127 protein-coding genes (2 of these 127 running past the window's edge) are annotated in these 109,186 nt (G+C 68.6%); 15 read left to right on the top strand and 112 right to left on the bottom strand.

Annotation, left to right across the window (positions count from 1 at the left end):
* The 18 genes from ACH0BZ_RS09760 to ACH0BZ_RS09675 form a co-directional block, all read right to left on the bottom strand.
* Positions 1-163, bottom strand: partial view of a hypothetical protein gene (locus tag ACH0BZ_RS09760; RefSeq protein WP_406898052.1) — the 5' portion only. It extends 128 nt beyond the left edge of the window; the window shows 163 of its 291 coding nt (coding positions 1-163); it begins with the start codon at positions 161-163; the stop codon falls past the left edge of the window.
* Complete coding sequence (locus ACH0BZ_RS09755) at positions 160-498, bottom strand: hypothetical protein (protein ID WP_406898051.1); 339 nt, start codon at positions 496-498, stop codon at positions 160-162. Before ACH0BZ_RS09755 ends, ACH0BZ_RS09760 begins: the two co-directional genes overlap by 4 nt.
* Positions 499-669: 171 nt before the next feature.
* On the bottom strand, positions 670-1,209 hold the full coding sequence (locus ACH0BZ_RS09750) for a hypothetical protein (protein ID WP_406898050.1): 540 nt from the start codon (positions 1,207-1,209) through the stop codon (positions 670-672).
* A 93-nt stretch (positions 1,210-1,302) separates the two neighbouring features.
* Positions 1,303-2,148 carry a hypothetical protein gene (locus tag ACH0BZ_RS09745; protein ID WP_406898049.1) on the bottom strand — a complete coding sequence of 282 codons (846 nt, stop codon included), beginning with the start codon at positions 2,146-2,148 and terminating at the stop codon, positions 1,303-1,305.
* Positions 2,149-2,303: 155 nt separating this feature from the next.
* A complete protein-coding gene (locus ACH0BZ_RS09740) occupies positions 2,304-2,867 on the bottom strand; it encodes a hypothetical protein (RefSeq protein WP_406898048.1) in 564 nt (187 codons plus the stop codon).
* Positions 2,868-3,084: 217 nt separating this feature from the next.
* Entirely contained in the window at positions 3,085-3,465 is a 381-nt protein-coding gene (locus tag ACH0BZ_RS09735) for a hypothetical protein (RefSeq protein ID WP_406898047.1), read from the bottom strand.
* 197 nt (positions 3,466-3,662) lie between these two features.
* Positions 3,663-4,136, bottom strand: coding sequence for a hypothetical protein (locus ACH0BZ_RS09730; protein ID WP_406898045.1), 474 nt, complete (start codon positions 4,134-4,136; stop codon positions 3,663-3,665).
* 19 nt (positions 4,137-4,155) lie between these two features.
* A complete protein-coding gene (locus tag ACH0BZ_RS09725) occupies positions 4,156-4,410 on the bottom strand; it encodes a hypothetical protein (protein ID WP_406898044.1) in 255 nt (84 codons plus the stop codon).
* 165 nt (positions 4,411-4,575) lie between these two features.
* Entirely contained in the window at positions 4,576-4,845 is a 270-nt protein-coding gene (locus ACH0BZ_RS09720; protein WP_406898043.1) for a hypothetical protein, read from the bottom strand.
* A complete protein-coding gene (locus ACH0BZ_RS09715; protein WP_406898042.1) occupies positions 4,845-5,330 on the bottom strand; it encodes a hypothetical protein in 486 nt (161 codons plus the stop codon). The genes ACH0BZ_RS09720 and ACH0BZ_RS09715 overlap by 1 nt, the downstream gene beginning before the upstream one ends.
* 63 nt (positions 5,331-5,393) lie before the next feature.
* Positions 5,394-6,026 carry a hypothetical protein gene (locus tag ACH0BZ_RS09710; RefSeq protein WP_406898041.1) on the bottom strand — a complete coding sequence of 211 codons (633 nt, stop codon included), beginning with the start codon at positions 6,024-6,026 and terminating at the stop codon, positions 5,394-5,396.
* A gap of 79 nt (positions 6,027-6,105) precedes the next feature.
* Positions 6,106-6,738 (bottom strand): ABC transporter ATP-binding protein, encoded by a 633-nt coding sequence (locus ACH0BZ_RS09705; protein WP_406898039.1) that lies wholly within the window; start codon positions 6,736-6,738, stop codon positions 6,106-6,108.
* Positions 6,735-8,447, bottom strand: coding sequence for an ABC transporter permease subunit (locus tag ACH0BZ_RS09700; protein ID WP_406898038.1), 1,713 nt, complete (start codon positions 8,445-8,447; stop codon positions 6,735-6,737). The genes ACH0BZ_RS09705 and ACH0BZ_RS09700 overlap by 4 nt, the downstream gene beginning before the upstream one ends.
* A gap of 27 nt (positions 8,448-8,474) precedes the next feature.
* A complete protein-coding gene (locus ACH0BZ_RS09695) occupies positions 8,475-8,927 on the bottom strand; it encodes a hypothetical protein (RefSeq protein ID WP_406898037.1) in 453 nt (150 codons plus the stop codon).
* Between the two features lie 82 nt (positions 8,928-9,009).
* A complete protein-coding gene (locus ACH0BZ_RS09690; protein ID WP_406898036.1) occupies positions 9,010-10,005 on the bottom strand; it encodes an ABC transporter permease in 996 nt (331 codons plus the stop codon).
* Positions 10,002-11,618, bottom strand: a complete 1,617-nt coding sequence (locus ACH0BZ_RS09685) for an ABC transporter substrate-binding protein (protein ID WP_406898034.1) — start codon at positions 11,616-11,618, stop codon at positions 10,002-10,004. The genes ACH0BZ_RS09690 and ACH0BZ_RS09685 overlap by 4 nt, the downstream gene beginning before the upstream one ends.
* A gap of 133 nt (positions 11,619-11,751) precedes the next feature.
* Positions 11,752-12,024: a hypothetical protein gene (locus ACH0BZ_RS09680; RefSeq protein WP_406898033.1), complete on the bottom strand. Its 273-nt coding sequence runs from the start codon at positions 12,022-12,024 to the stop codon at positions 11,752-11,754.
* Positions 12,025-12,126: 102 nt separating this feature from the next.
* On the bottom strand, positions 12,127-12,369 hold the full coding sequence (locus tag ACH0BZ_RS09675; protein ID WP_406898031.1) for a hypothetical protein: 243 nt from the start codon (positions 12,367-12,369) through the stop codon (positions 12,127-12,129).
* 137 nt (positions 12,370-12,506) lie between these two features.
* Between ACH0BZ_RS09675 and ACH0BZ_RS09670 the strand changes: the two genes are divergently transcribed.
* Positions 12,507-12,830: an ArsR/SmtB family transcription factor gene (locus ACH0BZ_RS09670; protein ID WP_406898029.1), complete on the top strand. Its 324-nt coding sequence runs from the start codon at positions 12,507-12,509 to the stop codon at positions 12,828-12,830.
* 314 nt (positions 12,831-13,144) lie between these two features.
* Here the strand turns inward: ACH0BZ_RS09670 and ACH0BZ_RS09665 are convergent, their stop codons facing one another.
* The 5 genes from ACH0BZ_RS09665 to ACH0BZ_RS09645 form a co-directional block, all read right to left on the bottom strand.
* Positions 13,145-13,534: a hypothetical protein gene (locus ACH0BZ_RS09665; protein WP_406898027.1), complete on the bottom strand. Its 390-nt coding sequence runs from the start codon at positions 13,532-13,534 to the stop codon at positions 13,145-13,147.
* A 298-nt stretch (positions 13,535-13,832) separates the two neighbouring features.
* Entirely contained in the window at positions 13,833-14,408 is a 576-nt protein-coding gene (locus ACH0BZ_RS09660) for a hypothetical protein (protein WP_406898026.1), read from the bottom strand.
* A gap of 230 nt (positions 14,409-14,638) precedes the next feature.
* Positions 14,639-15,505 carry a hypothetical protein gene (locus ACH0BZ_RS09655; protein WP_406898024.1) on the bottom strand — a complete coding sequence of 289 codons (867 nt, stop codon included), beginning with the start codon at positions 15,503-15,505 and terminating at the stop codon, positions 14,639-14,641.
* Between the two features lie 105 nt (positions 15,506-15,610).
* Positions 15,611-16,216, bottom strand: a complete 606-nt coding sequence (locus ACH0BZ_RS09650) for a hypothetical protein (RefSeq protein ID WP_406898023.1) — start codon at positions 16,214-16,216, stop codon at positions 15,611-15,613.
* A 195-nt stretch (positions 16,217-16,411) separates the two neighbouring features.
* Positions 16,412-16,600: a hypothetical protein gene (locus tag ACH0BZ_RS09645; RefSeq protein WP_406898022.1), complete on the bottom strand. Its 189-nt coding sequence runs from the start codon at positions 16,598-16,600 to the stop codon at positions 16,412-16,414.
* Between the two features lie 1,663 nt (positions 16,601-18,263).
* Between ACH0BZ_RS09645 and ACH0BZ_RS09640 the strand changes: the two genes are divergently transcribed.
* Positions 18,264-18,962: a hypothetical protein gene (locus tag ACH0BZ_RS09640; protein ID WP_406898020.1), complete on the top strand. Its 699-nt coding sequence runs from the start codon at positions 18,264-18,266 to the stop codon at positions 18,960-18,962.
* A 72-nt stretch (positions 18,963-19,034) separates the two neighbouring features.
* On the opposite strand, the gene ACH0BZ_RS09635 is transcribed toward ACH0BZ_RS09640, so the two are convergent.
* The 20 genes from ACH0BZ_RS09635 to ACH0BZ_RS09540 all read right to left on the bottom strand — a co-directional run bounded on the left by ACH0BZ_RS09635 (position 19,035) and on the right by ACH0BZ_RS09540 (position 32,994).
* Positions 19,035-19,607, bottom strand: a complete 573-nt coding sequence (locus ACH0BZ_RS09635; protein WP_406898018.1) for a hypothetical protein — start codon at positions 19,605-19,607, stop codon at positions 19,035-19,037.
* Positions 19,608-19,618: 11 nt separating this feature from the next.
* Complete coding sequence (locus ACH0BZ_RS09630; RefSeq protein WP_406898016.1) at positions 19,619-20,194, bottom strand: hypothetical protein; 576 nt, start codon at positions 20,192-20,194, stop codon at positions 19,619-19,621.
* A gap of 237 nt (positions 20,195-20,431) precedes the next feature.
* A complete protein-coding gene (locus ACH0BZ_RS09625; RefSeq protein ID WP_406898014.1) occupies positions 20,432-20,908 on the bottom strand; it encodes a hypothetical protein in 477 nt (158 codons plus the stop codon).
* 134 nt (positions 20,909-21,042) lie between these two features.
* A complete protein-coding gene (locus ACH0BZ_RS09620; protein WP_406898013.1) occupies positions 21,043-22,923 on the bottom strand; it encodes a hypothetical protein in 1,881 nt (626 codons plus the stop codon).
* Positions 22,924-23,042: 119 nt separating this feature from the next.
* Positions 23,043-24,170 (bottom strand): ADP-ribosylglycohydrolase family protein, encoded by a 1,128-nt coding sequence (locus ACH0BZ_RS09615; RefSeq protein WP_406898012.1) that lies wholly within the window; start codon positions 24,168-24,170, stop codon positions 23,043-23,045.
* 5 nt (positions 24,171-24,175) lie between these two features.
* Positions 24,176-24,397, bottom strand: coding sequence for a hypothetical protein (locus ACH0BZ_RS09610; RefSeq protein WP_406898011.1), 222 nt, complete (start codon positions 24,395-24,397; stop codon positions 24,176-24,178).
* Between the two features lie 82 nt (positions 24,398-24,479).
* Positions 24,480-26,534 (bottom strand): ADP-ribosyltransferase domain-containing protein, encoded by a 2,055-nt coding sequence (locus ACH0BZ_RS09605; RefSeq protein ID WP_406898009.1) that lies wholly within the window; start codon positions 26,532-26,534, stop codon positions 24,480-24,482.
* 150 nt (positions 26,535-26,684) lie between these two features.
* A complete protein-coding gene (locus ACH0BZ_RS09600) occupies positions 26,685-27,017 on the bottom strand; it encodes a hypothetical protein (RefSeq protein ID WP_406898007.1) in 333 nt (110 codons plus the stop codon).
* Between the two features lie 251 nt (positions 27,018-27,268).
* A complete protein-coding gene (locus tag ACH0BZ_RS09595) occupies positions 27,269-27,709 on the bottom strand; it encodes a hypothetical protein (RefSeq protein WP_406898006.1) in 441 nt (146 codons plus the stop codon).
* Between the two features lie 219 nt (positions 27,710-27,928).
* Positions 27,929-28,189, bottom strand: a complete 261-nt coding sequence (locus tag ACH0BZ_RS09590; protein WP_406898005.1) for a hypothetical protein — start codon at positions 28,187-28,189, stop codon at positions 27,929-27,931.
* A 114-nt stretch (positions 28,190-28,303) separates the two neighbouring features.
* Positions 28,304-28,690 (bottom strand): hypothetical protein, encoded by a 387-nt coding sequence (locus ACH0BZ_RS09585; protein WP_406898004.1) that lies wholly within the window; start codon positions 28,688-28,690, stop codon positions 28,304-28,306.
* A gap of 98 nt (positions 28,691-28,788) precedes the next feature.
* On the bottom strand, positions 28,789-29,148 hold the full coding sequence (locus ACH0BZ_RS09580; protein WP_406898003.1) for a hypothetical protein: 360 nt from the start codon (positions 29,146-29,148) through the stop codon (positions 28,789-28,791).
* The gene (locus ACH0BZ_RS09575) at positions 29,145-29,435 is read right to left on the bottom strand and encodes a hypothetical protein (protein WP_406898001.1); all 291 of its coding nucleotides are present in this window, start codon (positions 29,433-29,435) and stop codon (positions 29,145-29,147) included. The genes ACH0BZ_RS09580 and ACH0BZ_RS09575 overlap by 4 nt, the downstream gene beginning before the upstream one ends.
* A 171-nt stretch (positions 29,436-29,606) precedes the next feature.
* Entirely contained in the window at positions 29,607-29,801 is a 195-nt protein-coding gene (locus ACH0BZ_RS09570; protein WP_406898000.1) for a hypothetical protein, read from the bottom strand.
* A 16-nt stretch (positions 29,802-29,817) separates the two neighbouring features.
* Positions 29,818-30,240 carry a hypothetical protein gene (locus ACH0BZ_RS09565; RefSeq protein ID WP_406897999.1) on the bottom strand — a complete coding sequence of 141 codons (423 nt, stop codon included), beginning with the start codon at positions 30,238-30,240 and terminating at the stop codon, positions 29,818-29,820.
* A gap of 32 nt (positions 30,241-30,272) precedes the next feature.
* Positions 30,273-30,572: a hypothetical protein gene (locus ACH0BZ_RS09560; RefSeq protein WP_406897998.1), complete on the bottom strand. Its 300-nt coding sequence runs from the start codon at positions 30,570-30,572 to the stop codon at positions 30,273-30,275.
* A 222-nt stretch (positions 30,573-30,794) separates the two neighbouring features.
* Complete coding sequence (locus ACH0BZ_RS09555) at positions 30,795-31,142, bottom strand: hypothetical protein (RefSeq protein WP_406897997.1); 348 nt, start codon at positions 31,140-31,142, stop codon at positions 30,795-30,797.
* Positions 31,143-31,146: 4 nt separating this feature from the next.
* Positions 31,147-31,422 (bottom strand): hypothetical protein, encoded by a 276-nt coding sequence (locus tag ACH0BZ_RS09550; RefSeq protein WP_406897995.1) that lies wholly within the window; start codon positions 31,420-31,422, stop codon positions 31,147-31,149.
* Positions 31,423-31,961: 539 nt separating this feature from the next.
* Positions 31,962-32,672 carry a DUF2786 domain-containing protein gene (locus ACH0BZ_RS09545; RefSeq protein ID WP_406897993.1) on the bottom strand — a complete coding sequence of 237 codons (711 nt, stop codon included), beginning with the start codon at positions 32,670-32,672 and terminating at the stop codon, positions 31,962-31,964.
* Positions 32,673-32,745: 73 nt separating this feature from the next.
* Complete coding sequence (locus tag ACH0BZ_RS09540; RefSeq protein WP_406897992.1) at positions 32,746-32,994, bottom strand: hypothetical protein; 249 nt, start codon at positions 32,992-32,994, stop codon at positions 32,746-32,748.
* Between the two features lie 246 nt (positions 32,995-33,240).
* Between ACH0BZ_RS09540 and ACH0BZ_RS09535 the strand changes: the two genes are divergently transcribed.
* The gene (locus ACH0BZ_RS09535) at positions 33,241-33,372 is read left to right on the top strand and encodes a hypothetical protein (RefSeq protein ID WP_406897991.1); all 132 of its coding nucleotides are present in this window, start codon (positions 33,241-33,243) and stop codon (positions 33,370-33,372) included.
* A 723-nt stretch (positions 33,373-34,095) separates the two neighbouring features.
* Here ACH0BZ_RS09535 and ACH0BZ_RS09530 read toward each other — a convergent pair.
* The 8 genes from ACH0BZ_RS09530 to ACH0BZ_RS09495 form a co-directional block, all read right to left on the bottom strand.
* Positions 34,096-34,539 (bottom strand): hypothetical protein, encoded by a 444-nt coding sequence (locus tag ACH0BZ_RS09530; protein ID WP_406897990.1) that lies wholly within the window; start codon positions 34,537-34,539, stop codon positions 34,096-34,098.
* A gap of 236 nt (positions 34,540-34,775) precedes the next feature.
* The gene (gene cas6e, locus ACH0BZ_RS09525; RefSeq protein WP_406897988.1) at positions 34,776-35,438 is read right to left on the bottom strand and encodes a type I-E CRISPR-associated protein Cas6/Cse3/CasE; all 663 of its coding nucleotides are present in this window, start codon (positions 35,436-35,438) and stop codon (positions 34,776-34,778) included.
* 5 nt (positions 35,439-35,443) lie between these two features.
* Complete coding sequence (gene cas5e / locus ACH0BZ_RS09520; RefSeq protein WP_406897987.1) at positions 35,444-36,322, bottom strand: type I-E CRISPR-associated protein Cas5/CasD; 879 nt, start codon at positions 36,320-36,322, stop codon at positions 35,444-35,446.
* Positions 36,319-36,705 carry a hypothetical protein gene (locus ACH0BZ_RS09515; protein ID WP_406897986.1) on the bottom strand — a complete coding sequence of 129 codons (387 nt, stop codon included), beginning with the start codon at positions 36,703-36,705 and terminating at the stop codon, positions 36,319-36,321. The genes cas5e and ACH0BZ_RS09515 overlap by 4 nt, the downstream gene beginning before the upstream one ends.
* The gene (gene cas7e, locus ACH0BZ_RS09510) at positions 36,702-37,796 is read right to left on the bottom strand and encodes a type I-E CRISPR-associated protein Cas7/Cse4/CasC (protein WP_406897985.1); all 1,095 of its coding nucleotides are present in this window, start codon (positions 37,794-37,796) and stop codon (positions 36,702-36,704) included. The genes ACH0BZ_RS09515 and cas7e overlap by 4 nt, the downstream gene beginning before the upstream one ends.
* Positions 37,797-37,828: 32 nt before the next feature.
* Positions 37,829-38,341 (bottom strand): type I-E CRISPR-associated protein Cse2/CasB, encoded by a 513-nt coding sequence (casB, locus tag ACH0BZ_RS09505; RefSeq protein WP_406897984.1) that lies wholly within the window; start codon positions 38,339-38,341, stop codon positions 37,829-37,831.
* On the bottom strand, positions 38,338-39,693 hold the full coding sequence (locus ACH0BZ_RS09500; protein WP_406897982.1) for a type I-E CRISPR-associated protein Cse1/CasA: 1,356 nt from the start codon (positions 39,691-39,693) through the stop codon (positions 38,338-38,340). Before ACH0BZ_RS09500 ends, casB begins: the two co-directional genes overlap by 4 nt.
* 216 nt (positions 39,694-39,909) lie before the next feature.
* Positions 39,910-40,431, bottom strand: a complete 522-nt coding sequence (locus ACH0BZ_RS09495; protein ID WP_406897981.1) for a hypothetical protein — start codon at positions 40,429-40,431, stop codon at positions 39,910-39,912.
* A gap of 1,335 nt (positions 40,432-41,766) precedes the next feature.
* On the opposite strand from ACH0BZ_RS09495, the gene ACH0BZ_RS09490 reads away from it, so the two are divergent.
* Complete coding sequence (locus ACH0BZ_RS09490) at positions 41,767-43,662, top strand: DEAD/DEAH box helicase family protein (RefSeq protein ID WP_406897979.1); 1,896 nt, start codon at positions 41,767-41,769, stop codon at positions 43,660-43,662.
* A 58-nt stretch (positions 43,663-43,720) separates the two neighbouring features.
* Positions 43,721-44,512, top strand: a complete 792-nt coding sequence (locus tag ACH0BZ_RS09485) for a hypothetical protein (protein WP_406897978.1) — start codon at positions 43,721-43,723, stop codon at positions 44,510-44,512.
* A gap of 54 nt (positions 44,513-44,566) precedes the next feature.
* Here the strand turns inward: ACH0BZ_RS09485 and ACH0BZ_RS09480 are convergent, their stop codons facing one another.
* The 27 genes from ACH0BZ_RS09480 to ACH0BZ_RS09350 all read right to left on the bottom strand — a co-directional run bounded on the left by ACH0BZ_RS09480 (position 44,567) and on the right by ACH0BZ_RS09350 (position 61,690).
* Positions 44,567-45,838 (bottom strand): hypothetical protein, encoded by a 1,272-nt coding sequence (locus tag ACH0BZ_RS09480; RefSeq protein WP_406897976.1) that lies wholly within the window; start codon positions 45,836-45,838, stop codon positions 44,567-44,569.
* A gap of 216 nt (positions 45,839-46,054) precedes the next feature.
* Entirely contained in the window at positions 46,055-46,393 is a 339-nt protein-coding gene (locus tag ACH0BZ_RS09475; RefSeq protein ID WP_406897975.1) for a hypothetical protein, read from the bottom strand.
* 194 nt (positions 46,394-46,587) lie between these two features.
* Complete coding sequence (locus ACH0BZ_RS09470; protein ID WP_406897974.1) at positions 46,588-47,250, bottom strand: hypothetical protein; 663 nt, start codon at positions 47,248-47,250, stop codon at positions 46,588-46,590.
* 151 nt (positions 47,251-47,401) lie between these two features.
* Entirely contained in the window at positions 47,402-47,569 is a 168-nt protein-coding gene (locus tag ACH0BZ_RS09465; RefSeq protein ID WP_406897972.1) for a hypothetical protein, read from the bottom strand.
* Positions 47,570-47,726: 157 nt separating this feature from the next.
* Complete coding sequence (locus tag ACH0BZ_RS09460) at positions 47,727-48,080, bottom strand: hypothetical protein (RefSeq protein ID WP_406897970.1); 354 nt, start codon at positions 48,078-48,080, stop codon at positions 47,727-47,729.
* Positions 48,081-48,286: 206 nt separating this feature from the next.
* Complete coding sequence (locus ACH0BZ_RS09455) at positions 48,287-48,922, bottom strand: hypothetical protein (RefSeq protein ID WP_406897968.1); 636 nt, start codon at positions 48,920-48,922, stop codon at positions 48,287-48,289.
* Positions 48,923-49,058: 136 nt separating this feature from the next.
* Entirely contained in the window at positions 49,059-49,352 is a 294-nt protein-coding gene (locus tag ACH0BZ_RS09450) for a hypothetical protein (RefSeq protein WP_406897967.1), read from the bottom strand.
* A gap of 42 nt (positions 49,353-49,394) precedes the next feature.
* Complete coding sequence (locus ACH0BZ_RS09445; RefSeq protein WP_406897966.1) at positions 49,395-49,793, bottom strand: XRE family transcriptional regulator; 399 nt, start codon at positions 49,791-49,793, stop codon at positions 49,395-49,397.
* Between the two features lie 105 nt (positions 49,794-49,898).
* A complete protein-coding gene (locus ACH0BZ_RS09440; protein ID WP_406897965.1) occupies positions 49,899-50,108 on the bottom strand; it encodes a hypothetical protein in 210 nt (69 codons plus the stop codon).
* A gap of 71 nt (positions 50,109-50,179) precedes the next feature.
* A complete protein-coding gene (locus ACH0BZ_RS09435; protein WP_406897964.1) occupies positions 50,180-50,494 on the bottom strand; it encodes a hypothetical protein in 315 nt (104 codons plus the stop codon).
* A gap of 93 nt (positions 50,495-50,587) precedes the next feature.
* Positions 50,588-51,040, bottom strand: coding sequence for a hypothetical protein (locus tag ACH0BZ_RS09430; protein WP_406897962.1), 453 nt, complete (start codon positions 51,038-51,040; stop codon positions 50,588-50,590).
* A gap of 292 nt (positions 51,041-51,332) precedes the next feature.
* Positions 51,333-51,716: a hypothetical protein gene (locus tag ACH0BZ_RS09425; protein WP_406897960.1), complete on the bottom strand. Its 384-nt coding sequence runs from the start codon at positions 51,714-51,716 to the stop codon at positions 51,333-51,335.
* A 214-nt stretch (positions 51,717-51,930) separates the two neighbouring features.
* On the bottom strand, positions 51,931-52,209 hold the full coding sequence (locus tag ACH0BZ_RS09420; RefSeq protein WP_406897959.1) for a hypothetical protein: 279 nt from the start codon (positions 52,207-52,209) through the stop codon (positions 51,931-51,933).
* A 273-nt stretch (positions 52,210-52,482) separates the two neighbouring features.
* The gene (locus ACH0BZ_RS09415) at positions 52,483-53,055 is read right to left on the bottom strand and encodes a hypothetical protein (protein ID WP_406897958.1); all 573 of its coding nucleotides are present in this window, start codon (positions 53,053-53,055) and stop codon (positions 52,483-52,485) included.
* Positions 53,056-53,342: 287 nt separating this feature from the next.
* A complete protein-coding gene (locus ACH0BZ_RS09410; protein WP_406897956.1) occupies positions 53,343-53,729 on the bottom strand; it encodes a hypothetical protein in 387 nt (128 codons plus the stop codon).
* Positions 53,730-53,738: 9 nt separating this feature from the next.
* Positions 53,739-53,861: a hypothetical protein gene (locus ACH0BZ_RS09405; protein ID WP_406897955.1), complete on the bottom strand. Its 123-nt coding sequence runs from the start codon at positions 53,859-53,861 to the stop codon at positions 53,739-53,741.
* Entirely contained in the window at positions 53,854-54,132 is a 279-nt protein-coding gene (locus ACH0BZ_RS09400) for a hypothetical protein (protein WP_406897954.1), read from the bottom strand. The genes ACH0BZ_RS09405 and ACH0BZ_RS09400 overlap by 8 nt, the downstream gene beginning before the upstream one ends.
* A gap of 176 nt (positions 54,133-54,308) precedes the next feature.
* The gene (locus tag ACH0BZ_RS09395; RefSeq protein ID WP_406897953.1) at positions 54,309-54,812 is read right to left on the bottom strand and encodes a hypothetical protein; all 504 of its coding nucleotides are present in this window, start codon (positions 54,810-54,812) and stop codon (positions 54,309-54,311) included.
* Positions 54,813-55,020: 208 nt separating this feature from the next.
* Positions 55,021-55,452: a hypothetical protein gene (locus tag ACH0BZ_RS09390; protein ID WP_406897952.1), complete on the bottom strand. Its 432-nt coding sequence runs from the start codon at positions 55,450-55,452 to the stop codon at positions 55,021-55,023.
* Positions 55,453-55,539: 87 nt separating this feature from the next.
* The gene (locus ACH0BZ_RS09385; RefSeq protein WP_406897950.1) at positions 55,540-55,971 is read right to left on the bottom strand and encodes a hypothetical protein; all 432 of its coding nucleotides are present in this window, start codon (positions 55,969-55,971) and stop codon (positions 55,540-55,542) included.
* Between the two features lie 265 nt (positions 55,972-56,236).
* Complete coding sequence (locus tag ACH0BZ_RS09380) at positions 56,237-56,716, bottom strand: hypothetical protein (RefSeq protein ID WP_406897949.1); 480 nt, start codon at positions 56,714-56,716, stop codon at positions 56,237-56,239.
* Between the two features lie 262 nt (positions 56,717-56,978).
* Positions 56,979-57,293, bottom strand: coding sequence for a hypothetical protein (locus ACH0BZ_RS09375; protein WP_406897948.1), 315 nt, complete (start codon positions 57,291-57,293; stop codon positions 56,979-56,981).
* A 184-nt stretch (positions 57,294-57,477) separates the two neighbouring features.
* Positions 57,478-58,380, bottom strand: coding sequence for a DNA adenine methylase (locus tag ACH0BZ_RS09370; protein WP_406897947.1), 903 nt, complete (start codon positions 58,378-58,380; stop codon positions 57,478-57,480).
* The gene (locus ACH0BZ_RS09365; protein ID WP_406897945.1) at positions 58,377-58,643 is read right to left on the bottom strand and encodes a hypothetical protein; all 267 of its coding nucleotides are present in this window, start codon (positions 58,641-58,643) and stop codon (positions 58,377-58,379) included. The genes ACH0BZ_RS09370 and ACH0BZ_RS09365 overlap by 4 nt, the downstream gene beginning before the upstream one ends.
* A gap of 8 nt (positions 58,644-58,651) precedes the next feature.
* Positions 58,652-58,855 (bottom strand): hypothetical protein, encoded by a 204-nt coding sequence (locus ACH0BZ_RS09360; RefSeq protein WP_406897944.1) that lies wholly within the window; start codon positions 58,853-58,855, stop codon positions 58,652-58,654.
* 30 nt (positions 58,856-58,885) lie between these two features.
* A complete protein-coding gene (locus tag ACH0BZ_RS09355; RefSeq protein WP_406897943.1) occupies positions 58,886-59,122 on the bottom strand; it encodes a hypothetical protein in 237 nt (78 codons plus the stop codon).
* 261 nt (positions 59,123-59,383) lie between these two features.
* Positions 59,384-61,690: an ATP-dependent DNA helicase RecG gene (locus ACH0BZ_RS09350; protein ID WP_406897941.1), complete on the bottom strand. Its 2,307-nt coding sequence runs from the start codon at positions 61,688-61,690 to the stop codon at positions 59,384-59,386.
* A 319-nt stretch (positions 61,691-62,009) separates the two neighbouring features.
* Here ACH0BZ_RS09350 and ACH0BZ_RS09345 point away from each other — a divergent pair, with 319 nt between their 5' ends.
* The gene (locus ACH0BZ_RS09345; protein ID WP_406897940.1) at positions 62,010-62,378 is read left to right on the top strand and encodes a hypothetical protein; all 369 of its coding nucleotides are present in this window, start codon (positions 62,010-62,012) and stop codon (positions 62,376-62,378) included.
* Here the strand turns inward: ACH0BZ_RS09345 and ACH0BZ_RS09340 are convergent.
* The 21 genes from ACH0BZ_RS09340 to ACH0BZ_RS09240 form a co-directional block, all read right to left on the bottom strand.
* Positions 62,365-63,711 carry a hypothetical protein gene (locus tag ACH0BZ_RS09340; protein ID WP_406897938.1) on the bottom strand — a complete coding sequence of 449 codons (1,347 nt, stop codon included), beginning with the start codon at positions 63,709-63,711 and terminating at the stop codon, positions 62,365-62,367. The genes ACH0BZ_RS09345 and ACH0BZ_RS09340 overlap by 14 nt on opposite strands.
* A gap of 296 nt (positions 63,712-64,007) precedes the next feature.
* The gene (locus ACH0BZ_RS09335; protein WP_406897936.1) at positions 64,008-64,481 is read right to left on the bottom strand and encodes an AAA family ATPase; all 474 of its coding nucleotides are present in this window, start codon (positions 64,479-64,481) and stop codon (positions 64,008-64,010) included.
* Positions 64,482-64,810: 329 nt separating this feature from the next.
* Positions 64,811-65,902, bottom strand: coding sequence for a hypothetical protein (locus ACH0BZ_RS09330; protein WP_406897935.1), 1,092 nt, complete (start codon positions 65,900-65,902; stop codon positions 64,811-64,813).
* 705 nt (positions 65,903-66,607) lie between these two features.
* Entirely contained in the window at positions 66,608-67,333 is a 726-nt protein-coding gene (locus tag ACH0BZ_RS09325) for a hypothetical protein (RefSeq protein WP_406897934.1), read from the bottom strand.
* Positions 67,323-67,610, bottom strand: coding sequence for a hypothetical protein (locus tag ACH0BZ_RS09320; protein WP_406897932.1), 288 nt, complete (start codon positions 67,608-67,610; stop codon positions 67,323-67,325). The genes ACH0BZ_RS09325 and ACH0BZ_RS09320 overlap by 11 nt, the downstream gene beginning before the upstream one ends.
* On the bottom strand, positions 67,607-67,996 hold the full coding sequence (locus ACH0BZ_RS09315; RefSeq protein ID WP_406897930.1) for a hypothetical protein: 390 nt from the start codon (positions 67,994-67,996) through the stop codon (positions 67,607-67,609). The genes ACH0BZ_RS09320 and ACH0BZ_RS09315 overlap by 4 nt, the downstream gene beginning before the upstream one ends.
* Positions 67,997-68,129: 133 nt before the next feature.
* Positions 68,130-68,564: a hypothetical protein gene (locus tag ACH0BZ_RS09310; protein WP_406897928.1), complete on the bottom strand. Its 435-nt coding sequence runs from the start codon at positions 68,562-68,564 to the stop codon at positions 68,130-68,132.
* 5 nt (positions 68,565-68,569) lie between these two features.
* Entirely contained in the window at positions 68,570-69,652 is a 1,083-nt protein-coding gene (locus ACH0BZ_RS09305) for a ParA family protein (protein ID WP_406897926.1), read from the bottom strand.
* Between the two features lie 762 nt (positions 69,653-70,414).
* Positions 70,415-70,693 (bottom strand): hypothetical protein, encoded by a 279-nt coding sequence (locus tag ACH0BZ_RS09300; RefSeq protein ID WP_406897925.1) that lies wholly within the window; start codon positions 70,691-70,693, stop codon positions 70,415-70,417.
* Between the two features lie 99 nt (positions 70,694-70,792).
* The gene (locus tag ACH0BZ_RS09295) at positions 70,793-71,029 is read right to left on the bottom strand and encodes a hypothetical protein (protein WP_406897923.1); all 237 of its coding nucleotides are present in this window, start codon (positions 71,027-71,029) and stop codon (positions 70,793-70,795) included.
* A 129-nt stretch (positions 71,030-71,158) separates the two neighbouring features.
* A complete protein-coding gene (locus ACH0BZ_RS09290) occupies positions 71,159-71,707 on the bottom strand; it encodes a DUF6011 domain-containing protein (RefSeq protein ID WP_406897922.1) in 549 nt (182 codons plus the stop codon).
* A 425-nt stretch (positions 71,708-72,132) separates the two neighbouring features.
* Positions 72,133-72,552 (bottom strand): hypothetical protein, encoded by a 420-nt coding sequence (locus ACH0BZ_RS09285; protein WP_406897920.1) that lies wholly within the window; start codon positions 72,550-72,552, stop codon positions 72,133-72,135.
* Between the two features lie 16 nt (positions 72,553-72,568).
* Positions 72,569-72,877, bottom strand: a complete 309-nt coding sequence (locus tag ACH0BZ_RS09280) for a hypothetical protein (RefSeq protein ID WP_406897919.1) — start codon at positions 72,875-72,877, stop codon at positions 72,569-72,571.
* A gap of 204 nt (positions 72,878-73,081) precedes the next feature.
* Positions 73,082-73,279 (bottom strand): hypothetical protein, encoded by a 198-nt coding sequence (locus ACH0BZ_RS09275; protein WP_406897918.1) that lies wholly within the window; start codon positions 73,277-73,279, stop codon positions 73,082-73,084.
* A gap of 262 nt (positions 73,280-73,541) precedes the next feature.
* A complete protein-coding gene (locus ACH0BZ_RS09270; protein WP_406897917.1) occupies positions 73,542-73,895 on the bottom strand; it encodes a hypothetical protein in 354 nt (117 codons plus the stop codon).
* A gap of 72 nt (positions 73,896-73,967) precedes the next feature.
* Positions 73,968-74,243, bottom strand: a complete 276-nt coding sequence (locus tag ACH0BZ_RS09265; protein WP_406897915.1) for a hypothetical protein — start codon at positions 74,241-74,243, stop codon at positions 73,968-73,970.
* Positions 74,244-74,597: 354 nt separating this feature from the next.
* The gene (locus ACH0BZ_RS09260; RefSeq protein ID WP_406897914.1) at positions 74,598-74,843 is read right to left on the bottom strand and encodes a hypothetical protein; all 246 of its coding nucleotides are present in this window, start codon (positions 74,841-74,843) and stop codon (positions 74,598-74,600) included.
* Positions 74,844-75,179: 336 nt separating this feature from the next.
* Positions 75,180-75,578: a hypothetical protein gene (locus tag ACH0BZ_RS09255; protein ID WP_406897912.1), complete on the bottom strand. Its 399-nt coding sequence runs from the start codon at positions 75,576-75,578 to the stop codon at positions 75,180-75,182.
* Between the two features lie 46 nt (positions 75,579-75,624).
* On the bottom strand, positions 75,625-76,164 hold the full coding sequence (locus ACH0BZ_RS09250; RefSeq protein WP_406897911.1) for a hypothetical protein: 540 nt from the start codon (positions 76,162-76,164) through the stop codon (positions 75,625-75,627).
* Positions 76,165-76,510: 346 nt separating this feature from the next.
* The gene (locus tag ACH0BZ_RS09245; RefSeq protein ID WP_406897910.1) at positions 76,511-76,909 is read right to left on the bottom strand and encodes a hypothetical protein; all 399 of its coding nucleotides are present in this window, start codon (positions 76,907-76,909) and stop codon (positions 76,511-76,513) included.
* A 33-nt stretch (positions 76,910-76,942) separates the two neighbouring features.
* The gene (locus ACH0BZ_RS09240; protein ID WP_406897908.1) at positions 76,943-77,383 is read right to left on the bottom strand and encodes a hypothetical protein; all 441 of its coding nucleotides are present in this window, start codon (positions 77,381-77,383) and stop codon (positions 76,943-76,945) included.
* A gap of 139 nt (positions 77,384-77,522) precedes the next feature.
* Here ACH0BZ_RS09240 and ACH0BZ_RS09235 point away from each other — a divergent pair, with 139 nt between their 5' ends.
* Positions 77,523-78,476, top strand: a complete 954-nt coding sequence (locus ACH0BZ_RS09235; protein ID WP_406897907.1) for a hypothetical protein — start codon at positions 77,523-77,525, stop codon at positions 78,474-78,476.
* A gap of 107 nt (positions 78,477-78,583) precedes the next feature.
* Here ACH0BZ_RS09235 and ACH0BZ_RS09230 read toward each other — a convergent pair whose 3' ends face one another.
* The 3 genes from ACH0BZ_RS09230 to ACH0BZ_RS09220 form a co-directional block, all read right to left on the bottom strand.
* Positions 78,584-79,210 (bottom strand): hypothetical protein, encoded by a 627-nt coding sequence (locus ACH0BZ_RS09230; RefSeq protein ID WP_406897905.1) that lies wholly within the window; start codon positions 79,208-79,210, stop codon positions 78,584-78,586.
* 414 nt (positions 79,211-79,624) lie between these two features.
* A complete protein-coding gene (locus tag ACH0BZ_RS09225; RefSeq protein ID WP_406897904.1) occupies positions 79,625-80,350 on the bottom strand; it encodes an SOS response-associated peptidase in 726 nt (241 codons plus the stop codon).
* A 240-nt stretch (positions 80,351-80,590) separates the two neighbouring features.
* Positions 80,591-80,950 (bottom strand): hypothetical protein, encoded by a 360-nt coding sequence (locus ACH0BZ_RS09220; protein ID WP_406897902.1) that lies wholly within the window; start codon positions 80,948-80,950, stop codon positions 80,591-80,593.
* A gap of 678 nt (positions 80,951-81,628) precedes the next feature.
* Between ACH0BZ_RS09220 and ACH0BZ_RS09215 the strand changes: the two genes are divergently transcribed.
* The 3 genes from ACH0BZ_RS09215 (at position 81,629) to ACH0BZ_RS09205 (ending at position 84,948) form a co-directional block, all read left to right on the top strand.
* A protein-coding gene (locus ACH0BZ_RS09215) for an IS5 family transposase (RefSeq protein WP_406897901.1) occupies positions 81,629-82,559 on the top strand; the annotation gives its coding sequence in 2 pieces (ribosomal slippage) (positions 81,629-81,978 and positions 81,977-82,559; 933 coding nt in all).
* A gap of 495 nt (positions 82,560-83,054) precedes the next feature.
* Complete coding sequence (locus tag ACH0BZ_RS09210) at positions 83,055-83,930, top strand: hypothetical protein (RefSeq protein ID WP_406897899.1); 876 nt, start codon at positions 83,055-83,057, stop codon at positions 83,928-83,930.
* Positions 83,920-84,948, top strand: coding sequence for an ImmA/IrrE family metallo-endopeptidase (locus ACH0BZ_RS09205; protein ID WP_406897897.1), 1,029 nt, complete (start codon positions 83,920-83,922; stop codon positions 84,946-84,948). The genes ACH0BZ_RS09210 and ACH0BZ_RS09205 overlap by 11 nt, the downstream gene beginning before the upstream one ends.
* Before the next feature lie 186 nt (positions 84,949-85,134).
* On the opposite strand, the gene ACH0BZ_RS09200 is transcribed toward ACH0BZ_RS09205, so the two are convergent.
* The 4 genes from ACH0BZ_RS09200 to ACH0BZ_RS09185 all read right to left on the bottom strand — a co-directional run bounded on the left by ACH0BZ_RS09200 (position 85,135) and on the right by ACH0BZ_RS09185 (position 92,975).
* Complete coding sequence (locus ACH0BZ_RS09200; protein WP_406897896.1) at positions 85,135-87,756, bottom strand: DEAD/DEAH box helicase; 2,622 nt, start codon at positions 87,754-87,756, stop codon at positions 85,135-85,137.
* A 3-nt stretch (positions 87,757-87,759) separates the two neighbouring features.
* Positions 87,760-89,886 (bottom strand): site-specific DNA-methyltransferase, encoded by a 2,127-nt coding sequence (locus tag ACH0BZ_RS09195; protein ID WP_406897894.1) that lies wholly within the window; start codon positions 89,884-89,886, stop codon positions 87,760-87,762.
* 339 nt (positions 89,887-90,225) lie between these two features.
* Positions 90,226-91,887, bottom strand: coding sequence for a TniQ family protein (locus tag ACH0BZ_RS09190; protein ID WP_406897893.1), 1,662 nt, complete (start codon positions 91,885-91,887; stop codon positions 90,226-90,228).
* A 5-nt stretch (positions 91,888-91,892) separates the two neighbouring features.
* The gene (locus ACH0BZ_RS09185; protein WP_406897892.1) at positions 91,893-92,975 is read right to left on the bottom strand and encodes a hypothetical protein; all 1,083 of its coding nucleotides are present in this window, start codon (positions 92,973-92,975) and stop codon (positions 91,893-91,895) included.
* Between the two features lie 21 nt (positions 92,976-92,996).
* Here ACH0BZ_RS09185 and ACH0BZ_RS09180 point away from each other — a divergent pair, with 21 nt between their 5' ends.
* Complete coding sequence (locus ACH0BZ_RS09180) at positions 92,997-93,326, top strand: hypothetical protein (RefSeq protein WP_406897890.1); 330 nt, start codon at positions 92,997-92,999, stop codon at positions 93,324-93,326.
* A gap of 59 nt (positions 93,327-93,385) precedes the next feature.
* Here the strand turns inward: ACH0BZ_RS09180 and ACH0BZ_RS09175 are convergent, their stop codons facing one another.
* From ACH0BZ_RS09175 to ACH0BZ_RS09155, 5 genes are all read right to left on the bottom strand, one after another.
* Positions 93,386-94,306, bottom strand: a complete 921-nt coding sequence (locus ACH0BZ_RS09175; protein WP_406897888.1) for a TniB family NTP-binding protein — start codon at positions 94,304-94,306, stop codon at positions 93,386-93,388.
* A gap of 110 nt (positions 94,307-94,416) precedes the next feature.
* The gene (locus ACH0BZ_RS09170) at positions 94,417-96,480 is read right to left on the bottom strand and encodes an integrase (RefSeq protein ID WP_406897886.1); all 2,064 of its coding nucleotides are present in this window, start codon (positions 96,478-96,480) and stop codon (positions 94,417-94,419) included.
* A gap of 107 nt (positions 96,481-96,587) precedes the next feature.
* Positions 96,588-97,307 (bottom strand): TnsA-like heteromeric transposase endonuclease subunit, encoded by a 720-nt coding sequence (locus tag ACH0BZ_RS09165; protein WP_406897884.1) that lies wholly within the window; start codon positions 97,305-97,307, stop codon positions 96,588-96,590.
* Positions 97,308-98,145: 838 nt separating this feature from the next.
* Positions 98,146-98,991: a hypothetical protein gene (locus tag ACH0BZ_RS09160; RefSeq protein ID WP_406897883.1), complete on the bottom strand. Its 846-nt coding sequence runs from the start codon at positions 98,989-98,991 to the stop codon at positions 98,146-98,148.
* An 856-nt stretch (positions 98,992-99,847) separates the two neighbouring features.
* Complete coding sequence (locus ACH0BZ_RS09155; protein WP_406897882.1) at positions 99,848-100,231, bottom strand: hypothetical protein; 384 nt, start codon at positions 100,229-100,231, stop codon at positions 99,848-99,850.
* Positions 100,232-102,207: 1,976 nt separating this feature from the next.
* Here ACH0BZ_RS09155 and ACH0BZ_RS09150 point away from each other — a divergent pair.
* Entirely contained in the window at positions 102,208-103,533 is a 1,326-nt protein-coding gene (locus tag ACH0BZ_RS09150) for a hypothetical protein (RefSeq protein WP_406897881.1), read from the top strand.
* A gap of 212 nt (positions 103,534-103,745) precedes the next feature.
* On the opposite strand, the gene ACH0BZ_RS09145 is transcribed toward ACH0BZ_RS09150, so the two are convergent.
* A complete protein-coding gene (locus tag ACH0BZ_RS09145) occupies positions 103,746-105,761 on the bottom strand; it encodes a hypothetical protein (RefSeq protein WP_406897879.1) in 2,016 nt (671 codons plus the stop codon).
* A 533-nt stretch (positions 105,762-106,294) separates the two neighbouring features.
* Between ACH0BZ_RS09145 and ACH0BZ_RS09140 the strand changes: the two genes are divergently transcribed.
* The 3 genes from ACH0BZ_RS09140 to ACH0BZ_RS09130 form a co-directional block, all read left to right on the top strand.
* Complete coding sequence (locus ACH0BZ_RS09140; RefSeq protein WP_406897877.1) at positions 106,295-106,849, top strand: hypothetical protein; 555 nt, start codon at positions 106,295-106,297, stop codon at positions 106,847-106,849.
* Positions 106,849-108,795: a hypothetical protein gene (locus ACH0BZ_RS09135; protein WP_406897876.1), complete on the top strand. Its 1,947-nt coding sequence runs from the start codon at positions 106,849-106,851 to the stop codon at positions 108,793-108,795. The genes ACH0BZ_RS09140 and ACH0BZ_RS09135 overlap by 1 nt, the downstream gene beginning before the upstream one ends.
* A 178-nt stretch (positions 108,796-108,973) precedes the next feature.
* A protein-coding gene (locus ACH0BZ_RS09130) for a conjugal transfer protein (RefSeq protein ID WP_406897875.1) crosses the window boundary here: on the top strand, positions 108,974-109,186 show its beginning. 1,572 nt of this gene lie beyond the right edge of the window; the window shows 213 of its 1,785 coding nt (coding positions 1-213); it begins with the start codon at positions 108,974-108,976; the stop codon falls past the right edge of the window.

Genomic DNA, 109,186 nt, shown 5'->3' with positions numbered 1-109,186 from the left:
GGCGATCCAGAGCTGCCAGGTCTGCGGCGGTGGCGGCCGGGAACACGCTCGTCACGCCGGGGGCGTCGATGTAGATCGTGTCGCCGTTGCGGCGGGTGTCGGCATGCCCGAACGGCAACGCGAAGCGGTGCACGCTGGTGGGCCGTCGGGCGGTCGCCGTCACCCCTGCCCTGACGTCTGCGGCGCGGCCAGCGCGGCAGGCGTCGCAGAGCGGCGAGCGAGCGTGATGCGGCGGTACGGGGCGGTGGCGGCCGCGCCGATGGCCTTGCGCTGCGCCCATCCTGACAGGGGGGCCACGAGTGCGTTCAGCAGGGCCGCCAGGCGGCGGCACACGCCGTCGGTCACGACCAGGGCGACGCCGGCAAGGAACACCGACAGGGCGATGGTGGCCGGGTTGAGCGGCATCGCGGCCAGGAAGTCCCAGCCATCGCCGGCCAGGGCCGTCAGGTCGTCACGCGTCTTGGCCGCCAGCTCGTGGGGCCACAGGATGTCGAACATGGGGGTCTCCGTTCATTCGAGGAGGGCGGTGGTGTTCCGCTCGTTGCTCGTCAAGCCTCCCCCGGCCTCGTGCCGATGCAGCACTGGGCGCCGCCTCCCGCTGCGCGGTGTGGTGTTCGGTCCGGACAGCGCGGCCGGTAGCGCTGTCCGGGTCGGGCTGCCGGCCGCGGGTCAGTCCTGGCGGCGCGGTTCCCAGCCCTGCCGGCGGGCGCGATCCTGGCGCTGCCGTTGCCGGCGATCCATGTGGCGGTAGAGGTTCTCCAGTGAGTCGCGCATGGCGTCCGGGTCCTGCCCGTGCTCGCCGGCGTCCTGCACAACCTGGGTGATGAGCCGGAGGGTGTCGGGGCGTTCGCTGGGGAGGCCCCAGAAGCTGTCGATAGCGTCGGCCGCGACATTGGCCGCGGTCGTCGCGTCGGCGCCCGGGCGGCTCAGCAGCGCGAGGAGGAGGCTTTCGCGGGACCAGGGAACGACGGCAGCGAAGTCGATGACGGCCCCATCAGCGCCGCTCCACCGGGTGGTCGCGGCGATGCGGCCTGCCCAGTCGACGCTGAGATCCAGCCGGGAGCCGGCGGGGTGGGTGCCGGCGAAGGTGCGGGCGCGGCGTAGCCAGCGGTGGGGCAGCGGGGGCTCGAACACCCATCCCTCGTAGCGCGCGAAACTCCGGACGAGGTCGTCGGGGTCGAGCAGGCCGGGGTTGTGGCGGGCGTTCATCGGTGTCCCTTCGGGCCGCGCGTCGGGGTGGCTGGCCTCTAGTGTCCCAGGCGCCCCGCAGTGTGCGGGGCGCCTGGTCCTTGCGCCGGCGCGTCAGGCGACGCCGCGGATGGGGCTCTCCCAGGGGTTGTCCTTCCACCGGTCACCGCGCTCGATCAGGCCGTCGTCGCGGCGTCGGTAGATGCCCTCCCTGGCCTCGCTCATGCCGACGCGCATCATCTCGCTCAGGTCGGTGTAGTCGGCGGCCTCGTCGGGGTGGAGCAGGCCGATGCGGGCCCCTCCCCATGCGCCGACGGGGCAGGACTCGCCGCGGAAGTCGCCGCCGCCGCGGCCGCCGTCGGTGGAGGAGACGGCCAGCAGGACCGCGAGTGCGGTGAGCGTGCCACCGCGGCCTCCGGTGACGGCGAAGACTCCGGCGCGGCGGTCGTCGCCGAACTCGGCGGGGTCGATCTTCTCCCGTTCGTCGAGGTTGACGATGACGCGCGGCTCGGTGTCGGTGTCGGGGGCCATGGCCGACTCGTAGAAGTGATGCGTCGTCTTGGTCCCCTGCTGGCGGTTTACCAGGTCGTAGCTCTTCTTCTCGTAGGTGGCCAGTCCGGCGGTAGTGGTGGCCTTGCGGGCGAGCCAGCCGACGTTGCGCCAGGCGGGCTTGACGCCGTGCTCGGCGGCCAGCCGCTCCGGGTGGTTGATGGCGGTGTACAGATGCTCGGCGCTGATGCCGGCGCGCAGCGTGTTCTCCGCGTCCAGGTCGTCGGACTGGGCGTAGTCGCCGACGATGGCGATGCGCTCGCCGTGCCAGGCCCCGTCGAGCAGGGTGACCAGGGCACACATGGCGGCGCTGCCCTGCCCGAACTCCATGAGCTTGACGAAGTCGCCGGTCGAGCGGGGGCTGAAACCCATCCGCTTGTCGAGGTTCGCGATCACGTGGTACTGGCCCATCGTCTCTCGCCTGCCTTCCCGCCCGGGCCGGTCGCGGTGACGCCTGGATGCGTCGAGGGTGGTCGCCCCGGCTGGGCGACACTGATGGTTCCGGTGGCCTGCGGCGGTGCAGCAGCCCCGGGCCGGGCCTGCTGTGCGGGTAGGCCCGGATCGGCTCACGGCAGGTAGGTCGGCAGCATCCGCTTGTTGGCGCGGTGGCAGTACCAGCGGTCGGCGGCGGGGCCGGTGAGGGGCCGGACAAGGAACAGCTTGCGGTCGCGGTGATGGATGGACGGTCCGCGTGCGATGACCTCGGCGGCGTCGACGACGTAGCCTCCGATGGTCGCCAGGATGATTCCGTTCGTCTGTTCGAGGGTGTTGGCGGCGGCGGGGCTGACCTCCCACGCCCCGGTGCCTTCGAGGCCGGAGCCGGGGACGGCTTGCAGCTGGGGTCGGCCGGTGGCGGCTAGGTGCTGGTTGAGGGTGGTGAGCATCGGGTGGCCCTGGGGGTAGTAGAGGCCACCTGCGGTCGGGCCGTCGGGGTTGACTGGGCAGCGCAGTGTCGGCCGGTCGGTCGGACAGGTGCGGGTGTGCTGGGCAGCGAGCTGGTCGACGGCGGCCTGGGTTGGCTTGCCGTTGGCGGTCACGGCGAGATGGCCGGCTGTGATGAGGCGGTCGATCACGCCGACGGAGACGCCGAGGGCGCGGGCGGCGGAGGTCTTGTCGCGGTAGGGGGGCATGTGCGGACTCTTTCGCTGGCAGTGAGGTTCTAATGGGGCGTTTCTCGTGGTGCCTTTCTAGTGTTGCATTTCTCGCGTGGCGTTTCTAGTGATGTGTGTCTAGCAGGTCGTTTAATCGCCCATGCAGGTGGATGGTCGCTCTCGGCCACGACATCGCCCCTCCATGAGCGAAAGGGGCACCGCCCGTAGGCGATGCCCCGCGTCGAACCCGACCCCGTCACTCCCACAGGGCGCGGATCTGACCCTTCTCCGGCGGCGCGATCACGTCGAACCCGCAGGAGGCGACGGCCAGGAACGTGCCGTCGATCTCGACCACGTCGCCCACGCTGAGCGAGCGGTTGCAGGCCAGCCGATAGGCGATGGCCCGCTCGTCCGGGGTGCCGTAGGCGGGGTCGTCGCCGACGTTGAACAAGTGGAACATGCGCTCGGCCAGCTGCTCGCGGCTCATCGCCTGTTCGTCGGCGGTCAGGGGCAGCTGGAAGCAGTGCCGGAGCGGGTGTCCCGTCCGGTAGCCGTCGACCATCGCCATCCGGTCGGGGTCGGCGTTGAGGTACACGTGCGCCAACGGGGCGTCCGGGGTGATCGGGAGCAAGGTCATGGCGGGCCTCCTGGGTCTGTGGGGTGGGCGGGTGGTGCTCCCCCACTGTCGGCCCGGCGTCGGTAGATGCAGCAGTTCCCGGCGTCGCCACCTGCGGTGGCAGCTGGCACTCGACGGACAGGGGAGGACCGTCCGGCCGGGCGGATCGGCGCATCCGCGGCGCCACCCCCCGGCGCGAGGGGCGGCGACGGGTGGGGTCAGGCGGAGAGCGCGCGTCCGGCGTCGGCGAGCCTGTGGTTGAGCAGCGTGGTGAGTCCGACGGCGAGCTGCCGCCAGGTCGGGGGGCAGGTGTCACCCTGGTGGTCGCTCCACCGGAGCACGAGTCGCAGGTTGTCGATGTAGGTGCTCACCGACACTGCGGGCGCTACCCACACCTCCACGTTCAGGGCGGCCTCGTTGAGCACGTCGCCGTCCGCACCGCGCTGGTAGTAGGCGTTGACATGGCCTCCGCGGATGCCGTCGCGGGCCCAGACGCCGGCACCGTCGAGCTCGTCGATGACGTAGTACAGGGCGTCGAGGGCTGGCACGTCGCGCGGCCAGAAATGGCCCTTGCACGCCTCCGGCGGCAGGTAGGCGCCGACCGTCCCGGCCAGCTCACGGTCAAGCTCATCGTCGACGGCGCCCAGGTCCAAGGCCAGGACCGTCGCGGTGGGGATCTCGCTGGTAGTCATCGGTGGTCGCCTCCTGCCGTCACAGCCCGGAAGGGGCGTCGTCGATGGTCACGGTGTCGATGCGGGCGGCCACATCGTCGAGGTCGAGGTACCCGGCTACGTCGACGTTGAGCTGCGCGGCGACGGCCTCAGTGATGTGCTCGAGCAGTTCGGCCCGCCATTCATCCAGCCGCTTGGGCAGCTGGATCGGGTCGGCCGGGTCCGGCAGCAGGTGGTCGGGAACATTGATGGTGACGTTGAGGGTGACGGTCGCCGGGGTGGTGGTCTGGCTCATAGCGGGCTCCTTCGGGGTCGGGCTGGTGGGCCTCCACTGTCTCCCGCGCTCTCGCCGGTGCAGCAGGCCCGCAGCCGGCGTCCTCGAGGCGGAGGCACGGTGGGGCGCGCAGCCCGGACAGTCTCACGCGGGTTCCAGCGGCGGTGCCGCCGCGACCCCTCCGTCCTAGATGCGTCCGCCGAGCGCCCGCGTCTGGTCGTCGTAGGCGGCCTGCCGTTCGGGAGCGGATTCCTCGTACTGCTCGGCCTGTTCGTCGAGGTCGCAGATCAACTCGTCGGCGACCTCGTCGGGAAGCGGGTCGGTGTCGGCGCCGAGGTTGACCTCGAAGGTGGCGGCGATGCTCTCGGCCTGGGCGCGCACGAAACGCCGGCTGGCCCCGTAGCGGCAGTACTCGTTTGTCAGGGATGCGATCGTGTGGGTGTCGGTGGCGTCCATCAGGTTCTCCTCGTCGACTCGTTGTTGACTGGAATGGTTCCCGCTCGCCGCGCGTATGCAGCAGCGCCCAACGCAGCAGCGGCCACCACGGTCCACACGATGGCGAGGCCTGCGGGATTGGGTGGCGTGTTGCCTATGGCCGGGGTCTGGATGGTGAACATGGCGCACCAGATAGCCAGGACGATCACGGCGGCCGCCGTCATGCGTACCTTCGTCCCAGGCCAGTCGAGGCGGCAGCGGCGCAGGATCACCATGGTGATGACGGCGATCAACAGGAAGGAGATCATCGCGACGATCGCTGCCACCCATCCGAGGAGGCCTCCGCTGCCGGTCTCCTCCCACTGCCGACCAGCCAGGTACGCGCAGGCCACCGCGCCGGCCATGGGGGCGAGCGTGCCGGCGAGCCAGATGCCGGCCTGGATCACGGGGACGGCTTCGTCGATGAGGGCGTAGCGCGCGTTCGGGTCGGGCTGTCTGCTGCTCATGGGTCTCCAATCGGGGTGGGTGTCAGTGGGACCGTAGTTGCGGGGTACGACTGCCGGCGCGAGTCAGGCGCTCGCCGAGTCTGCGGGGCGGGCGGTGTAGGTGGTGATGCGGTCGTCTGCAGAGCGCATGATGATCAGATGCTGGCCATGGTCGCGGCCGAACACCTCGTCCAGCTGGCCTCGTGTGGTTCCCAGAAGATTCCAGGGGATGACGTCACCGGCGTAGAGGGCCACGTCGAACACGTCGAACCCGTCGATGGTGTCGCCGTCTGCCAGGTGCAGCGTTCGGGGGTGCATGTCCAGGCCAGAGGGGTTCTCGCCGTCGCTGTCGCAGGCAGCCCATTCGGCGCCGACGACAGTCTCGAGATCGGGTTGAGCCCGACGGGTGAAGGCGATGACGGTGTCCAGCAGGAGAGTCCCCCACCGCTGGCGAAGCTCTTCGCGCACCGCCATGGCCAAACCGATGGCGCTGTCGGAGGTCCAGGAGAAGGCGAGGGTGGAGTGCTCGTCCTCGCCGGACCGGGCGGAGGTGACGGTGGCGCGGAAGCCGTGCAGGTGCTCGTTGTAGTCGTAGGACTGGGAGAGCAGCAGTTCGATGGCTTCGTAGTGGAGCTTGAAGTGGGCCTGCAGATGGCCGGCGGGTTCGGTGGTGATGTTGAGCGTGAAGTGCTCTCCGGGCAGGGCAGGAAGGCTCATTGCCGGTGCTCCGTTCGGTTCGGGGGCGGGTTGCTGGAGTCATCCTCTGCCCCTTCTGCGCCGGTGCAGCAGGCCTCGGTTACTGCGCTGTGGGCATCTCGATTCGGTGGTCGGCGATGGCGTCTGCGAGAGCGTGGTCGTGGGTGATCAGCAGGACCCCCAGACCCAGGTCGGCTCGGGTGCGCAGGACGGCGGCGATGGTGGCGGTGGTGGCCGGGTCGAGGTGGGCGGTGGCTTCGTCGGCGATCAGGTAGTCGGGGTGTTGGGCTAGAGCGCGGGCCAGGCAGGCGCGTTGGAGCTGCCCGCCGGAGACCTCGCGGGGCCGCCGGTGGAGCAGGTCCAGGGTCAATCCCACTTCCGCTGCTGCCGCGTGTACGTCCAGCTGGCGGCTGGTGAGGCGGGCTGGCAGGGCGATCATCTCGGCGAGCGTGTGGTGGGGGTCGGCGGCGGACAGCGGATCCTGCGCCAGGAGAGCGGTCGCGGGGTCGAGGCGGCCACGCCGCGCGGTGACGGGCTGGCCGTCGCGGGTGACGGCGCCGGAATGTGGGGCGAGCAGGCCGACGAGAAGGCGGGCCAGGGTGGACTTGCCGGCTCCGGAGGGGCCGACGAGGGCGGTGATGCTGCCGGGTGCGACAGTCAGGCACACCTGGCCCACCGCCGCTCGAGTCGCCCCCGGATACCTGTAGGTGACGTTCTCGGCGCGCAAGCTCATCGTGACGCTTCCATGAGCCCGGTCTCGAGTCGCTGGACCGCAGGAGGCCATAGCACGTCCAGTCCCCTGTCTGGCCAGGGGTTACGGGACGGGTCGACGCCGGTCAGGGACGGAGGGGAGCCGGGCAGCGGCCGCAGACCGTGCGCGGGCAGGGCGGCCACCAAGGCGCGGGTGTACGGGTGCCCGGACCCGGCCAGCAACTCCTGGGCGGGACCGAGGTCGACGAGGTGTCCGGCGTAGAGGACCGCGACGGTGTCGGCGATGCCGGTGGCGGCCAGGGCACGAAGGTCGTGGGAGACCACCAGCACGGCCGCGCCGGTGTCGTCCGCCAGGGTGCGCAGGAGCGTCAGGGTCGCCCGGGTGGCTTCGGTGTCCAGGCTCGAGGTCGGCTCGTCGGCGACGATCACCGCCGGGTCGCAGGCCAGGGCTGCGGCGACAGCGGCGCGTTGAAGCTGTCCGCCGGACAGCTGGTGCGGGTACCGGTCGGCCAGGGCCGGGTCCAGGCCCGACCGCCGGCAGAGCTCGTCGACGGTGGCCGATACGTGGTGAACGGCGCGGATCTCGGCGAGCTGGCTGCGCAGATGCCGGGTCGGGGTGAACGCCGCGCTCGGGTTCTGCGGCACGTGCCCGACTCGGCCCGCCCGCACTTGCCCTGCGGTGTGGGCGCTGGAGGGAAGGAGCCCGGCGATCGCGGCGGCGAGGGTGGACTTGCCGGCACCAGACTCCCCCACAACCGCGAGCACCCGACCGGGTCGCGCGGCCACACTCAGGTCGGTGACGGCGTGAACCCACCCCCCACACGGCGAGGGCAGCCGCACGGTCAGGCCGTCCACCGCCAATCCGTCACCGTCGCCGGTCTCGAGGCCCACCGGCGGGCCAGCGAGCCGGCGGCGGCGGGACGGCCGCAGTGCGGCAATCGCCGCGGTGACCGCGATCAGCACCGCGGACGGCGCGACGAGCGGCCACCACTGTCCGTCGAGCAGACCAGCCCGGGAGGCGTGGATCAGGGTGCCCAGACTCGCCTGTTCCGGAGGCAGGCCGACGCCGAGGAACGACAGGGTGGATTCGTGCCAGATGGCGTGCGGCACCATCATCACCACCGCGATCCCGGACTGCGGGGCGACCGCCGGCAGCACGTGGTGGCGCACCACCTGGGTGCGGCTGGCGCCGGCGGCGCGGGTGACCGCGACGTAGTCCGAGGCCATCACCTTCTGCGTCTCGGCACGCACGATCCGCGCCAGCGTCGTCCAGTGCGTCAACGCCAGGGCGATGATGATTGCGGACAGGGAGCCGCCGAACAGGGCGACCACGACGATCGTGGCCAGCAGGTGCGGCACGGCGGCCGCGGTGTCGGTGACCCGCATGACCACCGCGTCGATCCACCCCCCGCTGGCGGCAGCTAAGGCCCCGACGAGCACGCCGATGACGGTGGCGGCCACCGCCACGCTCACCGCGACGGTCAGCGACACCCGCAGCGCTTCGGCCACCCGCACCGACACGTCGAACCCCAGGCTGTCGGTACCGGCCAGGTGCGGCCATCCTGGCGCTTGGCGGGCCCGCTGGTAGTCCGAGGCGCCCCACCCGGTCGGCGCCAGGGCCGGCCAGCACACCGCGTACACCGCGACGGCGACGAGCACCGTCGCGGGCAGTGGCCAGGGCCGGCCACGACGGGCCCGCGGAGCGTTCCTGGCGTCATCGCGGTCGGTCATCGTGTCCTCTCCTCGGTGCGGGCGTGCTCAGGTTCGGGCGCGGGTGGCGACCGCGGCCCAGATGGCGGCGCAGGCGGCGCTGCGGGTCTCGTCGTCGATGGTGCGGGCGATCAGATCACGCAGGAGAACTCCGGTGTGCAACGCCTCGGTGGAGTGGAGCTGGCAGTAGTCGCTGGTGTCGAGGTCGGCGATGAGGCGGGCGTAGACGTCGGCGCGGACCTGGGCGACATGCTCGAGGTGGATGGTGGCCCAGTCGGTGATCTCCTCGTCGCACCACTCGGCGAACAGGTACTCGAAGAACTCGCCGGTCGGCGGGGCGACCTCCCGCAGCGTCACGGGCTGCATCCCGAGCCGGGAGAACACCACGGTGTCGTCGTGGGTGGCGTCCAGGTCGCGAGTGTCGCGGGGCGTCGGCTCCGGGGATGCGCAGATGATCTGCGGGTCCAGCTCGGTCGGTGGAAACAGGGTGGGGGTGTGCATTGCGGGGCTCTCCCTCGGGTCTCGGTGCGTGATGGCACCACCGTCCCGCCCCGGCCGGGGTGTGCAGCAGCGAGCGGCCAGGTCACGCATCGACGGTCACCCTCGGATCGGCCAGCAGGAGGGCACAGTCGGCCAGCCAGGTGCCGGCGACGATCGCAGCAGCGGTGAGGGCGGAGACCGCGGCGAGCATCACGAGATCCGCCCCCAGGGCGGCGTCCACGGTCGCGGCGGCCAGTCCGGGCCAGGCGAACACCTCCTCCACCACCAGGGCCCCGACGATCACCTCGGGCAGGCGGGCCCCGACGAGCGCGATCAGCGGGGTCCACGACACCGGGGCGATGTGCCCGGACAGCACCGTCCGCCGCGGCAGGCCCCGCGCTCGGGCCTGACGTACCGGCAGCGAATCGTGGGCGGCGAGCACCGACTGCCGCACGACCAGCGCCATCCACGGCAGCTGCGAGGCCGCCAGGACCACCGCCGGCAGGATCAGGTGCCGCGCCACCGACCCGGCAGTGGGGTCCTGCCCGGCCTCCCACCCGCCGGCGACGGGAAGCCAGCGCAACCCGACGGCGAAGATCGCGGCCGCCGCGAGCGCCGCAACGAACGTCGGCACCGCAGACAGGACCACGGCGACACCGGCCAGGGCCCGGTCAGCCCAGCCGCCGGGCCGGCGGGCGGCGACCAGGCCGACGAGGATCGCCGTGGCCAGGGCCAGGAGCAGTCCGGTGACGGACAGGCCAACCGTCCACGGCAGACGCTCGGCGACCACGTCCAGCACCGGCTGCCGGTAGGTGTGCGACAGGCCGGCATCCCCGCTGGCGGCGCCGATGATCCAGTGCCACCACGCCTGCCACCACGGGGCGTCCACACCCAGTGCCTGCGCCGCCGCGTCGCGGGTCTGTGCGCCGGCGAACTGGACGTTGTCGCCCAGGTAGGCGGCCAGCGGGTCCAGCGGCGACACCGCGGCCAACGCGAACGCCGCCGCGGTCACCGCGACCACGATCAGCGGGGAGATCGCGGCCCGCTGCGCGGTCAACGCCAGCAGGTCGCTGCGCCGCTCCCGTAGCCGGCGAATCATGGCGTCACTGTCCAGTCCCCCAGGGACCACCAGGGACCCCAGGTCACGCCGTGAGCGTGAGGCTCGAGGATCGGAGCGGGCCCGGAGTAGCCGGTGTCGCGAATGGCGTAGGTGTGGCGCAGCGTGGCCAGGACGACGTAGCCCGGGTCGGTGCGGTACTCGTCCTGCACCTGGGCGTACAGGTCCCGGGGGCTGCGAGTATTGGCCGGGTCAGTCAGGGCATCCAGGGCTTGGTCGATGCCGGGGTTGGTCCATCCGCCCGGGTTGTCGAACGGCCCCGACGCGGGCGTCCTCGAGTGCAGGGCTCGGTAGGCCTGGGTGTCGACGGTGTACGGGTTGTCTCCCCCGCCGAGCATGATCGCCACCTGCCCTGCGCGGGCCTCGATCTCGTCCCAGGAGGCGCCCCACAGGGTGACGTCGACACCGATGGCCCGGACCTGGTCGGCGAACGCCGACGCCAGCTCGCGGCGCAGGCTGTCATTGACCGGGTAGGCGACCGTCAGCTCGGCGCGCTGCCCGTCCCGGATCCGCACCGTGGACTCGTCGTCGAGCTCCCAGCCGGCGCCCCGCAGGAGCGCGGAGGCCTCGAAGACCCGGGTGGCCGGATCCATGGGCCCAAAGGCGACCTGGTGGTACTCGGGGTAGGCGCTGGTGATCGGAGTGGTGGCCGCCTGGCCGTGGCCGGACAGCACCTGCTCGACCAGCGACTCTCGGTCCACGGCCATGTTCAGGGCCCGCCGGGCCACCGCCTCGCCGGTGAACGGGTGGTCGACCGGCAGCGATACCCCGCGCCAGTCGGCGGAGTTTACCGACACGACGGACACGCCGTCGCGGCCGTCGACACTGTCTGCCAGGCGCGGCGGGAGCGCAGCGCCGTCGATCTCGCCTGCCAGGAGCTGCTGGGCGCGGGTGTTCTCGTCGGGGACGGCCCGGATGACTATCTCGGTCACGGTCGGGGCGCCGTCGCGGTAGTCGGTGTTGGCGGCGAGGACCGCCTCTGCGGCATCCAGGTGTGTCAGCCGGTACGGGCCGGTGCCGACGGGGTCGGTGTTCAACGTGGATTCGGAGGCGGGGCCGCCGGTCAGCCTCTCCGAGGGGGCGATGCCGACCAGGAGCCGGGAAGTGAACTCGCGGGTGGGGGCCTTGAGGTGGAACACGACGGTGGCCGGGTCGGGGGTGTCGATGCGGTCGATGACGGTGTAGTCGTCGGCTATCGGGGAGGCGGAGGCCGGGTCGGTCACGGCCCGGTAGGTGGCCGCGACGTCGGCGGAGTCGAACGTGGTGCCGTCGTGGAAGCGGATGTCGTCTCGCAGCTTCACGGTCCAGGTGCGGGCGTCGGCCGAGACGTCCGGGTCGCTGGCGGCGAGGGCGGGCTCGAGGGTGGGCAGGGTGGTGTCGTCGTCGGCGGTGGGTCGCAGGAGCCCTTCGTAGAGGGGTGAGACGCCGGTGGAGGAGTAGCCGGCGATCGGGTTGAACTCGCCGAGGTCGTCTCCGCCGGACAGGACGAGTCTGCTCTTGGGCTCACTGTTGGCGGTGTCGGTGGGGGCTGTGCAGGCTGCGAGGGCCAGGGCTGTGGCCAGGGTCGCGCAGGTGGTTAGGGGGCAAGCTTTCAAGGGGTGCCTCCGTGGTGCTGGTTCTCCGATATAGGTGTCTGCCTGGACACCTATATCGAGGGTAGCGCCCCCTCATGTCGCCGCCCTACGACGCACGACCGCTACCGACCGCGGCCAGACGGCACCAGTCCTCTCAGCGTGCGCCGTCCCCCTCGGTCGAGGCCCGCGCCCGCGCCAGGATCCGAGCGGCCTCATCCTCCGCGGCGGCCGTCTCCGCCGCCGACCCGGCCAGTGTGGCGACCAGCGCTTTCTGAATCCGCCCGTCCAGACGGTCGAAGTGGTCGGAGAGTGTGCGCACCACCGTGGCCAAGGCGCGCTCCCCGCCGCTGAGGACCCCACTGTCGGGATCCCACCCCAGCGCAGGCGCCAGCAGTGGATCCTGCTCGAACTTGTCCTGGACCTGCATCGCGGGCTCCGTTCTGTCGTGCCGGTGCCGCCGGGTGGCGGCCTCGGACGATCATCCCGCCCACGGCCGGGAGCCGCTAGGCCCCCGGCCGTGGGCGGCTGGTCAGATCCACTCGAACGTCTCGCCGATCAGGTCGGGCTGATCGCCGCAGGCGACGACCTCGGCGAAGTAGCCCGCGTGGTCGTGGTCGAAGTTCCCGCTACCGGTGTGCTCGAACAGCACCTCGTCGGCCCACTCCCGCAGCGCCGTCTCGTCGCCGACCGCGGCGGGCGCCACCTCCACGGTGTCGGTGTGCACGGACTCGACGCCGTCGTACACGTCGGTGAACTTCACGGTGATCTGCATGGTCTCGTCTCCTCCGCTGGCCTCTGCTTGCTGCCAACGACTCTGCCCGGGCCGCCCCGGGCTGCAGCAGACGCGCGGACGCCGCAACCACAAGGGCTGCGTGCCAGCATGGACCCACCGAGAAACAGGAGGCCAGGGTGACCAAACCGCACGCACACCACCCACCGGCGACGATCGACCTGCCCGGCTGGGCGACCCGGTTCGACCTGCTCGGCGACCCGACCAGGCTCGCGCTGCTGGCTCACATGCACGACGCCGGGCCGGGCGTGGCCACCGTGTCCGACCTCGCCACAGCGGCGGGCATCACCCGCAACGCCGCCTCCCAGGCCCTGCGCGTCCTCCGCGACCAAGGCTGGGTGCGCGCCGACCGAGACCCGACAGACGGGCGAGCGCAGCGCTACACCCTGGCCGACGACACCGTCCACACGATCCTGCACCTCATGGGCGCCCGCCACGACTGAGAATGAAGAATCACGCCGACAGGTAATCCTCGACGAACGGCGTCGATCTCGATGCGGTGCGCTCCGGGGCCGTACCGGTGAAAGATGCCCCCCCACGGCGTCGGGGTCCACCTCGCCTGCCTCTCCGGCACACTGGCCTGCCGGGACCATCCATTCCCCTTCGATGCTCTGGTGCGCTTCGCCGTGGTAGACGACCGCCTCGAGAGCGAGCACGATCGGGCCGGCTGAGGAGCGCGCCAGGCTCCGGACAGGGCGGCCGGTGATGCTCCGGCCGGCATAGGACCTCACCTCGCCGCGCCGTAGTCTCGGCCGGCTCAGACGTGGCCGATGCAGTTCGCGACGCTGGTGGCTTCGCGGCTGCCGGGCTCGAAGGGGCCGTGCGGCCAGTGGGTGAAGGAGCGGGCCAACGCGTCGACGGCGGTCACCATGGCTGGGCTGTTGAGCTCGGGCACCCACCACACCCCCACCGCTGGGTCGTCTTCGCCGGGCGTGTGGAACTCGACCGCGACGACGAAGCCCTCCGGGGTCTGGCGGGCGGCCGCGCGGTCGGTGTCCAACGGGGTGGTGGGGCTGCCGTCGGCGATCCTGGCAACCGTGTCCGCGGGCACCGTCAGGCACCCCTCCGGCGGCGAGCTCGTCCCGCATCCGGCCGCCACGGTGGCGGCGGCGGACAGGAGCACGGCTGCGGGGCGGAAGGCGACCATGACCCCATCCTGGCGCAAGACCGCTTCCGGCGGATCAGGGATCAGGCGTCGTGGGCGGCAGCCAGTAGACGGTCGAGTGCAGGGTAGGCGGCACGCTGGTCGCGGATACGAGACAGTCGTAGTGCTCGGCTGACTGAGGCGGGCCGGCGATGATCCGCCAGTCCCCCACCCGCCATCGCCACCGGCCCCGAAGTGGTCCCGTGAGCGCCTTGCCGCGCGAGCAGGGGGCGTCGAGCGCAGCCAGGGCCGGCGGCGCGGGCACCGCTCACCCGCGCGGGTCAGCGGTGCCTGTGCCTGGTCAGGCTGCGAAGGGGATGGCTTCGCAGGTGACGTCGGCGCCAGCAGCGGCGAGGGTCGCGAGGGCGGCGTCCAGGTCGGCAGGGGTGGGGGCCTGGCCGAACCAATCACTGTGCAGGCGGTGGATCGCCCGGCACGCGGCGTGGTCGGTCAGGTAGATGGCGCGATGCCGGTCACGGCCGGGGGCACTCACCTGCAGGACCAGCATCTGGTCGTTGGGCCACATCTGACCCGACTCGAGGTGGCGCACCTTGTGGTCGGCGAGTTCGTAGCCCCAGCCCTCGTTGGGGAACAGGACGCGGCCGGTGGCGCCGTTCTCCGCGAGGACCGTGAGCATGCCCTCGATGTAGGAGCTGCACCAGTCTCCGTCCAGGTACGCGGTCACCTCGCCGTCAGTGTTGACGGTCGTGTGCACGGGGTCGGCCGCGTCGCAGCTGACCCGCTCGGCCAGGGCCGCGAGCAGTTCCTCGCGCCGCGCCTCGTCGGTGCTCGCGTCCGAGTAGGCGCTGGCGGCCCACGCGTTCACGGCGCGGGTGGGGATGGTCAGGCGTCCTTCGACGATGGTGGTGTGGCCCATGGTGTCCTCCTGGGGTGCGGGGCGAGGCAGCGGTGTGGCTCCTCGGTGCGCTTCACCTTTCCGGCGGGGTATGCGAGTGCAGCAGTCTGCGCGGCTGACCGCGCCGCCGGCGAGGTGGGGAGGGCAGGCGTATGTGCTGGGATTCGGCGGGCTGCGGACAGCCGTGGGCGTGGGTCGAAAGTCCGGCACCGCGCCACGCTCTCGGTCCGGCGCGGTGCCGGGCCGTGTCGCTACTGGGGGCCCAGCACGTGGGCGCCGTCAATGGTGGTCTCGACCCCGACACGGCCACGGCGGCGCATCACGCTCAGGTAGCGGCGGGCAGCCGGGGTGAGCGCATCGACCGGGCCTGTGGCGTCGAGGAACGCTCCGTCGGTGTCGGGCCGCGTCAGGATGCCGTCCCATTCCAGGGCAGGGGCGAGCTCGCGCAGTCCCATGCCGAACGCTTCGGCCTGGCCTGCCACCGTCGAGCTGCCCGCCAGCGAATCCAGGCGGAAGTGCGCGGCCAAGCGGTCGGCGATCTCCGCCGCGGCAGGGCGGTGGTCCTCCCCCATCGCCGACGGCACGGTGATCGTGACGATGGTCTGGTCGCGCTGCCAGTCCGGCACGTCGGGCACGGTGATCTGCACGGCGGTCTGGGTGGCCAGGTGGGCGTTGATCTGCTGGCACACCCGGGGCGCGAGCACGGCCAGGAACTCGTCCTCGGTGGCGTGCACGGTGTGCGGGCTGGCGATCACGTCGCCGTGCTCGTCGAGGTAGTCGTCGAGCAGGTTCTCGATGAACACCGGCTCGCAGCCGAGCCGCACCAGCGGCCTGCCCGCGTGGCGCAGGACCGGGGAGAGCCACAGCATCGGACCACCGGTGAACCCGTCGTTGTTCACGGTCACGTCCAGCACCAGGTCCAGCCCCGGCGCCCCGGTGACGTTGACCAGCGACGGGCCCTCGTGCCCACCGACGGCCCACATCAGGGGTTCGGTGTAGCGGGAGCCCCAGTAGAAGGCGTCGTCGTCCATGTTCGCCTCCCAGCAGGGGGCGGGGGTGCCGGCGGCGACGTAGGGGCCGGCAGGCGTGATCTGCAGGTCCGACAGGGTGATGTTCATGGGGTCTCCTCCCAGGAGGTGGCTGGCTGGTCTGGCAAGCACTGTCCCCCCGGCGACGTGGCGGGTGCAGCACAGGTGCGATGCGCCGCCGGGAGATCGGGGCGGTCAGTCGTCGCCGGCGGCTGCTTCGGCGACGATGATCTGCACGGCCTCGGCCTGGATCTGGTCGTGCAGGTGGTACAGCTGGTCCTCGGTGCTTCCGCCCGCTGCCCGGTCGATGGCGTCAAGGATGGCCCGGTCCGATGCCTCGGCCAGCATGTCGCTCTCGGCGTCGGTCAAGTGCGGGTTCTCCCATGCCTCCTGCCGCACCGCATCGGCCGGAACAAGCCGCTGCCCGAACGGGGTGGCTGCACGGACCTCGTTGAGCTGCGCCTCCACCGCAACACTAAGCAGCGCCATGAGCATGTACGCCCGGTCGACCACCGGCATGTCCGGGGTGATCTCCCCGACGAGGACGGCGCGGAGGTTGACCACGACGGTCGCCCCGTCGACCGGGCCGACCATCACGCGCAGGTCGGTGTCGTCACCCACGCCGTCGGGTCCGGCGGCGAAGAACGGGGTGACCGTGACGCGGGCGCCGTCGGCGGTCCAGACGTCGGCTGCGGCCAGGTCGTCCAGCAGCCGCCACAGGTCCGTGGGCTCGGCCGTGTAGTGGGTGTCGGAGACACCCCGGGTCGCAGCGTTGAGACGGCCGGTGTCGAGATTGAGCATGTCGGTCTCCTTGGTTTCTCACTCGCCCGTGTCCATCACGGGCTCTGGTCCAAGGCTCTCGACGGCATGGGCGGGTGCAGCAGTCCCCGGCGGAAGGTGGTGGTTCGGCGGGCGGCGGTGCCGGACAGCACTCGGCCCGGGCCGGCACCCGGTACCGACTCCCCCGCCGCCGCGGTGGGCGGCGGGAGATGCCGGTCAGGGCTGCGCGAATCCGATCACCACGTTCAAGTGCTCCACCAACTGGCGGCACTCGTCGGAGGTGAGAGTCGCGGTCTGGCCGCCCACCGATACTGCTGCGCACGGTTCGTCGCGGTGGTCGGCGTCGATTCCGACCATGGCCACCTGTTCGTCGTCGCTGGTCCACAAGACATCTGATGCGTTCATCGTCCGTTCCCTTCTGCCGCGGAGGCAGTCAAGCCGCGACCGCCGGACCGTCCACTACCACCCGATTGCAGTCAGGTAAGAAGGTCGCGAAAGCGATGGTTGGCAGGGCAATCCGGTTCGAGCGGCCGATTTCCTATACCAATAGGGAACACACCGACTTTCGTGTGCAGTCGATGAGCAGGTTCACCCGCCCCGACGGCAGCGGGCTTTACCGCGCACCCAAGGGCTGGTGGATGCGCACCTTTCGTGTCGTCCCAGCGGCTGATACGGCGGCTTGAGCCCCCGCGACGAGAGCCCCGCGTCATGGCTGGCGCGGGGCTCTCGTCTTATGCGGACAGTCGCTGTCCGGCAGTAGCAGTTCGGTCAGACCTAATCGGCCTTATCGTTCGTGCGGCGCCGGTCTGCGGCGCATACGCCATCAGCGGTTGAGCGCGTTCGCATGAAGTTGGTCAATGCTGCTGGCGCAAGTTTCTATGCGTTCCATTAGCCTATTAGCGGACACTCTTTTCCCTGCAATCGTGCGCTCCGATGCCCTTATGGAGGCAATCAGCCGCTTTCGGGCAGCTGCCTGACCGTTTCTGATATATAAGCGTTTGCCCATTTCTTGATCCCAAACACGGACGCGTTTTGAATATTGCTCAATTCTTCGTCGATGTCGTTGTATATAGACAAGTTCCTTTGCGCGCTGACGTTCCAACGATTGCAAACGCCTTGCCTTTCGTACGATTCGTGTTTGGGGTGAAAATGCGCCCCCAGGGTAGCCGGTCGACCGTTTTAGCCCCTCAACGAAGGGGCGGTCGATCTTTCGTCCGGAGTTGAGCGCATGCCTAATGGTATTCATGAAAACGTCCTGCTGGTGGGGGGTCCATACCGACTGACTGTCAGACATGCATCGGATACTATCTAGCGCCTTGTGGGTTTCGAGCCACTTCTGCCATGTAGGGAACCAGCAGTCAGGGTTGAGAGGTTTATTGTTGCCATGTCAGGAGGCCCGTGTGGATCGCTCGGCCCCCCTGGCCGATCTCGGAGCCGGAAGTGCCCCTACGTAGGGGAGGGGGGCCGCTTGCACGCGTAGTCGTTACTCGCTGGTCCCCTATGTGCCGTTGGCGGTGACTGATTGTCGAGGTGAGGCCAGCTTGGCACAAGTGAAGTCGATCGAGATCATTTGTTGCGCCAAATGAGCGTGCTGCCCGAATGACCAATAGCCCAGGTCAGGCACGCATAGTCCTGAGGGGCGGTTACCGGCACGTGCCGGTGGGACACTGGTGACTATCGGGTTACGTCGCAAGGAGGCGCCATGGGTGAGCTGTCGATGCCCCGGAGTGAAGACTCCAGTGGGCTACTGGAACCCTTCACAGACCAGGCCAGAGAAGTCATTGAGGGGGACACGGACAGGCACATGATCGCCCGTGTCACCAAGGAGCCCGGGGGCAATGAGCTGGCCGCGTCGATGCTTCGCCCCTGTGATGGCCCGTTCGGGACTACCGGGTTCGGACCTCCCGTGATTGGGCGGACCTTGCTTGGCCAGCCCCTGTTCTCACAACGCCCTGTAGCTGCGTTTGTGAGCACGATGTGCATCGCTACTGGTGGACCTCTTGCCGGGACAGTTCTGTTCAGTCCGCAAGTGTGGTCTGAGCCATCTGGCCAAGTCGCTCTGCTTGTGATGGCGTTCGTCGTCGTTGTCGCAGGCATCGTCACTGGCCTCGCATTGACTCTCGGCGAGAAGAAAGACCCCGGTAGCTGCTGGGAACTGCGCAGCCGGAAAGAAACCCGATATGTGCATCGCAGGAGCGACGGGCCAGGCAGGAGGGACGAGACGCTTGACGGCGACGAAGCACACCTTGCCCGGCACTCTGCCGCTGCACTGTGGGCCTTGTACGCCGGCCGTGCGTCTCGTACTTGGCAGTCCAAGCAGATGGTCGAATGGCGGGCGCGTTTGGACCTTCGCACTGAGGCGGCGGACACCATCCGCACCGCCGGCACCCTGCAGGACCTGCGCCTGGCATTAACTCAGCCCATGGATAGCAGTGACGACGATGCCCGATCCAAGTGGGAGTCCGACTACGCCGTGTACCAGGCCGGCATGGCGTCCCTCCGCTCGCGGGTCGAACAGCAGGTGGCGCTACGAATCGCTGTGGAGGAGATCGACCGTCTTCCCGCCGCGCCCACTGATGCGCGGACGGAACTGGTGGACCGGGTCGTGGCTGTCATTCCGGGTAACGAGATCGCCTCCGAGAACCTCAACGAGATCACCTATCAGTCGGCAGAACTGTTGTCTCTCTACGAGCGCCCGACCCCTCCCCTCGACACTGTGGACGGTCACGAGTTGGGCGCTGCGCCCGGACAGAAATCGGGGCATTGACCTGTGCTGTTGCCCGGTTAGAGTGGTGGCCCCACCGGCACCAGGGGAAGGGTGCCGGTGGGGCTGTACGGGTCAGGATGCGAACGGGACGGCCTCGCAGGTTGCGGTCCCGCCAGCAGTCCAGCATGCGGCCAGGGCGGCGTCGAGGTCGACACTTCGATGCTCGATGCCAGTCCACGCGACACGATGCTCGTCGAGTGCCTGCCGTACCGCGTCGGGGTGGGCGTACACCGCCCGGTAGCGGCCATGGGCGGGATGCTCGATGGTCAGCAGCAGCAGTTCATCGCCGGGGGCGAGCAGGGCTCCGCCAGCTTCCCTTACGCCGTCTGGGGTCAGGATGTAGCCCCACATGCCATCCTCGGGGAACCAGGCCCTACCGGTGGCTCCGGCGCGGCCCAGTGCGGTCAGCAGCTCCACGAGAGGGTCGGCGCGAAAATCGCTGTGCATCTCAATGTGCAGCGTCCCGTGGGCATCCTCATGGACCGACAGCGCGTCGTCCTCGGTGTCGGCGCACTCGTACATGAGTACGCTGATCAGCCGCTCGCCGGGAGTGCCACGCGTGAGCGACGGCCAGCTGCCTGACCACTTACCCACGGCGCTGGCGTCGATTTCCAGTTCTCCCCTGGTGTAGATATTCGAGCTCATGGTCTCCCCCCTCAGGCCGCGAACGCCGGACCGTCCACTACCACCCAGTTGCGCATCCACCACGCGGCGGGGGCACGGAACCGGCCACAGCCGTCGGGGCCGGTGAACCGGGTCATCGACTCCACCGTGAACCGGGTGAGCTTGCCCCACCCGCCGCCGTAGTCGAGAGCGATGTCGAACTCGATCGTGTAGCCGGCCATCGCCTTCGCCGCATCCTTGCGCTGCAACGCCTCCCTGGCCATCTCCCGGAACACCAGCGCACACCGGTTGCTGGTGGGGGTCAGAGCGTCCAGCACCCGCCGCGGCGGGTCCGGGTTCTCGTTCGGGCCCATCGTCTCGTGCAGGGCCTTGATCACGATGTCTCCGCTGTGGGAGGCGCCGAGCAGCACGTGACAGGTGACGTTGCCGTCGCCGTCGTCCACGGCCGCGAACAGCTCGCGCGACCACTCGCCGTAGCCGCCGGAGAAGGTGGGCCGGGTGGCCTGGGCGACGATGCGGTGACCAGGGTGCAGGTTCTCGGCCAGGTAGGCGCGCAGTTCCTGGTCGGTGGTGCGTCCGGGGGTCTTGGCGTAGCTGATGGAACCCATGGTGGTCCTCCTGTGTGGTCGGTGCCCCGGGGTGGCGTCCCCTCGAGGTGACCTCGACTCTGGGCCACGCCTCGGAAGGTGCAGCAGGCCGCGCGTTGCGGCGGTGGCAGCGCTGTCGGCCGGGCCTTGCCCGCCAGCTGGCGGCCCGGACAGCGCGGGGTCGCCGGGCCCATGCCGGCCGCCGGTGCCATGCGTTGGCCCCGCCCTCCTACCGGGGGCGGAGCCAGGTTGCCGGGGTCAGCCGAGTGCCGGGTTGGTGACGGCGTGGTTGGAGAACCGCTGGTGCAGCTCGCCGATCGTCTCGTTGAGCAGGTGCTCGACGCCGTGGGCGACCTCGATCCACTCCGGGGCCAGCCCCTCGACCCACTCGCTGGCGAGCAGGATCTCCCGGAGCGACCCCACGGTCCGCGTCACATGCCCTCCTTCCGCGCGGACCTGCAGGGTCATGCCGCTGCCCCACCGGGCCACACCTTCGGCGTCGGAGATGAACACGGCGTCCACAATCTCGTCGGTGTCTTCGGTCAGGCTGCACTCCCACGACCTGCTGTCGCGCAGGATGTCCAGGATGCTCGCGGCCCAGGTGAGGCCGAGGGCGCTGTCCAGCACCTCCGGCGCCCCGGGGTGGCGGCGCTCGACGAGCTGGCTCGCCGCGTCCTCGAGGACGGCGTTCTCGTCCTCGGTGAGCTGGTCCGGGTCGAACGTCACGTAGTCCATCGTCTTCTCCTCGTCGTCAGCGGCAAGTTGGTGACGCGTTCGACGATCTCTCCGCCCCCCGGAGAAGCAGCAGTCGCGCACACCCCGGCGCTGGCCGCATCCCCTGGCCAGAGCAGCCGGAGCCGCGGACAGGATCAGGTCATGGTGTTGTCGAAGTGTTTGCCGATATAGCCGACGTACACCTTGCCGGTGCCGTCCACGTCGTCGTAGTAGTGCATCCTCGGGCTGTACATGCCCCGCTTACCGATACGAAAGTGCGCCGCCATCAGCACTTCTTCGGCGGGGTCGACTTCCACGGGCACAGGCAGGGTGCGCGGCTTGGCGAACTTCGGTGTGGTGCGGGTGGTGTTGGACTCGTTGGAGGCGTGCTTTTTCGGGCCGGTGGTCCGGTAGCCGCCGGGTGTCTCCTCTAGGTATCCCTTCACCCCGCAGGAGATCTTCCCTTCGAGTTTTGCCCGCGCGTAGTCGTCCAGCGCACACAGCTGTTCCCAGCAGGTGATGGCGAACTTGCCGGTGTCGTCGACCCTGTCGATGTCCTCGGTTGCGGAGTCGTCGCCGGTGAACTCCACGTGGGGTAGGTGCTTGAACCAGCGCAGGATGTCGCTGAACCCCGTCGGGATACGGTCTCGTGGATCCTCCGGCGGCTGCCACACCGTGTCGGGGTTGCCGGCCTTGGCCAGCTCGCCTCGTAGATGGCGGGCCTCCTGTTCGACGAGCGCTCGGGACTCTTCGGCCACCGCGGCTTCCAGTAGCGCCTCCTCGAGTTGCGTGCGTAGGTCGGCGAGCTCGGCGTCCCGTTTGTCTCGCTGATCTGCCACTTCGTGCAGGCGCTGGCGGGCAGCGGAGGTGTCGAGGCGCAGGTGCGCGTCGGCGTGGTTGCCGAGCTCGATCACTTCCTCGCGGCCCCAGGTTTCTCGTCCGAGCACTTGCTGCATGACCTCACCGAGCGCGGACAGGATGTCCGCCTGGGCCGCGCTGACCGTGGGGGTGTGGTCTGGGACGGTCTCGTCGACCGGCGTCGGTGTAGGCGGAGTGATCGTGTCGGTCTCGGCCGGTGACAGTACCGACGGGGCCGCCTTCTTGATCGTGTCGGGCTTACCCGTGTCGTCGAGCTCCCGAGTCGGGGCGGCGACCAGGGTGTCGAACACGATGTCGTCGTACGTGTCCCGGAAGCGGCGGTGGACCCGCATCGCCGCCTCGTCGATCGGCACCTCGAGGGAGAGCATCTTGGCCCTGTGCCCCAGCAGGTTGGCCAGGGAGTCCGTCGAGCCTTCGATGATCGTGTCGGTGCCGAGGAACCGGTGCCGGCGCCCATCGTCAGGGTCGTCGAGGTCAACGCCTGGATGGTAGGTGCGGATCGTCCACGGCACCGCCCGGTAGTCGTCTCCAGCTAGTTCGGCGAATCGCTTCGTCGCTAACGGGTCGAGAACGTACCCGGCGGCCAGTCCCGCAGTCTGGGCGAGGATCTTCCCCACATGGGTGCGCCACTCTTCCAAACTCAGGTCGGGGGTGGATCCAGCGATGAACAGCAGGCCGCGCCGTTGCGGGTCTTGGACCCGCTCCAGTAGTTCCTCGACTCCCCCTTGCCGGACGATGACCGGCTCGTCGGTCAGGGGGCCGATGCCGTCTCGGGCGTCGAGCACCCCGACTAGGTTCTTGACCAGCGCCGGCGTTCTGACCTGCCGCTGACGCTGGTCGGTGGACAGGTCCACCCAGATCCAGCCGGTGTCGTGCCGTTGCTGCCGGTATGCGGTGACCTGTGTCAGCCACCGGCCCTTCCCCTGGTCTTGGTCGAAGACGAACCGCACCCCCTGCGATCCGTCAGGGTGGGATTCGCGGATGACCACGCCGGTCACCCCGTCGGCGACGGTAGCGATCTCTCCGGGGACCAGACCCTTCCCGTCCCACTTCTTGCGGCGAAGCCAGCTGTGCATCTGCTCGTCGATGTGCTTGAGCAGATCGGGCTGTCTGTCGACGCGGAGAAACGAACGGTAGGCGAGCTCGAGTGTTGACATGCGCGACTCCTGGGGCGCGGAGCGAGCCGCGCGAATGTGGGTGTGGTCAGCAGGAACGGTGGTGCCCCGCCTGGGCGGTTTCACCCTATTTCAGTGCCGTGCTGGTGCCTGAGTCTTGTCTACGCCCCGCTTCGCGTGGGGGTGGGTGGCCCGTCGGTTGCGGCGCGGGCCAGCTCGAGGTCGTAGCGGTCCTCGAACCGTGCGCCGAGCCCGGCCCACCTCCAGAAGCCGGGGGCAGGGTTCGCCGCGCCGATCAGGGCGCCGGCGAGGGTGGCGATGGAGTCGGAGTCGCCGTTGCTGGTGGCGGCCCAGGCAATGGCGCCGCACGCCGAGAGTCGGCCACGGGCCGCGAGGTCGGCTGCCAGCAGTCCCAACGCGGTCGCCGTCCCGGCGTCCCATCCTTCGCCGATTCCGGCGCAGGGGTCTCCTGGCCAGCCGGCCGCCGCTGTCTCTGTCTCCAGGCGGTGGCGGGCCGCGGCGAACACTTCCACCAGCGACGGGCTGGTGCGGCCCGGTTCGCGGGCGGCGCCCGCGGCGAGGTAGCCGGCGGGGTCGTCCGTCAGCAGAGCGAGCACGCGCCGGAGGTAGGCGTCGTGGGCCCACTCCGCCGGCATCCCGCCTTGCAGGGCGTGCAGGCGGGCCTGGGCGGCGGCCAGCAGCTCGGTGCTCGAAGTGGTGGCGTCGGTGAAGGCGTCGCACAGCAGTAGCGCCGACAGCACCGCCATCGGGTGCTTGTGAGTGATGGCAGCTTGCAGTACCGACAGTCCCCGCCGGTAGGCCGGTGGGGCGAACGCCGCGGGGGCCAGCCGCATGACGGCGCCACAGCCGGCGGACCGGCGGGCTCCGCCCTGGTTCCAGGGGGCGCCGGCGTCGATCGTCGCCAGGGCGCTCATGCAGGTGGTGCCCGGGGCGCGGGTGTTATCGGGGTCGACCATCCAGTCGAGGTAGCGGTCGATGAGGGCGTCGGCCACAGCGTCGATGTCCTCGAAGTCGTCCACGTCGGTGAGGGCGTAGTGCGTGGCGAGCAGCATCTGGGTGTCGTCGGAGATCACCCACTGCCCGCGCGGGCGGGCGACCGGGTAGGAGGGCATCCGCGCGTACGGGGTGAACTCGACCTGGTAGCCCCAGGCGTCTCCGGCGGCTCCGCCGATCAGTGCGTTGGTGTAGCGGGACCGGAGGGCTGCCGTGCGCGGGCGGGTCAGCCACGTGCTCCAGCGCGGCCCGGTCGGGGCCCGTCTGGTCTGCATCATGGTCACGATCCCGCCCCCTGGTCGTCGACGAACCCGGCCAGGTTCTCCTCCTCGCCGTTGATGATGTAGGTGGCGACCGAAGCGATGGTCAGTGTGGTGTCGTAGTCGATGTCGGAGACGCGCTCGAAGTAGCCGGCGATGTCCTGCGGGGTCTGGTCGGGGTTCGCGGCGATGTGCTCGCGGAGGATCTGTACCTGCTCGGCGGTCAGCTTGTTGGTGGCCATGATGGGGTTCCTCTCTGTGTTGGTGCTCCCAGTCCACCATGAGCGACTGGTCGTGCAGCACAGGAGCACGTTGATGTCGGCGCTAGCTGATACCGTCCTGCGCTTCGGCCACCAGTGCCTCTTCCACGAGGTACACGGTTGGCTTTCCTCCGATGCCGTTCATCTCCCTGTGCACGGTGCGTACCGGCGTGCCCATCGGGATGATCACCTCGTCCTCGCCCGCGTGGCTGGAAATGCTCTTCACGGCCAGCCCGGTCCGCGTCCTGATCGCCATGATGTACGCCGCGCCTGCCCCGTGCCCGGAGAAACTGTTGGCCACCTGCGGGTTTGTCGAGCACGAGGTCACTTTTCCGATTTCCATTCGGCTGCCGACCTTGAACGCCTTGTCCAGATACTCCTCGGTGGTGCCCGTCCACCCGGAGGGCACCGAGGTTCCCCGCATGACGTTCATCGGGGTCGGGTCGCCTTCCCATTTGGAGAGTTTGGCGAACGCCGACTCCAGTCGCGACACGGTGGTGAGGGTGCCCGCGTATGGATTGGGGTTGCGGCCGGTGATCGCGGCGTTGATGTCTCGGTAGCTGCCGCCGGTGTAGGTGGTGAACGCGGCGCGCTCTTCCTTGTTGATCTCCTTGTCGAGGAACGGTTTGGACCGAGCCACCAGGGTCGAGATGTCCGAGGTGTCGATGTAGTGGCTGGAACCGAACCCCCAGGCCGCGACGTCGCCCTGCCGGGAGGCGATGATTGAGTAGTCGTCGGCTGTCTCTGCCCCCCACGCCCGGATACCGGAGCGGGCCAGTGAGTCGTAGCCGGCCTGTCCGAGACTTTCCGGGGGTATCCGGTGGCTGAAGTGCGGGATGACGCCGCCGCCTCGGGTCGGAGTGCCCAGGGCGGCACGGCGTGCCTTGTCGAACGCGGCATCGCCTTCGGCTGCGCTGGCCCCGGCGGCGAGTGCTTCGGCCCGCGCCTTCTCTCCGGCTTCATCCGCGACCCGTTCCCGTTCGCGCCTGTGGTGCCGTAGTCGCCCTTCTCGGACGTCTACTTCGACGGGGCCGCGGACGGACAGGTCCACGACGCGTTTCCGGGCGTTGGCCTCGAGGTCCGTCAGCTGACTGATTGCGATCTTCTTCGCCGAGTCGGGGTTCGGCGCCGTCACCGCGGCTTTCGCCGCGGCGATGCGGGCGGCTCTCTTGGCCTGCCACACCTCGGTCCCGTAGTCGCCGGCGTCGTCCGGGAGGTCGTCGACGTCACCGAGCATCGGCATCTTGGCGCACGCGTCCACCGATTGGGCCTTGCTGGAAGTTTGGAACACCGTCTCGTAGGCGTCGCCGTTTTTGAGCAGGACGTAGAACTTGCCGTAGTCCGCGCGGTGAATCGCGGTGTCGCCGTCGAGGAGTCGGCCCTCGACCTCCATCTCCTGATCCCCGTGCCGCCAGGTGAACGTCGCCGGGTGGTACACGCTGGTGTCGCGTTCCCGGTCCAGTAGTTGCACGGTGCCGCCGACGGACAGGGCGGCGTTGATGTCGGCGGATGCCTGCATCTCCCGGTAGCGGCCGATGGCGGCGACGTCGTCGTCGCTGAGTCCGGCGAGGTAGGCGTCGCGTTCCTCTTCGGGAAGCTCTGCGGCAGCCGCGTACTCGGTGGCCGTGCCCTCGTCGGCGACGAACTGCTGGGCTTCGGTGACGCGCTTCTCCTGCAGCGTGACGTCGGCCTTGTTCGTGTCCCACTGGGCCTTGGCGGCGAGTTTCTGCGCCTCGATCTCCTCGAGTTCGGGTGAGGTCTTCTCTCCATCGGGGAGGTTCTTTTTGATCGTGCGGGCTTTGCGTTGGAGCCGCTGGTAGGCCTTGCGGGCTTCGTCGGCTTCGAGCTGGGCCTGCTCGAGGGCGGCTTCGGTGTCCTGGAGGTGCTTTTCTGCTGGTGTCTTCTGGGGCTCGCCGAGGGCGCCTTGCAAAGAGCGGTGGTCCTGGGCCTGATCGAGATGGAACTCGGCTTCGCTAAGGCCCGCGGTGTTGGTGAGCAGGTCCTCTGCAAGCTGCTCGCGGTCCATGTTGAGGAACTGCGCGTCGACGAGCGCCAGGTTGGCGATGATCTCCTCACGCTCAGCCAGGAGCGTGTCCACTTTCGCCTGCGCAGAGTCCACAGCTGCAGCGGTGTCTGCTGGACAGCGCTTGGGTCCGCCCGGCTCGTCGTCTCCGATGCACATACGCAGCGGCCTCCCCGAGTTTTGTTCCGATGCCGCAAACTCTAGGGGGCGTTCATGCCGGGCTGTCGAACTCGATCCTCCGGCCGATCACGCCGCCAGCGGCCCCTCACGACGGCAAGGACGATGCACCCGCAGTGCCGCGGTTCGGTGCCCGGTGCCGCGGCAGCGCGGGCACCTTCGCGACGCCCGCAAGGTCCTCGCGACGAGCCGGTGCAGGCACGGCACCGAACCCAGCGTCATCGTGCCGTCTCGTCGGGACCGCTCTGCCAGGAACGCGTCCACGGCGGTCTCGGCGTCGTCTGCCGACGCGGTGGCCGCCCAGGTGGTGAACTCGTGAACAAGGGCGAGCATCACCTCCGCGTCAGTGACATGGGTGCGCCTGACGAGAAGAAGAGCGGTGTGCGATGTCGTGCTGGTCATGGCGTCCTCCTGCGGGGCGTCGCTGGCGGTGGATCTGATCGTCCTTCCCGACTTGACGGCTGCAGCACCTGCGGCTGACCGGCCAGCGTCCCGAGGGTGCCGACGGCCGTGTTGATGCCGGCCCCCAGTCCCAGTCCTCGGATCGGGCAAGGATGCTCACTCCCCACGCCTCGAGGCCGCCTCGCGAGTCGAGGTGGTGTGCGCTCACCGTCGCAGCCGGCTGACGAGGTTCAGCAGGTTCTCGACGACGCTCAGCTCAGCCTGTCCACAGACCGCGCCACCTGCCGCTGGACCCGCTGCGATTGCCCCAGCAGGCGGGCGGCTTCGCCGATCGCGGCCCGCAACTGTCGGGGCACCGAGTGCGAACGGCCGGTGCGCTCGTCGGTGACCAGCAGCAGGATCGGCCCGTACAGCACCCGGGTGTGGTCATCGCTCATCAGTGCGGCCAGGCCGGTGCCGATCCAGTTGGGAACTGAGTTGAGCATCCCCGAGTCGTCGACCCAGGCATCCAGGGTGCGGCCGGGGCTACCCGGGCAGGGGCGCAGCGTGGCGACGTCGACGGTGTCCACGCCGAGCACGGCGTACATGCCGTCCAGGGCCGAGTCGCCGTCGACTGGCACCTCGTGTTCGGTGACGGAGCCGTCGATGTCGATGCGCAGTCCGGTGATCGAGTGCAGGGGGGTAACGGGCATGAGCTAGGTCCTTCTGGGCAGGGGCAAGCGGTGAGGCCAAGCCTCTCCCCCACCCCTGCCGGGTGTGGTGTCGCGCCGACACCGGTCCGAACATCGCGCGCAGACGGGCACGACGCCCCCTTGGCGGGGAGCCGCGAGGCTGCTTCGCGCCCTTCCAGGGACTCCCCACGTGCCCGGACAGCACCGCTCGCCCACTCACGAGGAGCGGACGCTGAACTATCAGTGGGTGCGGGTCCAGGTCCTCGTATCGACGAGGTGGAGGGCACCGTCGTAGGTGACAGCGAGGGTGGCCTCGCGGGGCCCCGGCCCGAACAAGGTGCCGGTGACCGTCCCTCCGACGCCGGGGTGACGGAATCGCACCAGGTGCCCTGCTTGGCCCAGCGGGTCCCGCGGCCCGGTGGTGGCGAGGCTGGCGGCGAACAGTCCACCGTCATCGGGCGGCGCGGCGGCAGCGAGGTCGATGGCGAACAGCGGGTCCACTGGCCTCACCTCTCTTTCTGTCCTGGTCTCCGCCGGGTGCGGGGCGGTGGAACCCCATTAGACCGGCGGGTCGTGCCGCCGCAGCGGCGCGAGGAGCGCGGGCGGTGGGTGGCGCTAGCGGGCGGCAGCCAGGGCCGACGCCAGGCCTGCCAGCTGTTCGATGATCCCCTCCGGTAGGGATTCGGTGCCCTCCCCGTTGAGGCTGCCGGCGGCGAACACAGCTGGACCGTACAGGCGTTGAGCCAGGGGTCCGCGTAGGGCGGTGAGCATCGCCTCCAGGACCGGGTTGGCCGGCTGGTTGTACATGCCTTCTTCGTCGAGCCACACCTCGAGCACCAGGCCGGTGCCGGGGATGGCCCCGATCTGGATCCGCTCCACCCAGTCGCAGCCCAGTCGGGCCCGCAGGTCGGACAGGACGGTCCCGTCGGTGGCGGTGAGCTCGCAGCCGGCGGAGCTGCCGTCCAGCCCGACCAGGCACGCCCGGAAGGTTCCCTCGTCCACGTGCTCGTCTCCCTCGGCTCGGTGTTGCGGCTCCCCCTAGGGTCGCAGCCGTTCGTGCCGGCCAGTGAGGCTCTAGTTGTGCTGTCTCACGAGGTTGGTTACGCGCCCTTCCTCACGGCCGGACGGTAGGTGGAGACCGTGCACTCTTCGAGTCGCCAGTTGCGGGGTGGGTACAGCCGTCGCACGTCCTCGAATCGGCCGCTGATCCACGAGACCGTGAGAGCTTCCCGTTGCTCTTCCGATAGTCCCGGTGCGATCGGGACAGCACGGTAGCGGAACTCATAGCCCTCTCCGACGGCGCCGTCGATGAGGTAGCCACTCAGGAGCCTTCGGATCACATCGGTCAGGTGTTCGCCGTCGGCGGCTGCTCGCGCATGGCCGGCCGCCCAGTCCTCGTCTGAGAGACGGAAGGTGCGCCGGGTCATGCGATCCCGACGCGCCTCGTCGGTGCCGCTCACGCCGCCTCCGCGAGGCTGATCAACTCTCGGCGGAACCGCTCGGCTCGCCGCACGGCCAGCTCAAGGGACTTGTGAGAGGACACGCACACCTTCTGGTAGCGCCAGCCCTTGTTCGCCCAGTCGTCAGCCCTCCGGAAGAAGAACGTGAGTTCGTAGCTGGCCCTGTGGGCGCCAGACACAGCCGGGTACAGGTCGATCCGGTAGAACGCGCCGTCGGCGAGTTCTGCGATCCACAGGGTCTCTCCGCGCTGGTCGAAGTGCAGCTTCTCCACCTTTGCCATTGTCATGCTGTAACGCTAGCGATAGAGCATGACGCACACAAGGCGTGTCAGAGACAAGCACGTAAGAGTTGTGAGGAGCCATGCGAACGCCCCGCTACCGCCAGCAGGTCGGCGGCGGTTGTGTGAGCGGGCTGGCAGTGGACGGCCGATTGCGCATGTCGCGGCCGAGGCCGGTGTTTAACGCCGGTGCCTGGCGGGGTGGAGCTGGGCGAGGACGGACCAGTGCCCGTCGCAGCAGCTGGTGGAGAGCACCGTCAGACGAACCGGGCCGGTTGCCTGCCGGAGGCGCGCGCGGCGCTCCAGGTCGATGTGCGCGTGCAGCTCGCTCGGTCCAGTCCCCACGATGAGCTGGGGCGACACGGGTGTAGGCACTCCCCCATTGTGCAGGTCAGGCCGCGAACGCTCGGATTGTGTCGATGTCGAGGTCGCGCCGGCGGCGCTTGCCGTCAAGGTCGCGGGACTCGATCCGCAGCGTGGGCGTCATGCCGCTCATGTGGAGGGCGGTGACCGTTCCCTCGTACTGGCGGTGCTCCGGGCCGACGCCGGTGACGATTGCCGCCTCGAACGGCCCCTTGGTCAGCAGGTCGTGCGCGAGCACGATGGCGGTGCGGGTGAACACCGGGTCTTCGGCCTTTCGGGCCGGCATGAACTCCGACTGCTCGATCTCGGTGGTGCGGGCCAGGACCCGCGCTCCGTCTGGGATGTGGCCGCGAGGAACGACGCGCTCTGTCGCCAGCGGTAGATCGCCGGTGGGGACGTACTCGTTGAGCTCGAAGTCCTCGAGGGGGGTGCGAAACAGCATGCTCTTCATGGGGGCTCCTCGTGTGGTGGGGCGAGTCGGTCTCAGTTCGCGGTGGGCAGCGGCAGTTCGGTGATGACGTACTTGGCGCCGGCAGCGGAGCACCACAGCTGCAGTGGCGTCGCGGTCGCGGGGTCGAGGCCGTCGTCCCCCGACAGCGGGATCATCTCGGTCGGGCTCTCGAGAGCCTGCTCGCCGTAGCGGTCGGCCAGCTCGGTGGCGGCGCGCTCGTTGAGCTGCCGTTCCCCGTCCTCGAAACTGGTGGCGAGCATGATCCAGTCGAGCTCGCGAATGTAATCGTCGCGGTCCTGCAGCTGGGCGATCCACACGGTGGGGTTGTTCATGGTCCGGTCCTCCACGGTCGAGTGTTCTGGTGACGGCGTCCAGTGTCGGAGGCCGGTACGACAGTGCAGCACCGGTGGGGTGGCCTCCTGGCGCGGGCAGGGGCCGTCGCGCGGAACGCCAGCGAGCGGCGGGGCGGACAGGAACAGCGGTAGGCCGGCGGCCTCGAAATGCGGCCCGCCCACCTCGACGGGTGTCGGGGTGGGCGGGGGGTTGGCGCCGGGTCAGGCCAGGGCGGGGACCGGGCGGGCCAGGTCCTGTGCGAAGGCGGCGGCGCGGGCGGCGTGCGGCTCTGCCAGGTCGAGCGGGGCGAACGGGGCCTCGTCGGGGTCCGGGCCGGTCTCGGTGACCGACAGCCCGGTCATGGTCAGGCCGAGTTCCAGCAGCAGGAGCCGCACGAACAGGGTGGCCTCCTCGGCGGTGTCGGCGTCGATGATCATCGACGCCTCCGCGCTGCCGTCGCCGAACTCCACCAGCGTCGATCCGGGCACCGAGTCGAGCACCCGATACAGCACGTCGGCGTCTCGGGGCGCGGCCAGGTCGGCGTGCACCTGCCAGTTGCGCGTGGTCATCGGGTCACCTCTTCCTGTCGTGTCGTTGCTTCTTGGACTCAGTATGCCCCTTGTGCGCGACGTTGAGGCCTAGCCGACGCAGTTGGGCCAGCCCGTTGGCGTCGCTTCGGGCGTCCGAGGGGGTCTTGGCGAACTTCACCAACGTCACCGGTCGGCCCTCGTGGTCCACTGTCCCGGGCGGCGGTATCAGCCCCGGGTATCCCTTCTTGGTCTCGGTGACCGTCCAGCCGTTCTCGACTGCGAGGGCGAACACTTTCTTAAGCCTCTTGGGGACCGGCATCCGGGTTCTCCTTCGGGTGTGTCCTGCGCTGACAGCCTCCACCTTTCCGTCTCACTTCCACGTTGCAGCAGTGCTGTGACCAGCGCTGATTCGATGTCAGGTATGGCGGCGGTGGAACGGGTGTGGGCGGGTTTTATCGTCGTGGGCAGGCCACGCTCCACAGCCGGGGCGCGGTGATCGCCCGGGCGCAAAGGTGGAGGGAACGACGATGGAGCGGAGTGGACAGAGGCAGCCGTACCGGACGCGGCGGCGGCGCCAGCACCACACAGGCGGACGCACCGTTGACTACGACAGCCTGGAGGCGGCAGTCGATGCGGTCGTCGACGATGCGCGACCGCTACACGACGGGTCCACGCCTCCGCGACACCTGGCCCGACTCGAGGAAGCCGCTCAGCGCCACCACGAAGCAGGGAGACACGGGCCGCTGTTCCTTGATCCGCTCGACCCGGACCATCGCCGCTTCTACCTGGACTAGACACAGCGCAAAAAAAGGGGGGCGGCGCCGCAACATCCGGCGCCGCCCCCTTGGCGTGGTCGGGCTAGGCGGTCAGTTCCAGTCGGTTCCCGCCGACGCGGGTCTGCCCGAGGTCCACGTCGGCGGCTGCCGCGCGGCCCTCCTCGATTCCCGTGTCCACGTAGCGACGGGGCCGCGAGTTCCGCACGTTGGGGAACTGGCGTCGGAACTCGGCGGCAGCGCGATCAGCGTCACTGGCCAGGACCACCTCGACGCCGGTGCTGTCGCCGCTGTCGCTCATGGCGGTGCGCTCCGCCGCTGCCAGACGTTCCCCCACCTCGAGGGTGAATCCGGCCATGAACGACTTCCTGTGCGCCTTGGTAGAGACCCGCTGCGGGTAGGGGGAGCGGGTGCGGGCGGCGCGGGAGAGCATCAGCCCCTGCAGGAACCCGGCGAGCATCGTCACGCGGTCGACGTGGCGGCGCGCGCCGACGATGACGCAGTAGTGCCCGCCGGCGTCCCGGTCGCGCAGGACCTGACAGTGCAGGGTCGAAGCGATATGGCCCACCAGGACGATCTGGTCCACCTGATACTTGCCGGTGATGGTGATGTTCTTGGTGATGATCTCAGAGGCGTCGAGGTCGCCGCCGGAGCGGGCCAGGGTCTCGTCGATGCCGTGCTTGGCCATCAGGTCCATCGCCTTCTGCATGAAGACATCGGACTCGGGCGTGCCCAGGGTTGCCTCGGCCTTAGCGAACAGCTTGCGGATGCGGTCGAGCATCTTCTCGTTCGACATGATGCGGGTTCCTTCCGGTAGCGGGGTGGGTACGCGATCAAGCCTGACAGTCCGGTGCGACAGTGCAGCAGCGCTAGATGCCCACTTCCCCACCGCTCGTCCTGGCCCACGCGGCCACCACGTCGAGGTCGCCGGCGGTGATCCCGACATCGGGGTCACACCACTGCACCCGGGTGTCCGGGCCGGACAGGCTGCGTTGTGCGGCCCAGGCGCGGCTGGTGTCGTCGTGCTCGTCGTCCAGCCAGAACAGGGGGCGGTCGCCGGCGTAGGTCTCTACAGCGGTGAGCTTCCACATCCCGGCCCGGTCGGGACGGTGGGCCATCGGCACATACGGCACCTCGACCGGAAGACCCTGGTCGGTTGAGCCCCGCGCGTGCGGGGAGGACCGAGTGCGCATAGACGGCGAGCTGCATGGCGAAGCGGTTGAGCCCCGCGCGTGCGGGGAGGACGTCGAGACTCACGTCGGCCACCCCCCGGCCAGCGGTTGAGCCCCGCGCGTGCGGGGAGGACCCGGCCATGCGGCTGGACGCAGGTGCCGGTAAGGGGTTGAGCCCCGCGCGTGCGGGGAATGGCGGTCAAGCTTCCCGCCGTGATCGCCGCTGATCTCTATCGCCATGCCGCGTCCATGGAGCGGACCGTCTCGCCCGTGGCGCGTGATGCGATCGCCCAGTACCTCGAGCGGCAGCGAGGAGACCCGTGACCGGGTGACGGTCACGGGCGCCTTGGCGTGCCCGAAATACTTTTGGGTGACCTCCAGAAATGCCGAAAGCCGAGCGCGGCAACGCTCGGCCTCGGAATCCACACAGCGGTTCCCGCCGCTGCGTTCACTCCCAACCAGTTCCAGGAGTCCTGATGTGTATGTGTAGTTTGTCGTACCCACTTGCCGGAGTCAATCCGGTGATCGTTCCCTCAGCGCGTGTGGGGGGTGGTCGGTGATGGTGCGCGCCAAGGCGATGGCGTCCAAGCCCAGGTCGACGGTGCTGCCGGGTGGCCCGCCGGCGTTGTATGACTCGTCGAAGCCGTGGCGCCCGGAGGGGCAGCCGTGGAGCCCCGCGCGTGCGGGGAGGACCCGTGGACCTCCATGAACCGGCCCTTGACGCGCGGTTAAGCCCCGCGCGTGCGGGGAAGACGAGGACCGGCACACGATCGTCGCGCGGTGCCTGGGTTGAGCCCCGCGCGTGCAGGGAAGACCCTTGTTGTACTGCGATATTGAGGCCGACGACCGACGTTCTTGTTCAGTTACAAAATAGCAGCCCAGATCGGTCCGTTACGGCGGGCCGGGTCGATCGACCAGGCGGCCGTCGAGAGCCACCAGTCGTCGTCGACGGTAGCGCCGGCCGTTGCCGCCGAGGTCGCTTTGCTGCCGCCGGCAGCGAGCCTGGCCGGCGGTTGTGCGGCCGCTCCGGGCGAGGCCCGGAGGCGCTCAGGCCGCCAGTGCGGTGATCTTGCGGATGTCGATCGCCACGATGTCCTTGCCGTCGTCGGCGGTGGGATCCGCGCCGACGAGGACCAGCTCGTCGGCTCCGCCGTTGTCGATGTACACCGCGGCCAGCATCCCCGCCATGCCGCAGCTGCTGCCGTCGTCCTCGGTCCAGAGGATCTCCACCGAGCACGGTCCGACATCGTTGAGCAGATCGGAACCCAGCGCCAGGCACAGGGCCTGCATCTGGGCGGGGTAGCCGTCTCGGCAGCGCAGTTCCAGGGTCGGATGCGGGGTCAGATCGTCGATGTCGCGCAGCTGCATGGTGGGGACGCAGCTGTCGGCGTGGTCGACGGCCAGCTGCCCTCGAGACTCGGAGTTCGGAGGCAATGGGGGTCGAGGCGTGGTCGTCTCGAGGGTGTCGCCGGGGCTGTCGTGGAGGCTCATTCTGCGGTGTCCTTCCGGGAAGGGGTGCATGTGATGGCCGATCCTGCCGCGGCGGTGTGCTGGTGCAGCATCGCAGCGCCAGTACCACCCGGCGGATTGAGGGCCGGCGCCCAGCGGGGCGGCGGACAGCGCCACCTCCCTCCCGGAGGTCGGAAGGGCTCTCTACTTCTCCACGCATGGGCACCGATCGGCTTCACGGGTCGGTAGGGGTTCGCTCCACGAATCGGCAGGGGCCGTCAGCGCAGGAGGAGCAGGCCGCAGCCGTACGCCTTGGCGCGGCCGATGCCGGTACGGCGGGCGGTCGCGAGGCGGTCCGGGTCGGTCACGGTCGCGGTGCCGGTGAAGGTCGTGACGTTGACCTTCATCCCCTGCTTCGCCGTGGAGATCAGGGTGCGTTCCGCGGCGATCGACAGGCCGGTGATGTCGAGTCCGGCGTCGGTGAGCTTGCGCTGCGCCCAGGCCAGTTGCTCCGCCAGGTTCCTGATCGGTCGGCGGATCCCGCGGCTGCGGGGGGCGTCGGGGTTGAGGGGGTTGCGGGGCGCCGGGGTGGAGGAGACGGGGTTGAGGTCGGTGCGGAACTGGATCGCGTCCCCCTCGCGGAGGTCGATGCCGTCGTGGATCGTGGCCGGCGCGGCGAGGACTCCCTCGAGCGGCTGCCAGTCGGGGGTGGCGGTGGACTGGCAGACCAGACGGGCCATGCCCGCCCGGTTGGCCAGGTCTACGGCGTACAGGATGTTGTGGTCGGCGCGGGCGGTGGCGGCGTCGCCGGTGACCGTGCTGTAGCCGGCCATCACGAGCTGGTGCATGCGGTGGGGGTCGGCGATCGCCTCGCGGGCCTGGCGAGCGGCGGCGTCGAGGGCCAGATAGCTGCAGGTCAGGGTGTCGGTGGTGGTGGTCATGGTGATCAGTCCTGGGGCGGGGTGAAGAAGTCTGGGTCGTTTGCGGGGCGGGCGGCGAACTCGGTGAACGTGGTCGCGGTCGCCGGGGCGGTGAAGAAGTCCACGTCTGCGGGCGTCGCCGTCTGGGGCCCCGCGGCGGTGGGGCTGGGGATCAGGTGTCGTCGCTGGCCGCGGCCGGTGCGGCGGCGGGAGGCGTAGTCGACCGGCTGGTCGGCGACGATCTCTCCGGCCGGGTCCTCGAGGTAGACGGTGGTGTCGCCTTCGGCCGGCCGGTGTGCCGGGTGTGCCGCGAGGGCGTCGAGCTGGTCGCCGATGTCGTGCCGCCGGGGGTCCAGCGGCGCGGCCGGGGGGAACGCCTTGCGTCCCAGGAACAGCGGGCGGGCCGGCCGGTCCAGCGCGTCGGCGACGGTGGCGACGGTGTCCTGGTCGCCGGTGAGGGCGACGGTGAACGCGGCGTCTGCCAGGTAGTGCGAGCGGGTGATGACGCCGTGCTCGGGCCGCTTGGCTACGAGAGTGCCCCCCTTGGCTTCGATGTTGCGGGGTGGTGCGTAGTTGCGGGTGGCGGCCTGCCAGCCGAGTCGGGAGACCGTGCGGGCCAGCGTGGGATCGCGCAGCACTTCCCCGGGCAGCAGAGGGAAGGGGCCGCTGCCGGCGGTGTGGTAGTCGATCTCGTGGGTGCCGGGCCGGTCGATGCGCACGGCAAACCGCAGGGCGGCCAGGTCGGTGATGTCGTCGCCGCGGGTGCGTCCGAGCGCGTTGGCGACAAGGCCGAGCACGCCGGACTTGGTGGGAGCCTCAGCGGTGGGGCGGGCGGCGGCGCGGGCCGCGCTGCTCCACGCCTGCATCGGGCCGGCCAGGGTGAACGTGACGGTGTGGTCGGTCATGGGGTTCTCAGCTCCGTTCCGTCGCAGGCGAGGGCGTCGACTAGGGCGGTGGCTACCTGCTGGTTGCGGCAGGCGATCAGCGAGTGAGCGCGGTCGTCGACGATGTGCCACGGCAACGCCTGGTCTGCCTGCGGATCGCCGCCCCGGTCGGCGACCCGGAGATCACGGCGCGGCTCGGTGAACGCGGCCTCGGCCAGGGCTGCGGCGTCAGCGCTGTGTCCGTGGCGGGCGTTGAGAATGTGGATCGCCAGGTCGAGTAAGGCGACGTGGTCGGTGCCGAGACTGCGGGCGAGCTCGGTGCTGTCCTCGTCGTAGCCGGCGGCCCAACGCTCGCCGATGTTGCTGTGTTCCTGCACGGTCAGCGGCGCGGTGAAGGCGGTCATCGCACGGCCTCGGTGAAGGCGTCGAGGGAGTCCACGACGGTGATCCCGTCGAAATCCAGTCCCCGGCACACGCTGGCGTTGATCGGCAGGGCGACGGTGGTGCCGCCGGTGACGGCGACGATCGAGCGCAGCTGGGCGAGCATCCGCGCGGCGGCGTCGTGGGTGACCTGGCGGCCGGTGATTGCCGGAGAGAACGCGTCGGAGGCGCTGTAGGCGCCGGCTCCGACGACAGCCACGACCAGGGCAGGCAGGGTGTGGGCGGCGGTGGAGTTCTTCTTCGCCGACGGGAACGCCTTCACCCACGCGTCCAGTACCGACTCCTCGGCCTGCCGGGCCAGAGTCTGCGGATCCGCGGCGGCGTGCAGATTGGCGAGCAGCTGGCGGCGATCCAGGACCGCGTGCCGGTACAGGGTCGGCGCCGACAGGTCGACGGTGCCGAGCATGTTCGACTGGGCGTCAGCGGCGGTGGCGGCGTCGTCGACGGCGGTGAAGAAGTCAGCTTCGATGCTGGCGGCGGCGACGCTGAACGGGTGCGCCACCGCCAGGGCGGCGTCGATGTTGGCGCCAGGGATCTCCGAGAGCATGCGCCCGTACAAGGCCAGGTCGATGCACTCGCCGACGTCGAGGGCGGCGCGGGCGGCGGCCGCGAGGTCGTCGCTGATGGTGTCGCCGTCGATGTCGTCGATGCGGTCGGCGATGGCGGCGGCGATGCGGGCCGGGGTCTCGTTCGCGGTGAAGGTGGTGACCTTGGTGTTACCGGTCTTGGGGTTGGCGGCGAGCCCGACGGCGGTCAGGGTGGCGGCGGCGAGGACGGCGGCGCGCTCCTCGGCGATACCGTGATCTTCGGCCAGGTGGGCGGCAGTCAGGGCGGCGAGCTTGTTGGTGCGCAGCCCCGCGGCGCCAGCGGCCAGGAGCTGATCGCGGTTGTGGACGCGCATGCCGCGCTTCCAGGCCTGGGAGGAGACCCGCACGCGGGGCACTCCGTCGAGGGTGATGGCCTTGGTGGCTCCATCGAGGTCGCGGTTGAGCAGGGAGGCGGGCACGGCGTGCAGGGCGTGCAGGGCCAGGAACGGGGCGGAGGTCGCGGTCATCTCAGGTGTGCCTTTCGTGGGGTGGGTTGTGGTCAGTGTCCGGCCGGTGCCGGGGTGTGGGTGTAGAAGGTGCGGGCCCAGTACTCGCGGGCGCGATCGCGACTGTGTGGCTGGGCCCAGGCAGTCACGGTGTCCACCAGGTCGGACCAGTTGAGGGCGATGTCGTCACGGCGCAGCGCACCGACGATGCCGGCCAGCGCCCGGTCGAGGTCGTCGATCGTGTCCGCGTCCACCAGGGACCGCATCAAGCGGGTGGCGGCGGGGTTGTTCGGCCCGAACGCGCCGTCCCGGCCCACCCGCCGCATCGCAGCTCCCAGCGGAGCCTTGCCGCCGCGCAGACCGCCGTAGCGGGCGGCCATCTTCCCGACGACCGCCCAGTAGGGCCACAGCTGGTCGGGGGCGTCGGCGGTCACGGCGATAACCTCCGGGTTCGGGGTGATCGGCTGCCAGCTGTGCAGCGCAGCCCACTGGGCACCGTTGTCCTTCTCGGCTCGATACAGGCGGCGCAGGAACCGCTGGCCCGGGGTGTCGTCGGTGTCGGTCATGCGGGGGTGTCCTTTCGTAGGCGGGCGGCCACCGCGGTGACCTGAGGGTGTGATCGGGCGGCTGGGGCGACGGCGCGGGCGGCCACGCTGCGCGCGAGATCCTCGAGCCGGGCGGAGGCCTCGTCCGGGGCGATCTGGCCGGCGCAGGCGTCAGTGACGAGCGGATGGGCGGCGAACAGGTACTGCTCGGGGTCGATGCTGTAGCGCTCCACCCACCCGCCGTCCTCGGTGACCGTCTCCCCCGCTGATCGGATTCGTCCCCACACCTGGCGGCGGGCGGTCACGACGTGCTCCAGGAGTTCAGTGACGGCGGCGCGGTCGATGGCAGGGCGCGGCACGATCGCGTGGGCGGGGCCGTCGTAACGGGACTGGAAGAACCGTTGACCGGTCACTCGTATCGCCAGGGGCTCTTCCGGTACCGGGTCGCCGGCCAGGATGCCGCCGTCCTGGTTGGCCCACGCGCGCAGCGCCTGTAGCCACGCGGGACGTACGTTCGCCTCACCGCCGCCCTTGGGGGTGTGCATCTTCCAACAGCCCAGCTCGCCCGACTTGGCATCACGCAGGTAGGTGGCGTGCGGCACCAGCGCCGGATCGGCGCTGTCCCCGTAGGGCACCCCCTGCCCGAGTGCCATCGCATCGACCATGCCGTCGCCGTCGCGGCGCAGCATCACCGCACGCGACGGCCACGTCAACGCGTCCACCACTCCCCCGGCCGGGATCGGCGTACCCGGCTGGGCACCGTCCGGCCAGGTGAAGTGGAAGCTACCTGTCGGGGCGTCGACGCGGTTGACAGCGAGGGTGGCGGCCACCGTGCCCGCGACCCACATCGCCAGCGGGCGCAGCGCTCCCACCGCCAGAGTGCCATGGCGAACGGTCTTGCCCAGCGGCCCGGACGCGGGCATTGGCTGGATGCCGCCGAGGGAGAACTGCTGGCGCACCAGCAGTAGCCGCGCCGCCTCCGCCGGAGTCAGGCGCACCCCGGCCGCGTTGTGCCGGTGGTCGAGGAACGCCGGGGTGCCGCCGCCGGCGGCGTCGTACATGAACTCGGTGACCGGCTTGAACACCAACGGGTCGTCCACTGCGGGCGCTAAGCCGGGATGCTGGGCGAACGGCCGATCCGCGTCGAACAGGTTGAATCGGTCGGCGTGAGCGGCCAGCCAGCCGGGAAGGTCACCGCCGGCGGCGTGGTCGCAGGCCAGAAGGAGCCGCCAGATCGCGGCGTCTTCCAGCACGTTGCCGGTACACACGTCACGCACGGTGCCGGCGCGGGCAGCAAGCTCGGCCAACCCGAGCATCACGGTGCTGCCGTCGTGATCCACCACCGGGATCCACGGTTCGTCCACAAGGTTCATGCCGCACACGCTATCGCCCTGTTCTGACGGTGTAGCACTACTGCCCCCTTCGGGCGCATTTGCCGCGCCACCTGGCCATCAGGCCGGACAGAACCGCCCGGGGGGGCAGGGCCAACCACCTCCCCGCCCTCAGCCGCGAAGAGCGGCGCACACCGCGACGAGCCGCGCGCTTCACCTGCGGGTCGCCCCGCAGTCAGCAGCGCAGCGCCCCACAGATCACACCGGCGTAGACGGGGAAAAGACCGCGTGCATCAGCGGCTTGACTTCCGGGAACAGGTCGGTATCGACGCCGGACTCGCGCACATTCTTGGTCCCGATCACGATCGCACCCAAACCGACAGCGGCGGCGTACCCGTCCCGATCGGATCCCGCCAGCGCCAGAACATCCCCGGAAACCGTGACCGCCTCCGCGGCCAGGGTGTTGGCCAGGTCGCACCAGAGAGCCCCGGCGTTACGGATGCCCGTCGGTACATCGTGGAGGTCACCGCCACCGGAGACCTCCCACTGGGGTCCCCCCGAGCCGGCGACAGAGACCGGGCCGACCCCGATGACGGTATGACCGGTCTGCCAGCCGGTGGACGCTTCGATCAGCCGGTCCAGCCGCTCCACGGTCACGATGCCCGGGCATGCCTGCGCAGCGGCCTCGAGATCAGCGCGGTACGGCTCAGCCGCAGCGCTGACCGCCACTCCACCGTCGGCCACAGCCGACGTCTCGGAGGCGAGTTCATCGGAGGTCACCCACACAGACGCGGCAGCAGCCACAGCCACCAGTGGAGTCGCGACGAGAAGGACTGCCGGGGGACGGGAGGGAGAGGGGGTGCGAGCCATGTGCCATCAGTCCTTCATCGGGTCGAGTTAGCCCCCTGCTCAGCCGGGAGCGATCACAGCGTAAGTGGCCCCCCTGCCGCTTGTGGCAGCCCACAGTGGCCAGATCTCTCCCGGTCTCGACCTCCCGGCCGCCCAACCACATCGGGCGCCACCGGACAGCGCCCAACATCATCGCCGCGACCAGTGAAGCCCCGCGAGTGCGGGGAGAACCACGGGATGGTCGATGCGAGAAGCCTCTGGGAGGGCTAAGCCCCGCGTGTGCGGGGAGAACTGGCCGATAGCCCACCTCGGACACCTCAATCACGGTCGAGCCCCGCGAGTGCGGGGAGAACCGGGCACGCGACCCGAACAGTGCCGGGATCACGGATCGAGCCCCGCGTGTGCGGGGAAGGCAGCGTGAACGCGAGCATTGTTGGATCCACAATCCGGTCGAGCCCCGCGTGTGCGGGGAGGGCTGCGGTGTGCGTAGAGCACGAAGTGCTGAGGTAGGTCGAGCCCCGCGTGTGCGGGGAGGCCCCAACGCGACTCTTCGTAAGCGAACCGTCGGCGGTCGAGCCCCGCGTGTGCGGGGAGGGCGACTCTGGCAGCAGGTCTTCCAACAGGAATCCGGGTCGAGCCCCGCGTGTGCGGGGAGGGCCGCCGAGCAAGACGAGTCCGAGGATCGCGAGTCGGGTCGAGCCCCGCGTGTGCGGGGAGGGCACGTTCGTGACCACCCGGCCCGGAACGGAGATGGGTCGAGCCCCGCGTGTGCGGGGAGGACGTCGGGCCAAGTACAGCATGCGCCGGCCACGAAGGGCGAGCCCCGCGTGTGCGGGGAGGACAGACGGTCCTCCATCGACGCAAACCGCGACACGGGTCGAGCCCCGCGTGTGCGGGGAGGGCGGCACGATCCACGCCAAGGACCTGTCCATCACGGGTCGAGCCCCGCGTGTGCGGGGAGGGCCGTTTGGTGCGATCCTTACGGTATTCGCGGCGAGGTCGAGCCCCGCGTGTGCGGGGAGGGCAGTCTTCGCAGCTCAGACCTGGTGTGAAGCACGGTCGAGCCCCGCGTGTGCGGGGAGGGCACTTGGTGACCAGTGTGGATGTGGCCGCGGGTGCCGGTTTGTATTCAGTTGTCAAGAAGCGGTGGGGTGATGCTCACCGTACCGGGGGTCCTGCCTGTTGTGGTCCTGTCTTTTGTCCACCTTGGGGATCCCGGTTCTGCGAGTGCGGCAGGTGCCAGGGGTGGGTGCGAGACTGGCCTGCATGACCTCGCTTGAGCTTCGCCCCTACCAGCGTCAGGCCGTCGACGAGGCCCACGCCCTGTATGGGGCCGGGCATCGGCGGGTGACGGTGGCGCTGCCGTGCGGCACCGGGAAGACCCTGGTCACCGCCACCGTCCTGGCCGGGCACGAGCGGGTGGTGGTGTTCGTGCCGACGGTGGCGCTGCTGGCGCAGACAGTGGCCGCCTACCAGCAGTTGACGCCGGGGCGGCGGCTAGTCGCGGTGTGTTCTGCGCGGGCCTCGGTGGACCGGTATGCGGGGGATGTCGATCGTGACGAGCTGGAGCTCGGCGACCTGGGCGATGCGCTGGCCGGGGTGGAGCCGACCACCGATCCGCAGGAGATCGCGGCCGCTGTCTGTTCCCCCAGCCCGGTGACGGTGGTGTCGACGTACGCCTCCGCCCCCGTGGTGGCCGAGGCGGCCGAGTCCGCGGGGGTGCGGTGGGATCTGGTGGTGTGCGACGAGGCGCACCGCACCGCCGGGGCCGTCGACAAGGCGTGGGCGCTGCCTTTGGATGAGGAGCGGTTCCCGGCCGAGCGGCGGCTGTTCACGACCGCCACCACCCGGATGGTGTCCCCTCCCGAGGATGAGGAGGGTGGCCAGCCGGTGGAGGTGGCGTCGATGGACGACCCTGCCCTGTACGGGCCGGTTTTCGCGCCGCTGACGGTGCGGCAGGCGATCGACGGCGGCTGGCTGGCCGACTACCAGGTTGCTGTCGTTGCGGTGCAGGATTCGGCCGTGGCCGAGGTGATCGCCCAGGCCAAGCGTGACGGACACCTGCTGGACCGGGATGCCGCGGCCGCGCAGCTGGCGCTTCTGAGGGCCGCCGACACCCACCCCGACCTGGACTCGGTGCTGGTGTTCCACAACCGGGTCGCCCACTCGCGCGCCTGGTGCGCGCAGATGCGAGCCCTGGCCGGGTTGGATCCTGCCGCCCGGGAGACGCGGGTGTTCCACATCGACGCCGGCTCTGCGCCCGGGCACCGCACTGCCGCGTTGAACGCGCTTGCGCACCCACACGGCCGGCTGTCGGTGGTGTCGAACTGCAGGGTCCTGGCTGAGGGGATCGACGTGCCATCGCTGGCTGCGGTGCTGTTGGCGGCGCCGCGCACCTCCAGCCCCGACATCACCCAGATCGTCGGCCGCGCGCTGCGGCGGCACCCGGAGCACCCGGAGCGTAAGGCGCTGATCGTGCTGCCCGTGGTGCAGGATGTCGGGGACACCGCCGACGTTGACACCCAGGTGGCGCGCACCGGCTATGTGGCCGCGTGGCAGGTGCTCACGGCGTTGGCGGAGGACGATCCGCTGTTGTACACGGCGCTGCTGCAGATCCGGGCCGCGGCCGACCTCGGCCAGCCGGCGCCGACGGCGGCGACACAGCGGGTGCAGCTCGATGCTGGCCTGCTGCCAGCGAACCTGGCCGACGGGTTCGCCCTCAACGTCATGTCACGCACCACTTCGGGGCTGGCGTCGACCGCTTACCGGCTGGCCGACTACTACGCCCGTACCGGGTCGGCGTCCCCGAAGACCAGCTACGTCACCGCCGACGGGTTCCCGCTCGGTCGGCGCGTCTCCGATGCCCGGCGCAGCTACCGGCAGGGCCGGCTGCATCCGCGGCTGGTGGAGTTGTTCGAGCAGATCCCGGGCTTCACCTGGGCCAGCCGTCGTGGCCGGCAGGCCTCGACGGTGGAATGGATGCTGGACCTGGTGGAGCGGCACACCCAGATCACCGGGGTCCGCACGATCCAACTGTGGGAGACCACCCGGGACCCGGAGACGGGGCGGCGGATCCAGATCGGTCGGTGGGTGCACGAACCGCCGAAGCTGACCGAACACCAGCGACACCGTCTCGACGCACTGGCCGCGGCCGGCGGCTGAGGTCTCCGACATCACCCCCGGGGAGCGTCCGGTACGGCTACTGCCGAATACTGGCCGGGTGGACTACCAATGGACTTTTGACGATGAGTTTGTCGAGCGTGTCGTGAAACACCTGCTCGAGCACGACCTCACCACCGGCACAACCGACACCAAGCGTTGGCTCGACGCGGCCCCGGCCCTGGCCCGGCGTGTCTTCGGACAGACGCCCGATCCCGATTTCTTCGAGGATCCGGCAGACATCGCCTGGGCGCACTTCATCGCGACGTTCTGGATCCGCCGCCCCGAGCTTTCGCTCGACGACGCTGTGCACCAGAGCACCGATGCTCAGCTGCGGGAGCTCTTCGCCGACTCCATCGAGGACGCTCTCGGCCAGCAGGTCGATGACGCGTTCGGCCCGGCGCAGGCCCGTGAGCTCCCTCCGGAAACGGCGATGACGGCCGTCCCCACACAGGTGTTGGCGCTGCTGCTGGCCGCGTCGGCGGCGCTGCCTCATCTACTTCGCTGCGGGCACCCAGTGGCCCCAGACCCTGCTCTCGAGCAGGACTGCGCGAATCTGGTGAACCTGGCCTCGAGTGGCGCTGTGAGCCTATCGTCGCCCCTCAGCGTCGAAGACAATCTCGGAGCTGTGCTCGTGCCGACGCACATCCTTCGCGACTGCCGCGAGTTCTTCGCCTTGGACAGCCCCGCGATGCGCCTGGCGTTCACCGTCATCGCCGGGCAGGGCGACCCGGACCTCATCGAGGGGCACTCCTACGGCGACTATCTGAGGGATCTTCTTCACCAAGTCGACAACGGGTTCATGCTCACTTTCGGCTCTCCAGACGAGCCTGGTCCAGACGTCACGCCTTAGACGACTCGCCGACGACCTTCCCCGTCAGCAGGTCGCGCAGCCCGGGGTGAGCGGCTATCGAGACTCCTCAGGCCGGGTGAGCTTGGCGCGCACGATGCGGGTCTGAGGCTGGCCCTTGTACTGCTCGTGCCCCTTGACGGTGGCGCGGCTGATGGTGATGCGCTGCCGGTTCTCCAGCGGGGTGCCATCGACGGCGTCGGGCACGGCGCCCTGCCACTTGAGCAGGTGCCCGCAGTCGGTGTGTACGACCAGGAGGGTGACGAGCTTGGGCGGGTAGCCGTAGTCGGATTCCCAGCTGGTGAGGGTGACGATGGTGCCGGTGATGTCGGTGAGCTTGTCGCCCTCTGCGCCGAGGTGGTCGCCGGTCAGGGCGGGCAGGGCGGCGACGGCCTCCTTGCGGCGCTGCTGCCGGAAGTACACCCCGACCAGGGAGACCCACAGCGCGACGTGCTTGGCCGGGATGAACGGCTGCTCGGCAAGGACGCGCAAGTTCTGCGCGTAGTCGGAGTCGCCGAGGTCGGCGACGGAGGCGACCATCGCGTCGAGGTCGGCGTCGTCCACCTCGTCGGCGGCTTCGACGGTGTCGATACGGTAGGCCCGCTGGTCCGGGGTCTCGAAGGACGAGGGCCGCAGGATGGCCCACACGATGTCGGCGGTCGCGGGCTTCTCGTGGATCTCGGCGGTGGTGCGGGAGACGAACTGGCGGCCGCGGTCGGAGACGACGGTGGCCAGGGCGAGGAGCTGGCGGGACTCGAACGCCGCGCACGCCAGCGGCCCGTTGCCGTGCACGTCGCGGTCGTCCAGTCCGTCGAGGGCGTCGTCGGCCCACTGCATGGCCCACAGGCCGGTGGGGCGGACCCCGAGGAACAGGTGCAGGCAGGTGCGGCCGATCTGGCGCAGTTCGCCGGTGTCGTCGTTGCGCACGACGTAGGAATGGGTGCGGGCGCGGTTGAGGCCACAGTGGTCACAGTGGTTCGCGTCGGGGCGCTGCCAGTCCGACAGGTCCGCACCGGGGACGGTGGAGACGATGGCCTGACCGTCGATGATGTCCAGCGACGCCTGGAACGTCCATCCGCCGAACGACAGGGCGGGCGTGTTCAGCGCCAGGCGGACGCGATCTTCGACGTAGGTGACGCCGTCGCGGGTGTAGGTCTGCTCGTAGTAGTCGAGCTCGTAGACGAACCGGGAGTCGATCCCCGCGCGGGCGAGACGCCGGTTCGCGGCGTCGATACGGGACGTGGCCTCCGACAGGGCTGCGACGGGGATGTCCACCAGGGTGCCGTCGGGGGTGTCGGTCTCGGTGGCGGTCATGGCGGTGGCGGTCATGGCGGCTCCTCGTGCTCGTGCGGTCCTTTCCACGCTCTCCCGCCTGCCTGGGGGTGCAGCACTTGCGGGTGGGACTGGTGCACGCGAGCCGCGTAGCGGGTCAAGGCCACAACGCCGGCCGCCGGCCGGGGGTGGCTGGCGGTGACCTTGAAGGGCGGACAGTGCCGGCGCGGCGGCTGGGGGTGGCCCCGCCCGCTGCGGGCGGGGCCGAGGCCGCTACCCGTTGTGGTCGGTGTCCGGGCCGGTCGCCGTGGCGAGCACGTGGCGGGCCGCGACGCGGATGGCCTCCTCGAGGCTGTCGTCGCCGTCGCCGGTTTCCTCGGCCTTGTCGTGGGCAGCGACCGCGTCGGCAAGTCCGTCGAGGCTGTCGGCGAGGGAGGCCAGCAGCTGTTCATGCTCGATGAGCAGGTCGCCGATGTCGTCGTGCAGCTCGTCGTACACCCGGTAGTCGTCATGGAGTCCCCCTTCCATGTCGTTGATCTCGCGCTGGCGGGCAGCGGTGAGCTCCGCGTGCTTGTCGACGAGGTGGCGCAGGGCGGTGATCGCAGTGGTCATCGGGGTTCCCTTCGGTCAGGGTGGGTGAACGAGTCCAGCGTCTCGCGTCGTCGTGCCGATGCAGCAGCCCAGAACTGGCCGGTCATGTCGGCCTGCCAGGCCGCCGGCGGCGGACAGCGCCCAGCAGCGACGCGGGGCCGTCCGGTCGAGGCGGCGGCCCCGCGCCATCGCCGATGGCGGGGTCGCTGGCTGGCTCAGTCGTCCACGACGTACAGGTAGTGCACCTCGCGCAGTTCACGGCTGTGGCCCGGCTCGGGGACCGCAGCAAGGATGGACTCGCGCAGCACGTCCGGCAGAGCATCCGCGGCGTCACCAGCGCTGGCCGCCAGGTCCACGTCGTCGGCGCTGACCCCGGCAGGCAGGGGCACCAGAACCGTGTCGATGCGTCCGGTTTCGACGGTGGCACGGACCATCGGCGTCGGGTTCTCGCCGGTCAAGTGCTCGATCCGGTCGTGCACGGCGACGGCCCCGTAGAAGCGGTGGCCGCAGACCGACTCGACGGCGTCGCTGGCGCGGGAGTCGCAGTAGGCGGCGTAGTTGCCGCCGGCCATGACGTGCTCGCGGACGCGGCCCCATTCGCCGCTGGTGTGGTCGTAGGCGGCCGGTACCAGGATCGGGTGGCCACCTGCGGTGCGGTCGAGCACGACGGCGGGGGCGTCGGGGCGGGCCGGGAACACGCGCGCATCACGCGGGAGGAGCTGGAAGTCGCCGTCGGGGTCGATGGTTCCGACCACTGTCAGGGTGTCGGCGGTGGCGGAGACTCCGCCGAGGGTGAGGTCGCCGTACCGGGAGGGGGCGGGGCGCACGACCTGGAAGGTCAGTCCGTGGGGCGGGGCGGGCTGGTCGGTGTTGCTCATGGCGGGTGCTCCGTTCGGGGTCGATGTGGTGTTGCTTTGACCCTCTCCCCCGCCCCGGCGGGTGCAGCAGGCCCGCGTGTGCGGGCGGCGCAAATGCGGCTCCGCCCCGCACCGGGGGCCGGTGCGGGGCGGAACGAGGTCTTTGGTGGGGTCAGCCGGGCAGTCGGTCGGCGAGGCTGCCGAGGCCGTTCTCGCGCATGATCTGCTTGACGGCGGGCTTGTTCTCGGCGGCCTTCCAGGCGAAGTCCAGCAGGCCCCAGCCGACGATTCCCGAGCCGATGGCTCCGGCCGCGCCGGCGATGATCGCTTCGATTCCCATGATGTCCCCTTCGTGGTGCGGTTCTCCGATGCGTGTGGACGTTCGCCCACACCGGCAGGGACCTTAACAGCGCCTCGTGCCGAGAGGCGGTGGACAGGCGGCGGGGCCGGTTCGGCCGCCGCCCGGCTGGTCGCAGCCGGGCGGCGGTCGGGGCAGGTCAGGAGGGTACGGTCTGGTCGCGGGCGGCGAGCAGGGCGGGCAGGTAGACGGGCATGTGCGCGGCGACGGTCGGGGTCTTCGAGTCCAGGTAGTCGTCGAGGTCGGTGTCGCTGGCCCGCGCGATGACCCCCTGGGCGGGGTCGTGGGTACCGGTGACGAGGCGGTGCAGGGCCACCAGGACGCGGGTCAGGCACACCTGGCCGGGCTGACCGCTGGTGTCTGCGCGGCTCGCCGCGCGGGCGCTGACCTGACAGGCCGCGTCGCGCCACAGGGTCAGGGTGTCGGGGTCGAGGGCGCCCATGCGGTCGTGCAGGGCGAGAGCGAGGGCTTGAGCGCGGTCTGAGTCGTCCATGACGAGGCCGTCCTTCCGGCAGTGGTTCGGGGTGGGTGGTCCTCACCTTCTCCCGCTCCTCGGTCAGTGCAGCAGGGCTCGTGCCTTGGTCGTCGAGGCGGCGTCGAGAGCCGGCCGAGGGGCCGGCGGACAGCGCCGCCCTTTGGGCCCACGGTTGAGGCCCCGGCACCGCGCGGGTGCCGGGGCCTCCTGGAGGCACGTGGTCCTCACCAACGGCCGTACAGGCCGAAACCTCCCCCACCTCGCACCGGACTCGGGTCGCAGCGATGCTCACAGCTGGCCTTCGGCCCGTAGGAGGCGGTGACATAGTTGGCGCCACCACCGGCGAATGTTGACTCGCGGTTGTACTCGTCGTTGCCGACGATGTCGCCGCCCGAGCCGCGGGTCCACTTCACGGTGCGCAGGTGGGCGAACAGCGCCTCGCCGAGCCACGACTCGTGGGCGTGATCGACGGCGTGGTTGTTCTCGCAGACGCTCCAGAGCAGTTCGCGGCCGTCCAGTCGCGCCTCGGCGTCGCCGCAGTACCACGACTTGGTGCGGTTCGTGCACGGCCCCAGGCCGATCTGGCCCCAGTGCTCTGCGGTGGGCTTGCGACCCTTGCTCGCAGAAAGGATCGCCTGCAGCTCGCCGTTACTCGGGGCCTGACGGTCGATGAACATCTTCCACAGTGCCTCGGTCCGCTTGTCCGGCGCGACGTTCTTGAGCTTGGGCCAGACCCTCTCCAGCTGTCTCTTCTGCTCGGCGACGTACTTTGCTTGCGCGGCGTTGAGCGCCTTGCGCAGCCGTGGCACCTCTGCGGTCGGCAGCGCGATGCAGCCTTCTTCCCACTCGTATTTCGACATGTCGGGCCTTCCTCGGGTCGGGTGTCGTGGTCACCGAGGACTCTTCCTTTAGGTCTGTGGAGTGCAGCACGGCTGCGAGCTGCCCGTCGCAGCGCCGGGAGGTGTCCGGCTCGTCTGGCGGCAGGGGCGCCGTGCGTTACCGGCGCCTCCGCTCAGCGAGGGTTCGCCCGTCACGGAAGGTCGGCTTGCCATCAGCGCCGTGGCGGTGGTGGCGGGGGTCGCGGGCGGCTCGACGCAGGTCGGACAGCAGTTCGTCAGCCCGACGTTCACCTAGTTCGGCGACCGCCTGCCGGTAGGCGCCCTGCGTCTCCCAGTCAAGGTCTGGCAGTCCGGCGACAGCGCGGTGCCAGCGCAGCAGTTCGAGGAAGGCGGCGCGGTCGAGCCGGTCGGCGGTGTGACGGATGCGCTCGACGAGTTCAGGCGTGGCCATGTGGTCGGAGGGTAGATCGCAGCTCCGACACTCCCGTGGCGTCTAGAGGCCGCGGGCGGCGATGAGTCCGGCGATGAAGTCGGTGACGCGGTCGGCTTCGGCGTCGGTGAGGTCGAACTCGCGGCCGGCCACGACGGTGCGAGCCGGGCCGAGGGGTTCGAGGCCGAGGAGAACGCGGGTGGTGGCGGTCAGTGCGGCCCGGTCGGCGATCGCCTCTGGGGTGCAGTCGAGGGCAGCGGCGGTCGCCGCGAGCTGGGCGCGGCTGATTGTCGGCGGGTGGGCGGCTCGGCCGCGGGCGGCCGGCACCTGGCCACGTTCCCAGATGCCGAGCTGGCCGGTGCTGACCCCGATCGCGAACGCCGCCTTGGTCTGGTTCAGGCGCCGCTCGGTGCGGACAGCGCGGATCGCACGGCCCAGCGAGCGGGCTTCATCGGGGGTCATGGAAGCCGGTGCGGGCGTGCGTCCGCTTCCTGGTGTGGTGTCCATAGGTCCTCAGAGGTCAGCGATGCTCGCGATGGGGTGCGGTCCGGTAGTGGGCACGATAGGTCAGGTCGTGGTGTCGAGTGCTGCCAGCGCTGCGGCGAGTAATGCGCGGACCCTCTCCCGGGGGCCTTCGATGATGGCTCCGGTGTCGCCGGCGAAGTGCACGGCGACCTCGCCGGTGACCGGCTCGTCGCAGCCGGGGACCTCGGTGTCTTGGGGCAGGATCTCGACGCCGGTGCGGGCGGCGTCGAACCATTCGGTGCGGTAGCTCATAGGGTCCTCGTTTCTCGATGTGGGTCAGCGGATAGTGCGTCCAGTCCCCGCCGTGGCCAGCGGGTCGTCGGCTAGTCGATGGTCTTGGCGATTCGCACCATGTCGGTGATCGTCTCGACGGCGCGGGCGAGGGCGTCCTCGTGTGTCAGGTCGCCGGTGTGCACCTCACGCTCAGCCAGCGCCTCGGATTCACCGTCGCGTTCGACTGTCACGTACACGCAGTCACGGTCGGGTAGTTCGTGGTCACCGTTGGTCGCCAGGACGTTCCTGTCTCCGACACTCACCCACAGGGCGTGGCAGCCGCCTCCGGTGCTGCCGGGCTCGGCGTCGATGCCGTGGGCGGCGAGTGCGGTCGTGATCTCGTGGGAGTAGGTCTCGTTCTTCATGGCGGTGGCCCTCTCTGTCCTGGGCGTGTTTGTCGGTGGTGTTGTCAGGCCCCCGCCGCGAGGGCGTCAGCGACGGGGGCCTGTGCTCGTGGGTCAGTCCTCCCCCGGCAGGGCGAAGGTCAGCACCGGCCGGGCGCCGTCGAGGTGCACCGTGACGACGGCGCGGGCGGTGCGGGGCACCGTGGCCCGGCGGGTGTTGGGGATGCGCAGCAGAGAGAAGGTGACGCGGTGGCCGAACACTCCGCCATGAACGCGGCCGGCACGGTCGAGGGCGCGGCACATGGTCACCACGTCGTGGATGCGGCCGGAGACGTCCTGGTAGGCCCTGTTGTTCTCGTCCCAGGCCGCGAGGTCGTCCCAAGCAGCGCGGGTGAACAGCAGCCGCGGCATCAGTTCCGGGCTGCGGCCGGTTCCCTGCGCGTAGACGGGCGTGGCGTCGATGAGGTCGCCGGCGGCGATGAGGTCGTCGGCGGTGACGGCGTGGATCGGCTCGCCGAACGCGGCGGTCATCTCGTCGCGGGTGCGGGTGTAGGTCGTGGCGTCCATCTCGGCCTCCCTGCCTCGTCGGTGCTGTTGGCGTGCCTCTACTGTGCGGGCGGCTTGTGGCGGTGCAGCAGTACCGCACGCCGCCTACGGGGCTGCCGGTGCGGGCGCCTGTCGGGGGCGTGGTTCCGGGGATCCAGGGGGAGGTAGTCGCCATCGCGTTCCAACCGGCCCTTCCGCACTCGGGTAGGGGTCGCTTCTCGCCGGGCTGGCCCCCGCGCTGCGGCGGACAGCCCGGTGATCGGGGCGGGATGTGCGCCGGCTCCACGATGTCGGCGGCGGAGTCAGCAGCCGCTTAGCGCCGTCGCAGGAGCAGCCCGAAGTCGGCGGCGGCCTGGGTGACGAGGGCGATGCCGGCGCTGACCGGAATCTCCGGCCGGTGCCGGTCGCGTTCCTCGGGACGGTCCGTCTCGGGGTGTGGGTAGATGCCGTCCCAGTCCTCGCAGTGCTCCCAGTTGGCTTGCACTTCCTCGAAGGTCTGAACTCCGTTGACGTCGAGGTACAGGCCCGCCTCCGGATGCTCGACCAGTGAGTGGATCCACGCCCCGTTCTCGAAGCCGATGTATACCCGCTTGAGGTGGTAGCGCTCGGCCAGCGCGGCTGACAGGTGGTCGCAGTCGCAGTCGGTGAAGACCTGCACGACCACGTCGCCATAGTCCTTGCTGGTGGTGGCGTTCATGGGTGCGCTCCTGGCGGTGGGGGCTGGTGACCTAACCCTCCCCCGGTCTCGTACCGGTGCAGCAGCCTCGGTCGGGCCTCTGTGGGCAGTACGTCGATCTCCTGGTCGCGTCGCCCGCCGGTCGTGCGTGGAGCGGGGGCGGACAGCGCGATGTTTTCGGCGAAACGACGAACGCCCCGCCTAGACGGGGCGGGGCGCGCAGTGTGTGGGGGGGTTAGGTGAGCGGGTGGCGGCGATTGCCGTCGAGGACGGTGCGGATGAGTCGGCGGTCCTCCGCGGTGCACTCCTTGTGGGTGGCGAGCGTGCGCAGGGTGCGTTCGCCGGTCTCACGGGTGCGGGGGTCGTCGCTCATGGCCGCGTCGAGCGCCCACATGAGGCGCTTCCAGAACCGGTCGGCGGCTTCTGCGCGGGCGCGCTGGCGGAGGGTGGCCAGGACGCCGATCAGGCCGAGGATTCCGACGAGGATGGTGGCTGCGGGTGCAATGAAAGTCATGGTCTTGCTCCTATCGAGTGGGTGGCTAACTACCGCCTCTACATCTGTAAAGGTACTTTTAGGTTACCAGGGCTGTGTGATACCACCCCGCCGGTGCAGCAGACCATCACGCCACCATCAGTTCCAGACCAGGCGAATCAGCGGACAGGGCGAAACCTCACATCCGGCCCGTCCCCTGCTCCCGCCGTCGCACCTCCCGGCGGCAGTGGACTCGCCGGGCAGCACCCATCTCAGGGGCAGGCCGGAGCCCGCCTGGCGGGTTCAGATCCAGGGTCAGAGCACGGTTATCCAGACGTGGGTTGTTCTGTAGCTGTCCCCGACCGGTGCCTGGTGCGCGATCTCGTATATGCCGGGCGGTGGCGGGTAGGTCAATTTCTTGGCCACATTCAAGTTCGTCGCGCACACCTGGAACTCGCGCCTACCCCTCGGCGAGATGACTACGCTCCCGCGAACATCTTGCCGAACGTAGTCATCGCCATCCCAGATACGGCCCTGGACACCAGGATTATCAGGCGTCACAAACGTCCAGTCCTTTGCGTGCACTCTCACTGGAACCGCCGACCGGCTCTCCATCGTGACATCGGTGCACAGACCCCCATCCAGGTATAACGGCCCTATCGACGTCGTCAGCCAGTCTTGGACGATCGGTTCGCTGATCGGTTCGACTGTCCACCCTTCCAATTCCGCTGCTCGCAGCTCCCCGAGCCTCTCGTCGAGCTGATCTTGGCGGGCTTGAGCGAGTTCCGCCTGGGTGGGGGGTTCGGGCTCTGCCGACCAGTCTTCCCCGCACCCGGTTAGGCCCATGACCGAGACTAGGAGAATGGAAACCACCCCGCGAAGTGTCATGTCGTGGAGATTAGGCCGCCCATGATCGCCACCGGCGGCAGACAGCCCTATCCCCTGGCAGGCCGGCGGGCACGTCGCAGCCGATAGTCGGACAGCGCGGCTTGGTTAGCGAACGACGGCGTGACGACCTATCTAGTTCTTCACGCGAACGTAGGGGTTCCCCCCAATCAAGCGCACCACTTCCCTTCGCAGGGAGGCGCCAGGAGACTACGTGCAAACGCACCACCAACCGGGGAGCGCCCTGCCGGGGACGGGCTGACCCGCCCCCGGCGGATGGTGGCGCCTAATCAGAAGGCGAGGGTGTAGATGTCCTCCAGGGGCACCTCCTTGCGCTGGGTAGGCGTGGTGCCCTGCTGGCCGCCGACGAAGACCGCGTTGCCGTCTGCGGTGAGGGCGACCAGTTCGCCGGTCAGCCGCATCCAGTCCGAGTCCACGTCGCCGCACTCGGCGTCCAGGTAGTCGATGGTCACGCGCATCGGGGCGTCGGTGAGAAGGTCCCGCATCACGGCGACGATCACCGGATTCATGGTTGCCTCCCACTCCCCCGGCTCGTGGCGCAGGAGTGCACCGCACTCGTCGGGGTTGTCGGCATCCTCCTCCAACGCGATCGGGCGCAGGTCGTCCGGCTCGAGCCGGTCGGTGGCGTCGATCGGAGTGATCTTCGTGGGTGCCATGGTGTGCTCCTAGTCGTCGAAGTAGTTGAGGTCGTCAGGTTCGTGCCGGTCCTGGCGGTAGCCGTCGTCGCCGCCATCGTCACGGTCGAAATCGTTAACCCAGGCGGGCTCGTAGTAGGAGTCGCTACTCACTTCCCCCGCCCTCCTTGGCCGCCCGGAACGTCGAGACCATCTCGACGCAGCGCCGAAACAGGTCCTCGAGTTCAGTAGGCGAACCTTCAATGACCACCGGTCCATCGTCGGTGGTGATCCTCAGTCCCAGACCGGCTTCCACGTAGGAAGCACCGGCCAACTCTGCGGCCACGTCGCCGGTGTCGTGCCACTGGCCGTCGGAGTCCTGGCCGTACTCAAGCAGGCTGGGCGCAGCCATTTCCGGGGTGCTCCACGAGGTGGGGTAACTCACGCCGTCACCACCTGCCGAATCGCGGCCGAGAGCGCGTCCCGACCAGTGTCGGTCACGTCGATCATGGTGTCGCTCCTTCGAGGTGCGGATGCGGATTGGGTGCCGCTACGATCCCGTGCCCCGCCGTGGGTGCAGCAGGAGCCGGCGTGCGATCGAAGCGTGTTGTAGCCGCCGGGTCAGGCCGCCAGCGTGGAGATCTGGTCAGCGGTCTTGCGGTGCTTCGCGGCGAGCGCGAACGCGCGGCGGATCGCCGGGCGTGCGGGCCCGTCGTTCTTCCACTCCGGCAGCGGTCGCCCGGCCAGCCGGTCGGCCCGCTGAGCGAGCAGCGCATCCTGCAGGTCCACGGCGTTACGCAGGTCGCGGCGGTCGATGTAGCCCGCGAACTCGCCCATGAGGTCACGCTCGATCAGCGCCTGACAGTCGCCGTGCCAAGAGGCCGTGCGGGTCCCGTGGATGCGGGCGCGAAGCCGCTTCGCCAGCCGGACCAAAAAGTCAGCAAACGCAGTCTCCTTGGCCGCCCGGATCTCCGGCGGCACCGTGTCAGGGTCGAAGTGCCCGTCGCAGAGAACGTGGTAGCCGGTAGCCGGGTCTACGCCGATCACCTCGTTGTGAGCGTTCGCCGGGGCGGGGGTGAGCAGGCTCGAGTCGCGGAAGATGGCGGGAAAGTGGTGGCTGGGCATCGCTGGGCTCCAATCGGTCGTGGGGTGGGCTGTTCGATGCCTCGACCCTCTCGTGCCCGACGCCCGGTGCAGCAGACGGTGCAAACACTCCCCGTGTGCGCCGGTCACCACCCTCGAGTGGCCGTCCGGCGGGCGGGCGGCGACGCCGGACAGAACCTGCCGGGTGCGCCGGCCGCCACCCGGCACCGCCGGGCGGCAGCGAGGCCGGCTAGTGCAGCGCGCGGGCCGCGTCGGCGAGGATCTGGTTCGCCGCGGTGACGACCTGCTGCGCGTACGCCTCCACCGTGCCGGGGGTGCCCGGGGCGAGCAGGTCGTACGGGTGGGTGATGTACCGGCCGAGGACGATGCCCTCCACCAGCACGGTCAGGGTGAACCCCTCCGGGTCCATGATCCCGTCGCTGTCCGCGTCGAAGTGCACGTCCACCCCAGCGTGAGTGCAGCCCTCCCAGGTGAGCCCCCCGTCCCGGGCCAGGGTGCGGATGAACTGGAACAGTGAGGCCAGAGTGTTCTCCTGCTTGTGCCACGAGCCCTGCTCGACCGGGTTCCAGTCGGCGGGTTCACGGATGGCTGCGACGCAGTCCGCCAGTTCCTGGCGGGTTTCATCGTCGAGGTCTTCGATGCTGGCGGTCAGGGTGCGCATGTCGGGTTCCTTCCAACGGGGCGGGGTGGGCTTGTGGCCTCCACTGTCTCCCGCGCCCTTGCCGTTGCAGCACCAGCCAGGTGTAGGTCAGCGGACGTCGGCCCAGTGCCCCGTCTCGTCGGCGAAGACGTTGGTGCGGGCTCCGAGGTCTCCGGCCAGTACGAGGAACCCGTGGTCCTCGACGTAGCCGGTGAACTTCACGCCGTCCCCGAGCTGTGCGATGACGGTCGCGTCATCGGCGACGGTGACGCTGTTGCCCCAGGACGAGTTCGCGACGACGTTGACAACGCCGTCACCGACGACCCGTAGGCGGGGCAGACCGCTGCGCACCTCGATGGTCACTCTCGCGGCCTTTGTGCTGCGTACCTCCAGGTGTGCGGTGCACCCGTCGGGCTCGCGGGTGTTGGTGGCGTCCAGCAGAACGTGGCGGTCCTGCCGCTCCGTCAACGGTTCCGCCAGGAGCCGGCGGGCGTCGGCGTAGGTGTCCGGGTACTGGCGGGCGGCGGTCGGTGTGGTCACGGCGGGCCTCCTGGGGTTGGGGTGTGTTCCCGTCCATGCTTTCGCGACCGCGCGGCGATGCAGTAGGCGCGCATCGGAGGGCCCGGCCGACGACGCCCTCGCGCTCGTCCAGGAAGCCCAAGGTGGCCAGATGGAACGGCGACTGGGACAAAAGAATCGGCCGGCTCAGCAAGAATCTGACCTGCCCGCACGCGGTCGACGGACAGCCGCGGGGTCGAGCGGGCCTTCGGTGGCCGCACCGCGAGGGATGCGGCCACCGCCGGGGTCAGGACTCAGCGGGCGCGGTTCGCTCCAGACTCAGAGAGGGAACCAGGCTCATCGCATCCGCGTAGGGGAACTCGTCCATCGGCAGGTCACCCCAGGAGGGTCCGCCGTAGAGGGCGACGCGGTGACCGGCGACGTCGATCTCGGAACGGTGGCGGCTGTACCCGGAGACGTAGTCGATGGCCTTGGTCCAGAACTCCTCGACGGCCGCGGTCACCTTCGGGTCGCGGGCCAGTGCGTCGATCTCCTCGTCGTCGAACTCGTCCGGAGTCTGGCGCATGTCGTCGAACAGCGGCGAGGCGCCGGTGAACCCGGCCTCTACCCACATCGCGGTGGTCAGCTTGTAGCGGCCAGGCAGCGCGTCGATGTGGCGCCGGTAGGCGTCGACCACGGCCGCACGGTTCGCGTCCTCGTCGTACGGGCCGTCCGGGTAGTCGATGTCGGGCACCAGGTGCGCGGTGATGATCAAGTGGGCTCCCATATCGGGCCTCCTCGGGGTCGGGGTGAGTATGACGGCCCCAGTCTCGGGAGTGGTCGCCGCGGCGCAGCAGTCCGCCGGGCTCGCCCCCCGGATCGAGCTTCCGGTGCCTCGGTCCAGCTCAACCGCGGTGTTGGCACGTCGCCACCCTCGTCGCAGGTCGTGCTTGAACCGCCACCGCGAGGACGCCGACGGAGCGGACAGCGACACCTCCCAGCGCACGCGACCTGACCGCCACGCCCCGGCAGCGGTCAGGTCGCGAATTTCAGGCGGTGCGGGTGATGGCGACGGACTGCGCGTCGGTCTCGACGGTGATCGTCGCGTCCACGGGCATGCGGTTGACGATGTCGCCGAGCGTGGCCGTGACATCGTCACGGTTGAACACCACGCCGTACAGACCCGCGAGGGAGAGCACCTGCCGCCACTGCTCGTCCAGGTCGGTGAAGACCGAGTTGATGGCGGTGCGGGCGTTCTCAATGCCGGTGGCGGAAGTGAACGCGGGCATGTCGCCGAAGTCCGAGTGGGAAGGGTCGGTGATCGTGCCCTCGAAGAAGAAGGTGCGGGTGTCGGTGGTGTCCATGGCGGGCTCCTCGTGCTCGGGGTGGGCTGGTCTGGGTGCGTCCTCGACTGTGCCCGCGGTTCGTGGCGGTGCAGCACTTCGGCCGCCGGCGCCAGCCGGCGGCCGAAGCTCTGTCCTGCTGGCCGCACGGCCTGGTGCCCGGACAGGGCGGCGCCCCTTTCCCACCCCGCGGGAGGGGTAGCGGTCAGGCGACCTGCCAGTGCCGGCCCTTGCCCAGCGGATGTTCGGTCGGTGTGGCGAGCCCGTCAGAGATCACCAGGTACTCGGTGCCGATCTTCTGTCGGTTCGCGGTGTGTGGGCTGTCGAACTCGAGCACAGTGTTCCGCGGGTAGAGCTCGAGGACGCCCGGGTGGGCGTCGTAGGTCAGTACCCACGGCGCCGGGCACGCCTGCAGTGCCGTGGCCAACCGCTCGTGACACTGCGGCTGCATGCCCTGGGCGTAGAGGCGGTTGCCGACGCCGAGGTAGGGAGGGTCGACGAACAGGAACACCTCGTCCTCGATGCCGGAGCCGGTCAGATCCTCGATCCTCTCGATGCCGTCTCCTTCGAAGACGCGGAAACGGCGCCCGAAGGCGGCGACCGCGCGGATCCTGTCCGCCAGGCGCCGACTGGGGAACCTCGACTCCACCGTGTAGCGGGCCGCCTGCTGCCGGCCTCCGATGGGGCCGACGTTGCCCAGCACCATCCCCGAGCGCGAGCAGCGGTTGACGATGAACGCCGCGTAGCCGAGCTCGTCTCGGTCGATGTCGTTCCCTGCGAGGGCGGCGGCGACGATCTCACGGCTGTGCAGGAACAGTTCCAGGGTGGGTGTGGTGGCTTCGACGCGCGCGGCGAGCCGTCCGTCGTCGGCCATGATTGTGGTCCAGAACGCGGCCACCGCCGGGTTCGCTTCGACGATCCACGCCTCGGGCACCTCGTGCGCCTCCAGCGCCATCAGGGCGGCGCCGGCGCCGCCGCCGAACGGTTCGATCCACACCTCCACATCCATCGGGCCCAACAGGTGGTCGAACACCTCGACAAGCCAGCCCGTCATGCGGACTTTGCCGCCCGGGTAGCGCAGCGGCGACACCCACCGTGGGGCGGTCACCGCGGGCTCTTCTCTTTCGCGGAGGCTTCGCCGGCGGCCCGCGCGGCGGCGAGCACCATCCGCCACGAGGTCAGGTCGATGCCGTGGAAGCTGCGGTCGATGGCGCCCTTCTCGGCGGCGGCCTCCTCGCCGCGTGCGTTCCGCTGCAGCGCGTACTGGATCACCATGGTCGTCTTCCGATCGTGGAATCCGAGTGCGCGCAGCTTCCGCAGCCCTGCGTCGATGTCCACGCGGTCCACGTCGTAGCCAGGGACTCGGACCACCGGCCGGTTCACTGGCCGGCCTCATCTCGCAGGCCGAGTCGCTGCATGATCTGCTCGTGGACCTCCTGGCGCGGGCCAGTGGGGTCGGCGCTAAGGAACGCGATCAGGTTTGCCGTGCGCTGCTCGTAGGTCAACGCGAACACGGCATCAGTTGTCGATGCGAAGTTGGGAGTGACACTGCCGTACGGGTTGCCGGGCAGGTGAGGGCTCATCGGTTGTCTCCTGGGGTTGGTTGACGGTCTCTAGGACTGTCCGGTCTGGTCCTCCAGAGCGCGTCTCATTTCTGCGAGCGCGTCCATGGCGGCCTGGTGCGCGATACGTAGCGCGAACTCGGCGCGGACCATGGAACGCCCACCCTGCGCGTAGGCGGCTCGGCGCACCACCCGTTCCACCTCATGCAGCCGCATCGCCGCCTGGTGAACGTCTTCGACGTGCGTGTCCGAGATACTGCGGTCGTTCTCGTTCTGATCAGTGTTCACCGTGCCTCCTTCACCTGGTGTGTGCCTCCATCCTGTGGCCTACTCAGATCGGTGCAGCACGCCAGCCGAAGGCGCCCCGGTGGGGGCCAGGCCTTTCGGTAAACAGCAGCCCTCCCCGCAGTGGCCGCTTCCACGGTCAGACTCGAGGACGACTCCATTGTCGAGTCGGGTCATGTCGGTGCGGCACCCGCACACGAACCCGACTTCCCGCCAGGTGCGAACGCGTACCGGACAGCCCCGCCCAGGAGCGGTGGAGCCGGGTCAGCTCTTGGTGAGGTAGTGGGCGTCGTCGCCGAGGGCGAGCTCCACCTCGGTCTTGAGGGCACGGTTGCGCAGCAGCTTCGGATCGCCAGCCAGCACCTCGCGGGCATCAGCGCGGGCCGCCAGGTGGATACGCCCATCACGCAGCAAGTCCGCCACCCGCAGCCCGGCGTCGCGGCCGGCCTGCGCTGTCCCGGTCATCGCACCGGGGCCACGGATCTCCAAGTCCTTCTCCGACAGCACGAACCCGTCGTCGGTGCCGACCATCGCCTCCATACGTGCCTGCCCGTCGGCGTTCTTCGTCTCGGCCACCAGCCAGCACTGGCCGGGGTGCTGTCCACGTCCGACGCGGCCGCGCAGCTGGTGCAGCTGGGCCAGACCGAAGCTGCCGGCGTCCAGGATCACCATCACCGTGGCGTTCGGTACCGACACCCCGACCTCGATCACCGTCGTGGCGACCAGCACGTCCAGCTCGCCGGCCTTGAACGCCGCCATCTGCTCGGCCCGCTCATCGGGATGCTGTTTACCGGTCGCCAGTCCGATGCGCAGTCCCGCGAGGGCACCGGCGCTGAGCTCGTCCGCGGTCTCCTGCGCCGCGGCGGCCTGCTTGGTCTCGGATTCCTTGCCCGACACGACCACGCGCGGGCACACCACGAACGCCTGCCTCCCGGCAGCGACCTGGTCGCGGATCGCTGCCCACGGCCCGGCCGACGGATTGCTGGTGGAGACGGCGTGCTCGAGCCAGCGGGTGTCGATCGGCGAGCGGCCCGGCGGCTTTTCGTCGAGGATCGACACCTCGAGGTCGCCGTACACGCTGATCGCGGCGGTCCGCGGGATCGGGGTGGCGGTGGCCTGCAGGATGTCCGGCACCGCCCCGCCTGCGCCCTTCGCCGCGAGCAGTGCCCGTTGGTCAACGCCGAAGCGGTGCTGTTCGTCGACAAGTCCGAGCCCGAGGCGGGCGAACCGGACCTTGTCGGTGAGCAGGGCGTGGGTGCCGACGACAAGGTGCACGGCGCCGTCTTCCAGGCCGGCCAACACTTCCTTGCGTGGGCGGGGCAGGTTCTTGCTGACCAGCAGGTCCACACGCAGCCCCAACGGTGCCAGCGCCTCGGCCAGCTCCTCGTGGTGCTGGCGGGCCAAGATCTCGGTCGGCGCCAGCAGGGCGGCCTGGTAGCCGCCCTCGATCGCCATCAGCGCCGCGCCGGCCAGGACCATGGTCTTGCCGGCGCCGACGTCACCCTGCAGGAGCCGGTTCATCGGCGAAGCCGCGGTCATGTCGTCGCGGACCTGCGCCAGCGCACGCTTCTGGGCGCCGGTCAGCGGCCACGGCAGCCCGGCAAGCCAGCGGACGGTGAGCTCGCCAGTCGGGGCATGGGCGACCCCAGGTTCGGCGGCCTGAGCGTTGCGCAGCACCCCGAGCGCCAACTGGAGCCGGAACAGCTCGTCGTAGGCCAGCCGGTCGCGGCCACGGTCGGCGGTGGGCTTGTCGTCGGGCACGTGCACCGCGCGCAGCGCGTCGAGCCGTGAGGGCAGGCAACGGCCGGAGACGATGCGGGCCGGCACCGGGTCGTCGAGCTCCGGGATTCGGCGCAGGGCGTCGGTGGCCGCGCGGCGCAGCATCCACGTGTTGACCTCATGCTTGGCCGACTGCCGGTAGATCGCCATGAGCGGGGCGCCAGCGTCGTCCAGCTTCTCGGTCAGCGGCGCCGACATCGAAAGCCGGCCATTGAACTCGCCCACATCGCCCTGCACGATGACCAGGTCACGGGTGCGGAACCGCTCGCGCATCCACATGGCACGGAAGTACATGATCGACACGTCGGTGGTGTTGTCGCCGACGGTCAGCCGAACGTAGGACTTCTCCCAGTTGGTGTCCACCCTCTTCACCCGGGCGATGAACGTCGCTTCGATTCCGGGACGGAGCTCCTGCAGAGCGGTGATCTGGGTGCGGTCCACATACCGCAGCGGCACCCACATCATCAGGTCGTACACGGTGGTGATCCCGGCGCCCTCGAGGCGGTCGCGGGCCTTCTCCCCCACCCCGTCCAGATCCGAGATCGGCACCCCGCGCAGCCCGTCCAGGCTCGCGTCGAACTCCAGCGGACCGCCGGCCCCGGTCTCGGCGAGAACGTCCGCCGCCGCCCGGACGGTCGCCTCCTCCGGCACCGACCAGTCGACCGTCGGGGCCGACTCTCGCACCGTCCCGGTCAACTCCGCCCACGGAGGGAGCTCTGCACGACGGTCCGCCAACGCCCCGGCGCCGGCAGCGGCGAGGGGGAGGAGCCCCACATCCACCCCCAGGCGCATCAGCTGCCTACGGTGACTGCCCAGCTCTGCCAGCAGCGCCGGCGCCAGGCCGGCCGGCCATGGATCCGGCCTCAGCGCCGCCTGCAACGCAGCTGACGCCGTCCCGTCTCGTACCAAAGCTGCAGCGGCAGAGCGCAGTCGCGCCCGCTGCACCGTCGTCAGCATCATCGACGCGCCCCTCCCCCGCTCGTCTCGGAACCTCCGCGATTCTGGCTGGCTACGACCGTAAACCGCGCCTGTGACACCTGTGGCACACCTGCCGTCCAGTCCCCGGCTGCGGTGACGCCGCACCGGCACGGCCCGCCCATACGCTGCAAGCATGCCCACCCACACCGATGCCGGACGCTTGCCCGTCTGGGTGCGCAGCGTGACCGCGACCCCAGCTCTTCGCCAGGCATGCGCCGACTTCCAGCTCACCAGCCGGGCGCTGCTGCTGGTCAGCGCCACCCACCACCCGGATGCGGTGCTCACCGCCGCCGCCCACTACGGAGTCCCGCAGCCCGCCGGTTCCGTCCAGGGCATGACGCAGGCGTACGCGGCGTCGTTGTGCGACTTCGCCCGCCAGTACCCCGACCATCTCCTTGCCCGACCAGGCACCGGACTGCCGGTGACCGTGACCGACCCCAGCACTGGCGCGACGATCGTTCCGTGGGCGGATCTTGGCCCCCTGCAGCTCAACGACCGGTGAACGCGTCGGACCCGGTGACCGCGTCGGCAAGGGCGAGGATCGCCTTACGGGTCCGCGGGCTGATCGAGTCGTAGTCGATCTCCAGGCCGCCCTCTACAGCTGGGTCGAACGGCAGCGACACCACGCGACGGGCGATGCCTTCGGTGAAATACTTCGCGATCCGGTCTGGCTTAGCGTTGGTCCGCGGCGACCGTGACGTCACCACCACGATCAGGTCATCGAGCAGAGCCTCCAAGTGCTCGTCGTCAGTCTCCCGCAGGCGCTTCTTGAGCCAGTTGACCATCCAAACCGCAGCGTTAGCCCCATCGACTCCCTCGGCTACCAGCACCAGCAGGTCCGCCTCATCGAGCAGGGCCGGCAGCATGCCGTTCTCCCCGGCCGCGGCCGCAGTCGTGATGTCGCCGGGGGTGTCGCTCAAGATCAGCTGGTAGTGCCGACGGAGTTCGTCCATCAGCCGGCGGTAGTCGTCGCCGGTGATCGGCCGCTCCGGACGGTCCGTCTTCGCCCCCAGCACCTCCAGGCCGGTATCGCCTTTGGCGGTGTGCTCGCGGACGTTGGCGTACGCCGTCACGTGTTCGAGCTGGTCCAGGAGAGAAACCACGGTGCCGCGGCCTTCCTTCGGGCACCGGGTGGACAGGTTCCCTCCGGTCGGCGAGGCGTCTACTGCCAGTACACGGTCCTTACGGACCGAGGCGAACACCATCCCCAGCAGTGCGGTCACGACGGTCTTGCCGACGCCGCCCTTCTTTCCCAACACGACCACGTTGAGAGGTCGGATCGTGTCCCGGCGGGCAGACGACTCGTGAGCCTTGGTCTCGTCCGGTTCCCCAGCCAGGAACCGCTTCATGCGGGCCAGCGGCCCCTGCTTGACCGGAGCCGTGTCCATCTTGTGGCGCCGCTCCGACGGTTTGGCCGGCCGGCGCGCTTCCGCCGACGTCCGATAGGTGCGCGCCGGCTCGGACGTGGCCGTCTCGCGGTTGCGGCGCAGCACCACCGTCATCGAGTCGTCCGGGTCCTCCTCGTCCTCGTCGCCGCCCACCGCAGGAGCAGGCTGCGCCGGCACCGGGAAGGCCGGCATGGCTGACTGCCCACCGGCCGGTGACGGGCCGAGGTCGTAACCGACCGGAGCGGGCGGTGCCTCTCGAGGAGGGACGGGGTGATCCCAGAAACCGTCGTCGAAGTCATCGGGTGCGAGCTCGGCGGCAACAGCGTCGGGCGGGGCCCCCTCCTCGGGCCCCTCAGCAGTGGCCACCTCCGACGCGGACGTGTCGTCGAGCTCGACGGCGTCTGCCGAATCTGTACCGGACAGCGCCCCCCGGGTCTCCGGCTCCACGCTCTGCTTCGGGCCACTTTCCTCCGCGACCGGAGACGTGGGTGTGAGCGGCCGGGCCGGCGGCGGCGGCTGGTCCTCCACAGGCGCGGCGGCCCACGGGTCGTTCAGCTCCTCGAAACCGTCGTCGTCGGCCGAAACCGCAGCGTCATCGAGCTCGTCGTCACCGTCGGCAGGCCCGGCGGGTACCGCTCCCCTGGCCAGGTCATCGTCAGTGACCTCCCATGGCTTCGGCGTCATCAAGCCTCCTTCGCAGTCATCGGCTCCTGTGTCCCATCTTCCCTGTGAGGCATGCCGGGCTACCTGCCGGCAGGCTTGCTCGTCTGGCGGGCCCAGTTCTCGTGCCGGTCTCCCGTCCTGCGGTCAACGGCGCCGGTCGTGCAGATCGCCGTCCAGGACCGGAGTCGTGATGCCGCCTGCTGTCCCATCCAGTCGGTCAGCCCGGAGTCCTTGACCCACGACTGCCGGTTCGAGGTGCCCACCACCAGCATCGACCGGGGCTGGGCCGAGATCAGGTCGGCGAGCATCTTCCAACCCGACTGGATTTGGTCGCGGTGGCGGGCTGCCACCCCAATGTCGTCGACCAGCAGGAGCGCCGCTCCGTCCACCCACCTGCGGAATGTTTCCTCCATTTGCCAGGTGGCGACCTGGGGCCCCATGAGCTCGGCTTCCGAGGCCACACGGATCCTGTCGCCGAACCCGAGGTCGGCTACTGCGTTGGCCACCGCGAACGCTGCCCATGTCTTCCCGATCCCGGTCGGCCCGCACAGCATGAGCCCAGACCGGCTTCGTGGTCGTGCGGGGTCTTTCCAGGTGTCGAGAGCGTCACGCGCCCGCACTTGCCACGTTTCTTGCGAATGGGGATCCAGGACGGCTGTGTCCAGGCCGGCGGCGGCGTCGAACGCTGCGGCCCGCTCGGACCACCGTTGGCGGGATCTGTCTGCCAGCATCCGCAGTATCCGCTGCTCACTCGGATCTTCGTTCTCTCTGCAGTCACGACACACCACGTGGTCCCGCCACTGTGGGACCGCTTCCACGGTGGCCCGGGTCCGGTGGACGGTGGCCCCACATCGAACACACTCGGCGCTCACGATTGGCGTGTTCACAGTGTCCCTCTCAGATCGTCGTCGGCATAGTCTCCGGCCTGATCTGCGGCTGCGGCGTTGGTCCCGGCCACTCCCCCACCTGCCCGCGGTCCACTACGCATGTCGAGTAGCGCTTTGCGGGCCTTGTCGGGCCTGGGGAAGTCGAGACCGTCGGTGTAGTAGCGCAGGCGTCCCGCCTCGGGGTCGCACATCCACAGAACGGTGGCTTTGATGTCCTCGCAGGTGAGGGCCGGTTCGCCGTCGGCTCCGGTGAGGGCTGAGTGCAGGCGACTCGGTGTTCTGGCGGTGACCTCGACGTGCCTGTCAAGTGCTCGGGAGAGGTACCAGGACCACCCTTCCGCCAGTTCACGAACCTGCTCACGAAGCGCGTCGTCGGTGATGTTTTCCAGGCTGAATCCGTGCCCGGCGGCCATCCAGTCCCCGCGCATCGAGCGGAAGGTGCTCGGGCGTGGGACGCCTTTCAGGTTCGCTCTCCAGTGAGGTTTCGCGGCCAGGCACCAGCGCACGATCTGCACGATCGTTTCGGCCGTGTCGTCGCCGTCTCCGAGGATCGACAGAGCGTTCTTCCTCGAGGTCACGGTGGCCGCGCACCGCTGGTGGCCCGCCGCGTTTACGGCATCTACGAGCGCTGCAACGACAGCGTCGACCTCGTCCAGGTGTGCTGCTTTCGGGCCTGAGCTGAGCCGGTATTCCGCGAGCAGTTGCAGCCACGGTCCGTAGCGATACCCCCCGTCTGCTCGACGGGTGTGGTCGCCACCCCGGCGCGCCGGCTGCGCCACAGGCCGGTGGCACTCGCGCCAGTACGGGGTGGGGCAATTCGGGGACCACGCCCACTCGAGTGCGGCGACCGCGTCAGTGCCCGCTGCGGCTTCGACCAGGGCGGTGGACCACTCCTCGAGCGACGTGTTCAGTGCCGCCTCGACGCCCGGGTGGGTATCGCGCAGCCAGTCGGCCAGTGCTCGGGAGCTCGTGGTGCCGTGCGGCTCGGGTTCCGAGCCCTGGCCGGTCGTGTCGGCCAGGAGTGGGCGCAGGAGCTCCACGACGCGATGAGCGATCGCGTTGATGTCATCCTCGTCCAACGAGCCCATGCGGCTGCCTCCATTCGTCGCGGAGTGTCGATTCCTGGCCCCTGTGTGCCCCTGTGAGCCCCTGGGGGCGGTTTTGTGGGGCTGGGGTCACTCGGGGCCACGAAAAGGCGCTCAGGCCGCCCTGGCGCCTCTGGCGGGTCGATCTGAGCTTCGCAGGGGCAGCCGGGCGTGTGGTGTTGGCGCGTACCAGGTGGTCATGTCGGCCCACAGTGGCGGCGCTGCCGGCATGCCGATCTCGCAAAGTCGTGACGGGGGGTGTCTCGAGGGGGGCGAGCCGACAGGCGAGCCCTCGGGGCGGCGGCTTGTCCGCCGCTCGTCCGCGATCCCCTCCCCCACACCCCCACCCACCTACAGCAACCACTAGGAAATCTAGTTTGTAATTTCTAATTTCGCGCGCGCCCGCGAGGTTCGACATCCCTTTCGGAAACCGCTTCGGCAAGGGTTTCCGAAAGGGTTTCCGAAAGGGTTTCGATACCCTTTCGCCTAACCCTTCTGTCAGCATCGTGACCAGCCACTATGAGTGACCGTTGACGTGTGCCGTCGGACGCGCGTCGCCGGCTGTGCGTCCCGGACGCATGTCCGGTTGGGCCAAATTGGGGTGTTACGCATGTGAAAGCGATACCCTTTCGGAACCCCTTCCGAAACCCTTACCGCAATGGGTATCACCAGCGATTTCAGGGCTCGGAAGAGTGGGGCGTGTGACGGCTAGTTGGCCCGCAATCCGCCCCGCAGCGGCTGGACCGTCGGGCCGTGCACGGCCATGCGGAACGTCTCTGCGATCGAGGGTTCGATGCAGACCCAGTTCCGCTTGTCGAGCTCCGGGAGTGACTGCTCGAACGCTCTCGTCGCCATGATCTGTTCGACCATCGTCGGGTTGGGCTCCTTGACCGATCCGGTGATCGTCTCGGCCGGCGGCAGCTCCTTGCCGGTCAGCTCTCCCCAGATCAGCGACAGGGCCTCGTAGTGGGCATCCCGGCCGCGAGCATAGGTGCGGCCTGACGACTGCTTCTTGCCCTGCACTGGAGGGGATACCTGGATACTCGCGATGTCCTTGCGCAGCAGCTCGGAGGCGATCACGGTGCGGAACAGGGGCGAGCCGACCTGGACCTGCAGCGGGTACAGGCACGCCTTGAGGTAGTTCGGGGTGTCGAACGTGCGGTGCCGCACCCAGGAGCGGATGAGGACGTCGTGGTGGTCGCGCACGATCTTGCCCTTGGCTTCGAGTCCGTCCAGTAGCTTGGTCACCTCGCTCTCTGACGAGCCGGGCAACTCTCCCCACTCGAAGCGGCGGTAGATCGTCCCCACGGGCGTAGTGGCCTTGCTGGTGATCAGCAGGGCCATCAAACCGATCTCCGAGAGGCTGCAGTTGGCCATGTCCGCCTCGAAGCTCTTGGTCATGGTGACGAACCCTTCGGTGCCCTTACGCGCCATGTCCGTCCACCCCCTCGGTGACCGGCGCCCACTGCTGGCGGGTTCCGGTGATGAGGCCGTTTGCGGCGAGCTCTTCCCAGGCCTGGTCCGCGGTGACCGGGCGTGCACCGGACCCGAGGTGGGACCGCAGGACCTGGGGCTCCATGGGGATGTCCGCCTCGCTCAGCGGTGAGCCGGTTGCGCTGTAGCGGCCGATGGCTCGGGCAAGAAGTGCTCCGGCGGCGACGGTGAGCATCGCCGGCTGCGGGGCAACCTGGGGGTGCAGAACGCCCGTCATGCCACTCCCCTCCCCTGCAGTTCGCCGGCGCCGTATCCGCCGAGGTGTTCGGCGGCCGCGGCCGCGCTTCCGTGCGTGTCGACGAGGTAGGCCAGCGCTGCGCGAACGATGACGTGACGCGACGGCGGGTCCTGCCCCTCGTGGGTGTGGGCGGCCACCAGTCCGTCGACGATGTCGAGGACATCGCCGCGTAGCGCGATGAGGACGCGGCAGGTGCTCGGCTGGCGGCCGAGGTAGCCGGCCAGCGGCCGAGGGTGTGAAGTGTGTGCGTGTGCTGCGGCCAGCAGTGCCTGAGTGGCGGTCCATACGGCGGTGCGCTCGCAGCGCTCCATGATCGTTGCCAACTCGTGTGCACGCTGGTCCGTCAGCCTGACGGTCACAGCCATGGGGTGTGCCTTTCTGCGTGTCGTTCGTGCGGTTCTCCGATGAGCGTCATCCTTACATGACGCACTGGGAGATGCCGAACATTCGCGGCACGTCGGCGAGCCTGGCCCCGGCTCGCTGCCCCTAGCTGCAGGTTTATTGGTTCCGGCGGAGGTTCGCCGGGAGGTACTGCGGAAGTCGCGCGTTCAGGCTGCGCGGATCATTGCCGTCTTTGATGCTCTTCTCGAGCGAATCGAGACCGTACGCGAGCAAGCAGGCGACGAAAGCGTTCTCGCTCATGGTCTGGCTGTAGTCGAACATCCGGCGGCCGGTCTGGTCGTCCATGAGCCACCTGGCCTTGACCTCGAGGATCCGCTTGGACAGCTCGGGCGTGAACGTGTAGTGCCGGCGTTTGGGCTTGCCCGCCGCCTTGGCGGGCTTGGCCGTCGCCGGGGCGGCGGCCTCGGCGGCCGTCGGCGGGTCCGGCTCGTCCGGGACGGGAGTCAGTGGCGTGTTGCGAACGCTTTCGCGCGAGGGGACGAAGTCCTTGAGGTCGTCCTTAGGGGGCTGTGCTCCGAGTGCCTTACCCATGGTGATCAGTTCTCCTCTGTGGTGGGTGCATCGGTCGAGTCATTGCCGTCGTCTTCGCGCTCGAAGTAGCGGTCTCCTTCGCGAGGCGCGTGCTGGACGCCGACGCCCGAGAGCAGGAGTTCCTTGGGGTACTCCCCCATCTCGGTGTTGGTGATTGCGGTGACGATCTCGTCGGCCCGGTCGTCCCCGATGACATCTCGAACGATCGCGATGGCGATGGCCGAGTACGCGGCCACGGCGTCCATGCTGCGAGTCCTGTTGGTGATCGAGTCGCGCCAGGCTCCTCTGCGAGCCAGTGGTGCCCGGGCGCGATTGGCGTTCCCCACCGCCGACCGGGACGGGACAGGCAGTCCGATCCACTGGGTCTCCGGTCCGAGATATTCAGACAGCACCTGAGTCGCTGCGTGGACGACGTCTCGGTGCTCGATCCGATTCCGCTCGTAGCGGCTCGTGACGGCTCCGATGACATTGAAGTCGAGCCCTCCTTCTGCTGCATCGAGTGCACGGAACAGGGTCCGGGAGAATCCGCGCAGACCCTGCGACTCGGGCAGGAGCGCCAACACCAGGTGTCGAGCCGCTTGGAGGGCGAGGTCGACGACAACGCTGTCCGCGCCGGGGATGTCCACGAGGACGATGTCGTAGTTGTCCTCGACGAACCCGTCTCGGCTCAGGGAGCGCTTGAGTCGACGCAAAGAGGCCGGGTCCTGGCGTCCGACGCTTTCGGAAGTGCCGGCTGAGGCTGGGATGATGTGCACGCATCCGCCGGGGATGAGGGCTCCTCCCTCGGCGAAGATGGTGCCCTCGTCCGGCTGCCAGGCGGCCGGGCTGCGGACGCAGGTCTTCTGGTCGATGTCGGGGTAGTCAAGGAACTCGACGAGTCCGGGGCCGTCGTCACTCGCGTCGAGGATGGTGGACAGCCCGGCGATGGCGTCCAGGTCGATGACCAGGACGCGTAGTCCGTACTGGGCCAGCGGGTAGGCCACGTGCGCAGTCAACGTCGTCTTCCCGATGCCGCCTTTGGCGGCAGCGAGCGTGACAGTGCGGGCGCGGGCCACGTCGGGCCCTGGGTTAACGACCAGCTCAGGCACTGTTTGGGCTCCTTCCAGGGGTGGTGTTTGTCCACCGTAGCAGGCCCCTATGCCGGTAACGGTGCTGGTGACGGGTGCGTCACCAGATGGGCCGGTGGTGCGCGCGGTGGATATGGCGCGGGCGGTGCGGCAGGTGGGGGCGTCACCACTGGTGCGTCAGGGGCAGTAGACGCATACAGCCCCGGTGGGGCTGGTGCTGCCAATGGGGCCTTTTGTGTGCATGGTGTGCGCGGTGTGTCTGGCGGTATTCGCCCCGCTGGTGTGGGTGGTGCGTTAGGTGCTCTAGGGGTGAGCGGGGTCATTGCCACCACAGGTGTGAGCGGCACCGCTGGTGCAAGTGGGGTACCAGCCGGGTGTGGTGGCTATGCAGTCAACGTCACCTGTGGTGACGGTCCCACCTGCGGTGTTATAGGCACCAATGGCACCATAGACACCGTTGGTGTGTGTGGGGTGCATGGTGGGTATTGCGGCTGTGGGGCCTGTTGCGGTAGAGGCCCCTGCGGGGCCTGCGGTGTGTACGGGGTGGCACGCCCCTGTGGGGCTGGCGGGGGCGCTGGTGGGTGGGGCACCTATCGCCCCTCGGGCGCGACCGTCTAGACATCGTGGTGGCGCGGAGGGCTCCCGAAGGGCGCAGGGGGCACATTTTGCAGGCCCGTCACCAGCGGAAACGCCCTCAGTGCCGTTCTGGGGGCCTGTGGACGCTGCACGGGGCCCGGGTGCGGCCGGTGGGGAGTTCGAGCGGCAGCGGGGCGCCGCGGGCTGTCAGCGGGCCGTGCAGTGCGAGCTGTTTCCCCTGTCCAGAAGGGGCGAGGGGTCGAGGATCGTGCGCAGCAGGCGGAGCCCGATGGCGACGTACAGGACGACCACTACTCCCAGGAGCATCGGCGCGTGCTCCCGGAGAGGGGGCGCAACGGTCGTCAGGGCCGCGGTGACCGCGATCAGGGTCAGGAACGGTCGCAGGGCCGCCCGGTCGAGCTCATCGCTGCTCGGAGGGCGGCGTGGGGGAGTGGCGGTGTGAGCGGGACGCTGCAGGACGTGCATGGCGGGCCTTTCGCCGGGGGGTCGTGTGGTTCACGACCAGTCCAGCGGCAAGGGCCGCGGGTGCAGCAAAGCCGACGAGCGAGCAGGAAAGTGGGCCGGTCAGGGCGCTTCGTCGGTCGGGGGTTTGGTGAGGAACCACAGGCCGACGCCGATCCCTGCGCAGATGCCGGCTGCGGTGAAGAGCAGGGAGTGCCGCAGCGTGGCGTAGATGGCCAGAAAGACCAGGCAGAGTCCGAGTGCGGCAGAGATCGCGATGACGGTGTTGGCCGTGCGCGCGTACTGGTATTTCTCGCCCTCCTTGTCGGAAGGGAACCGGAGGAAATCGTTGCGGGCCACGTCGAGTCTCCTACTCACGGGTGCTGCTGTCGCTGGTCAGGATACGGGCGCTCCATGCCGTGCTCGGACAGCGTGGACCAGGCGTGAGGGCGCCGCCCGCCGTCGGGTGGTGGGCGGCGCCTGTCGGGGCTAGGTGAGCCGTGATCGGCAGATGGGGCCGAGACCGACGGTTCGGGACGTCTCGTCGGTCAACGTGCGGCCGCAGGCGCCACAGACCCCGATCTCGCGGCCGTAGCGAGCCAGTGCGGCGGGGTCTGAGGCGATGGCTGCGAGAACGTCCGCCCGGGCGCGAGGGTTCTTGATGGCGTAGTGGCTGTCGCCGGCCAGCTCGGTCACGAAGGTGTACCCGGACCAGCGTCCGGCATCGGGGGTGTCCACCCGGAAGAAGCGCAGCTTCCCTGCGAGGGTGACCGCGTAGCGGCCGGCGGCCACCGTCGGGCGCGAGGGCGCAGTGGAGGAGCTGGCGCGGCGGGCGGCTCGCCTCTCTGTGGCCGCGCGGCGCTTCTCGGCGATGAGCATGTCGATGCACTCCGACGCCTGGGCGCTGGAGCCAGACCTGACGTCCTCGACGGTGATGCCGGTATCGCTGAGTCCGACCTCGGCGAGTTCTGCGAGAAGGTCGGAGATCAGTGCGATCTGCCTGGCGCCGGCGGGACGTGAGCTGCGTGTGGCGTACATGGTGACCTCCTGAGGTCCTGGAGTCGGTGTGCCACCACTATCGGCCCCGCGATAGCGAGTGCAGCAGATCAGCAACCATGCAGGTAGGAGCACGATTTCAGGAAGGCGTGAAAGGGTATCGCAGACGGGTATGACGTAACCCCCGCCGGTAAGGGGTAGCGGTAACGGGAACGAATAACCAATACAGGTAAGGGGTGGCGTATCCGTACCAGGTAAGGGGAACAGGTAGGCGCTACAGGTAAGGGGTCCGCGAAGGTCTCTGGTGTAGCCCCTCCCGATAGGCTGTCCGAAGGGGTATCAGGGAAGGGTTACCGACACTGCGATGTGGTCGGACAGGGCAGCACTACGACCTCGAGATCACGCTCCGCGGTGTTCACCATGTCCCGCCGCGGAGGGCGCCGCTCAGGGTGCCGACGTCGAAGTGGCTACAGCTCGACGCCCAGGGCCTCGGCGGCGTCCGCGCTGGCCTTCTCATACGCGAGGCGAGCTTGCTTCCCAGCGGCGACGGCGCGCTCGATCACGCTCTCCGGCCACCGGCGCCACCACCTGCCGTCCATCTCGTCGACGATGGCGGCGGCGCGGGCAGCGTGAGCAGCGCACGCCGCCGCACGGTTCTCGACGTGTTCGGCTCGGAGCGGGCCGGCGGAGATGGCTGCCGCCGCGGCCGACTCGTCCTCGAGGATGCCCAGCAGCCGGCTGCAGTTCTCCTCACTCAGGCGTGCCCTGCCCGGGTGCCAGGCCCGGAACTCTGCCACGGTCCCGTCGTAGGGGATCCGCCAACGGGAGGCGTGACGCGCCAGGAAGAGCGAACGCTCGTCGTCGTGGGTGCGTGTGGTGGCACACATGGGGTCCTCCTGGGGGCTACTGGCCAGCCGGTTCGCGCAGCCAGATCGTGCGACCGTCGGGGTGGCGGAATCCGGCGATGGACTCCACGTCCCAGCCGAGGGCGCCGATGATGCGGCGGAAGGTGTCGTTGTTGGCGACGGTGTATCCGTCGATGATGCTGACGCCGACGACCAGGTGCTCGTCGTCGTAGGGCTGGGGCGCCTTGGCGCTGATGCAGCCAATGCCGTCCTGGCGGCGGCTGCCGGTGAAGACGACGGTGTAGCCGCCGGCGGGGCCGTGCACGGTGGTCTCGGTCGGGCTGGTGGGGGAGAGGATCGTGTCCATGGTGTCCTCCTGGTCTGGCGGGCCGGTGGTGTTGTCACTGTCCCTCCGCCGGGGCGTGGTGCAGCAGTTCGCAGCGGCCACCGGCGCCGCTGTGGCAGACATTCGAGACAGAAAGCCGCCGCCTGGCCCGCCGGCCGGCCAGCGGTGCGGCCGCATCGCGCAACAGTCAGGCTTGTGCGCCTCGGAGGTGCGGGCGTGAGCCGGTCACCAGGTGCGGTGCCGTCGGATCGACTCCCGGAACTGCTCATCGGTCACCGCCGGGACCCACTGGGTGCCGTTCTTCCTGGTCCAGCACTCGGCGGCGATGGCGTCGAAGTCGTAGTCGGCGAGCAGGGGCCCCGCCTGCGTGAGCGTGCGGGCGATCTCGGTGTCGATGTCACTTCGGGAGGTGAGGGTTCTCATGGCCTGGTCCCTTCTCGGGCCCTGTAGGGGTGGGTGAGGCCAGTATTCACCCGACGCATGCCGCCGCGGTCTCAGCGTGATCGCGCAGCTCAAAGCCGCACGACGAGGTGGACAGAACTGGCAGCTGTCTCCCGCGGGAGACAGCTGTGGCCGCGCGGCGCTTGCTCCCGCACTCCTGCATGAACAGGGTGGCCCCGGGTGCGCCGACCGGAACGGCGCCGGCCCCCGGTGGTGCGGGGCGGCACCGTTCCGGTCGTGCGGGTTAGTGGGCGGGCTCAGGTGCCCAGAGGTCGTGCCAGTTGTTCCGGGGGCGCCCGCTGTAGGGAACGGCCGCCCCGACGTGGACGACGGGAAGGCGCAGGTAGGGGACCCCGTCTAGACGTTCGTAGGTAGCCCTCGCGGTGCGCTCGTTGGCGACGCGGTAGGCGTGGAGCCTGATGTTGCGCCTGACCCGCTGGTCCAGGGGCAGTCGGTCGCTGAACTTGTCGAGTTCGGGGATGCCGTCGAAGACCTGCCCGAACGTCGTGTAGATGCGGACCGGGGTGCCCGTGCGGGCGGCGTCGCTGATCGTGATGAACGCTTCGGTTCCGCAGATTTCGGGGTCGTTCTCGATCATGGCTGGAGTTCCTTTCGTCCAGGTGGCGGGTTCCAGCCTCGCCGCTGGGCGTGCCGGTACGGCACCTCAGCATCACCAGCGGTGCGACTGCTGCCCATCGACCCAGGTCATGCCGAGGATCGCGGCCGGGGCCAGGTACAGTTCCGGCTCATCCTCGTTCACCCGGTACGCCGTGTCAGCGCTACGCGTCTCGGCGTACGGGTAGAGCGTGATCATGCCGGTGGCGGGGTCCACCTTGGGGATGCCGTCGAACGTGCCGAACGAGGTGAACACCCGCACCGGCATCGACTCGGTCGCGGCGTATCGGAACCGCAGGTGGAGGGGGTTGAGGGCGACGTTCTGGTTCATGGCAGGGTCCTCTCGGTCGGTGGATGTCGGTGACGGTGTGAACGATGCCGTGCTCCCTGCCCGATGCAGCAGGCCTGATCGCCCTTGTTGTGCCGCCTCCAGGGAAGGGGCACCCGACCCCGCTGGGGCCGTCGCGGACAGCCCGGGGCGGTCGGGAAGTGGGAGTTCTCGTGGCCTCCATCCCGGCGGTGGCGCACCCGGAGCCAGTTACGGCGTCGAGGGCGCAGCCAGCGGCCCCGTACGGGCCTCCCGGGCAGCCCTCTGCGCCCCGCTGCGGTGACCGAGGGAGGGGAGTGGCAAAGAGACGCGCCCCACCGCCTGCGGGGCGGTGGGGCGCTCGACAGGGCCGGCCGATCACGCAGGGATCAGCGGCGCGACCGGGGCGGAAGCGACGGTGACCTGGGCGACGGAGTCCTGCTCCATGAGGGCCTGCGCGGCAGCCATGGCGTCGTCGTCATCGACGTTGAGCACGGCGAGCGTGTCCTCGACGAGGGTGTAGACCACCTCGTCGGAGGCGACGACCGCGGTGACCGTGTGCCACAGGTCGAAGGTCTCCGCGAAGGAGCCGGTGGTGCGGATGATGATCTCGGTGCGGGCCATGGTGTTCCCCCTTGGGTTGGTGTTGGTGGTGTGCCTCCACGTTCTCGCCCCCCACCTCGGGTGCAGTAGTTGTCGCCCGCCGGTGACCTCCACGACGGCGCGGTCAGGGGAACCGAGACCCCAGGTGTCTGCCGGCGGCGTCCGTGAGCGAGGCCAGCGACGCCGTCGGTCCCATGTGGGCCTCCTCAGGGTTGAGGTGGACGGTGCAGGTTGATCGTGGCGGCCGGCTCCGCGTATTCGGCACGGTCACGGGCACCGACCGGCGTTGCCAGGCAGGGGGCTGGCGGACAGGGAGCGGCATAGCCTGGCCGCGCGGCAGCAGGCGGAGTGTCCGGTTCACGCGCGGCGCCAGCGGTCGCAGTGCATCTCGGCGGCGTGGAACGCAGCCACGGCCCGGCCAGCGGCCTTCCGGGCCCGGTCGGCGGGATGGGGGTCCGGCCAGCGTCCCTTCATGGCCACGGCGATGGTGGCCGCGCGGGCAGCGGCGGTGCTGGCCTGCCGCCCCGCGGTCAAGGCCTCGCGGGCGCTGGTGGCGGCCGCTGCCCGCGCGGCCTGATCCTGGGCGACGTCGGCGAACACGTCGGCGGCATCGGCCAGGTAGTCGGCCTGCTCGGCGCTCAGCGTCGCCGGGGCGGGGTAGTGGGAGCGCAGGTGTCGGCGCGTGGCGCGGGCGTCGCTGTCGAAGTCGGACCACGAGTAGTGCTGGAGCGGCCCCTGGGTGGTGGATTGGTACATGGTCGTCTCCTCGTGACGGCGGGGGAGTGGAGCGGTGTCGGGCCGGTCACGCCCAGCAGACGCGGCGCTGCCGGTCGCGGCACCAACGGGCCAACTCCTCGAGGGCGGCCAGCCGCGCCTGCACGTAGCCCGGAGCGCGGCCACAGTCGATGATCGTGACCCCGCCGGCCGACGCGTTGACCGTCGCCGGGACGCCCTCGTCCACGGGGCTGAGCGCCACCGCGGTGAGAACCCGGCCGAGGAACGCGTCGGCGTCCTCGCTGCCGTACAGGTCGTGCACGACGCCGTCCTCGGCGTAGCCGAGCAGCGCCAGCAGCTCGCGGGCGTTGGTGTTGGCGACGTTGACCTCAGGGCCCTCGTCGTCGCCGTCGGCGGTGACGATGTCGATCCGGTAGACGTCCGAGCAGCAGAGCGCCGCCTCGGGGTCGGTGCAGCCGGGCAGGATCGTGCCGGCCTTGCGGGCGGCGACGAGGGCGTCCACGGCCTCGCCGTAGGTGGCGAACACGCGGTCGTCGCGGCCTCCGAAGTAGTCGGCCAGCCGGTAGCCGACGATCGGCGCGGTCTCGGGGAAGAAGGTGACGCTCATGGTGTGCTCCTCACGTGGTGGCGTTGTCGCCTCGGCTGTGTGGGAGCAACGATCCTCCCGCCCTGGCGAGGTGCAGCAGCTCGCACCGCCACCAGCGTGTGACCTGGGGGAATCACCGGACAGAAGGGAGGGTTGTCTCCCTGGGAGACGGGCGGGCGCGACTCGGCCCCCGCCTCGCGGCGGGGGCCGTGGGGAGGAGCGGAGTCAGACGGTGAGTGCCCGACGTTCGGCGGTGGCGAACACGTACTCGTAGTCGCCGGAGAGCGCGTCGCGGCGGAACTCGTCGATCTCGTCGCGGGCCACTCAGCGGGAGAGCTGGTGGCCGGGCGCACCGCGCTGGCCGCGGTCAGGGACGTGGGGATGTAGTGAGCGCCTGCAGGGCGGTGGCGATCTGCTCGGCGAGGTGCCGGGCAACCTCCGCCACCGCGGCAGGATCCAGGTCCTCGGCTGCCGCGTTGACCACGTCACTGTTGGCGGCGCTGTCGGCCGCGAGCTCGGCCGCTGTCGCGGCCCGCCGCGCGTGATCTGCGTAGGCATCCACCGTGGGGATCGTCCCCTGCGGCCCGTAGTCCTCGTCCACGTCGTCCAGGGCGGCGGATTCCGCGCACTGTTCGGCGATCGTGGCGGCACCGTGCGCGATACGTGCCAGGTACTCGTAGACGCGCCCGGCTTCCGCCGCCAGGTCGGAGGCGGTGCGGGCGTTCAGCTCGTCAGGGTTCGGCGGGGCAGGGGTGTGGCGGCTCATCCGGGGCTCCTCGAGGGCAGGGAAGTGGTCTGGTCAGTTGCGGGGGTCGCGCTTCCGGTGTGTCCAGTGCGGCTCGGTGACCTTGCCGGGCTGGATCACGCACACCGCGCGGCCCGCGTCGTCTCCGATGGCCTCCCGGAGCACGAACTCGTGGCTGTAGCTGCGGGCCAGCCCGGCCAGGTGCGGGTAGGTGCCCTCGTCGAGGCGCGGCAGCAACAGCGCCATCGGGCGGGTGTTGGAACGGGCGCGCGGGCGCCGCAGAACGGTGGGGCAGTCCACCGCGGTGGTGACGACGACGTACACGCGGCCCCAGCCCTCGTCGGTGGCGCCGGTCGTGTACTGGCCGATGCCCTTGTCGGGCTGGTGGCCCTTGCCCGTGAGGGCGGGCAGGACGCGGGCCTTGAACTCGGAGTGGGGGAGGTGGGGCAGCTCGTCGAGGTTGGTGGCAGTGGGGCGGTCGAGCGCAGTGGTCATGGCGGGCCTTCCGGTCAGGGGTGGGTTGGTGGCTCCACCCTCTGCCCGGCTCTCGACGGTGCAGCAGTTCACAAGCTCCGCCCGCGCATGTGTGGACGTTCTACGATTCTGGGATGACCGAACCCACCACCATCCGCCGATGAGACGCAAGCAGTCTTGGTCCCCGTACGCGGTGGCGGGGATCCGCGACAGCCTGGCGCGCCCTTACCGAGATCGAGTCCAGGATGCTGGCAGCACCTTGGACTACTTCACCCAGCAGGGGTATGACGAAGCCACCGATCAAGAACGCGCCGGCTTACTAGAGAATCTTCGTGACGCGGAGAGAGCTGCTAGCGCTGTTCATGACGCCGAGCTGTTCTGGGTGGCCACTGACATGGCAGACATTGCGCTGGACGCCTCCCAAGACATCCCCACCCTCGACGGCCGGGACATGCACTGGCCGGTCGGACTGATGGTGTTCGAGACTCCACTGCCCGCCCACTCCCTGCCCGGGAGCCGATCGAGAGAGGAGCCCCATCCGGTCGACGGCATGATGTGGTTTTCGGTCGAGAACGGGTTGAGGGTCGAGACTCTTGTAAAAAGGGAGCGCATGCCCGAGGCGCTGCGCCCTCCGCACGGTGTCCTGGTCCCCAATTCTGTGATCGAAGTCCCGCTGCCGGCTGACTTCGCCGACGACTCATCTTTCCCCAACGGACTCGAGGGGGAAATGTTCGCAGAGAATTTGGGGGTGGCCGCGTTCCTGGGGGCGGCCTGGCATCTGATGGCGATGCCGGCCGTGGCCCGCTCTCGTGACGTACAGCCGCGGACAGGCGAGAGCAGGGCGGCTGAGTCGGTGACGGTGCCCGTCGGGCAGGTGCGGGTCGTCGATGCCCGGCCCATGCGAACGGTCCCCGCAGATCCGGAAGAGACCGCCAGCAGCGAAGATAGCGGCCGCCACTACTCAACCCGGTGGGTCGTACGCGGGCATTGGCGGCAGCAGGCTCACGGACCGGGCCGTTCCCAGCGCCGAACTCAGTGGATCGAGTCCTACATCAAAGGCCCCGAGGACGCCCCGCTCGCACCGCACACGCTCGTGCGGGCCTGGCGCCGGTAGCCGACAGGCGAGGGAGACACCGGGAGACAGTGGCGGGCCGCTGCCTACCGGGCCGCCATACCCCGTCCAGTCCCCGCCCCGGCCAGCAGTGACCGGGGCGGGGGCGGTCACGCGGCCAGTTCGATCCAGCGGTTGACCCAGGTGAACTCGGGCTCGTCCGGGTCGTGGTCGGTCTCCTCGCGCACGACGAAACGCTGCTCGAACAACTCCTGGGGGTCACTGGTGTCGTCGTCGTCGGGGAAGTAGGCGACGGGTGCGAACTCGCTGCCGTCTTCGTAGATGACTCCGCCGGTGACGGTGAGCCCGTGCTTCTGGCTCATGGCCTGCAACAGCTGGCCGGGTTCGGTCCACGCCGTGTCGAACCGCACGATCAACTCGCCTGGGGAGTCGAGCAGGACCTCCGCATAACTCCCGGCCCACTTGGTCCCCCAGTTGGCGAGTCGCCACTGGTACCAATCCGCCGCGCCGTACTCGTCGAGGAACCGCTGCGCTGTAGCCCTGGTGACCGCGCGCACGCCGCCGAAGTCCTTGTTGATCGCGTCGGCGGCCTCCTGGTCGTCGACGATCTTCATCGGAGAGACGACGTCAAGCAGTTCGGGCGGGGTGGGCAGCAGCTTGTCGAAGTCGAACCGACGATTCGAGTCGTCGCCACTCGGGGCGAGGCTGTCCCGGATGGCCGCCACCCCCTGGGTGGGTCCGGCGAACGAGATGGTGCAGGTGGCCCAGTTCGGCATGGTCATACTCCTCGAGTTGGGGGGGCGGCCCGCGCAGTCCACTACGCGGGGTGATGCCGATCCATCGTCACGTCCCCGCCCCGCGGTGCAGCAGCATGTCGTGACCGCCTCAACAGCGAGCACGATCGGGCTGGCTGTGGCCGTCGCCGGCGTCGACGAAGCCGGCCCGAAGCACTGCGCCGCGGCCACATATTGGGTCAATGGACGACACCTGGCCCGGCCCACTGACCGACACCGTGCGAACCGCCCTGGCGGACCACGGGCGCTGGAGACGGCCTCCAGCGCGGTGGTGCTCTGGGGGCGCGGGGGGACACCCCCTTGGCCTGCGACTATCTGCGGACAGCGGCGCCTGTCGTCTCCCTGGGAGATAAGGCCGGGCATGACCTACCCGGCGCCGGCTTCGTAGATGACGGTCTAGTGTTCCGCGGGCTCGATCAACCCTGGGTCGTGGCGGTTCAGGGTGCGGACGTTGTTCACTGCGCGGGACACTGGGCGGGTCTGCAGCGTGGATGCGACGGCGCGGGATTCGCCGTCGAGCAGGTCGAGTAGATCGCCGGCGTGGTCTTTGGCGATCTTCTCCGGGTTCAGCCAGGTGTCCCACGCGGCGGGGGTGAGGAACACCGGCATCCGGTCATGGACCTGTCCCGCGGCGTCTTCACCGGTGCGCGTGATGATGGTGAACGTCGCCTTCCAGTCCTCGTCGTCGCTGTCGCGGTGGAACGCGAGCAGCCCAGCGGCGGCCAGGAGCTCGTCGCCGGTCGCGTGGACGTAGGAGGGGTTCTTGACCGCCTTGCCGTCCTCGACGGCTTCCTGCCACTCGTAGTAGCCGGTCATCGGGACGAGGGCGCGTGCTGAGGCGAAGGCGGAACGGAACATCCCGTTGGTGGCGACCCCCTCCAGGCGGGCGTTGATCGGCCGAGGCCCCTTCTCCTTGGCCCACGACGGCCGCAGCCCCCACGTGGGCAGGAACGCCTCGCGCACCCGCTGGTCGCCGGCCAGGCGATCCCGGATCACTGGAGCTCTGGTCCGGGGCGCAACCGAGTAGGCAGCCTCCCACTCCAATCCCGGCTCTGTGCCGTCCAGCTCCAGGGCGGCGACGAGGTCAGCGCCGCTAACAGCTACCGAATACCGACCGCACATACGGCAAGACGCTACGCCGGTCTGCGCCGTCCCGGATCGAACCGTGCGGACAGTCACGGACAGAACCCGTCAGTGTCTCCCGCGGGAGACACCGAGCCGCGACCGGGCCGGAGCGCCGACACAGGCCGCCCCCGCCGGGGGGGGGCGGCCGCCGGCACGTTGCGGGTGCACATGACGGCGGCCCCGCCACCTCCAGGAGGGTGAGGGGCGGGGCCGGGCACGAGTGGGCCTGCCGTCAGGTCAGGCGTTGTCGGGCACGGCGTTGTGCAAGACCTGGGCGGCCTCGTTGCGGCGGTGGTAGTAGCGCAGCAGGGGCTGGTACTCGTTCACGGTGCTCGTGGTCAGGTGCCCGTAGTCGGCGCCGTCGCCCCGGCTCGTGTGGTCGGCGGTGAGCATCGTCAGGCGCTCACAGATCTCACCGTCGATCCGGTCGAGGGCGGCGATGATCTCGTCGCAGTCGGCGCGCAGCTGCGGCGACCGGCAGGACCGCGCCGCCATCCGCTCCGCGCGGCGTCGCATGGTGTCGATCTGGTCCCGCAGCGTGTCGAGGGTCGCGCCCGCCCGGGCGTAGCAGGTGCGGGGGGTGGTCTGCTCGGTCATGGTGCTCCTCGTATCGAAGTGGCGCTTGGCTGGTGCGCCGTTCTGTCCCCGAGCCTTCCGGCGCCCCGCGCGGATGCAGCAGCCGCCGACGCCCTCGACCCCGCCCGCCCGGGTGGCAGCCGGACCGGCCCACCGCCCGCGGCACCACGCTCCCTCGTGCTCGCGGTCACGGCGCGCACCGACACCACGAGAACCGTGAAACACCGGTCCCCGAACGCGTGGGCAAGGGCCGTCATCCACGAACAGCCGGCCCATGCCGGGCGCGCCCACCTGCGGCCCAGCGACACCTCTCGCCACCGACACCACCAGCCACATATCTGGTCCCCTACTCACCCGTGAACGGAGACCGCGCCACACCGACCGTGCTGCGGCCACCGCACCTTCACGCGCCCACGCCCGAGCATCGGGCGGCCGCTGTCGCTATGCAGTCCAGATTGACGGGACACGCCGGTGTACTTTGCGGAAAGGTGCGCGCCACGACCGCGCTTGTCAAAGTAGCTGCCGGCCCGCTGAACTGGCACCCGCCTACCGGAGGGAACGGTGGCGCAACCCGGCAGCGAGGAGCAGCCAGTGCGTTAAGGGTGAGAGGCGCGCAGGCTTCGCAAACGGCTGACGGTTCTGGCGACATCTAGGGCGTGTCTCCCTTAGTTGCGTGGCGACTCGCGAGACAGTGTCCACATGGCGTCGACGAAGTCTCGGTTTCGGCAGTTCACCGATGAGCAGTGGGAGCGGATCGAGCCCCTGTTGCCCTCGAACGAGGGTCGGCAAGGGCATCCCTTCGGTGACAACAGGAAGGTGGTCGAGGGGATCATCTACCGCTACCGGGCCGGCATCCCGTGGCGGGATCTTCCACGGGAGGAGTTCGGCCCGTGGCAGACGGTGTGGAAGCGTCACGCCCGCTACAGCCGGGACGGCACGTGGGATCGGATCCTGCAGCAGATCCTCGTCGGCGCCGACAGTGCCGGGATGATCGACTGGAACGTCTCGGTGGACGCCACGATCTGCCGCGCGCACCAGCATGCGACGAACACGACCCGCCCCGAGCAGGACACAGGGGGCTCGGGCGAATCACAAGAATCAGCCACCTGAGGAGTGTGAACCTGCAGGTCACGGCATCGGGCGCTCTCGAGGCGGCCTGACGACAAAGATCCATTCGGCGGTCGACGGGCGTGGTCGGCCCCTGGCGAACGTCATCACCGGTGGACAACGCAACGACGGCGCGATGCTCCCAGAGGTCCTCGCCGACATCGCCGTGCCCCGCCGTGGACCGGGTCGGCCCCGGACCCGCCCGGACGCGGTGATCGCCGACAAGGCCTACTCCAGCGGCATCACCCGACGAGAACTACGGCGCCGCCGGATCGACGCGGTCATCCCCGACAAGAGCGGCACGATCGCCGCACGCAAGCGCCGAGGCAGCAAAGGCGGCAGACCCCCGAAGTTCGATGCTGACCTCTACAAGCACCGCAACGTCGTCGAACGATCCTTCGCCCTGGCCAAACAGTGGCGGGCGTTAGCCACCCGCTACGACAAGCACGCCGTCATCTACCGCGGCGCCGTCACCCTCTGCGCCATCCTGACCTGGCTACGCCAAATAGGAGACACGCCCTAGGGACCAGGTCGGTAAGGACAGTTCGGGCCCCGAGCGGTGAGCCGGGACCTGTCAGTATCCGCTTGTACACTGCGACGCATGCCAGAACGACACGCCAAGTTCGGGGACGCCTACTGGGTCACTAGAGAAGCCACAGCGAACCCGGCACGCGTCGGGAAGCCCGCCCGGCCCATGGCGTGTATGGCCGAGCGCCGTAACGACACCACATGGGCGGGGCTCGCCCGCGTGACAAGCGATGCGAGGCCGGAAGACAAACCCAGCGAAGCGATGCCTCAGATTCACGCCACGCGCCTCGGTGCCGCTGGGTGGTGGACTGCCCGCTATATCCACCCAGTTCATAAGTCGGTTACGGGGCATGCTGGCAAGTGTGAGTTCCTGGGGCGCCTGCCCGAGAACGAGGTAAACGTGGCGCGAGAGGTATATCGAAGCCGACTTCACGACTCATGACGTGTACTCTGACACTTCTTTTTCCAGCAACCATCGAGGGGACCAGCGGTGAGCGTCAACTGGCCTGCCGACCTACCGGCGTCAGCGCAAGAGCTGTGGGCCAGGGGTGCGCAGAGTACGCAGGTCCGCGTAGGTGACCTGTGGGTCTTATCCTGGAATGGTGAGGTCGTCGGACACGCAGTGGTTGCGGCCGCCAAGTCCGACTACGCGCTTGCGTGGCCAGTCACCCTGCCCGGTGAGGCGTCTTTCTCACCTGGACTGGTAGTAGAAGACACCCCCCTCGGTGTGCCCGTCACACTTTGGCCGACGAGGGAGACCGGGATCGGCAACCATTTGCTCGATCGCAGCTTGGGTCAACTGCTCTCGCCGGACCGCATTCCTCAGTTGTCTATCGCGCTAGACGACGACGAAGACCCCGGTCTAGCCTTCGCGTCAACTTTCGCTCACGATCCCGAGAACGCCGAGGCTGACCGCTCAATGGTCGCTCATTGGTCCGCACTGTGCTTCAACAGCGGTGGCGCTGAGGAAGGGTCATTCCTGGAGTCCACGAAGGTCCAGCGGGCGGGCGGCGATGCACGGATCGTCGGCGAAGTGCTGGGTCTTGGACTGCCGGAGTTGCGCTCAGTCATGACCGGCGTCACTCCGATCACCGCTGACCAACTCGCCGCACTAGTTGAGCGTCTCGGGGTTGAGAGTGAGTCGCTTACCGGATCAGATCCCCTTTCAGACGTCGTCGTCGATATTGCCCACCCGCGATTCAAGCGAGACGTCCTCGCCCGCGTAGCGGAGACTGGGATAGTGGAGGAGGCGATTCGCCGCTCCGCCCGCCGAGAGTTCGCACTAGCGGCCCGCAACGACGGCGACAATCTGCGGGAGTCCAAGTTGCGCGACGCAATCGGACGCGCTGGCCGAGATGCCGGTTGACGCCTTGGATGGGTGGGGAGTACTCGGAGCCAAGGGTGACGCAGCAGCGATCGCCGCGCGACTTATCGCTGAATGCACCACCTTTGACCTGCCGGCACTGGCCAGTGACCCGCTAAAGACCCTCTCCGGTAGCGGCGTGCTGAAGGTTGAGATCGAACAGGGACTCGTGGACACCGGCTGCGGCGGGGGCGGCTACTACCGTCCGACCCCGCCGACAATCCATCTCCACCCCGCTACATCACGTCGCGACAACTTCACTCTGCTCCACGAACTCGGCCATCACCTACAGCAGACACACGACCAGTGGGGCTTCACGCTCATCGATATGGCCGACGGGGCCCGACTCACGATCGAAGAGCAGGTGTCCGACCAGATAGCCGCACAAATTCTGATGCCCGTGGGGGAGGGTGACTTCCACAATGCGGCACTACACCCTGCTGACGTGATGTCCGGCCTGTTCGCCAGGTCGGAGGCCTCCCGTTCCGCAGTCGTGATGCGCGTGCTCAAGATGCTACCGTCAGATTCCCGGTGGATCCTTGCGGTCGCCGACGTCGATGGGACCGTGATCTCATCCGCCAGTTCGTACACTGATCCGCAGCCCCCGCGTGGATTCTTGCAGGAGGGATTTGCGCGTGTAGCCAGCGAAGCGACTTACTCTGCAGTGCGGAGGGAGTTCCACGAAGGCATTGAGTACAAAACTGGGGCTCTACTGGATGATCTTTGGGTCGAAGGCGCGTTGGACTATGAGGAGCGGTATGTGTTCCTCGCGCTCCGGCCTACTACCGTTAGTCGCTCAGGAACATGGACCTACCCGCTACGAGAGTGCTCCAACCCAGCGTGCGAGGCGGCCTTCGATGCGAGGCAGTCGAGTGGACGGTGTGAGAGCTGCCAAGCCTTTAAGTGCCCGCGCTGCAAAAAGTGCACATGCAGTACGCCTGAAACCTCAATCGTGTGTGACAGTTGCTTCATGGTGTACTCCCGAGCCGAGATGGCATCGGGCACACATGAATGCTGGTGACACATAACAGATCCAAGCTCGGCTGAGAGTCAGAGGGTAGAATTATTCCCGCAGGATTGGCCGAATGAGACCGTCACCGCACTGGACCACAGTTTTAAGTCACGCGACTTATCGGCGCAAATACGGGCGTGCGAGCCTTAGCCTGACGGCATAATCCTAATGGATTTCGCGCTTACTGGAAGAGGCTCAACTCACAACCTGAAGGCCATCAGGAATTGTAGTGTATTTGGTGCCGCGCTTCTCGTATAGCTCCTTGATCGAATCGCTGTCAGCCGGCGATCCGTAAACGGCGGCTCGAACTGCTGCACTCTTCAAATTCAGGCCGATCAAGTCACCGCCATTGTCAATGCCGACAGCAACGATGCGGTCAAAGCGGTCACCATGCTCGTCTGCATACTGCGCCAGAGCTTTGAGCTTGGGGGCCGAGTCGCCCAGGTGAGCACCGTGCGGATCGATTATCGACGGCAGCAGGTCACCGTTAACACGGTGCACGAACACAAAGTCAGGCTGCACTGACTTCCACGTGTCGCCTGACTTGTGCGCAATTCGCAGCGAATGCTTTCCGGCTGAGGACGGATTCCGGTACCAGCCCTCGATGAAACCGTTCGCCAGCTCATGCGCAATTATGGCCCGCTCCCACCGATTCCTCGTCATCATTAGATCGAGCGGGTAGTCACCGTCGACCGTAGAGAGCACATGCAAGCGCACCGTCGGCAACGTGTTGCCATCGGCATCCTGGGTACCGACGCGCTCTTCATGCTTGATCTCAATGGACACACGCTCGGGCTCACGGGCCATGTCCTCGATGGCCTCGTAAGCGCGCTTGCGCGAGTCCTTCAGTGACTTGATTTCGTTGCGCTTGGTACTCAGCCAGAGGCGGGTGAGCGAGTCCGCTGCATCTTCGACAGGCCTTAGAACGTCCACGTCGATGAACGCCAGCGCCGCCACGCGAGCGCGGACGGCAACGATGTCGATGTCGGGTTCACCGGCCTCGTAACCCTTGCGGATGGCCTCCTGCATGTCCCGCCGGAGGTACCTATTAACTACTGACGTGGTCAACATCCGGCGCAGGTGACGCAGCGCATCGTCGACCGTCGTCGCATCCGCAGACCGGGACTCCGTCGAATCCGACGATTCTACGGCACCATGCTTGGCCGTAATGCGCCGAATACTGGCGGTCATAATCTGCTCAGCTTGTTGCTCGACGGCTGTTTCATTGGTCGCCATGATCCCGTCAAGTACCTCGAACATCGCCGCATGTGCAGCCTGGTCAGCACCGACCACTAGCTCGTCACGTGCAAGTTCGCCCGCCGACTTGAGGATTCGCTTGATCGGCTTAGGAAGCGTAGCCGGTTTCGTGTATGACGGCAGATCGCTAATTAGCTCAACGACCGCGACATCGACCTCTGGATTGCGTGCCAGTGCGACCGGGGCGAACATGACGTTCCGCACCGGAGCACTGGGGCCGCCCGCACGCGGCGGGATGATGCCCATGATCTCTTCAGCCACTAGCCTCGCGGTCGCCTTGTCAAAGTAGGGCAAGTAGCAGGCTGCACTGTTTAGTCTATCTTCGCTGGTAGACTGGGCCAGCGGCGTCCGAACCATGCGACCGAGTAGTTGGGTGACGTAGGTGTCATCTCTTGCCGGTCGCAGCGAGACCAGCACCTCGGCTCGAGGGCAGTCCCAGCCAGTCGAGACCGCATCTTTGGCGATCAGTACTCGAATTCGGTAGTCACCCTCAATATCCTGCGCCGCCACCTTCTGGATCTCATAACCGGCGACCTCGATCGTTGCCCTATCTCCAAGTACGTGCGCAACGCAGTCAGCCGGCATGTCCGGCCAGTTCTTGCGGACCGTTTCCAGCACGAGGCGGATGAGGTCGTCCTCCTCGGCGAGCGCCTTCTCAGAGTCCTCCTCGCCTGCAGTCTTGTTTGGAATCTGAACCACCAGGAGCGGCAGGACCGGATCGATCGCCTCCTGCGCACAGTATGCCTTCCACCGATCACAGACTTCGACGAAGTCAGCAGTGGCATCCCGCACCATCGCGGTGGAGAAGTCTCCCGACTCGTCCGGAATATCAAGCGTCAGTGCGCTTTTCAGCAGGCCAGATGCCTGGACGTCTTTCGGTTCTATCTCGACGTTGCTTCGCTTCGTGAATACTGACGCCTTCTCCATCGCGGCGTCGAATCGCTTAACCGTGGCCGAAATCCCGAGCACAATCGGCACCGGGCGGTTCACCCCGTTGCCATTGATGAGCTTTTGCACGATCGACTGATCGGTTCCCGACTGCGCCTTCATGCCCTCATGCGCTTCATCGAGTACCACGTACAGCGTCTTATCTACGTCGGCGATCGTGCTGTCCAAGATCTCCCAAAAGGTGTGACGCCGGGAATCGGTGTGCTTCACGAAGTCGGCGCCAGTGCGCAGCTTGTCCGGATTTATGAAGTAGACCTTGCCTGACCTGAGCGAACTGCCCGCGAAACTCTTGTCCAACAGCACCAGGTCACCCGGCGGAATCCGGTCTGCGCACTCGATAAACCGGCTTCGGGTCTGTTCGTTGAGCGCCGGGTCCTTGGACACCCACAGCACCACGGCACTCTGATCGGCTTCCACGTCGAACTCATCGCTGCCGTGCAGTAGCGCTTCAATCACCGTCGCCGCGATGACTGTCTTACCCGAACCCGTAGTTGACGACAGTGCGAACGCCGTCCGTTCATCGCGACCGTGCCAGTCCTCCTTGGCGTACCCCAGCCTGGTGAGGATCTTCTCGACGGCGTCGACCTGATAATCCTTCAGCACGAAGCGCATGGTTCAGGCTCTCCCAGTGTTGATCTCAAACGTCCGAAGATACGACTCGTAGAGCCGGACCGCCTCTACTCCACTTGGCAACTGCCCCAGGATCGCCTGGTACTGCGGTTCGTCGTCTGTGACGATGTAGGCGACGCGCAGCCCCTCGTCCCCCTCCACCGCAGCAAGGAAAGGATTCGCCGCGTCAACGCTGAATAGCACCGCGTAGGTGTCAGCGACCTCGAATGTGTCGCTGCGCTCGCTAATGATCCTGCCCTGGGCGCCTGCCCGCATCCACAGCAGCGGTGAGATCCGCTCAAACGCCATGTCCAACTCGACCAGTGAAGCGTTCTCATAGGTCAGTGTGAAGAACTCGACGTTCTCCTCGAAGCCGTCTGACATTGGGAACTCGTCACCGAACGAGTAGTCGGCGTCGATCGGCACACCTTCAGGCGTGCGCCCCGTCACCGCAGCCTTGATTCGTGGCTTGGTCACGCGTTCGCAGATTCCTCGGGAGTCCCACTCTGGGTCGCCGGCGCGCAATCCGCGCTCGAGTAGCGATACCTCCTCGTCGTTGACCTCGTTGTTCGTCACCGATATCGACCGCCGCCGACCATCGTCCTCCCTGTTCAGACGCATCACAGCATGCGCCGTCGTGCCGGACCCTGCGAAGAAGTCGACGATGAGTGCACCTGGCTTGTCGGCGACGAAGAAGCGCAGTGCGTCCTCAACTGCATATAGGGACTTGGGGAAGGGGAAGGATCTGCCGGGGATCATCTTGCGCAGCAAGCTCGAGCCGTGGTCTGCTGCCGAATGTGCCGTCAGATTCCACTGAGTCGTCGGAGTAGCCCTATTCCCCTGGGCGGCTGCGCTTTCTACGACCACGTAGCCATCCGCACCTAGCGTGTATGCCCCGTACACGCCTTGCGCCAACTTGTTCTGCTCACCCATCTTCAAGTAGGAGACTGCAGTACGTTCGCCGTTGAAGCGACCAGTACGAATGAACCCTTTGGCCAGAAGCCTCTTTGCAGTAGTGACGTTTGTCTGCCATCGCCCCTCGCTGCCATCGCGGCGGATCGGCCATATGGCCACTTCGCCCATGTTCAGGCCGTCGTAGTCTTCACGCCGTGCGCCGACCGGAATCGGATCTCCAAACCTAAGAATCTTGCCTGATTCTGAGACTATGACTGGATAGAACTTCAAGGGGCTTTCGTCACGCTGCGCACCAGTACCACTGCGAAGGAAGCCGTCCCAGCGAATCTTGCCAGTCGAGGTGGACTTGCCACCCCGCCACTCGGGGCCCAGGACCAATGGTGACGGCTCGGCGCGACCAAAAGAGACCACGAATAGGTACTCATCAGAGCGCCTGAACGCCCCGTCACGTTTCTGGCCAGACGGGTTTATCGCGACGCTTACCATCTGAATTCGCGCTTCCGGGAATGTCTGCTCGAGTAAGAGGCCTAGGCGCAAGAACTCCTTCTCGTCGATAGTTACGAGGAGCACGGCGTCTGCTGGGTTGAGCAGCTCACGGGCGACCCTCAGACGTCGCTCCATGAACGCCAACCACTTCGAGTGCGCGTAGTTATCACCCGGATCGACGTAGTTGTTGTTGTACTTCCAGTCGTTCGCTCGAGTGTTGTACGGAGGATCGATGTAGATGCAGTCAACCTTGCCACGGTTGGTGAATAGCATCGCCTCCAGCGCGTGATAGTTCTCCGCATTGATCACCGTATGAAACGGCTTGTTGTCGCCGCCACGTTGGATTCGGCCAGTCGACACCAGTCCCGGGTAAATCGGATCGCGGAAGTCCGCGACGAACACCAGGTCCGAAACCAAGCGCGAGGACTCCATTTTTGTCCGCGGGTCTATCAGCTCGGCGACTCTTGCCTCTTTCGGCCCCCTAATCCTTGTCACGATCCACGTCGCGACCGACTCTGGCGTCGTCTCTCCTCGTTCGGGTAAGAACCGCACCTTGTCGCCGGCCAGAATCGACCGTCCGGTCAGCGCCACAGACTCCGGAGTGTGCCGTTCAAAGTTCAGGCCGAACTGCCGGCGCGACTGCAGTGCGTCGACGTGCCGGCGCAGCTCTTTCGCCGTCGCGGGATCGGTACTCGCGACCCGATCGAGGAGGGATTGAAGCTCGTTACTCACAGGATGTGACTCTACTTCGAGCGAACCTAGAACAGAGCAACGCCAACAAGGGGCCACCCTGAACGCAAACGTAGCCATTCGTTCGCATGCCGGAGTTCACCGACTCGCACCCCACGGAGGTCTGCTGCCAGGCGGGAGACCCGCTGTCGACAGCGATGTGGCGCCCGCTACAAGCAGCCTCGCCGAATGGGCCGAGTTGCGACACGACGCTCACCGAACTCCAGGCCGCGAGTTGGACGCCGCCGGCACCCACGAGGAGGCGTTCCCATCCACCTTGATGAGAGAAGACGCGCCAAGGTCCAAGCCAACAAATTTGACGCTAACTCGGGCGTGAGGGAATCACTTGGCTACGTTCACAGCAGCACGAAGGCCGCTCTGCGCTGGCTCCTGGAGGCGGTCACAGAACGCACGGAAGTTGGCCTTGTCCTTGGAGGTGGGGGCTGACTCCCACCCAGGGCTTGTGTCAGCGTCCGCGTGGGCGACTTCCGTCCACATCCAGGTGATCGCATACGGCAATGCCGCTGCCCTCCGGCGCGGAGTTTGGGACCTGGCCCAGTCGGGGAACCACGTCTCGGGCTCGGAAGCCAGCGTCCTAACGACAGTCTCGATTCTCCGGTAATCGGTATCGCGATCTAATGCCTCGGCTACGTACTCCAATGCACCTGCGAACTCAGACTCAGATAGGTTGAGGAACTTGGTAACCGCTCGCGCGGTTCTCGGTCCGATCTCCGCTTGGAATCCAAGAGCGACCGCCGAATCTGTCCATGAGCGCGCAGGTCGCGCGGTCTTCGCCAGACACAGGCTGACGAATCGCCGGCCCAGAGTTGAACGAGATCTCATGATCGGCGCAACACGCATCTCGTAGAGGTCTGCTGGAATGACCTGCGGAATTCGCGAGTCATCCAAGTCCGTTCGGATTCGAATCTCGAGTTGGCGTGACGGGCTTTGGCGCGTGTGCAGGCACTTCTCCACGATCGTTCCCAGCAGCGGTGCGTGTGGAGTTCGATTGCGTATCCAAGCCGCCTGGCCGGCCTGAGTGTTCGGGATGTGCGTTATCCAAGGGTCAAGCAGAGCCGCCGCCCCGTCGAGAGTCGAGGCGGTCAGAATCTCATGCGCGGCTGCTATCGCCTCACCGCGGACCTCTGGGTCGTCGGCCGGCCTGATACCCCACCGCGGCCCCCGGAGTTCCGTCCGCCGCTGGCCCGCTTCCACTCGCAGCCGTCTCGCCCAGTCCTTCCCTTGGTCGGGGGCCGAGCGCGTTGCGATGTGCATGAGAAGCACGGTCAGTGCCCGCAACTCGGCCAGGTAGAGCTCCGGCGATGCCGCCACCCCAAGGCATTGCTGCGGGATCCCCGCTAACGCTTCGCGCACCGCTTCACTCGCTTCGACGGCTGTGGGGGGTGCCTGTGTCACAGAGTGCATCAGGACCGAATGGCGGCAGTTTCGTCGGGGTCCGAGAGGATTTCCGCAGAGTTGCTCGGCGGAAAGATCGGGCCTGAGGGGACTTGCCCTACGGCTCCGGAAGCGTTGGCCACATTGTTCGCACGAGGGCACCAAGTAGCTCACGTGCGTGTCGCACACCGCAATGTGTGGAAGTCTCCATTCGATGAGCCAGCGTCCTGATCGAAGGCATTCGGGACAGACCTGTGTGCCCTGCAAGGGAAACCAGCCGCGGGCCGAGAGCACCCGAAAGGACGCTACCGATGGTTCCTCGAAGCCGCTGAAGTCCAACGGCCGGCAGTACGCGAAACGCTGCAGGGTCGCGCTCCTAGCGTCATCGATTCCCAGAGCCGTCAGAAGCTCAATACGCCCGAGTAGCTCGTTCGATGGCTGAACGAGTGCGAACAGCAGCGATCCCGAGCCCGGGCGGGGATCGAGGAGCCGAACCATGTCGACTGCGGTCAGCTCGTTGGCGACTGCAACCCTCTCCAGAAAGGAGTCGAGAGCTTCCCCGTCAGTGAGTTGCACCCGGGCAGGCAGACGATGGATCGAGCTGTTCATGGAAGTCAGCCGGCTCGGTGCTGGCCCCGTTGGACCTGTCGAGTTCCCGAACCGGTCGACTCCTCGGGGAAACGCTCGCGACTTCGGCCTTCGACGTCATCAATAACAGAATCGCGGAGCTCAAGAAGCTGCAGCTTCTGTTCGACCGTCATCTGGGCATCCAACCGCCAGATTTCTTCGAGGGGTACAACGCCGTCCGACCTCAACTCCGGCCCGGGCTCCAGGGTCTGCAACCACAACCAATCCTCGAGAACGTCACGCATCCCAGGGCTCGCCTCGATCTCAGGAACCAGCCATTTGACTGCCGGACCGGGAAGCCCGATCCTGCCGGGGCGTGCCCCGCGAGTCCGGCGGTGGCCAAGAAGCTGCGTCAGTTCCACTGCGAACCTTGTAGGTGTGATTGGCGACCCTCCAGTAGGGCCAATCGAAGGACGAGCACGTTGTGCAGCCTTGAGCACGGATTGCGCCTGGCTTCCCGGCCCCATTCTGTATGCGGCCACGGCTTCGTGGACGTCGTTGCACGACTGCCGCAGCGCGTTCCACATTCCCGGCGCGCCTTGTCGACCCCACCAATCCTGGCTTTGCAGGGTGTGCCGAACCTTGTCCCGCTTCCCAATGAAGATCGTCGGGACGTCGTCCTCGTGAAGGCCATGTACATCGACGAGCCAGGCGATCCGCTTTCCGATGAGCAGCAGACTGGCGATCTCCTCTAACGCCTGCCGTCGCGCAAGCACCACGCTCTCTTCGCGCCCATCTTGGTTGACACGTCGTTCGCAGAGGACCCGGAGGTTTCGTCTTATCTCTTCGTCGAAATGTCTGCAGTTCACGATCGGCATCAGACTGTTCAGCAGTATCGCCGCGTGTTGAGGTGTCAGGACGTAGTACTCACGTGTGATCTGGACTTGCTCCAGCCACTCGAACACGTGGCGTGTCCCCGGCTGGATCTCATGGGGCCGTACTGCCTTGCTGAGGCGTTGCAGTTCCTTCATGAGCGAAAGGAGTCGGACTCCGGCAAAGAACGCGTCGGTGTTGTCGCACAGGAGCATGTTGGCCCGAGCCTGGAGCGTCAGGGCCTTATCGCTGGCCACCATCACTTCTTGAGGTCCACGGTGGTCGACCTGCAGGTAGACGCGGTGCTCCTCGCAGGCGAAACGCAGCCAGGTCTTCTCGCAGTGTGTGCGAATCCCTTGGACTTCGCAGAGCGGACAGATCCACCGGGAGCCCTGGAGGAGGCCAGGTATCCGGGGCGGTGGGTGGATCAGTCGATGCCGGCCGCACAGGGCATCAAGTTCGTCTTCCCGAACGGACAGTCGGTGAGCGAGCTGACTGAGTGGAAGGGTCTTGCGGCTCGTCAGGTCTGCTGCCGTGAGACCGGGACACCCCTTGAGTACCAGCGATATCGGGATGTCGTTGGCATCAGCACATCGGGAAACGAATGACGCCAACGTCTCCTGCCGGGCTGGAGACAGCCGTGTGGGCAGCCTGGGGGCGTTTGCCGTCATCGCTGCCGTCCTTCCAGGCGGGCCTGCCCTTCTTCTGCGCGAGCACTCAGTCGTACCGACTCGATGTGAGCCCGAGTGATAGCACCGCTCCCGTCCGCTATCGCACTGCCGGCGCCCTCAGCGAGTAGGTCACGCAGGTCTCCCAAGTAGCCTTGCGTGCGCGCCCACAGCAGTCCAGCAAGCTGATCATGCAGGTCACCGGGCTCGGACTGCGGAAGATGCGGCGCGAGAAGGAGCTCCTGCTCCGCCAGCAGCATCTGCCATTGGAGACGTTCGGCGTCCGTTCCTGCGGCCATAGGGCCAAGTGCGTGCGTCTTCAATCTCGCCGCGATCTGCGGGTCCGTGAGAAGCTCGCCGCCCTCCAGATCGGCGCCCACTAGGACTATCGATGCACCGAGTTCCCCAAGCTCCGTGTTGAGGACCTTCACGTGATCGAGAACTTCCCTGCCGATTCGCTGGCCCGACTTGAGAAGGTGTGCATCGTCGATGATCAGTAGGCGTACGCGATGCCGTTCGCATGCCCTGAGCATCCGTCCGGTCTGAAGGCGGGCCACGCCTTCCCCGGGCAGCTCCAAGAACTCGAGGACCACGGCGTTCAAGTCCTTGACCCTCGCCGCCGAAGGCAGGTTCACCCAGCACACCGGAACGACGTCACACTCAGTCTGAGCATCTGGGAACCAGACTGGAGTCTCGTCTGGGCCCGAGGTCGCGTAGTCCGCCGTCCACTGCAGATATCGATCCTTCGCCCACTTCCGAACGAGTGAGCTCTTGCCTGTCCCATTCGGACCGGTAATGGACGCGAAGGTCTTGGCGCCAGGCGGCGAATCGAAGTTCGCGGTGACGACCTCTGAGAGCTGTGCTGAAATCGACTCGCGGTCTGAGGTCATCAGAAAGTTCCAGCGGTACCACTGGCTCACCTCAGTCGCGTACTGGCGACGGACAGTCTTGTCGGAAAGGCATGTCTCTTCGAGTACGTCAGGTGCGCGTACGTCGGGCTCGATACATGACCTGTGCCATCGGCGCGCAGTCACAGCTGTTCTCCGACATCACCGAGGTCCAATTTGCCCCACGGGGCATCGAAGTCGACGACCGCACTTCCGACTGCCTCCGAAACCAGTGGCGCCGCTCGCAAGGGATCTCTAGCCGCTGCATCGACTGCTTCGCCTAGGTCCTTCCGAGACTGAGCTCTGCGCAATCGCGCTGTGCGGATTCGTGCGGGTTCAGAGAACCGCTCGGTGTGCGTCGTGAGCTCGGACAGCTCGTCTGCGAGCAACTGCCGGACATGTTCGGGATTAATCCGCTTGAATCCGTCGCGGTTCCTGACGATCGTCCACGCAGCATCGACGAGCGCGTCCGTCATAGGAGCATCGGTTAGTCCCGCACCTCTCCACGGGATTTCATGAACATCTCCAGAGATGGGGTCTCGAAACCACATTCGGCTCAGGTCATGCGGATCACGGTAGAACGGCGCGCTCGCGTCCTTCTCCCGGAAGCGTCCCTTGCGGCTATTCCTGTAGGCATCCAGGCACTCGGAATCGTAAACGAGGCCCTTGACCTTTACTCCGTCATGTCGAATCACTCCCCAGTGGATCGGGAGGAAGTCGAAGACCATGTCGGCTCTTTGCGGCACATCGATGCGACCGGTGACTTCGGTGAGGGCATCCCACATTTCGAGCGGAGTCAGTTTGGTATTGGGCTCACCTGGGACGTGAAGCCCCGAATGCACAGTCCGGTGGTAGTCCAGGCTCACGAATCGTCGGAGATGCTGTTCCAATTCATGGGCGGTGAGCAGGGCTTCTGTTTCGACCTTGGCGCCGCGCTCTCCAGTGTTCCTGCCCTTGTATCCAGGAATCTGCTGCCAAGCGCGCTGCAGAGTTTCATGGAACCTCTCGACGTGGGGATTGTCCGTTGGCCTACCTCCCCGCGTCGGCAAGTAATCGATTCCGAGGGATGCCAGAAGGTCCTGGAAGTGATTCGACTTGAAGTTCGCACCAAGATCGCTGCGCACTGCATCTGGCATCACAGAGGGGATGACGTGTTCGCCTTGGAGGGTGTCGTATTCCGGCACTACGTTGGTCTTGCCATCAATCGTGGTGGGCAGGTGCACCTGGTCCGGCAGACCGCACCACCGCCAGTCAGAGATGGACGTCCCTTCGACCAGCATGGAAAACGGTCTGCACACGTCATAGAGCAGCAAACCGGCGTCAACAGCGTCCGCGGACTTTGGAACGACGCGTAATGCCAGTACAACGCGGGTCGCAACATCGATCGCGGTGAGCACTTCTACACTGAAGACCTCGCCCGTTTCTAGGTCTCTCACCAGGCAATCCGCTCGCGTGGCATCGATCGCGACGACCTGGCCGGGCCGCATCGCCGGGTAGTGCTCGTAGCCCGAGGTCTTGCGGAGCGACTGGGTCTTCTGCGTCCTCGTTGTTGATCCACGAGTGTGCATCAGCCATGACAGATACCGTGCCTTGATGCGCTTCGCAGGTGGCTTGTAATCCAGCCCGGCTCGCTTCAAAGCGACAGTGATCCGTCGATCGAGTTCACCAATGTTGACCGAGGATCGATCTCCGTCAAACGCTCTGACCATCGATTCAGCAACGTCTCGGTAAGTCGGGTCGATCTGATTCCATTCCTGCCGTGGTTTCAGCGCACGGCCGTCAATCAGTCCGATGAGTCCATGATCTCGCCACCTCCGGATCCAGCCTCGAATCGCACTACTTGAGGGAGGTTCACCGGAGTCGTCCCCCTGCGCGCGTCTACGGCTACGAGCGCGGTCGAGCTCGAACTCACTTGCCAGGTAGTTCGCCATCGCTTCTGCTCGACGGGCCTCGGATGCTCCACTGGGGCCGAACGGATATCGCGGCTCACCGGGTCGCGCCAACTCAGCGTGACCTTCTCTGTAGCCCGTCACAACCTCCATGACGACCTCGAGCCGGAACAAGGCCGCCTCTCTGGCCTGGTCTGACAACGCCTCCCACAAGGGCTGGAGCGACGCCGACATCGCAGCGATCTGCCCGTCTTTCACTACCCGAGCTTCCGCAAGGTCGCCAAAGCCGATTATCTCCGCTTCTCCGGTGGCGGTCATGAACTGCAGTCCGCTGGGTAGGACACTGGTGACGCGATGGAGGCCTTCTGGAACGAGAACGAGGTCACCAAGTTGGATTTGGGTACGCGCCCTGGGCCGGCGATCGCTCACTGCGCACCTACCGAAGTTCGGATCTCGCTGTTGAGATTGATTCGACTTGTCAGGTCGCATTCGAGTTGCCCGGACCAGATGAGGTGCCAGATCCCCGCTTTCACGAGGCCGTCCCCCCGGTCCAGTCGCATCAGTTCGCCAAGTTTCACGGTGCCGCGGAGTCGAACTTCTTCGATGAGGAGCGGCCGCACGGCTTCGATCCAGCTCGGGGGACGACGAAAACCGCCCAGCCATAGGAGGTTCAGCCGTTCCACCCGGCTGAGTTCGGAGAACACTGTGTAGCTCCACCCCAGAGCCGAGCAGGCTTCTCTCGTGACAGGCATGGCGTTGAGGAAGTCTTCGTCCTGCTTCTCGACTGGCCGGACATCCCAGATCGTCACTTGTCCGTCCGTGTCCACCGACAAGAGATCCGGAACATGGGACCGCCGTCCTGTGCTCGCCTCCCAAGAAATCTGGCAAGGCTGCGGCGTCAGCCAATTGACTCGAGGGTCTCTATCCAGCTTGCGCACGAGGTCGTGTTCGAGACCGGACTCCACATCCAGCACACCACCGATGGTGTGACTCCAAGGTCGGGCCGCGATGTTCCTCGACCGCGCACTTGCGCGAACTGCCCGGAATGGTCTTAAGCATCGGAAGTCGGTCGGGCCGAGACCCTCGCGCCACTCCTGCGCTCCCTGTATACCTTCCCACCGAAACGACCATGTCACCTTGGTCATCCGGCTGCCCGCCAAGGGTTGACGAACCGGGTTTCGAAACGATCTGCTAGACAAGACAAGGGAATCCTCCGCTGAGGTTGTTCCTGCGATCACAGGCGAAGCCCCACAATCTCCGTGTGGGTGGATCCAGCGAGAAGGTCGGGTGGCCGCCCGGCCTTTCTTCGCATTTTCGGCGTCTTACGCCGACGTGTGGTTCTACGTCGTGGCCTCCCCCGAATTCCTGAGCGCCTGCGCCAATAGGTCGGCGACGACTCCGCTCACGGGCTTCTGGCTCTGGTAGGCAGCTTCATAGACCTGCGCGGCGAGCTCCGCTGGCAGCCTCGCCGAAACGAGGACGCGCTCGTTTGGTCTCAGTTGCTGCCCACGTGCACGAGGCCTGCCAGTTCGCGCCGGGTGAAGGTCAACCCGAGGTGCACGGTCAGCGGGCGACATGGCGGGCCTCCAAGTACGACTCAGAAAAGTGATCTGGCCTCACGCCCCACGATATGCCCCACACACTGCACTGTTGGCAAAACCGCCAAACAGTGACATCTACATATGTAAAGCGAATAAAAACTACAGGCCTTCTACCTGCGCTTTTGCTGACAGCGCTTTTTCTAGATTGACAGGCTCGAAACCCTGAGAAACACCGTTGCGCGGCATCTGCGCAGGTCATGAGCACTACTAGGGCTTACCCGCCTGCAAATCCTGTCAATCTAGAGACTAATTCTGTCAATCTAGGCTGCACAGCGACAGCCGCCCCGTCGAACCCCCGCACCGCGCCCCGACACAGCCGGACAGAACGCGGCCGTGTCTCCCAGGGAGACAGGCCCACCGGTGTGGCTTGCGAGCGTTCGAGTCAGGTGGTGAGTGCTCGACGTTCGGCCGTCGCGATCGCCTCGACGGCGCCGTCGAGCAGGCTGGTGCGGGGCAGGCCGGCGTGCGGCTGCATGAGTCCGAGACGGTCGATGAGGGTGCGGGCCCGGTCCAGGGCTCCGCGGCGTTCCGGCACGCTCGCACCCTCGTCCAGGGCCGTGGCCAGCAGCCGCTTTGCCAGGTTGAGATTCTTCCTGTCGGCCGATGACAGAGTGCTGGCGCCGAGCCTGCGGGCGTCAGCCAAGGCGGTATCCCATGCCTCGCCCAGTGCACGGGTGGCGCGGTGGAACTCCCGCACCCGCTCGGGGTCGGTCGGCTGCACCGGCTGGTCGGCCTCCCGCACTGCCTGCCAGGCGGTGTAGAACGCGGCGGTCGGCTGGTGGGTGAGGTCGTCGATCAGGGGGGCGCCGAGCACGGTGCCCGGATCACACATCACGCTGGTGTAGCGCTCTTCGATGGAACGCAGACGCTTCTTCGCGGTGTTCCACAAGGTCTTCATCTCGATCTCTGCCATCTCACGGTCGAAGCGCTCACGGCGACGCTCTTCGCGGGCAGCGCTAGCGCGGGACCACGGTCCCCGCGCCGCCATGATGACGGCGACCACCAGAAGCAGCGCGAGCGCGGCGGCACCGATGTAGATCAGCGGCGCCCAGTCGAACGGCTCGGTCACGGCAGGGGCAGCGTCTGGCGGCGGTGGCATCGTCTCAGCGACGTCTGGCGGCGGCGGCATCGTCTCAGCGACGTCTCCCGCGGGCTGCTCCTGCTCTTCGATTTGGAGTAAATCGTGGATGAACGTTCTGAGCACCCGGAGACCGACAACGAGCGACACGACTCCAGCGGTGAAGATGACGACAGGCCCGATGACCAATCTCGCAATAGGGTCTCTATGCACGGTGGCCTCCCTGAGTTCCGTGCCAGTGGTGGGGCGGGTTCGCTGTCCATTGTCGTGCCATGGCGTGCTGGTGTGGTGTCGCCGGAGTCCGAGGCACACGGTGGCGGTCCGCGGGAGGGCACTTCCCGGCTGAGGGCCGATCAGACTACTGGCGCGTCGTAGATCGTGGCGGCGGAGTCGACTCGACGTCCACCGACCCGGGCATGCGAAGTGCGTCCCCACGATGCGGGGTGCAGTAGGACAGACCGCTCTCGAGAGCACCGTCGTGGAACTGGCCGGCGCGCGGCGACATGCACCACTCTCTCGGTTCGGACAGGAGACAGTGCGGTATCCCAGGGGGCCCGCGGTCCGGCTGCCCGGTCAGGCAGCGGCCCCGCCGGGACGGCCGTGTGGAAGCAGGGCAGAGGCCGCATGGCGGGGGCGTCGCCTCTCGGCCTGCCCTGCGCGGGGCGGCCGCGCCCCGATAGTCGTCATCAGGTAAGCGAACTCCGTCCCCGCTCCACGGCCGGAGAAGCCCCGGGTCAGGCGGTCGGAGAAGCCCCGGCTGCTTCCCGCAGGCATCGCCGCACCAAGAGGTGGGTCTGGTCCCCTTAGTCAGGCTGCCGCGAGCATCCCGCGGCGAGCTGAGGGCCCAACCAGATCGACCGACAGATGGCAACAGCCCCGGCCGGCCACGAGCCAAGTGCGTCCGACCGGGAGGCCGGACAGAACGCGGCCGTGTCTCCCAGGGAGACAGGCCCGCGGGGCCGAGCTCGAGCACGCCACCCACGGCCGGCCGGCAGTAGGGAAGTGGTCAGTCGAGCCCGTCCGGGACCTCATCGTCGCCGGTGCCCGACGCCCCACCGGCCGCCGACCGACCCGCCTCGCCGGGCCCGGCCGCGGAGGCGGCGCCGGCCTGGAAGATGGCCCTCGCGGCCGCGCGCACATCGGTCCCCGGCACCGCCGCCTGCGCCCGCGCCTCCGACAGGCACGCCGCCACCGCCTGCCGCCCGGCCCGCTCACACAGCTCGACCAACTCCTGGTCCCCGACCGACTTCGCCGCGTCCGCCCGGGTGCGTACCTGCACCCAGTCCACCGCCGCCTGCACCCCCCTGCGCACCAGAGGGTCGGACCACAGCCCCGGCGGCTCACCCAGACCGTCATCGACGGCCCCCGGGACCCCGCCGGCCACCGCCACATCAGGCAGAGCAAATCTGGTCCCCTCAGTCCCCTCGGCGCCTCCCCGCCGGCGACCCCACCGCGCAAGCCGCTCCACCAACGACTGCCGCGACATCCCGAGATCACCCTCGAGCTCCCGCCACGGCACCCCAGCCATCCGCGCCAACGCCAACGCCGCCCCCGACCGAGCCTGCGCCGCCTCCAACGCAGCCCGCGCCCCAGCCTCAGCCTCGAGCGCCGCCCGCGCCCGCGCAGCCGCCGCCGCCCGGTCCGCCGCCACCTCCCCAGAGATCCGAACCATCCGCCTCACCCTCCATCTCGTCCCCCCATGCAAGTGCAGGCACCACCTTACACAACCGCGCCCGGCGCGAGCCCGCACACCACACGCCGCAGCCGCCACCCCCCCACACCCCCCAACACAAAAACAACCCCCAACTCGCCGCCACCCACCCCGCCACCACAACCCCCAACCAACCCACCCAGCACCCCCCGCGCCCGCACGCACACAGGGGGTTGAACAGACGCTTGTGAGTCGGTAACGGTGACCCACCACCAACCTGCACTCACCCACCATGCCCGCCGCCCCTTCCGGGGCGGACGGGCCCCGGCGCGAAGCGCCGCCCGCTCCTTCGCCTTCGCCGGCTGCAGCCGGCTGTTGTCTTCGGCGGTTTCCTGCCCCTGTCGCGGTGCTCCTTCCGCACCGGTGTGGTGTGTGAGGGGTCGGCGGGGCGGGTGGCTGTTGTCTGCCGCGGGCTCGCTTGTGGTGGCGGGTGTGTTCGCGGGCGTGGCGGCCTGGTGGTGGCCCGGGTCGTGTTGTGCACGGCGGTTGCCTCCACCCCCGGGTGTTGGCGGCCCGTGCGGCGGGTCCGGGTGTGGGGTGTCGCTGCCGCGCCACCCTGCTGCTGGTGTTGCTGTGGCCGGGCCGGCTGCGGCTGTGCGCTGCGGTCGTCGGCTGGCCGGGCTGGTGTTGTCGCTGTCGGCCCGGGGGGGGGTGTCGCTGCCGCGCCACCCGGGTGTTCGGGTTGCGGGTGCTGCCCCGCGTGTGGGCCTCTGCGGTTGTGGGCTGCGCAGTGCCCTGCCGGCTGCCCGCCGCGGTCTGCCGCCGTCTGCCGCCGGCCCGCCCGGCCTGCCCGGGGCGACCGGGGCGACCGCAAGGGGTGCCGCTGCCGCGCCACCCGACCGCACCCGGTCACCGCCGCCCCCAGCCGTCACCGGCCCGCAGCATCCGGCGCAGCCGACAACCGCAGCCCACCCCAGGCGCACACACACCGGCAGACCGCAACCAGCCGAGGGCGGGCCACGCGGCAGCGTGGCCCCACACGGTTCCGTGCACCCACCCGCAAGATCACTACAGGCATCCCGTTGGCGTGGCCACGCCGCGAGTGCTCCCCACACACCCCGTTGCCCGCGGCACCCACATCGCGGAAGCGGCGGTCTGGTCTCGCGCACCCCGTGGGGGCTGCCAGCTGCCCATAGCTCGGGCGAGCACACCCCGCGCGGGTGCTGTCGGCTGCCCGCCGACGTGAGGCGACGAGGCGTAGCGAGACACGCCGGGCGTGGGCCAGCCCCACCACAGGGGACGCCCCCCAGGGCGGATCACTGTAGGTGTGGGCGAGGCCCCGCCTGGGCGTGGCGAGCGCAGTCTCGGCGCCGACCCACCGCAGGGGGTGACGGCTGTCGGCTGCGGCGCCTATGGCGTCGTGGTCGATGGTCGTCGTGGTGGTGTTGGCGGTGTCTGCGGCGTCGGTGGAGGCGTCGCTGTGCACTGCACCAGTGGCCCGGTGTGGGCGGCTGGTGCTGCGTGGTCCTGTGCTGCCTGTGGCGGCATATGCGGGTGTGGTGTCTTTCGTTCTAGTCGGGCTTTTTTCGGGGGGAGGGGGTGGTGAAGTGTCAGGCGTGTTTGTGCAGGTTGGTGCGTTAGGGTGGGATGTGATGACTTCACCAGGCGGTGGTGAGGTGTTAGGTGATGTGTGGGTTTGTAGTTAGGGGGGTGGCATGGTTCGGATCCTGGCGCCGTGGGAAGCCGAGTTGGAGGCCATGGAGGAGGGGCTGACGGCTCAGCGGTGGGCGCGTGAGAGGCGCCGTCACTCGCGTGGCGAGTTGTCGGGGTTGAAGCTCGGTGACGGGTGGCGGCGGGAGGGACGCGACATGGAGTTGTTGGCGTTCTTGTCGCGGTTCACGGTGATCAGCGTCCGGCAGGCGGCCCGGTTCTTCTATGACGGGTCGTGGGAGACCGGGCGGCAGCGGATCCGCAAGATGGTCGAGGCTGGTCTGCTCGAGCGCGACAATTCGATCCCGTGGTCTGGGCCGGTGGTGTGGCCGACGTTGGCGGGCCAGCGGGCGGTGTTGGGGGATGCGCATCCGTTGACGACGGGTGTGCGGCCGAAGGACTCTCAGATGCTGCATCGGCTTCTGGTGACGGAGCAGGCGGCGGCGTTGGTGACGGCGGGCCGTGAGGTGTTCTCCGAACGTGAGATTCGGATGTTCGAGATGCGGGGTCCGGAGGAGTTGTCTGACTGGCTGCAGGCGCGTGGTGTGCGTGCCGGCGACGGTCACTCGCCTGGGGTGGTGCCGACGGTCTACGACGAGCAGATCAGTGATTCGGGGTCGGTGGCGCGCCGGCAGCGGTGGCTGGCGTGCGTGACGATGCCAGCCGGGTCGACGCGGCGGGTGTTGCGCTATCCGGATCTGATCGAGGTGACCGACGAGGGCGAGTTGCGGGCGATCGAGGTCGAGCTCGCCGACAAGGAGATGTCGCGGCTTCGCGGCTATGTGGAGGGCTACCGGGACTCGGGCCCGTATCTGGTGAGTGAGAACGGGCAGCAGCAGGTGCGGTATCGGCAGTTCCGGTACGTGCGGTGGCTGTGTTCGCCGTCGGTACGCCGACAGTTGATCGGCCATCGTGGTGGTGTGCACCCGGTCTCGGGCGCCCCGGCGTTGGGGGTGATTCGTGATGCCTACGGGGCGCAGTCGAATCCGTACGTCGGGGACACCTCGAGCGTGTACACGCGCACGGTCCGTAACCGGCAGACCGGGCAGACCTCGACCCGTCTGGTGGAGTTCGACGAGCATGGTGTGGCCGAGGGGCGGCCGATGAGTGCCGAGCTGATCGAGACCCCGGACGATGACGGGATCGCGTGGCGGATGGCGCAGCAGTTCATGCCCGACCGCATGTACTGCTCGCTCGAGGAGTGGGGCCGCTGGCGTGATCTGTGGCTGTCGGATCTGCAGGAGATCGGACGCGAGCCGCGCACGGTGCCGTTCCATCAGTGGATCGCGCTGACCGGCAACCACGAGCGGTGCATGGAGAGGACCCGCTGAGTCATCGAAGGCTCCGCTCGTGGACACCGGTGGCCGACACGTGACCCACCCGCGCGGTGGCGCCCCGTCCGGGGCGGAGCAGGCGCCCGGGGCGAGCACCGTGGCTGCGTGGCCGCATCGCGAACACGGCGAGACACCGTCGCCGGGCCCCGCCCATTCACGGTCGCAGGGCGGTGTGGCGGGCGTGGACAGTGCCGCCGGCGAAACCCCGATCAGGCGGCGGCCGCGACCATGCGCCGCGGCGCGGAACGGGGCGGCGGTTCGGGACTAGCGGCCGGGTGTGGCGAGCCCAGCAGAGCCTGTTCCGCGGCGATCAGAGTGTCACTCGTGGCCAGACGGCGGCACCATGCGCGAGCCAGATCCCGTACCGCCGCGGTACGCACACCGCGCCGCCGCGGGTGGGAAGATTCATGCCGCACTCGCGGCGCTTCGACGCAGACCGCGCGGCGTAGACGCACGATCTCGACGGGTAGGTTCACCTTGACCGGGCTGGTGCGCCACACCCGCTCGGCACACCGCACCGCCCACTGGGCTGACTCGAGAGCGTAGCGCTCCGCGCGAGCGTCAAGGGTGGCGGTGCAGCCGTGGAAAACACACGCGCGCCGGCACCGGTCCAGGGGCAGGGCCCGCACCAGTTCGCCGCCGGCCCCCCGCAGCAAATCGAAGCGAGCCAGGGCGTGCAGCGTGCGGTTCACGGTGCGTGGGTCCAGCCCCAGTGCCCCGGCCAGACGGGCGGGGGAGCAGGGCCCGAACGTGCGCAGGTACCACCACAGGGCGTGCCCGGTCGTGCCCAGGCCCGGCAGCGACCAGGCGGCGTCTCGGCCCGAGGACAGCAGAGTCGAGGCGGGGCCTGGGGGGTCCGTCGGGTCGGTGTGGGGGTGGGTACCGGCTGGGGGGAGGGAACCTCCAGTGTTCAGAAAATGCTGCACCCGCGGATTGCGTTCGCTGCGATCGACCACTTGCCACTGGGCGGCCAGTGGACCTTTGGCCGGGGCGACACACTCGATCCAGCCGGCCTTCTCCAGTGCTCGTGAGGCGGAGGAAATCTGCGCCGCTGTCAGGCCCGCGCGCAGCGCCCACGTCCTGGTGTCTGCGGTCACGACTCGCCGGCCGCGTTCGACGGTGAGGTCGGCCAGCGCGGCCAGGGTGCGGTGGAAAACCATGCCGCTGGGGCCGCCCCAGCGGGCGCCGGACCACGCGAGCTGCACCGCGGTGTCGGCGATCCGGGACACCTGCTGGAGGTGGCGCTCGGTGGCGCTGCGGTCGGCGGTGGCGCCGGCGAGGTGGTGGCGTGGGACCGAGTCCACGGCGCGGCCGAACTGCCGGATCGCATGCGCGCGGGCGTCCGGCCGTGGCACGCGTTCGCTACTTCCCGGCCGGTGGCGGCGGGTGCGGATGTGTTCGAGCCCGGGAGCGCACTCGACGAGGGCGGCGTGGAGAAAATCGTCGATGTCGCGGTGCGCGTAGACGAACGACCTGGCGATCGTATAGGCCGTGGCGGAGGTGTCCGGGCCGGGCTCGCCGGCCAGCAGCTGCCGCGCGAACGGCGCCAGTTGCCGCGGCGAGCGACGGGAGGATCGGGCAGGCGCGTCGCGGGCGGACCGGTGTGGCGCCTGTACGCGAGGCCGGGCGGGGCGGGGCGTTGTGGCGGCTGCCGAGGCCTGCCGGCGGGGCGCGGCGAGTGCGGTGAGCCGGTCGGCCAGGTCTTCGATCTGTGTCGAGGAGACGGGGTTGCGGGCCAGCGCGCGCAGGGCGTGCAGCCCTGTGGGGTGCTCTCCGTGAGGCAGCGGGCGGGAAGCCGAGCCGTCGCGGTGGGGTGAGCCGGGAGCGCGCAGGCACCCCGAGGTCGGGTTAGCCAGCGCAGAGGTGTCAGCGGTCGGGCATAGGTGTTTGAGAGCGGCCACGATGCGGTCGATGGTGACCCGTTCGGTGGGCGTGCAGTGCAGCCACAGATGGCGGCCGTCGCCACCACCGGAGGCGCAGACGAGGTAGGGCAGCGCGAGCTCGTCGCATACCGACAGCAGAAGCGCGAGATCGGTGGCGACGTCGGCGGAACGGCCGTCGTGGTCGTCCAGATCGAAGCCGATCAGTCGGTACCGGCGGTCGTCGTCGGTGAGGTGGAGGGCCCACGGCTGGTCGGGAAAATCGGTGGGCAGCGGAGCGGATGCGTAGTGCTCGTGGTCGCCGGCCCGGTCGATGCGGCAGTGGGCTCGGGGACTGAGCGACACGACCGCTTTGAGGAACGGGGGTATCGCGGATTCGCCCCGAGTCTTGCTATGCTGAGACCCGACGCCGCGGGCCTGCGCGGCCCGCAACAAGAAAACTCTCCTCTCCAGCTGCTGCAACTTTCGGTAGGGGATTGCGGAGAACCGGGGTGGTGCCCGGCCTTCGCGAAGAGACTTCCGGTCTCGCTCACGCGCCAACGTGAGCGAGACCTCTCTTCATTTGTGCCCTACCGGCATCGGAGAAAAGCGCAGAGACCTGCACCGATACGAGAGCCCGCGACCGTGGTGGGGCCGTCGAACTCACTGTGACCAGATGGTCGGCACCGCGTTTTCTCTCCGATGCTGACCCATCATAGGGGCACGGCGGTGAGCTTGTGCGGTCTCCCACACCGGAGTGCCGCCCGATTTCCGTTCACCGGCGGACGCAATGACGCTATAGCGCCGGGCCCGGCCCGAGTGCGGGCCACCACCGACACGCCCTGCGTGGACACTAGGGACACCCAATCACGCCCTACCGCCCGAAGGACCCCACCGACGTGGCCGAAGAGACCAAACCCTCCAAGCCGTCCGCGACCTCACCACTGCTCGCCGTCCTGGCGGCAGTGGTCGCCATCGCCGCCGTGCCCGGCACCGTGTTCGGTGTGTGCTGCGCCGTCATCGGCGTCGAGTACCGGCGAGTGCGCACCAGCCGCTGGATGGCGTGGTCGGCGATCACCCTGGTCCTGGCGGTCATCGCCGCCGGCGTCGACACCGGAACGTGGTCCGCGTGGTCCACCTCGTTCGCGGCCCGTACCTGGGCCACAGGACTGGTCGCCGGCGCCGACACCGGCATCCTCGGCTGGGCCGCCGCCCACACCGACGCCCCCTGGTCCACCGTGATCGCCACCCAGCTCGGATTCGGCATCCCCGTCGGGTTCGCCATCGGCGCTATCTACAGCGTCTTCCGCTCCCGGTCCCGCCGCCTCGAGGGCGTCGTCGAGGGAGAGACCTACTCCAACCTGCGGCCTGTCGGCTGGCTGGACCGGATCCACGAGCAGAAGGTGCGCGCCCGCATCGCCGACGGCGCCTACCTGCAGGAAGGACTCGACTGATGTGGCCCTTCGCGCGTGAGGACAACGGCCCGGAGGTGGCGATCGGCACCGGACGCTACGGCGATCCGGTGCTGGTGCCTTGCGGCCAGCTCAAGAAAGCCATCGCGATCTTCGGCACCTCCCGATCGGGAAAGACCCGCCTGGCCACCTCCATCGCCGACCAGCAGTCCCGCCAGCTCGGCTGCGGACAGATCGTGCTCGACTTCAAGGGCGACGACGACCTGGTGCGCCGCAAAGCGGAGCTGGCGCGCGAGCTCGGCCGCACCTTCCTGCACTTCCAGCTCGCCCCCAAGGCCCGCACCACCTACCGGGCGCCGCACCCCTACGCCCCGCCCCGTCCCGCCCACTACGACCCGTTCACTCGAGGCAACGGCAAATCGAAGGCGTCGATGCTGCTGAACTCGGTGCCCCGCCACGGTGACGCCGCGGTCTACCTACGGCAGGCCAACGAGGCGGTGTCCCTGGCCTGGGACCTGGCCGCCCTCAAGGGCCTGGACCAGCAGAGAAAGGGCAGCCAGCCGCCGTCCGGGCTGCAGGTGCTGTCCACCGTCCTGTCGGCGGACACCATCGTCAAGCTCGGAAACTCCCTGACCGTCGATGAGGTGGTGCGCGCCAGCGGCGGCATCATCAACGAACGCGACGCCGCGCACCGGGTCGGCGCTATCCAGCAGCGCATGGCCTCCTTCTCCGACCAGCTCGGCCGGCCCAACTCCACACTGTCCGGGTCGATCTCCGACACCGCCTCCCAGATCGGCACCATCCTCAACGACTCCGCGCTGGACGGCCGGCTGACCCCCGGGGCGGCGCCGGCCATGCGGATCGACCTGGTGCGGGCGATCCTGCGCCGCGAGATCGTCGTGTTCTCCCTGCCCGCGCAGGACTACCCGGACACCGCGGCCCTGGTGGGCACCACCGTGCTGCTGGACCTACAGTCCACCGTGGCGACCCTGCGCTCGAAACTGGACCTGGTCGCCCGGTACGCCGGCGCCGGCACCGGAAGCGTCGACGGCACCCCGTGGGCGCCACTGGTGCTGCAGATGGAGGAGGTCGGCTCGGCCAACACCCCGGAAGCGGCGAACGCCATGATCGGGCTGTTCAACAAGTCGGCCGACATGGGTATCCGCCCGATCCTGTCGTCACAGTCCATCGCCGACGTCCTGGCCATCGACGACGGCCAGGGCGTGGTGTGGAAGCGACTACGGGCACAAATGGATCACCTATTCACCCTCAAGCTCTCCTCGAGCGACGATGCGAAACTGTTCGCCGCCGAATCCTCCGAGGTGCGCAAGATGTACGCCGTCGAGGAAGCCCAGATCGAACGCAACCGCTTCCGGTTCGGACAGGGCGCCGGCGAAACCTCCAAGATCCGCAAGACCAGCGAGGACGCCACCCGTATCCCGGCAGACGCCGTGGTCGGTCTACGCGTGGACCCCGAGCAGGACCTGCGGGAAGTGCTGTTCATCAACGGCGCCGACGAACACACGGCGGTGCACACCTGCGGCCCCGAGGGCCCCAACAACTGGTACGAGAAGATCCGCATGGTGCCCGTGCTGGAAAAGCCCTACCAGTGGGACCCCTACGCCGATGACGACGTCGACGCCGACGCCGCCCGCGACCAGCTCGAGAAGGTGATGTCCGCCCAGCTCGCGGAACTGCAGAACGACGGGGTGCTGGCGCAGATCCTCACCGGCAGAGACGAAGCCCTGGATGTGACCAGCAGCGCCGCGATCGACGTGCCCGACGCGCTTCGCCCCGCCCGGAAGGCCGCCCCACAGCCGGCGGGTGTGCCCGTCGGCGCCGAGCAGGACGCCGTGCCCGGGCCTGCCGACCCCTACGGCCCCGGCATGGAGCCCCCGCCCGACTACGACCAAGAACCGGACTCGGCGTTCGAGGGATGGGCAGATGAGGACTACGTCGAGGACGACGACCCGTTCGCGCAGCAGTAGAAGCGGGCGAGCAGATCACGCCACCGTCCACCGACACGTCCTGCCTCTACGATGACTGACTATCGGAGACCACACACCTGCCACCAGCCGCCTTCCCGGCGGTAGGCGGGGACACCAGGGAAGGGTTTGACCCAGGCATGAGCGCCGCACGCTGCACCGCCCGGCGGGGAGGCCGTCAGTGAGTCGTCTCGTCCTGCCGCCGGGCGCATTTCCCGCCCCCACCGGGGACGGGAAGACCGCCATGTTCCCCAAGTCCGACATCCCGCCCGACCTGGAACCCGCCCCGACCGGCGACGGCGCCGACGCAACGAACGTGCGCGAAGCGCTGCGCTGCCTGGCCGGCGTGACGGCCTGGCCCGAAAGCCACAGCGCCCCAGAGCCTGCGCCCGCC

Source organism: Dietzia sp. 179-F 9C3 NHS (assembly GCF_045369825.1).
GTDB lineage: Bacteria > Actinomycetota > Actinomycetes > Mycobacteriales > Mycobacteriaceae > Dietzia.
Note: the sequence above shows the minus strand (reverse complement) of the source record. Positions and strands in the feature narration are given on the sequence as shown.

Coding starts and splice junctions, on each gene's coding strand:
- ACH0BZ_RS09755 (WP_406898051.1), bottom strand. CDS start 498: ATGTTCGACATCCTGTGGCCCCACGAGCTGGCGGCCAAGACGCGTGAC.
- ACH0BZ_RS09750 (WP_406898050.1), bottom strand. CDS start 1,209: ATGAACGCCCGCCACAACCCCGGCCTGCTCGACCCCGACGACCTCGTC.
- ACH0BZ_RS09745 (WP_406898049.1), bottom strand. CDS start 2,148: ATGGGCCAGTACCACGTGATCGCGAACCTCGACAAGCGGATGGGTTTC.
- ACH0BZ_RS09740 (WP_406898048.1), bottom strand. CDS start 2,867: ATGCCCCCCTACCGCGACAAGACCTCCGCCGCCCGCGCCCTCGGCGTC.
- ACH0BZ_RS09735 (WP_406898047.1), bottom strand. CDS start 3,465: ATGACCTTGCTCCCGATCACCCCGGACGCCCCGTTGGCGCACGTGTAC.
- ACH0BZ_RS09730 (WP_406898045.1), bottom strand. CDS start 4,136: ATGACTACCAGCGAGATCCCCACCGCGACGGTCCTGGCCTTGGACCTG.
- ACH0BZ_RS09725 (WP_406898044.1), bottom strand. CDS start 4,410: ATGAGCCAGACCACCACCCCGGCGACCGTCACCCTCAACGTCACCATC.
- ACH0BZ_RS09720 (WP_406898043.1), bottom strand. CDS start 4,845: ATGGACGCCACCGACACCCACACGATCGCATCCCTGACAAACGAGTAC.
- ACH0BZ_RS09715 (WP_406898042.1), bottom strand. CDS start 5,330: ATGAGCAGCAGACAGCCCGACCCGAACGCGCGCTACGCCCTCATCGAC.
- ACH0BZ_RS09710 (WP_406898041.1), bottom strand. CDS start 6,026: ATGAGCCTTCCTGCCCTGCCCGGAGAGCACTTCACGCTCAACATCACC.
- ACH0BZ_RS09705 (WP_406898039.1), bottom strand. CDS start 6,738: ATGAGCTTGCGCGCCGAGAACGTCACCTACAGGTATCCGGGGGCGACT.
- ACH0BZ_RS09700 (WP_406898038.1), bottom strand. CDS start 8,447: ATGACCGACCGCGATGACGCCAGGAACGCTCCGCGGGCCCGTCGTGGC.
- ACH0BZ_RS09695 (WP_406898037.1), bottom strand. CDS start 8,927: ATGCACACCCCCACCCTGTTTCCACCGACCGAGCTGGACCCGCAGATC.
- ACH0BZ_RS09690 (WP_406898036.1), bottom strand. CDS start 10,005: ATGATTCGCCGGCTACGGGAGCGGCGCAGCGACCTGCTGGCGTTGACC.
- ACH0BZ_RS09680 (WP_406898033.1), bottom strand. CDS start 12,024: ATGCAGGTCCAGGACAAGTTCGAGCAGGATCCACTGCTGGCGCCTGCG.
- ACH0BZ_RS09675 (WP_406898031.1), bottom strand. CDS start 12,369: ATGCAGATCACCGTGAAGTTCACCGACGTGTACGACGGCGTCGAGTCC.
- ACH0BZ_RS09665 (WP_406898027.1), bottom strand. CDS start 13,534: ATGGTCGCCTTCCGCCCCGCAGCCGTGCTCCTGTCCGCCGCCGCCACC.
- ACH0BZ_RS09660 (WP_406898026.1), bottom strand. CDS start 14,408: ATGGGCCACACCACCATCGTCGAAGGACGCCTGACCATCCCCACCCGC.
- ACH0BZ_RS09655 (WP_406898024.1), bottom strand. CDS start 15,505: ATGAACATCACCCTGTCGGACCTGCAGATCACGCCTGCCGGCCCCTAC.
- ACH0BZ_RS09650 (WP_406898023.1), bottom strand. CDS start 16,216: ATGCTCAATCTCGACACCGGCCGTCTCAACGCTGCGACCCGGGGTGTC.
- ACH0BZ_RS09645 (WP_406898022.1), bottom strand. CDS start 16,600: ATGAACGCATCAGATGTCTTGTGGACCAGCGACGACGAACAGGTGGCC.
- ACH0BZ_RS09640 (WP_406898020.1), top strand. CDS start 18,264: ATGGCGTTCGTCGTCGTTGTCGCAGGCATCGTCACTGGCCTCGCATTG.
- ACH0BZ_RS09635 (WP_406898018.1), bottom strand. CDS start 19,607: ATGAGCTCGAATATCTACACCAGGGGAGAACTGGAAATCGACGCCAGC.
- ACH0BZ_RS09630 (WP_406898016.1), bottom strand. CDS start 20,194: ATGGGTTCCATCAGCTACGCCAAGACCCCCGGACGCACCACCGACCAG.
- ACH0BZ_RS09625 (WP_406898014.1), bottom strand. CDS start 20,908: ATGGACTACGTGACGTTCGACCCGGACCAGCTCACCGAGGACGAGAAC.
- ACH0BZ_RS09620 (WP_406898013.1), bottom strand. CDS start 22,923: ATGTCAACACTCGAGCTCGCCTACCGTTCGTTTCTCCGCGTCGACAGA.
- ACH0BZ_RS09615 (WP_406898012.1), bottom strand. CDS start 24,170: ATGCAGACCAGACGGGCCCCGACCGGGCCGCGCTGGAGCACGTGGCTG.
- ACH0BZ_RS09610 (WP_406898011.1), bottom strand. CDS start 24,397: ATGGCCACCAACAAGCTGACCGCCGAGCAGGTACAGATCCTCCGCGAG.
- ACH0BZ_RS09600 (WP_406898007.1), bottom strand. CDS start 27,017: ATGACCAGCACGACATCGCACACCGCTCTTCTTCTCGTCAGGCGCACC.
- ACH0BZ_RS09595 (WP_406898006.1), bottom strand. CDS start 27,709: ATGCCCGTTACCCCCCTGCACTCGATCACCGGACTGCGCATCGACATC.
- ACH0BZ_RS09575 (WP_406898001.1), bottom strand. CDS start 29,435: ATGACAATGGCAAAGGTGGAGAAGCTGCACTTCGACCAGCGCGGAGAG.
- ACH0BZ_RS09565 (WP_406897999.1), bottom strand. CDS start 30,240: ATGAAGAGCATGCTGTTTCGCACCCCCCTCGAGGACTTCGAGCTCAAC.
- ACH0BZ_RS09560 (WP_406897998.1), bottom strand. CDS start 30,572: ATGAACAACCCCACCGTGTGGATCGCCCAGCTGCAGGACCGCGACGAT.
- ACH0BZ_RS09555 (WP_406897997.1), bottom strand. CDS start 31,142: ATGACCACGCGCAACTGGCAGGTGCACGCCGACCTGGCCGCGCCCCGA.
- ACH0BZ_RS09550 (WP_406897995.1), bottom strand. CDS start 31,422: ATGCCGGTCCCCAAGAGGCTTAAGAAAGTGTTCGCCCTCGCAGTCGAG.
- ACH0BZ_RS09545 (WP_406897993.1), bottom strand. CDS start 32,672: ATGTCGAACGAGAAGATGCTCGACCGCATCCGCAAGCTGTTCGCTAAG.
- ACH0BZ_RS09540 (WP_406897992.1), bottom strand. CDS start 32,994: ATGGCCCACCGTCCCGACCGGGCCGGGATGTGGAAGCTCACCGCTGTA.
- ACH0BZ_RS09535 (WP_406897991.1), top strand. CDS start 33,241: ATGGCGGTCAAGCTTCCCGCCGTGATCGCCGCTGATCTCTATCGCCAT.
- ACH0BZ_RS09530 (WP_406897990.1), bottom strand. CDS start 34,539: ATGAGCCTCCACGACAGCCCCGGCGACACCCTCGAGACGACCACGCCT.
- cas6e (WP_406897988.1), bottom strand. CDS start 35,438: ATGACCACCACCACCGACACCCTGACCTGCAGCTATCTGGCCCTCGAC.
- cas5e (WP_406897987.1), bottom strand. CDS start 36,322: ATGACCGACCACACCGTCACGTTCACCCTGGCCGGCCCGATGCAGGCG.
- ACH0BZ_RS09515 (WP_406897986.1), bottom strand. CDS start 36,705: ATGACCGCCTTCACCGCGCCGCTGACCGTGCAGGAACACAGCAACATC.
- cas7e (WP_406897985.1), bottom strand. CDS start 37,796: ATGACCGCGACCTCCGCCCCGTTCCTGGCCCTGCACGCCCTGCACGCC.
- casB (WP_406897984.1), bottom strand. CDS start 38,341: ATGACCGACACCGACGACACCCCGGGCCAGCGGTTCCTGCGCCGCCTG.
- ACH0BZ_RS09500 (WP_406897982.1), bottom strand. CDS start 39,693: ATGAACCTTGTGGACGAACCGTGGATCCCGGTGGTGGATCACGACGGC.
- ACH0BZ_RS09490 (WP_406897979.1), top strand. CDS start 41,767: ATGACCTCGCTTGAGCTTCGCCCCTACCAGCGTCAGGCCGTCGACGAG.
- ACH0BZ_RS09480 (WP_406897976.1), bottom strand. CDS start 45,838: ATGACCGCCACCGCCATGACCGCCACCGAGACCGACACCCCCGACGGC.
- ACH0BZ_RS09475 (WP_406897975.1), bottom strand. CDS start 46,393: ATGACCACTGCGATCACCGCCCTGCGCCACCTCGTCGACAAGCACGCG.
- ACH0BZ_RS09470 (WP_406897974.1), bottom strand. CDS start 47,250: ATGAGCAACACCGACCAGCCCGCCCCGCCCCACGGACTGACCTTCCAG.
- ACH0BZ_RS09465 (WP_406897972.1), bottom strand. CDS start 47,569: ATGGGAATCGAAGCGATCATCGCCGGCGCGGCCGGAGCCATCGGCTCG.
- ACH0BZ_RS09460 (WP_406897970.1), bottom strand. CDS start 48,080: ATGGACGACTCAGACCGCGCTCAAGCCCTCGCTCTCGCCCTGCACGAC.
- ACH0BZ_RS09455 (WP_406897968.1), bottom strand. CDS start 48,922: ATGTCGAAATACGAGTGGGAAGAAGGCTGCATCGCGCTGCCGACCGCA.
- ACH0BZ_RS09450 (WP_406897967.1), bottom strand. CDS start 49,352: ATGGCCACGCCTGAACTCGTCGAGCGCATCCGTCACACCGCCGACCGG.
- ACH0BZ_RS09445 (WP_406897966.1), bottom strand. CDS start 49,793: ATGACCCCCGATGAAGCCCGCTCGCTGGGCCGTGCGATCCGCGCTGTC.
- ACH0BZ_RS09440 (WP_406897965.1), bottom strand. CDS start 50,108: ATGAGCTACCGCACCGAATGGTTCGACGCCGCCCGCACCGGCGTCGAG.
- ACH0BZ_RS09435 (WP_406897964.1), bottom strand. CDS start 50,494: ATGAAGAACGAGACCTACTCCCACGAGATCACGACCGCACTCGCCGCC.
- ACH0BZ_RS09430 (WP_406897962.1), bottom strand. CDS start 51,040: ATGGACGCCACGACCTACACCCGCACCCGCGACGAGATGACCGCCGCG.
- ACH0BZ_RS09425 (WP_406897960.1), bottom strand. CDS start 51,716: ATGAACGCCACCACCAGCAAGGACTATGGCGACGTGGTCGTGCAGGTC.
- ACH0BZ_RS09420 (WP_406897959.1), bottom strand. CDS start 52,209: ATGACTTTCATTGCACCCGCAGCCACCATCCTCGTCGGAATCCTCGGC.
- ACH0BZ_RS09415 (WP_406897958.1), bottom strand. CDS start 53,055: ATGACACTTCGCGGGGTGGTTTCCATTCTCCTAGTCTCGGTCATGGGC.
- ACH0BZ_RS09410 (WP_406897956.1), bottom strand. CDS start 53,729: ATGGCACCCACGAAGATCACTCCGATCGACGCCACCGACCGGCTCGAG.
- ACH0BZ_RS09395 (WP_406897953.1), bottom strand. CDS start 54,812: ATGCCCAGCCACCACTTTCCCGCCATCTTCCGCGACTCGAGCCTGCTC.
- ACH0BZ_RS09390 (WP_406897952.1), bottom strand. CDS start 55,452: ATGCGCACCCTGACCGCCAGCATCGAAGACCTCGACGATGAAACCCGC.
- ACH0BZ_RS09380 (WP_406897949.1), bottom strand. CDS start 56,716: ATGGGAGCCCACTTGATCATCACCGCGCACCTGGTGCCCGACATCGAC.
- ACH0BZ_RS09375 (WP_406897948.1), bottom strand. CDS start 57,293: ATGGACACCACCGACACCCGCACCTTCTTCTTCGAGGGCACGATCACC.
- ACH0BZ_RS09360 (WP_406897944.1), bottom strand. CDS start 58,855: ATGAGCCCTCACCTGCCCGGCAACCCGTACGGCAGTGTCACTCCCAAC.
- ACH0BZ_RS09350 (WP_406897941.1), bottom strand. CDS start 61,690: ATGCGCCTGGGGGTGGATGTGGGGCTCCTCCCCCTCGCCGCTGCCGGC.
- ACH0BZ_RS09345 (WP_406897940.1), top strand. CDS start 62,010: ATGCCCACCCACACCGATGCCGGACGCTTGCCCGTCTGGGTGCGCAGC.
- ACH0BZ_RS09335 (WP_406897936.1), bottom strand. CDS start 64,481: ATGCTGTGCGGGCCGACCGGGATCGGGAAGACATGGGCAGCGTTCGCG.
- ACH0BZ_RS09330 (WP_406897935.1), bottom strand. CDS start 65,902: ATGGGCTCGTTGGACGAGGATGACATCAACGCGATCGCTCATCGCGTC.
- ACH0BZ_RS09325 (WP_406897934.1), bottom strand. CDS start 67,333: ATGGCGCGTAAGGGCACCGAAGGGTTCGTCACCATGACCAAGAGCTTC.
- ACH0BZ_RS09320 (WP_406897932.1), bottom strand. CDS start 67,610: ATGACGGGCGTTCTGCACCCCCAGGTTGCCCCGCAGCCGGCGATGCTC.
- ACH0BZ_RS09315 (WP_406897930.1), bottom strand. CDS start 67,996: ATGGCTGTGACCGTCAGGCTGACGGACCAGCGTGCACACGAGTTGGCA.
- ACH0BZ_RS09310 (WP_406897928.1), bottom strand. CDS start 68,564: ATGGGTAAGGCACTCGGAGCACAGCCCCCTAAGGACGACCTCAAGGAC.
- ACH0BZ_RS09300 (WP_406897925.1), bottom strand. CDS start 70,693: ATGCACGTCCTGCAGCGTCCCGCTCACACCGCCACTCCCCCACGCCGC.
- ACH0BZ_RS09290 (WP_406897922.1), bottom strand. CDS start 71,707: ATGTACGCCACACGCAGCTCACGTCCCGCCGGCGCCAGGCAGATCGCA.
- ACH0BZ_RS09285 (WP_406897920.1), bottom strand. CDS start 72,552: ATGTGTGCCACCACACGCACCCACGACGACGAGCGTTCGCTCTTCCTG.
- ACH0BZ_RS09280 (WP_406897919.1), bottom strand. CDS start 72,877: ATGGACACGATCCTCTCCCCCACCAGCCCGACCGAGACCACCGTGCAC.
- ACH0BZ_RS09275 (WP_406897918.1), bottom strand. CDS start 73,279: ATGAGAACCCTCACCTCCCGAAGTGACATCGACACCGAGATCGCCCGC.
- ACH0BZ_RS09270 (WP_406897917.1), bottom strand. CDS start 73,895: ATGATCGAGAACGACCCCGAAATCTGCGGAACCGAAGCGTTCATCACG.
- ACH0BZ_RS09265 (WP_406897915.1), bottom strand. CDS start 74,243: ATGAACCAGAACGTCGCCCTCAACCCCCTCCACCTGCGGTTCCGATAC.
- ACH0BZ_RS09260 (WP_406897914.1), bottom strand. CDS start 74,843: ATGGCCCGCACCGAGATCATCATCCGCACCACCGGCTCCTTCGCGGAG.
- ACH0BZ_RS09255 (WP_406897912.1), bottom strand. CDS start 75,578: ATGTACCAATCCACCACCCAGGGGCCGCTCCAGCACTACTCGTGGTCC.
- ACH0BZ_RS09250 (WP_406897911.1), bottom strand. CDS start 76,164: ATGAGCGTCACCTTCTTCCCCGAGACCGCGCCGATCGTCGGCTACCGG.
- ACH0BZ_RS09245 (WP_406897910.1), bottom strand. CDS start 76,909: ATGAGCCGCCACACCCCTGCCCCGCCGAACCCTGACGAGCTGAACGCC.
- ACH0BZ_RS09240 (WP_406897908.1), bottom strand. CDS start 77,383: ATGACCACTGCGCTCGACCGCCCCACTGCCACCAACCTCGACGAGCTG.
- ACH0BZ_RS09235 (WP_406897907.1), top strand. CDS start 77,523: ATGAGACGCAAGCAGTCTTGGTCCCCGTACGCGGTGGCGGGGATCCGC.
- ACH0BZ_RS09230 (WP_406897905.1), bottom strand. CDS start 79,210: ATGCCGAACTGGGCCACCTGCACCATCTCGTTCGCCGGACCCACCCAG.
- ACH0BZ_RS09225 (WP_406897904.1), bottom strand. CDS start 80,350: ATGTGCGGTCGGTATTCGGTAGCTGTTAGCGGCGCTGACCTCGTCGCC.
- ACH0BZ_RS09220 (WP_406897902.1), bottom strand. CDS start 80,950: ATGACCGAGCAGACCACCCCCCGCACCTGCTACGCCCGGGCGGGCGCG.
- ACH0BZ_RS09205 (WP_406897897.1), top strand. CDS start 83,920: ATGCCGGTTGACGCCTTGGATGGGTGGGGAGTACTCGGAGCCAAGGGT.
- ACH0BZ_RS09200 (WP_406897896.1), bottom strand. CDS start 87,756: ATGCGCTTCGTGCTGAAGGATTATCAGGTCGACGCCGTCGAGAAGATC.
- ACH0BZ_RS09190 (WP_406897893.1), bottom strand. CDS start 91,887: ATGAACAGCTCGATCCATCGTCTGCCTGCCCGGGTGCAACTCACTGAC.
- ACH0BZ_RS09170 (WP_406897886.1), bottom strand. CDS start 96,480: ATGACCGCCACCGGAGAAGCGGAGATAATCGGCTTTGGCGACCTTGCG.
- ACH0BZ_RS09165 (WP_406897884.1), bottom strand. CDS start 97,307: ATGACCAAGGTGACATGGTCGTTTCGGTGGGAAGGTATACAGGGAGCG.
- ACH0BZ_RS09150 (WP_406897881.1), top strand. CDS start 102,208: ATGGTTCGGATCCTGGCGCCGTGGGAAGCCGAGTTGGAGGCCATGGAG.
- ACH0BZ_RS09135 (WP_406897876.1), top strand. CDS start 106,849: ATGTGGCCCTTCGCGCGTGAGGACAACGGCCCGGAGGTGGCGATCGGC.